Origin of the sequence: Microtetraspora sp. NBRC 16547, assembly GCF_030268965.1 — a bacterium.
Classification (GTDB): domain Bacteria; phylum Actinomycetota; class Actinomycetes; order Streptosporangiales; family Streptosporangiaceae; genus Microtetraspora.
Map to the genome: position 1 here is coordinate 1 of NZ_BSSE01000001.1, position 115343 is coordinate 115343.

At 70.8% G+C, this 115343-nt stretch carries 94 protein-coding genes, 1 tRNA gene, 1 other RNA gene and 1 pseudogene (1 of these 97 running past the window's edge); 36 read left to right on the forward strand and 61 right to left on the reverse strand.

The window, feature by feature from the left end; translation table 11 throughout:
- Positions 1-150: 150 nt before the first annotated feature.
- Positions 151-2010, reverse strand: coding sequence for a gamma-glutamyltransferase family protein (locus QSK17_RS00005; RefSeq protein WP_285702232.1), 1860 nt, complete (start codon positions 2008-2010; stop codon positions 151-153).
- 150 nt (positions 2011-2160) lie between these two features.
- The gene (locus QSK17_RS00010; RefSeq protein WP_285702233.1) at positions 2161-2742 is read right to left on the reverse strand and encodes an NADPH-dependent FMN reductase; all 582 of its coding nucleotides are present in this window, start codon (positions 2740-2742) and stop codon (positions 2161-2163) included.
- Between the two features lie 30 nt (positions 2743-2772).
- Between QSK17_RS00010 and QSK17_RS00015 the strand changes: the two genes are divergently transcribed.
- From QSK17_RS00015 to QSK17_RS00030, 4 genes are all read left to right on the forward strand, one after another.
- A complete protein-coding gene (locus QSK17_RS00015) occupies positions 2773-2949 on the forward strand; it encodes a winged helix-turn-helix transcriptional regulator (RefSeq protein ID WP_285702234.1) in 177 nt (58 codons plus the stop codon).
- A 31-nt stretch (positions 2950-2980) separates the two neighbouring features.
- Positions 2981-4135 carry a sensor histidine kinase gene (locus QSK17_RS00020; RefSeq protein WP_285702235.1) on the forward strand — a complete coding sequence of 385 codons (1155 nt, stop codon included), beginning with the start codon at positions 2981-2983 and terminating at the stop codon, positions 4133-4135.
- Positions 4132-4794: a response regulator gene (locus tag QSK17_RS00025; protein WP_285702236.1), complete on the forward strand. Its 663-nt coding sequence runs from the start codon at positions 4132-4134 to the stop codon at positions 4792-4794. The genes QSK17_RS00020 and QSK17_RS00025 overlap by 4 nt, the downstream gene beginning before the upstream one ends.
- 134 nt (positions 4795-4928) lie before the next feature.
- Positions 4929-5576 (forward strand): phosphatase PAP2 family protein, encoded by a 648-nt coding sequence (locus QSK17_RS00030; RefSeq protein ID WP_285702237.1) that lies wholly within the window; start codon positions 4929-4931, stop codon positions 5574-5576.
- 358 nt (positions 5577-5934) lie between these two features.
- On the opposite strand, the gene QSK17_RS00035 is transcribed toward QSK17_RS00030, so the two are convergent.
- Positions 5935-6561 carry a hypothetical protein gene (locus QSK17_RS00035; protein WP_285702238.1) on the reverse strand — a complete coding sequence of 209 codons (627 nt, stop codon included), beginning with the start codon at positions 6559-6561 and terminating at the stop codon, positions 5935-5937.
- A gap of 370 nt (positions 6562-6931) precedes the next feature.
- On the opposite strand from QSK17_RS00035, the gene QSK17_RS00040 reads away from it, so the two are divergent.
- Both QSK17_RS00040 and QSK17_RS00045 read left to right on the forward strand, forming a co-directional pair.
- Positions 6932-7132 (forward strand): hypothetical protein, encoded by a 201-nt coding sequence (locus QSK17_RS00040; protein WP_285702239.1) that lies wholly within the window; start codon positions 6932-6934, stop codon positions 7130-7132.
- A 2-nt stretch (positions 7133-7134) separates the two neighbouring features.
- Entirely contained in the window at positions 7135-8325 is a 1191-nt protein-coding gene (locus QSK17_RS00045; RefSeq protein ID WP_285702240.1) for a sulfite exporter TauE/SafE family protein, read from the forward strand.
- Positions 8326-8402: 77 nt separating this feature from the next.
- Here QSK17_RS00045 and ald read toward each other — a convergent pair whose 3' ends face one another.
- Both ald and QSK17_RS00055 read right to left on the reverse strand, forming a co-directional pair.
- Positions 8403-9518 (reverse strand): alanine dehydrogenase, encoded by a 1116-nt coding sequence (gene ald, locus QSK17_RS00050; protein WP_285702241.1) that lies wholly within the window; start codon positions 9516-9518, stop codon positions 8403-8405.
- Between the two features lie 29 nt (positions 9519-9547).
- Entirely contained in the window at positions 9548-10930 is a 1383-nt protein-coding gene (locus QSK17_RS00055; protein WP_285702242.1) for an aspartate aminotransferase family protein, read from the reverse strand.
- Between the two features lie 249 nt (positions 10931-11179).
- On the opposite strand from QSK17_RS00055, the gene QSK17_RS00060 reads away from it, so the two are divergent.
- The 6 genes from QSK17_RS00060 to QSK17_RS00085 all read left to right on the forward strand — a co-directional run bounded on the left by QSK17_RS00060 (position 11180) and on the right by QSK17_RS00085 (position 19055).
- Complete coding sequence (locus tag QSK17_RS00060) at positions 11180-12517, forward strand: dipeptidase (RefSeq protein ID WP_285702243.1); 1338 nt, start codon at positions 11180-11182, stop codon at positions 12515-12517.
- Positions 12518-12682: 165 nt separating this feature from the next.
- The gene (locus tag QSK17_RS00065; protein ID WP_285702244.1) at positions 12683-13336 is read left to right on the forward strand and encodes an ABC transporter ATP-binding protein; all 654 of its coding nucleotides are present in this window, start codon (positions 12683-12685) and stop codon (positions 13334-13336) included.
- 14 nt (positions 13337-13350) lie between these two features.
- On the forward strand, positions 13351-15687 hold the full coding sequence (locus QSK17_RS00070) for a YhgE/Pip domain-containing protein (protein ID WP_285702245.1): 2337 nt from the start codon (positions 13351-13353) through the stop codon (positions 15685-15687).
- Positions 15684-16361, forward strand: a complete 678-nt coding sequence (locus QSK17_RS00075; protein ID WP_285702246.1) for a TetR/AcrR family transcriptional regulator — start codon at positions 15684-15686, stop codon at positions 16359-16361. The genes QSK17_RS00070 and QSK17_RS00075 overlap by 4 nt, the downstream gene beginning before the upstream one ends.
- A gap of 106 nt (positions 16362-16467) precedes the next feature.
- Positions 16468-18294 (forward strand): substrate-binding and VWA domain-containing protein, encoded by a 1827-nt coding sequence (locus tag QSK17_RS00080; RefSeq protein ID WP_285702247.1) that lies wholly within the window; start codon positions 16468-16470, stop codon positions 18292-18294.
- A gap of 14 nt (positions 18295-18308) precedes the next feature.
- Positions 18309-19055, forward strand: a complete 747-nt coding sequence (locus tag QSK17_RS00085) for a hypothetical protein (RefSeq protein ID WP_285702248.1) — start codon at positions 18309-18311, stop codon at positions 19053-19055.
- Positions 19056-19079: 24 nt separating this feature from the next.
- Here the strand turns inward: QSK17_RS00085 and QSK17_RS00090 are convergent, their stop codons facing one another.
- The 5 genes from QSK17_RS00090 to QSK17_RS00110 all read right to left on the reverse strand — a co-directional run bounded on the left by QSK17_RS00090 (position 19080) and on the right by QSK17_RS00110 (position 25477).
- Positions 19080-20669 (reverse strand): acyl-CoA synthetase, encoded by a 1590-nt coding sequence (locus QSK17_RS00090; RefSeq protein ID WP_285702249.1) that lies wholly within the window; start codon positions 20667-20669, stop codon positions 19080-19082.
- Between the two features lie 73 nt (positions 20670-20742).
- Positions 20743-21891: a thiolase family protein gene (locus tag QSK17_RS00095; RefSeq protein ID WP_285702250.1), complete on the reverse strand. Its 1149-nt coding sequence runs from the start codon at positions 21889-21891 to the stop codon at positions 20743-20745.
- The gene (locus QSK17_RS00100; RefSeq protein ID WP_285702251.1) at positions 21884-22972 is read right to left on the reverse strand and encodes a thiolase family protein; all 1089 of its coding nucleotides are present in this window, start codon (positions 22970-22972) and stop codon (positions 21884-21886) included. The genes QSK17_RS00095 and QSK17_RS00100 overlap by 8 nt, the downstream gene beginning before the upstream one ends.
- Positions 22972-23937, reverse strand: coding sequence for a Zn-ribbon domain-containing OB-fold protein (locus QSK17_RS00105; RefSeq protein WP_285702252.1), 966 nt, complete (start codon positions 23935-23937; stop codon positions 22972-22974). The genes QSK17_RS00100 and QSK17_RS00105 overlap by 1 nt, the downstream gene beginning before the upstream one ends.
- Positions 23927-25477, reverse strand: coding sequence for an acyl-CoA synthetase (locus QSK17_RS00110; protein WP_285702253.1), 1551 nt, complete (start codon positions 25475-25477; stop codon positions 23927-23929). Before QSK17_RS00110 ends, QSK17_RS00105 begins: the two co-directional genes overlap by 11 nt.
- Before the next feature lie 288 nt (positions 25478-25765).
- Between QSK17_RS00110 and QSK17_RS00115 the strand changes: the two genes are divergently transcribed.
- Together QSK17_RS00115 and QSK17_RS00120 are read left to right on the forward strand one after the other, a co-directional pair.
- Positions 25766-26581, forward strand: a complete 816-nt coding sequence (locus QSK17_RS00115) for a crotonase/enoyl-CoA hydratase family protein (RefSeq protein ID WP_285702254.1) — start codon at positions 25766-25768, stop codon at positions 26579-26581.
- 104 nt (positions 26582-26685) lie between these two features.
- A tRNA-OTHER gene (locus tag QSK17_RS00120) sits at positions 26686-26764 on the forward strand.
- A 14-nt stretch (positions 26765-26778) separates the two neighbouring features.
- On the opposite strand, the gene QSK17_RS00125 is transcribed toward QSK17_RS00120, so the two are convergent.
- From QSK17_RS00125 to QSK17_RS00140, 4 genes are read right to left on the reverse strand one after another with little or no spacing between them, the layout of a single operon-like run.
- On the reverse strand, positions 26779-27309 hold the full coding sequence (locus QSK17_RS00125; RefSeq protein WP_285702726.1) for an FAD-binding protein: 531 nt from the start codon (positions 27307-27309) through the stop codon (positions 26779-26781).
- 33 nt (positions 27310-27342) lie between these two features.
- Positions 27343-28377 carry a serine hydrolase domain-containing protein gene (locus QSK17_RS00130; RefSeq protein ID WP_285702255.1) on the reverse strand — a complete coding sequence of 345 codons (1035 nt, stop codon included), beginning with the start codon at positions 28375-28377 and terminating at the stop codon, positions 27343-27345.
- On the reverse strand, positions 28377-29699 hold the full coding sequence (locus QSK17_RS00135; RefSeq protein ID WP_285702256.1) for a UDP-N-acetylglucosamine 1-carboxyvinyltransferase: 1323 nt from the start codon (positions 29697-29699) through the stop codon (positions 28377-28379). The genes QSK17_RS00130 and QSK17_RS00135 overlap by 1 nt, the downstream gene beginning before the upstream one ends.
- A gap of 6 nt (positions 29700-29705) precedes the next feature.
- Positions 29706-30455, reverse strand: a complete 750-nt coding sequence (locus QSK17_RS00140) for an LbetaH domain-containing protein (protein ID WP_285702257.1) — start codon at positions 30453-30455, stop codon at positions 29706-29708.
- A 268-nt stretch (positions 30456-30723) separates the two neighbouring features.
- Here QSK17_RS00140 and QSK17_RS00145 point away from each other — a divergent pair, with 268 nt between their 5' ends.
- Positions 30724-32022, forward strand: a complete 1299-nt coding sequence (locus QSK17_RS00145; RefSeq protein ID WP_285702258.1) for a helix-turn-helix domain-containing protein — start codon at positions 30724-30726, stop codon at positions 32020-32022.
- Between the two features lie 194 nt (positions 32023-32216).
- On the opposite strand, the gene QSK17_RS00150 is transcribed toward QSK17_RS00145, so the two are convergent.
- The 9 genes from QSK17_RS00150 to pgfA (QSK17_RS00190) all read right to left on the reverse strand — a co-directional run bounded on the left by QSK17_RS00150 (position 32217) and on the right by pgfA (QSK17_RS00190) (position 40344).
- Positions 32217-32471 carry a hypothetical protein gene (locus tag QSK17_RS00150; RefSeq protein ID WP_285702259.1) on the reverse strand — a complete coding sequence of 85 codons (255 nt, stop codon included), beginning with the start codon at positions 32469-32471 and terminating at the stop codon, positions 32217-32219.
- Positions 32468-32686 carry a hypothetical protein gene (locus QSK17_RS00155; protein ID WP_285702260.1) on the reverse strand — a complete coding sequence of 73 codons (219 nt, stop codon included), beginning with the start codon at positions 32684-32686 and terminating at the stop codon, positions 32468-32470. Before QSK17_RS00155 ends, QSK17_RS00150 begins: the two co-directional genes overlap by 4 nt.
- Positions 32687-32932: 246 nt before the next feature.
- On the reverse strand, positions 32933-34054 hold the full coding sequence (locus tag QSK17_RS00160; RefSeq protein ID WP_285702261.1) for an NAD(P)H-dependent flavin oxidoreductase: 1122 nt from the start codon (positions 34052-34054) through the stop codon (positions 32933-32935).
- Positions 34055-34281: 227 nt separating this feature from the next.
- Positions 34282-35040 carry a decaprenylphospho-beta-D-erythro-pentofuranosid-2-ulose 2-reductase gene (dprE2, locus tag QSK17_RS00165; protein ID WP_285702262.1) on the reverse strand — a complete coding sequence of 253 codons (759 nt, stop codon included), beginning with the start codon at positions 35038-35040 and terminating at the stop codon, positions 34282-34284.
- Between the two features lie 58 nt (positions 35041-35098).
- Positions 35099-36505 carry an FAD-binding oxidoreductase gene (gene dprE1 / locus QSK17_RS00170; RefSeq protein WP_285702263.1) on the reverse strand — a complete coding sequence of 469 codons (1407 nt, stop codon included), beginning with the start codon at positions 36503-36505 and terminating at the stop codon, positions 35099-35101.
- On the reverse strand, positions 36502-37452 hold the full coding sequence (locus tag QSK17_RS00175) for a decaprenyl-phosphate phosphoribosyltransferase (RefSeq protein WP_502889118.1): 951 nt from the start codon (positions 37450-37452) through the stop codon (positions 36502-36504). The genes dprE1 and QSK17_RS00175 overlap by 4 nt, the downstream gene beginning before the upstream one ends.
- A gap of 29 nt (positions 37453-37481) precedes the next feature.
- Positions 37482-38384, reverse strand: coding sequence for a cell envelope lipid trafficking protein PgfA (gene pgfA, locus QSK17_RS00180; RefSeq protein WP_285702265.1), 903 nt, complete (start codon positions 38382-38384; stop codon positions 37482-37484).
- A 186-nt stretch (positions 38385-38570) separates the two neighbouring features.
- Positions 38571-39305, reverse strand: coding sequence for a class I SAM-dependent methyltransferase (locus QSK17_RS00185; protein ID WP_285702266.1), 735 nt, complete (start codon positions 39303-39305; stop codon positions 38571-38573).
- 103 nt (positions 39306-39408) lie between these two features.
- On the reverse strand, positions 39409-40344 hold the full coding sequence (gene pgfA / locus QSK17_RS00190) for a cell envelope lipid trafficking protein PgfA (protein ID WP_285702267.1): 936 nt from the start codon (positions 40342-40344) through the stop codon (positions 39409-39411).
- A gap of 95 nt (positions 40345-40439) precedes the next feature.
- Between pgfA (QSK17_RS00190) and QSK17_RS00195 the strand changes: the two genes are divergently transcribed.
- Positions 40440-41693, forward strand: a complete 1254-nt coding sequence (locus QSK17_RS00195) for an acyltransferase family protein (protein ID WP_285702268.1) — start codon at positions 40440-40442, stop codon at positions 41691-41693.
- 28 nt (positions 41694-41721) lie between these two features.
- Positions 41722-44400 (forward strand): acyltransferase family protein, encoded by a 2679-nt coding sequence (locus QSK17_RS00200; RefSeq protein WP_285702269.1) that lies wholly within the window; start codon positions 41722-41724, stop codon positions 44398-44400.
- On the opposite strand, the gene QSK17_RS00205 is transcribed toward QSK17_RS00200, so the two are convergent.
- Entirely contained in the window at positions 44397-46235 is a 1839-nt protein-coding gene (locus QSK17_RS00205) for a hypothetical protein (protein ID WP_285702270.1), read from the reverse strand. The two genes, QSK17_RS00200 and QSK17_RS00205, sit on opposite strands and share 4 nt — an antisense overlap.
- Before the next feature lie 18 nt (positions 46236-46253).
- Positions 46254-50390, reverse strand: a complete 4137-nt coding sequence (locus QSK17_RS00210) for an alpha-(1->3)-arabinofuranosyltransferase (RefSeq protein WP_285702271.1) — start codon at positions 50388-50390, stop codon at positions 46254-46256.
- A 137-nt stretch (positions 50391-50527) separates the two neighbouring features.
- Here QSK17_RS00210 and QSK17_RS00215 point away from each other — a divergent pair, with 137 nt between their 5' ends.
- Positions 50528-51268: a class I SAM-dependent methyltransferase gene (locus QSK17_RS00215; protein ID WP_285702272.1), complete on the forward strand. Its 741-nt coding sequence runs from the start codon at positions 50528-50530 to the stop codon at positions 51266-51268.
- Here the strand turns inward: QSK17_RS00215 and QSK17_RS00220 are convergent.
- From QSK17_RS00220 to QSK17_RS00240, 5 genes are all read right to left on the reverse strand, one after another.
- Positions 51265-52545, reverse strand: coding sequence for a glycosyltransferase family 4 protein (locus QSK17_RS00220; RefSeq protein WP_285702273.1), 1281 nt, complete (start codon positions 52543-52545; stop codon positions 51265-51267). The two genes, QSK17_RS00215 and QSK17_RS00220, sit on opposite strands and share 4 nt — an antisense overlap.
- Before the next feature lie 239 nt (positions 52546-52784).
- Positions 52785-52916, reverse strand: a complete 132-nt coding sequence (locus tag QSK17_RS00225) for a hypothetical protein (RefSeq protein ID WP_281195720.1) — start codon at positions 52914-52916, stop codon at positions 52785-52787.
- Between the two features lie 136 nt (positions 52917-53052).
- Complete coding sequence (locus QSK17_RS00230; RefSeq protein WP_285702274.1) at positions 53053-54618, reverse strand: MmpA family trehalose lipid delivery protein; 1566 nt, start codon at positions 54616-54618, stop codon at positions 53053-53055.
- 99 nt (positions 54619-54717) lie between these two features.
- A complete protein-coding gene (locus QSK17_RS00235; protein ID WP_285702275.1) occupies positions 54718-56949 on the reverse strand; it encodes an acyl-CoA dehydrogenase family protein in 2232 nt (743 codons plus the stop codon).
- A 71-nt stretch (positions 56950-57020) separates the two neighbouring features.
- Positions 57021-57302, reverse strand: a complete 282-nt coding sequence (locus QSK17_RS00240; RefSeq protein ID WP_285702276.1) for a hypothetical protein — start codon at positions 57300-57302, stop codon at positions 57021-57023.
- Between the two features lie 363 nt (positions 57303-57665).
- Between QSK17_RS00240 and QSK17_RS00245 the strand changes: the two genes are divergently transcribed.
- Both QSK17_RS00245 and QSK17_RS00250 read left to right on the forward strand, forming a co-directional pair.
- Positions 57666-58760: a S1C family serine protease gene (locus QSK17_RS00245; protein WP_285702277.1), complete on the forward strand. Its 1095-nt coding sequence runs from the start codon at positions 57666-57668 to the stop codon at positions 58758-58760.
- A 72-nt stretch (positions 58761-58832) separates the two neighbouring features.
- Positions 58833-59858 (forward strand): adenosine deaminase, encoded by a 1026-nt coding sequence (locus tag QSK17_RS00250; RefSeq protein ID WP_285702278.1) that lies wholly within the window; start codon positions 58833-58835, stop codon positions 59856-59858.
- A 108-nt stretch (positions 59859-59966) separates the two neighbouring features.
- Here QSK17_RS00250 and ssrA read toward each other — a convergent pair.
- The 5 genes from ssrA to ftsE all read right to left on the reverse strand — a co-directional run bounded on the left by ssrA (position 59967) and on the right by ftsE (position 64764).
- Positions 59967-60352, reverse strand: a transfer-messenger RNA (tmRNA) gene (gene ssrA, locus QSK17_RS00255).
- Between the two features lie 305 nt (positions 60353-60657).
- The gene (locus tag QSK17_RS00260) at positions 60658-62541 is read right to left on the reverse strand and encodes a penicillin-binding transpeptidase domain-containing protein (RefSeq protein ID WP_285702279.1); all 1884 of its coding nucleotides are present in this window, start codon (positions 62539-62541) and stop codon (positions 60658-60660) included.
- A gap of 3 nt (positions 62542-62544) precedes the next feature.
- Complete coding sequence (gene smpB / locus QSK17_RS00265) at positions 62545-63027, reverse strand: SsrA-binding protein SmpB (RefSeq protein WP_285702280.1); 483 nt, start codon at positions 63025-63027, stop codon at positions 62545-62547.
- Between the two features lie 61 nt (positions 63028-63088).
- Entirely contained in the window at positions 63089-63988 is a 900-nt protein-coding gene (gene ftsX, locus QSK17_RS00270) for a permease-like cell division protein FtsX (RefSeq protein ID WP_285702281.1), read from the reverse strand.
- 86 nt (positions 63989-64074) lie between these two features.
- On the reverse strand, positions 64075-64764 hold the full coding sequence (gene ftsE, locus QSK17_RS00275; protein ID WP_061253481.1) for a cell division ATP-binding protein FtsE: 690 nt from the start codon (positions 64762-64764) through the stop codon (positions 64075-64077).
- A gap of 178 nt (positions 64765-64942) precedes the next feature.
- Between ftsE and QSK17_RS00280 the strand changes: the two genes are divergently transcribed.
- Entirely contained in the window at positions 64943-65131 is a 189-nt protein-coding gene (locus QSK17_RS00280) for an RING finger protein (protein ID WP_285702282.1), read from the forward strand.
- Between the two features lie 190 nt (positions 65132-65321).
- Here QSK17_RS00280 and prfB read toward each other — a convergent pair whose 3' ends face one another.
- Positions 65322-66431 carry a peptide chain release factor 2 gene (prfB, locus tag QSK17_RS00285; RefSeq protein WP_285702283.1) on the reverse strand — a complete coding sequence of 370 codons (1110 nt, stop codon included), beginning with the start codon at positions 66429-66431 and terminating at the stop codon, positions 65322-65324.
- Positions 66432-66542: 111 nt separating this feature from the next.
- Between prfB and QSK17_RS00290 the strand changes: the two genes are divergently transcribed.
- Positions 66543-67604 carry a DUF8094 domain-containing protein gene (locus tag QSK17_RS00290; RefSeq protein ID WP_285702284.1) on the forward strand — a complete coding sequence of 354 codons (1062 nt, stop codon included), beginning with the start codon at positions 66543-66545 and terminating at the stop codon, positions 67602-67604.
- Between the two features lie 18 nt (positions 67605-67622).
- Here QSK17_RS00290 and QSK17_RS00295 read toward each other — a convergent pair whose 3' ends face one another.
- On the reverse strand, positions 67623-72590 hold the full coding sequence (locus QSK17_RS00295) for an NAD-glutamate dehydrogenase (RefSeq protein ID WP_285702285.1): 4968 nt from the start codon (positions 72588-72590) through the stop codon (positions 67623-67625).
- A gap of 581 nt (positions 72591-73171) precedes the next feature.
- Between QSK17_RS00295 and QSK17_RS00300 the strand changes: the two genes are divergently transcribed.
- Positions 73172-74647, forward strand: coding sequence for an FAD-binding oxidoreductase (locus QSK17_RS00300; RefSeq protein ID WP_285702286.1), 1476 nt, complete (start codon positions 73172-73174; stop codon positions 74645-74647).
- 98 nt (positions 74648-74745) lie between these two features.
- Positions 74746-75072, forward strand: a pseudogene (locus QSK17_RS00305) (response regulator transcription factor); the annotation flags it as partial.
- 7 nt (positions 75073-75079) lie between these two features.
- Here QSK17_RS00305 and QSK17_RS00310 read toward each other — a convergent pair.
- From QSK17_RS00310 to QSK17_RS00325, 4 genes are all read right to left on the reverse strand, one after another.
- Positions 75080-76531: an AAA family ATPase gene (locus QSK17_RS00310; protein ID WP_285702287.1), complete on the reverse strand. Its 1452-nt coding sequence runs from the start codon at positions 76529-76531 to the stop codon at positions 75080-75082.
- 81 nt (positions 76532-76612) lie between these two features.
- A complete protein-coding gene (locus QSK17_RS00315; protein ID WP_285702288.1) occupies positions 76613-78541 on the reverse strand; it encodes an acetoacetate--CoA ligase in 1929 nt (642 codons plus the stop codon).
- Between the two features lie 62 nt (positions 78542-78603).
- Positions 78604-79497 (reverse strand): serine hydrolase, encoded by an 894-nt coding sequence (locus QSK17_RS00320; RefSeq protein ID WP_285702289.1) that lies wholly within the window; start codon positions 79495-79497, stop codon positions 78604-78606.
- On the reverse strand, positions 79494-80441 hold the full coding sequence (locus QSK17_RS00325) for a LysR family transcriptional regulator (protein ID WP_285702290.1): 948 nt from the start codon (positions 80439-80441) through the stop codon (positions 79494-79496). The genes QSK17_RS00320 and QSK17_RS00325 overlap by 4 nt, the downstream gene beginning before the upstream one ends.
- A gap of 179 nt (positions 80442-80620) precedes the next feature.
- On the opposite strand from QSK17_RS00325, the gene QSK17_RS00330 reads away from it, so the two are divergent.
- Positions 80621-82144 (forward strand): penicillin-binding transpeptidase domain-containing protein, encoded by a 1524-nt coding sequence (locus QSK17_RS00330; protein ID WP_285702291.1) that lies wholly within the window; start codon positions 80621-80623, stop codon positions 82142-82144.
- Here QSK17_RS00330 and QSK17_RS00335 read toward each other — a convergent pair.
- The 10 genes from QSK17_RS00335 to QSK17_RS00380 all read right to left on the reverse strand — a co-directional run bounded on the left by QSK17_RS00335 (position 82131) and on the right by QSK17_RS00380 (position 90172).
- On the reverse strand, positions 82131-82820 hold the full coding sequence (locus QSK17_RS00335) for an HAD family hydrolase (RefSeq protein ID WP_502889119.1): 690 nt from the start codon (positions 82818-82820) through the stop codon (positions 82131-82133). The genes QSK17_RS00330 and QSK17_RS00335 overlap by 14 nt on opposite strands.
- Before the next feature lie 41 nt (positions 82821-82861).
- Positions 82862-83494 (reverse strand): HAD family hydrolase, encoded by a 633-nt coding sequence (locus QSK17_RS00340; RefSeq protein WP_285702292.1) that lies wholly within the window; start codon positions 83492-83494, stop codon positions 82862-82864.
- A gap of 40 nt (positions 83495-83534) precedes the next feature.
- The gene (locus QSK17_RS00345) at positions 83535-84062 is read right to left on the reverse strand and encodes a DUF6912 family protein (protein WP_285702293.1); all 528 of its coding nucleotides are present in this window, start codon (positions 84060-84062) and stop codon (positions 83535-83537) included.
- A gap of 21 nt (positions 84063-84083) precedes the next feature.
- The gene (locus tag QSK17_RS00350; RefSeq protein WP_285702294.1) at positions 84084-84728 is read right to left on the reverse strand and encodes an HAD family hydrolase; all 645 of its coding nucleotides are present in this window, start codon (positions 84726-84728) and stop codon (positions 84084-84086) included.
- Between the two features lie 39 nt (positions 84729-84767).
- Positions 84768-86120, reverse strand: coding sequence for a beta-N-acetylhexosaminidase (nagZ, locus tag QSK17_RS00355; RefSeq protein ID WP_285702295.1), 1353 nt, complete (start codon positions 86118-86120; stop codon positions 84768-84770).
- A 101-nt stretch (positions 86121-86221) separates the two neighbouring features.
- Positions 86222-87910, reverse strand: a complete 1689-nt coding sequence (gene ptsP, locus QSK17_RS00360; RefSeq protein ID WP_285702296.1) for a phosphoenolpyruvate--protein phosphotransferase — start codon at positions 87908-87910, stop codon at positions 86222-86224.
- A 2-nt stretch (positions 87911-87912) separates the two neighbouring features.
- On the reverse strand, positions 87913-88170 hold the full coding sequence (locus tag QSK17_RS00365; protein WP_285702297.1) for an HPr family phosphocarrier protein: 258 nt from the start codon (positions 88168-88170) through the stop codon (positions 87913-87915).
- Between the two features lie 218 nt (positions 88171-88388).
- Positions 88389-88835, reverse strand: a complete 447-nt coding sequence (locus QSK17_RS00370; protein WP_285702298.1) for a PTS sugar transporter subunit IIA — start codon at positions 88833-88835, stop codon at positions 88389-88391.
- Positions 88836-88866: 31 nt separating this feature from the next.
- Complete coding sequence (locus tag QSK17_RS00375) at positions 88867-89103, reverse strand: PTS sugar transporter subunit IIB (protein ID WP_285702299.1); 237 nt, start codon at positions 89101-89103, stop codon at positions 88867-88869.
- A 34-nt stretch (positions 89104-89137) separates the two neighbouring features.
- Positions 89138-90172: an SIS domain-containing protein gene (locus tag QSK17_RS00380; protein ID WP_285702300.1), complete on the reverse strand. Its 1035-nt coding sequence runs from the start codon at positions 90170-90172 to the stop codon at positions 89138-89140.
- Between the two features lie 160 nt (positions 90173-90332).
- On the opposite strand from QSK17_RS00380, the gene QSK17_RS00385 reads away from it, so the two are divergent.
- The 3 genes from QSK17_RS00385 to QSK17_RS00395 all read left to right on the forward strand — a co-directional run bounded on the left by QSK17_RS00385 (position 90333) and on the right by QSK17_RS00395 (position 93170).
- Positions 90333-91073, forward strand: a complete 741-nt coding sequence (locus QSK17_RS00385; protein ID WP_285702301.1) for a GntR family transcriptional regulator — start codon at positions 90333-90335, stop codon at positions 91071-91073.
- 41 nt (positions 91074-91114) lie between these two features.
- The gene (locus QSK17_RS00390) at positions 91115-92485 is read left to right on the forward strand and encodes a PTS transporter subunit EIIC (RefSeq protein WP_285702302.1); all 1371 of its coding nucleotides are present in this window, start codon (positions 91115-91117) and stop codon (positions 92483-92485) included.
- 199 nt (positions 92486-92684) lie between these two features.
- Positions 92685-93170, forward strand: coding sequence for an Rv3235 family protein (locus tag QSK17_RS00395; protein ID WP_285702303.1), 486 nt, complete (start codon positions 92685-92687; stop codon positions 93168-93170).
- A 149-nt stretch (positions 93171-93319) separates the two neighbouring features.
- Here QSK17_RS00395 and secA read toward each other — a convergent pair whose 3' ends face one another.
- A complete protein-coding gene (gene secA, locus QSK17_RS00400) occupies positions 93320-96133 on the reverse strand; it encodes a preprotein translocase subunit SecA (protein ID WP_285702304.1) in 2814 nt (937 codons plus the stop codon).
- A gap of 207 nt (positions 96134-96340) precedes the next feature.
- On the opposite strand from secA, the gene QSK17_RS00405 reads away from it, so the two are divergent.
- A complete protein-coding gene (locus QSK17_RS00405; protein ID WP_285702305.1) occupies positions 96341-96616 on the forward strand; it encodes an HGxxPAAW family protein in 276 nt (91 codons plus the stop codon).
- 59 nt (positions 96617-96675) lie between these two features.
- Positions 96676-97935 carry a winged helix-turn-helix domain-containing protein gene (locus tag QSK17_RS00410; RefSeq protein WP_285702306.1) on the forward strand — a complete coding sequence of 420 codons (1260 nt, stop codon included), beginning with the start codon at positions 96676-96678 and terminating at the stop codon, positions 97933-97935.
- Between the two features lie 29 nt (positions 97936-97964).
- On the opposite strand, the gene QSK17_RS00415 is transcribed toward QSK17_RS00410, so the two are convergent.
- The 6 genes from QSK17_RS00415 to mtrA all read right to left on the reverse strand — a co-directional run bounded on the left by QSK17_RS00415 (position 97965) and on the right by mtrA (position 105240).
- Positions 97965-98645, reverse strand: coding sequence for a response regulator (locus tag QSK17_RS00415; RefSeq protein WP_285702307.1), 681 nt, complete (start codon positions 98643-98645; stop codon positions 97965-97967).
- Positions 98646-98894: 249 nt separating this feature from the next.
- The gene (gene hpf, locus QSK17_RS00420) at positions 98895-99545 is read right to left on the reverse strand and encodes a ribosome hibernation-promoting factor, HPF/YfiA family (RefSeq protein ID WP_285702308.1); all 651 of its coding nucleotides are present in this window, start codon (positions 99543-99545) and stop codon (positions 98895-98897) included.
- 533 nt (positions 99546-100078) lie between these two features.
- Positions 100079-100942: a ComF family protein gene (locus QSK17_RS00425; RefSeq protein ID WP_285702309.1), complete on the reverse strand. Its 864-nt coding sequence runs from the start codon at positions 100940-100942 to the stop codon at positions 100079-100081.
- Between the two features lie 94 nt (positions 100943-101036).
- A complete protein-coding gene (locus tag QSK17_RS00430; RefSeq protein ID WP_285702310.1) occupies positions 101037-102821 on the reverse strand; it encodes an LpqB family beta-propeller domain-containing protein in 1785 nt (594 codons plus the stop codon).
- A complete protein-coding gene (mtrB, locus tag QSK17_RS00435; protein ID WP_285702311.1) occupies positions 102811-104544 on the reverse strand; it encodes an MtrAB system histidine kinase MtrB in 1734 nt (577 codons plus the stop codon). Before mtrB ends, QSK17_RS00430 begins: the two co-directional genes overlap by 11 nt.
- A gap of 18 nt (positions 104545-104562) precedes the next feature.
- Complete coding sequence (mtrA, locus tag QSK17_RS00440) at positions 104563-105240, reverse strand: MtrAB system response regulator MtrA (RefSeq protein WP_210157292.1); 678 nt, start codon at positions 105238-105240, stop codon at positions 104563-104565.
- Positions 105241-105600: 360 nt separating this feature from the next.
- Here mtrA and QSK17_RS00445 point away from each other — a divergent pair, with 360 nt between their 5' ends.
- The 5 genes from QSK17_RS00445 to QSK17_RS00465 are packed head-to-tail and all read left to right on the forward strand — an operon-like array spanning position 105601 to position 111286.
- Positions 105601-107106 carry a DUF7847 domain-containing protein gene (locus QSK17_RS00445; protein WP_285702312.1) on the forward strand — a complete coding sequence of 502 codons (1506 nt, stop codon included), beginning with the start codon at positions 105601-105603 and terminating at the stop codon, positions 107104-107106.
- Complete coding sequence (locus QSK17_RS00450; RefSeq protein ID WP_285702313.1) at positions 107103-107765, forward strand: DUF4129 domain-containing protein; 663 nt, start codon at positions 107103-107105, stop codon at positions 107763-107765. Before QSK17_RS00445 ends, QSK17_RS00450 begins: the two co-directional genes overlap by 4 nt.
- Complete coding sequence (locus QSK17_RS00455; RefSeq protein WP_285702314.1) at positions 107762-108928, forward strand: DUF4350 domain-containing protein; 1167 nt, start codon at positions 107762-107764, stop codon at positions 108926-108928. Before QSK17_RS00450 ends, QSK17_RS00455 begins: the two co-directional genes overlap by 4 nt.
- On the forward strand, positions 108925-109899 hold the full coding sequence (locus QSK17_RS00460) for an AAA family ATPase (protein ID WP_285702315.1): 975 nt from the start codon (positions 108925-108927) through the stop codon (positions 109897-109899). Before QSK17_RS00455 ends, QSK17_RS00460 begins: the two co-directional genes overlap by 4 nt.
- 52 nt (positions 109900-109951) lie before the next feature.
- Positions 109952-111286, forward strand: a complete 1335-nt coding sequence (locus tag QSK17_RS00465; RefSeq protein WP_285702316.1) for a DUF58 domain-containing protein — start codon at positions 109952-109954, stop codon at positions 111284-111286.
- Positions 111287-111434: 148 nt separating this feature from the next.
- On the opposite strand, the gene QSK17_RS00470 is transcribed toward QSK17_RS00465, so the two are convergent.
- Positions 111435-112427: a stage II sporulation protein M gene (locus tag QSK17_RS00470; RefSeq protein ID WP_285702317.1), complete on the reverse strand. Its 993-nt coding sequence runs from the start codon at positions 112425-112427 to the stop codon at positions 111435-111437.
- Between the two features lie 45 nt (positions 112428-112472).
- On the opposite strand from QSK17_RS00470, the gene QSK17_RS00475 reads away from it, so the two are divergent.
- Positions 112473-113582 carry an RDD family protein gene (locus QSK17_RS00475; RefSeq protein WP_285702318.1) on the forward strand — a complete coding sequence of 370 codons (1110 nt, stop codon included), beginning with the start codon at positions 112473-112475 and terminating at the stop codon, positions 113580-113582.
- A gap of 169 nt (positions 113583-113751) precedes the next feature.
- Here QSK17_RS00475 and QSK17_RS00480 read toward each other — a convergent pair whose 3' ends face one another.
- Together QSK17_RS00480 and ahcY are read right to left on the reverse strand one after the other, a co-directional pair.
- Positions 113752-114999: an adenosylhomocysteinase gene (locus QSK17_RS00480; RefSeq protein ID WP_285702319.1), complete on the reverse strand. Its 1248-nt coding sequence runs from the start codon at positions 114997-114999 to the stop codon at positions 113752-113754.
- Between the two features lie 37 nt (positions 115000-115036).
- Positions 115037-115343, reverse strand: the 3' end of a protein-coding gene (gene ahcY / locus QSK17_RS00485; protein WP_285702320.1) for an adenosylhomocysteinase. It continues 1121 nt past the right edge of the window; only the last 307 of its 1428 coding nucleotides appear in the window; its start codon lies beyond the right edge, outside the window; it ends in the stop codon at positions 115037-115039.

Genomic DNA, 115343 nt, shown 5'->3' on the forward strand with positions numbered 1-115343 from the left:
CGTCGCGTCGCCCAGGGCGGCACCTCGCCGCGTTGTCGTCGTCGGCCGTAGGCTCCGCTACGACCTCCTCCTCCGCCTTGCGATGCACCACCCTGGACACCGCTCCTTCCGGGCAAACCTTGCCGGTCACGGCACTAGAACCCACGGTGACTAGGGAGTCGGGGACACCACCAGCGCGCTGCCGCCGCCTCGGCGCGCCGGCTCCGCCACGGCCTGCACCCTGCCGCGGCCGAGGAACTCCAGCCCCGTGGCGGCGCCGATCTCCGGCGTCGGCGTGAACGCGTGCCCGAGCGAGGTGAGCGCCGGGCCGTACCGGTCGATGAAGGCGGGCTCGGCCTGCGTCGCGGCCGCGTTCCGCTGCGAGGCCCGGGGCGCGGCCAGCGCGTCCGGCAGGGACATCCCGAGGTCGAACCGGTTGACGAGGATCTGCAGCACGGTCGTGATGATCGTCGCGCCGCCCGGGGAGCCGACCGCGAGCAACGGCCTGCCGTCCTTGAGGACGATCGTGGGGGCCATCGACGAGCGGGGCCGCTTTCCGGGAGCGGGCAGGTTGGGGTCCCCAGGAGCGGGGCCGAACGTGAAGTCGGTCAGCTGGTTGTTGAGCAGGAACCCGCGACCGGGCACGACGATGCCGTTGCCGCCGGTCTGCTCGATCGTGATGTTGTACGCGACGACGTTCCCCCACTTGTCGGTCACGGCGAGGTGCGTCGTCTCCGGCCCCTCGGGCTTCTCCTCCTGGGCGCCCTGCCCCTGAACAGCCTGAACACCCTTGTCCCGTAGATCATCGGAACCGTCCGGGACGCCGGTCGGGGACGCCGCCGGGCAGGGCGCGTATGTCCCGTCGGGTGAGCCGGGCGCCGCCGGGTTCGGCATGGCGGCTGGGCCGATGAGGCACGCCCGCTCCTTGGCGAAACCCTCCGACAGCAGTTCGTCCAGCGGCACGCCCACGTACGCGGGGTCACCCACGAACGCGTTCCGGTCGGCGAAGGCCAGCCGTGACGCCTCCAGGTACGCGTGCAGCGGTGCCTTCTCCGTCTCCCCGGTCGCGGACAGGATGCCGAGGGCCTCGCCGACGGTCGAGCCGCCCGAGGACGGGGGCGCCATGCCGTACACGTCGAGGCCCTTGACGGTGACGTGCGTCGGCGGCCGTTCGAGTGCCCGATAGGCGCGCAGGTCGGAGAGCTCCATCAGGCCGGGCCGGACCACCCGCGCCGCGCCCGGCGTGACCGGCGGGCGCTTCACCGTGGCGACGACCTCCGCTCCCAGCGCCCCGTCGTACAGCCAGGAGGGGCCGCGCCTGCCCAGCTCTCGGTACGTCGCGGCGAGGTCGTGGTTGCGGAAGACCGATCCGACGGCGGGCGGGGCGCCACCGGGCAGATACAGGCGGGAGGTGGAGGTGAAGTCCTTGAACCGGTCGGCGTTGTCCGCCGTCTGGTCGTGGAACGTCTGGTCGACGACGAAGCCGCGTTCCGCGACCTCGATCGCGGGCTGCAGCGCCTTGCGGAGCGGGAGCGTGCCGAACCGGCGTAACGCGAGATCCCACTGCGCGACGCTGCCGGGCACGCCGGCCGAGAGCCCGCTCGTCACCGCCTCGGCGAACGGGATGCCCTCGAACGCCGTGGACGTCATCGCCCGCGGCGCGGTCTCCCTGCCGTCGATCGTGAACACGCCCTTTCGCCGGGCGTCGTAGTAGACGAGGAAGCCTCCGCCCGCGAGTCCCGCCGAGTAGGGCTCGGTCACGCCGAGGGTGGCCGCCGCCGCGACGGCCGCGTCGATCGCGTTGCCACCCTGCTTGAGGATCTTCAGCGCCGCCCTGCTGGCGTCCAGGTCGACGGTCGCCACCGCGCCGCCGTAGCCCTCCGCGACCGGGACCTTCCCTCCCTGTGGGCTTATCTGTGGAGTTGTCTGTGGGGCCACCTGCGGTGTGGCGTGGGCGGGCGGGGCGACGAGACCGGTGACGAGGATGAGCGCGAGCGGCGCGAGAGCGCCACGGTGTCCCTTGATCCGCATGGGTGACCTCCGTAGATCACTCAAGCATGACTGAGCGGGTCAGAAACCGCTATGGGATGGCCGCATCCGGTCGGGACGAGCCCAACGCGGCCGCTCGACGGCGGACGGTATGTCACGGGGCCGGGCGTTACTCACGGGACCGGGCGTTACTCACGGGGCCGCGGGGGCCCGCAGGTTCTGGAGCGCCGGGGCGATCCTGGCGATCTCGGCGAGCATCGCGTCGGCGGCCTGGTTCATGACGTCGTTGGGCCGCACGCGCCCCTCCTCGTCCAGGAACTCCCGGACGAACGGGATGGTGACCGCCTCGACGACCGGCAGCATCTTCAGCCCGGAGACGACCTGCTTGAGCATCTGCACGGCCCGGGTGCCGGCGGACACGCCTCCATAGCTCACGAAGCCGACCGGCTTGAACTGCCACTCGCTGTGCAGGTAGTCCAGCGCGTTCTTCAGCACCGCGTTGAAGCTGTGGTTGTACTCCGGGGTGACGAGCACGAACGCGTCGGCCCGCTCGACGGTCGCGCTCCACTCCTTGGTGTGCTGGTGGACGTACTGCCGGAGCCGCGGGTGGTGCGGCTCGTTCATGAACGGCAGGTCCACCTCGGCGAGGTCGACGATCTCGACGTCGAAGACGTCCTGGGCGACAGCGCGGTCACGGAACCACTCCGCCACCGGCAGGCCGACCCGGCCGGGTCGGGTGCTCGCCACGATGATCTGCAGAATCGGCCTGGCCATAACACTCCTTAACGACGCACACAAAAATGCTTGAATTCTCAACATACCGTCGCCCCCGTCCACGTTGAGTCCCACCTCACCGCCAAGGGTCATGAGCTCGAACCCGCCATCGAGGCCCTGGTCGCCTGGTCCGGCAGGTGGATCACCCTGCCCGAGCCGGCGGCTACTCCCGGGGGTGTAGTGCCCGCTCCGGCGCCGGGCGGATGAAGCGGTGGGCGGCACTGGCTAGCGTGCTGATGTGCGAAACCGCTCCCGATGGCACCACCTGGCCCGATCCGTCCTTCCCGTGGTCGTGGCCCTCTTCCAGGTGCTCGGGCAGCACAGCGTGCAGCAATGGCAGGTCCACATGGAGAAGCTGGGCCGGATTCCGCTGGACTGGCGCGGGTACGCGCTGCTGCTCGTCGGCCCGGCCGCCATCGCGGTGCGCCACCGTTTCCCAGTCGGGGCCCTGGTGGCCACGCTGGCGGCCACCTGGGCGTACCTGCTGCTGGACTTCTCCTACGGCCCGGTGTTCGTCAGCCCGGCGATCGTGCTGTTCTGGGCGATCGTCGCCGGGCACCGCCTGGCCGCCTGGGTGGCCGGCGGCGCCACGTTCCTGTTCTTCGTCGCGTACTCCACCTGGCTCATCCCCGAGCCCCAGGACTGGTTCCACCACTCCGCGATCGCGGCGTTCCTGCTGCTCACCCTCACGGTCGCGGAGTTCTACCGGGCCCGGCGCGGGCGGCTGATCGAGCACGAGCGGGTGGCCGCCGAGGAGTCCAGGCGCCAGGCCAGCGAGGAACGGCTCAGCATGGCCCAGGAACTGCACGACGTCCTCGCGCACAACATCTCGCTGATCCACGTCCAGGCGTCCACGGCGCTGCACCTGATCGACGACCACCCCGAGCAGGCCCGTACGGCCCTCGCCACGATCAAGCAGGCGTCCAAGGACGTGCTGACGGAGATGCGCGGCGTGCTCAGCGTCCTGCGGGACGACGCGCCACGCTCCCCCACCGCGGGGATGGACCGGCTGGACGAGCTGGTCGAGCGCAGCGGCCTGCGGGTGAAGGTCACGATCGACGGCGACGTCAGGCCCGTCCCGGCCGGCGTGAACCGGGCCGGATACCGGATCGTCCAGGAGTCCCTCACCAACATCACCCGGCACGCCCCCGGCTCCCGGGTGACCCTCCGGATCTCGTACGGCCCCCGCGAGCTGGCCCTGCTCGTCGAGGACGACGGCGCGGGCGCGGCGAAGCCCGTAGCCGGCCTCGGCGGCGGCAACGGCATTCCGGGCATGCGCGAGCGGGCCGCCGCGCTGGGCGGCTCCCTCTCGGCCGGACCGCGACCCGACGGCGGCTTCCGCGTCTCCGCCACCCTTCCCCTGCCCGCGCCACCCGACGAGGAGCCCAAATGATCACAATCGTGCTGGCCGACGACCAGGCGCTGGTCCGGGCCGGGTTCCGCGCCCTGCTCGACGCCCAGGACGGCATGACCGTGGTGGGCGAGGCCGGCGACGGCGCGGAGGCCGTACAGCTGGCGCGGGAGCTCCATCCCGACGTGGTGCTGATGGACATCCGGATGCCCGGCATGGACGGCCTGACCGCCACGAGGACGATCGGCGCCGACGCCTCACTCGACGCCACCCGGATCATCATGCTGACGACGTTCGAGCTGGACGAGTACGTATTCGAGGCGCTGCGGAACGGCGCGAGCGGCTTCCTGGTCAAGGACACCGAGCCCGCCGAGCTCATCCAGGCCGTCCGGGTGGTCGCGTCGGGAGACGCGCTGCTGTCGCCGAGCGTGACCCGCCGCCTCATCGCCGAGTACGCCGCCAGGGCGAAGTCGCCGGGGGCGGCGCGGGAGCTGGACGTGCTGACGGACCGGGAACGCGAGGTCCTCGGCCTGGTCGGCACCGGCATGACCAACGACGAGATCGCGGCCAAGCTGTTCATGTCGCCGGCGACCGCCAAGACCCACGTCAGCCGCACCATGATGAAGCTCCGCGCCCGCGACCGCGCCCAGCTCGTCGTGATCGCGTACGAGTCCGGACTGGTCCGGCCGGGCTGGCTCTGAAACCCGGCGACATCGATCCGGCGACATTGACCAAGTCAACCCGGATTCACTACCTCGGGTGACCGCGCGCACTCGGAAATGGCCGTACTGTCCTGTGACTAGTTAATGATCGGTTAAGTCACGGAGAACGACACATGAACAACCAGCTCGACGACATCCCCGACATCAGCGTGGAGTGGTACCGGGACATCGTCGACTTCGCCGGGAGGACTCCGCACTGGTTCCAGCAACTGGTCGACGTCGGCACGGACGCGGTGCTCCTCGTCTTCGCCGCGCTCTTCCTGGGCGCGTGGTGGCGGGCCAGGCGGCGGGACGACCGCACGATGGCTTTCGCGCTGCTCGCGCCCGTGGCGATGGTGACGGCCTACCTGGTCAGCGAGGTGATCAAGACCTTCATCCAGGAGGACCGGCCCTGCCGGCTCGTGTCCGGTGTCGTCACCATCGCCCAGTGCCCTCCTCTCGGGGACTGGTCGCTGCCGAGCAACCACTCGACGCTCGTCGCCGCGGCCGCGGCCGCCCTGGTCGTCGCCTGGCGGCGCACCATGCCCTACGTGACGATCCTCGCCGTGCTCGGCGCGTTCTCCCGGGTCTTCGTCGGCGTCCACTTCCCGCACGACGTCCTCGCGGGCGTCCTGCTGGGCGCGATCGCCGCTCCCCTGATCATGCTGGTCCTGGCGGTGCCGGTGACGTCCCTGGCCGGATGGGCCCGGAGCACGGCCGCCCTGCGCGTCCTGCTCACCGACGCGCGGACGAGTCGGTCAGTCCCGGCTCATCGGCGATGAGCGCCGCCTCCGTACGGTCACGCGCCCCCAACCGGCCCAGGATTGTGCTCATGTACGTCTTGACGCTGCCCTCGGCGGTCGCGGCCGGGCCGTCGAGCTCGGGCATCCGGATGTCGACCTGCGCGGCAACGGACTATCCACCCAAACCACACCCCGCGCGCCCCTGCCCGTGAGCGCCTCGATCCGCTCGCGGGCCGCCGCTGCCCGGACCACCCGGTCACCGGCACCCGTTGTTTCGCTACTTTCGGTTGACATCCCGCCACCGATCCGTGACCCTTGTATCGAGCCGGTCCCAACGGGACACGGAAGACGTGGAGCCGGGAACCCCCGCACAGCCGGGAGCCCGGCTCGGCGCGTTTCAGCGGCCTTTTCGCTTCTCGTACGCGACATCGACGAGCGTCGTGTGCGTCTCGTACCAGCTCGACCAGTTGCTCTTCTCCTCCACGAAGGCACGCCGCCAAGCCGCCGCGCATGCGTCGGCCACCCACAGCAGTGGATCCGCGGACGGCGGCGCCTGATGTACGGCGACGTCCGTAAGGTGACCGGCAGACCGCAGGTGCGCGATCGTCCGCATATCGGCCGCGCGGAGGGCGGCATCCTCCCGCTGCTCGATGGTGATCTGCTCGGCTCCCGCCTTGACCAACCACGGCAGTAGGTCGTCGAGAACGAGTCGGCGGACGTGCTCGCGCTCCTTGGGATCCCGATATCCGGTACAACATCCCAGCCAAAAGGTGACTCCGCGCAACATCCCAAGGGTCGCCACGATCCGCGCCTTGCGCTGCTTGTCCTTGATCCTGGACACGTGCAATCTGCCGAACCCATGCTTGGGGTCGATGTCCTCAGGTTGAACCAGCGATCGAAGGAAGGCCCTCAGCAGGTTCGCCTCAGCGTTTTCCACCACGGCCGCCGCGACAACATAGATGCCCTGTCTGCTTTGCGCCGGTTCCACATCGGCCTCGTCGAGGAAGGCGGCAAGGCGACTCATCGTGCTCCTTTGGGAATGGGGAGCACCAGCCTAGAGCTGCACGAAGTCACACATGGTCAGATTGCGTAACTCTGTGCGACAAGACGCACGGCTGCGGGAGTACTGCGAGGAGCGGGGGGAAACGCCACCGGAACGGTAGGCGGCGACTCTCCGCGCCGGGATGCAGCCGCGGCGCCATCCTCGGCACGCCGGACGACGTGGCGAACGCGATGCCGTTCCTCGCCTCGGACGCGTCGCCCTGGCCCACCAAGGGGACGATCGACGTCGCGGGCGATCGGGTGATGTCCTGACGAAGCCACCCAACTGTTACTGGTCGTCTCCGGACTGCGACGTTACGTTGCGCGTGAGGGCCCGCCCAAAGGAGGACACTGTGCGGTCAATAGCGCGTTTCTGCGGTAGCTGCAACTGCGGCTGTCCGGAGCTCTTCGTCGACTCGTCCGCTCCGCTGGACCGTCAGGTCGTCATCACCGACGACTTCGGACAGCGGGTGGAGATGAGCCTCGACCAGTTCGGCTCGATCGTCGAGGCCGCGAAGAACGGCAGCCTGGACGACCTGGCTCTCGTCACCTGAACGTGGGCCCGGCCGCCCTCTTCGCCGGCGGGTTCGCCGCGGGGCTCGCGGCAGGCACCGCCTCGTGCACGGCGGTCCAGGGGGGCCTGCTCATCGGCCTGACCAGGTCCTCCCGACTACCCGCGCGTCCTGGACCGGAGCCCACTCGCCCGGAGCCCACTCGCCCGGAGCTCGGACCCGAGGACCGCGGAGGCATCGGGCTCGCGGCCAGGACCGCGACCCCGGCGACGGCGACGACAACGGCGACGACAACGACAGCGAGCGACGCGATGGCGGTGGGGGCGTTCCTCACCGGCAGACTCGCCTCTCACGCGCTCGCCGGCGCGCTGCTCGGCCTGGCGGGCTCAGCCGTACAGCTCGGGCCGTCCGTGCGGGCGGTGCTGCTCGTGGGCGCCGGGCTCGTGGTCATGGTCTTCGCCGTCCGACTCATCCGGCGCCGCGAACCCCCCGGCTGCGCTCCGGGCCGGCACGACCACACCAACCACACCGGCCGGCACGACCACACCGGCCGGCATCTTGCCGCGTCAGCCCTGGAACCGCCGGGCCGGATGGCCAGGTCGCCGATACGGCGGGGCCTGTGGCTGGGCGCGGCCACGGTGCTCATCCCCTGCGGCGTGACGATCAGCATGGAGGTCGCGGCCGTTTCCACCGGGTCGGCACTTGCCGGGACGGCGGTGATGGCCGGGTTCGTGCTGGGCACGGCACCGGCCTTCGCGGCGCTCGGGCTGCTGCTGCGCCGGCTCTCCTCGACCCGGCTGGCCGCCCTGGCCGGGGTGGCGGCGCTGGCCGCCGGACTTTTCACGGTGTCGTCGGGACTCCGGCTGGGCGGCTGGATGCCCGAGATCGGGCTGCCCGGCTTCGGTGTCGCCGCCCGGGCCAGCGCCCGGGCGAGCACCGCCGCGCCGATCGCGTCGGCCGGGCCCGGCGGTGTCCAGCGGATCACGATCTGGGCGACCGAACGCGGCTTCCGGCCCGGAATCGTCACGGCCCGGGCCGGCCTTCCCTTGGAGATCGCCTTCCGCACCGACGGCAACGGCGGCTGCACCCGTACCGTCACGGTGGACGGCCACGACGTCGTGTTGCCCGTGACCGGCCAGGAGGTCGTACGGCTGCGGTCGCGACCACCGGGCGACCTCCGCTACGCGTGCGGCATGGGGATGTACACCGGGTTCATCCGGTTCGTGGCTCCGTGACCCGGCGCGGTGCCACCTCTCGGTGACACCACGCGATGTCCGAGTCGCTGACGGGAGTCGGAAACGGGGAGGACAGGTCAGGCGGCGAGAAGCTCCGTGACCCGGGTGAGTGGCAGGCCGTGCGCCACCGCCACCGGTTCGCTGGTGATCCGGCCGGCGTGGGTGTTGAGCCCCAGCCGCAGCGCCGGGTCACCGCGCAGCGCCTCACGCCAGCCCAGGTCGGCCAGCTTCACCGCGTAGGGAAGCGTGGCGTTGGTCAGGGCGTACGTCGATGTGTTGGCCACCGCACCCGGCATGTTGGCCACGCAGTAGAAGATCGATTCGTGGACCTTGAACGTCGGCTCCGCGTGCGTGGTGGGCCGGGAGTCCTCGAAGCAGCCGCCCTGGTCGATCGCGATGTCCACGAGCACCGATCCCGGCTTCATCCGGGAGACCAGCCCGTTCGACACGAGGGTGGGCGCCTTGGCACCGGGGATGAGGACCGCGCCGATGACCAGGTCGGCGTCCAGCACCGCCCGCTCGATCGCGTACGCGCTGGACACGACAGTTTTGAGACGCCCTTGATAGATGGCGTCGATGAAGCGCAGCCGGTCGATGCTGATGTCGAGCATGGTGACGTCGGCACCCATGCCGACCGCGACCTGCGCGGCGTTGAGGCCGGAGACGCCGCCGCCGATGACGACCACCTTCGCCGGTGAAACGCCGGGGACTCCACCGGGCAGCACGCCCCGCCCGCCGTTGAACCGCATCAGGTTGTACGCGCCGACCTGCGCGGCGAGCCGTCCGGCCACCTCCGACATCGGGGCGAGCAGCGGCAGGCCGTTCCCGACCTGCACCGTCTCGTACGCGATGGCCGTCGTCTTCGACGTGAGCAGCGCGTCGGTGCAGGAACGGGAAGCGGCGAGGTGAAGATACGTGAAGAGAACCTGATCCTCGCGGAGGCGGTGATACTCCTCCGCGACCGGCTCCTTGACCTTGAGGATCATCTCCGACTCGGCCCAGACGGCGTCGGCGGTGTCCAGGATCTTGGCGCCCGCTGCGAGGTACTCCTCGTCAGTGATGTGCGAGCCGAGGCCAGCTCCACGCTGTACGTGGACGTCGTGACCGTGGCGGAGGAGTTCGTGAACTCCCGCTGGGGTCGCGGCGACGCGGTACTCGTGGTTCTTGACCTCGGCAGGCACTCCGATTTTCATGGACGGGTTCCCTTCATAGGGTCACGGTTTCATAGCCGGGCCCAAGCCTCCGTGAGCACCGAGCGGAGGATCCCCTCGATCTCGTCGAACTCCTTGGGGCCACAGATCAGTGGCGGCGCGAGCTGGACCACCGGGTCGCCGCGGTCGTCGGCGCGGCAGTAGAGGCCCGCGTCGTAGAGGGCCTTGGAGAGGAACCCGCGCAGCAGTCGCTCCGACTCTTCGTCGTTGAACGTCTCCTTGGTCGACTTGTCCTTGACGAGCTCGATTCCGTAGAAGTAGCCGGAGCCGCGGACGTCGCCGACGATCGGCAGGTCGAGCAGCTTCTCCAGCGTTCCGCGGAAGACGGGCTCGTTGGCGGTGACGTGGCCGAGAATGTCCTCGCGCTCGAAGATGTCGAGGTTGGCCAGCGCGACCGCCGAGGCGACCGGGTGGCCGCCGAAGGTGTAGCCGTGGGCGAACATCTCCGTGCCGTCCTTGAACGGCTCGAACAGCCGCTCGGAGGCGATCATCGCGCCGATGGGGGCGTAACCGCTGGTCAGGCCCTTGGCGCAGGTGATGATGTCCGGCACGTAGTCGAACTTCTGACCGCCGAACATCGTGCCGAGACGCCCGAAGGCGCAGATGACCTCGTCGGAGACGAGGAGCACGTCGTACTGGTCGCAGATCTCGCGCAGCCGCCGGAAGTATCCGGGGGGCGGCGGGAAGCAGCCGCCGGAGTTCTGGACCGGCTCGACGAAGACGGCGGCGACGGTGTCCGGACCCTCCATCTCGATGGCCCGGCCGACCTCCTCGGCCGCCCAGCGGCCGAACGCCTCAGGGTCCTTGTCGGACCCGGCGAAGCCGGTGATCTCGTCGGCGCGGTAGATGTTGGTGTTCGGCACCTTGATGGCACCGGGCACCAGCGGCTCGAAGACCTGCTTCAGCGCGGGGATGCCGGTGATGGACAGCGCGCCCTGCGGCGTGCCGTGGTAGGCGATGGAGCGGCTGACGACCTTGGTCTTCAGCGGCTTGCCCTGGGTCTTGAAGTACTGCTTGGCGAGCTTCCACGCCGACTCCACGGCCTCGCCACCACCGGTGGTGAAGAAGACGCGGTTGAGGTCGCCGGGGGTCAGCTCGGCGATCCGCTGCGCCAGCTCGGCCGCCTTCGGGTGGGCGTACGACCACAGCGGGAAGAACGCCAGCTCCTTGGCCTGCTTCGCGGCGGCCTCGGCCAGCTCCTCGCGCCCGTGGCCGACCTGGACGACGAAAAGGCCGGCCAGACCGTCGAGGTAGCGCTTGCCGTGGATGTCATAGACATAGGCGCCCTCACCCCTGACGATCATCGGCACCTCCGCGCCCTGGTAGGCGCTGTGCCGGGTGAAATGCATCCACAGGTTGTCCTGTGCGGCCTTGAGAACGTCGGGGTCCGTCATCGCAACCTTCCCTAGGGTGATCTGGTGCTTGCTTCAGTCTGCACGCCGAAGTCACAAAAGCCAAGCGATTGCGTGGCTCCAATGTGCATCAACTTCGGAATCCGTGACGTTGACATGTAACCACAACGAAATCCGTTAGGCGATTCCCGGACAAGCCCGACTTCGCCGAGCGCTTGCCCACGTCAGCGGTGTGGTGCAATGAGGCACATCGGACAGCATCCGACAAAGGGGTCGGAGAAGGGGAAACGCATGACACCACAAGAGATCGAAAGCGCAGTCGAGGCCGGCATGCCGCGGGCCGTGGAGGATCTGACCCGGCTCGCCGCCATCCCGTCGGTGGCGTTCCCCGGCCACCCCGACGAGCCGGTGCTCGCCGCCGCGGCGCTGACCGAGGAGCTGTTGCGCGGCGCCGGCCTGCGGAACGTGCGCCAGATCCCGGTCGAGGGCAGCTTTCCCGCCGTGTACGGCGAGGCGCCCGCCCCCGCAGGGGCGCCCACCGTCCTGTTGTACGCGCACTACGACGTGCAGCCGGCCGGCGACCTGGCCCAGTGGCGCACGCCGCCGTTCGAGCCGACGCTGATCGACGGCGCGCTTTACGGCAGGGGCACCGCCGACGACAAGAGCGGCGTGATCGCCCACGTGGCGGCGCTGCGCGCCTTCAACGGCGAGTTCCCGGTCGGCGTCAAGGTCATCATCGAGGGCCAGGAGGAGTACGCCGGGGAACGTCTGGAGGACTTCGTCGAGGCCAACCCCGAGCTGGTGCGCGCCGACGCGATCGTGGTCGCGGACTGCGGTAACCCGCGCGTGGGCGACCCGGCCCTGACGACGACGCTGCGCGGGATGGCCGCCTTCACCGTCGAGGTGCGGACGCTCCGCGAGGCGCTGCACAGCGGCGGGTTCGGCGGCGCCGCGCCGGACGCCCTGGCCGCCCTCATGCGGATGTTGTCCACGCTGCACGACGATCGCGGCGACGTACGCGTGCCGGGCCTGGCCCAGGGCACCTTCGACGGCTCCGACGAGTCCGAGGACGACTTCCGGATCTCCGCGGGCGTGCTCGACGGCGTCTCGCTGGTCGGCTCGGGGTCGCTGACCGACCGCCTCTGGGCGTCGTACGCGATCACCGTGACCGGGCTGGACGTGCCGACCGTGTCAGGCGCCGTCAACGCCGTGCAGCCGGTGGCCCGGGCGCGCGTCACGATCAGGATCCCTCCGGCGGGCGACGCGAAGACCGCGCTCGACGACGTGACGGGCTTCCTGCAGAAGGTCGCGCCCTGGGGCGCCCAGGTGACGTTCGACGACTTCGTCACCGGGTCGGGCTTCACGGCCGGCACGGGCGGCCGGGCGCGGGCCGCGATCGACGGGGCGATGGAGCGGGCCTTCGGCCGCACGCCGCGCGACGTGGGTCAGGGCGGCTCGATCCCGCTGGTCGCGAAGCTCTCCGGGCTGTTCCCCGAGGCCGAGATCCTGCTGTACGGCGCCGAGGACGACGACGCGTCGATCCACGCGCCCAACGAGCGTGTGGTGCTCGACGAGCTGCGCCGGGTCATCACCGCCGAGGCGCTGTTCCTGGCGAACTACGGCGCCTGAGCCACCCGCCGGTCGTGCGGCCCCCCGCTTCCCCCCTCGGAAGCGAGGGGCCGCACGACCGGGACGAACCACGCCAGTCACTTAAATCACATCTCGCCGCGGCGAAGTAGGGCGACGCATGGGTCTAAATTTGCACTGACTGGTCAGTTCAACAAGGAGGCGGGCGTGACGCTCACAGGGGTAGAGGTCGTGGCGGAGGACCTCACGCTGAAGGGCGAGCACGGCACCGTCTACTCGGGTGTCTCCCTCACCGCCAAGCCGGGCACCCTCACCGCCGTCGTGGGGGCGGCGGGCAGCGGGCGGACCAGCCTCCTCCTGACTCTGGCCGGCCGGATGAAACCCACGTCCGGCACGCTCGTCGTCGGCGGCCAGAGCCGAATCCGCCGCATCCAGCGAGCCGCCGCGCTCGGCCTGACCTCCGGCGTGAACGAGCTCGACGGCGCCCTGTCCGTACGGGAGCACCTGCACGAGCGGCTCGGCCCGTGGGGGCTGCCGTGGCGCAGGCGGTACGCGTCGACGGCGGGCGCCGCACTCGCGCGGGCCGGGCTCGACGTGACCGCCCTACCCGGCGGGGAGCGCACTCTCGCGCGACAGCTCACCCGCGACCAGGCGGTCCGCCTCGGGATCACGCTCGCGCTGCTCGACCGGCCGGGCCTGCTCCTGGTCGACGATGCCGATCTCGGGCTCCCCGAGGCACGTGGGAACGAGCTCTGGCGGACCCTGCGCGACCTCGCGGACGGCGGCCTCACCGTCGTCGCCTCCTGCACCGGCCCGGCGCTCGCCGGGCGTCACGCCGACGCCAGCACAGAACTCCCGTGAAGGAACAACCTCCCGTGAAGCCGCTTCCCCTCCATCTCGGCCGCCTGGAGCTGCGGCGGTTCACCCGGTCCCGGCTGACCCGGGCCGCGCTGGTGGGCGTCGTCATGCTGCCGCTGCTGTACGCCGGGCTCTACCTGTGGTCGTTCTGGGACCCGCAGGGCAACCTGAAGAACATCCCCGTCGCCCTGGTCATGGAGGACCGGGCGGCGACGGTGAACGGCAAGACCGTCACCGCGGGCCGGGACCTGGCCCAGGAGCTCCAGGACCGCGAGGTCTTCTCCTGGCACCGGACCGACGCCGCCGCGGCCGAGCAGGGTATGCGCGACGGGACGTACTACCTATCGCTGACGATCCCGCGCGACTTCAGCGCCAACCTCACGTCGCCCTCCGGGGACGGCGAGCCGCGCCCCGCCTGGCTCGGCGTACGCGTGGACACGGGCCGCAGCTACATCATGCGGACGATCTCCGACGCGGTGTTCGACGAGGTGAAGGCGGCGGCCGACCGCAGCGCGGTGAAGGACTATCTCGACCAGATCTTCCTGTCCTTCGCCGATATGCACGACGCCACCGCGCAGGCGGCCGACGGCGCCGGCCGGCTGCACGACGGGTCGGCGACCGCCCAGGAGGGCGCGGCCAAGCTGAACAAGGGCCTCGGCAGCGCGCAGACCGCCGTACGCAAGCTCTCCACGGGCGCGACCACGCTCCAGGACGGATCGGGGACGCTGGCGCGGGGCCTCGGCGACGCGTACAAGGGCTCGACCAAATTGGCGAACGGCCTGTCGACGGCGGGCAAGGGCGCGGCGGAGCTGCGCGCGGGCCTCTCGGCCCTCGACAAGGGCGCCGCCAAGCTCGCCGAGGGCAACCGGGAGGCGTACGAGAACGTGCACGCGCTGTCCCCCACGATCAACCGCGCGGCGGACAAGTACGTGCCGATCCTGACCGAGAACGGCCCGGCCATCCGGTCGGCGGCGCTGGCCGTGGCCGAGGGCGCCGACACGATCGCGAACGCCCTCGGCGACCTGCCAGACGCCGTACGGAACCAGGCCGGGGAGGCGCAGCGCGACCTGCGGGCGGTCGAGCGGTGGCTGGACTCCCACCCCGACGCGGATCCGGAGCTCCGCTCCCTCGTCGGCCGGGCGTCCGGCTCGGCGGGCGAGCTGGCGGGTACGGCCGGCCGCCTGCAGGACCGGGTCGCGGCCCAGTCCGCCGCGGTGGACGACCTCGCCCGCAAGGCGCGCGCCCTGGCCGAGGACGCCCGCGCGCTCGCCGAGGCCGCGCCCGCGCTCGGCGGCAAACTGGACCAGGCCCGCGACCAGTTCAACACGCTCGACAGCGGTTTGCGGCAGCTCGCCAAGGGTGCCTCCGACCTCCACGACGGCACCGGCAAGGCGCTGAAGGGGGCGACGTCGCTCACGAGCGGGGTCGGCGAGCTGGGCAAGGGCGCCGGGACCCTGTCGGCCGGGCTGCGCCGGCTCGACAGCGGCGCCGCACAGCTCACCGCGGGCCTCGGCACGCTCGCGACCGGCGCGGGGCAGCTCGGAGACGGCATCGGCGAGCTGCGCGGCGGCGCGGGGCAGCTCGGCTCCGGCCTGGGCGAGCTCGCCGACGGCTCGGGTGAACTGGCCGCCAAGCTCGGCGACGGGGCGACGCAGATCCCCTCCTACGACACCGCCCAGCGCGACAGCCGTACGGACATGATGAGTGAGCCGGTCCGGGTGAACACCGAGGTGGACAACGAGGTGCCCAACTACGGCACCGGCTTCGCGCCGTTCTTCCTGCCGCTCGCGCTGTGGGTCGGCGCGATGGTGACGTACATGGTGCTGCGGCCGATCAACCCCCGGCTGCTCGCGGGCTCCGCCCCGGCCTGGCGTACGGCTCTCGCGGGCTGGCTGCCCGGCGTGGCGATGGGCGCGCTGCAGGTCGCGGTGCTGCTCGGCGTGCTGCGGTTCGGCCTCGGCATGGAGGCGGAACACTGGGCCGGCGTGGCCGCGTTCCTGCTGCTCACGGTGGCGGCCTTCCTCGCGATCGTGCAGGCGGTCAACGCGCTCGCCGGGCCGCCCGGGCGCGTGCTGGTGCTGGCATTGCTGATGCTGCAGCTGACCTCGGCTGCCGGGACCTACCCGATCGAGACCTCGCCCGGGTTCTTCCAGACCATCTCGCCGTGGCTGCCGATGAGCTGGGTGGTCTCGGGGATGCGGAGGCTGATCAGCGGCGGCGATCCGACCGTCGTGTGGCAGGCTTGCGGCGTGCTGTCCATCTTCGTCGTCGCCGGTCTCGCGCTGACCATGCTCGCGGTGCGCAGGGGCCGTACCTGGACCATGCGCAGGCTCAAGCCGGAGCTGGCGCTGTGACCCGCGAGGACACCAGGAACCGGCTCTTCCGCGCCGCGGTCGAGCTGATCGCCGAGCAGGGGTTCGCCGGGACCACGGTCGACGCGATCGCCGAGCGGGCGGGCGTGGCCAAGGGGACCGTGTTCTACAACTTCGGCAGCAAGGACGGCTTGTTCGCGGCCCTGCTCGACCACGGCATCCAGCGACTCACCGCGTCCCTGGCCGAGGCGGCGGAGGTTCCCGCTGAGGCCCCCGCAGTGGTCCGGGGGAACGCCTCTCGGCCGCCTGGAACAGCGGCGGCTCCGCTGGCCCGGCTCGACGCGGTCGTGCTGGCCCAGCTCCGGTTCTTCGACGAGTACGGGCCGTTCGCCCGGGTGCTGTTCGGGGAGATGTGGCGCACGGCCTGGCATGACGCCGTCGTCCGGCTCCGGCAGGGCGCGCTCGGCGTCTACGAGCGGGTGCTGGCGGACGTGCGGGCGGACACAGTCGCTGCCGGGGAGCTGCGCGCGGACTTCGACACCGGGACCGCCGCCACCGCGCTGTTCGGCATGGTGCTGACGGTCTCGATCGAGCGGCGTGTGCTGCGTCCCGACCACCCGCTGGAGGAGGTGCACGCCACGCTCGTCGAGCTGATCCACGGGCGGGTGACCAGCCAAGTGACCAACCAAGTGACCAAATCGGTCGAAGCGGGTTAGCCGTCCGAGACGATCTGCAACTAACGTGGTTCGCCGTTCGTCAGGATGAACAACGATCTCAGCAGCCGGATCGAGGTCGTGTCCCGGCTTCCCCCACGGAGGACGCGTGTACCAGCCGCAGCCGCAGAGGCGCCGTCGCAGCTTCGCTCCGTTCATCGTCGCGATCATCCTCGCGGGCGCACTGATCGTGGGGCTGAAGCTCTTCTTCGGCGACGGCGCGAGCCCGGGAGGCGGCGACTCCGGCGGGGACGGCACCGGCCAGAAGCTGGCCTGCGGCGACGGCGGCACGACCCTGACGGTGGCGGCGTCCAGCGAGAAGGCCGAGCTGCTCCGGAAGATGGCCAACCGCTACAACGGGCACGAGGTCGACGGCCGCTGCGTCGACGTGGTGGTCACGTCCAAGCCGTCCGGCGGCGCGATGCAGGCCCTGGCCCGCGGCTGGAACACCGAGCAGGACGGCCCGAAGCCGGACGTCTGGTCCCCGGCGGGCACCGGGTGGATCACCCTCCTGCAGCAGCGCACCGAGGGGTCGGACAAGGCGCAGGTCGTCGGCGCGGACAACCCGTCGATCGCCACGACCCCGCTCGTCATCGCCATGCCGAAGCCGATGGCGCAGGCGCTCGGCTGGCCGGGCAAGAAGCTCGGCTGGTCGGACATCCTCGCACTCGCGAACGACCCCAAGGGCTGGGCGAAGTACGGCCACCCCGAGTGGGGGCGGTTCCGGCTCGGCAAGACCAACCCCAACTTCTCGACGGCGGGGCTGAACGCCACGGTCGGGGCGTACTTCGCGGCCACCGGCCTCTCCGGCGACCTCTCGGAGAAGAACATCACCGATCGCAAGACGCGGGAGTTCGTCCAGGGCGTCGAGCGGTCGATCGTGCACTACGGCGACACCACGCTGACCTTCCTCGCCAACCTCCAGCACGCCGACGACCAGGGCGCGGCGATGTCGTACATCTCGGCCGTGACCGTCGAGGAGAAGTCGGTCTGGGACTACAACCAGGGCAACCCGAGCGGCGACCCGAAGACGCTCGGGAAGCACGCCACGCCGAAGGTGCCGCTGGTGGCGATCTATCCCAAGGAGGGCACTCTCTTCTCCGACAACCCGTACGCCGTGCTGTCCTGGGCGGACGACGCCAAGCGCGCCGCCGCCGCCGACTTCCTGAAGTTCCTCCACGGCGACGAGCAGCAGAAGGAGTTCGCGTCGTCCGCGTTCCGCTCGGCCGACGGCAAGGCCGGTGAGCTGATCACCGAGAAGAACGGGCTGAACCCGAAGGAGCCGGGCACCACGCTCAGCGTCCCGATGCCGAACGTGCTCGACAAGACCCTCAAGAGCTGGGCCGAGCTGCGCAAGCCCGCCAACGTGCTCATCGTGATGGACACCTCCGGCTCGATGGGCGCGGACGTCGCCGGGACCGGCAAGTCCAAGCTCGACCTCGCCCGCGAGGCCGCGATCAACGCGCTGCCCCAGTTCGGCCCGAACGACCAGGTCGGCCTGTGGATGTTCTCCCTCAAGCAGGACGGCGACAAGGACTACCTGGAACTCTCCCCCATGGGTAAGGACAACAGGAAGACCCTGGTCAGCCGGTTGAACGGCCTCATCCCGAACGGCGGGACCGGGCTGTACGACACCACGCTCGCGTCCTACCGGCACGTCATGTCCCACCGGCAGGGTGACGCGATCAACGCCGTGGTCTTCCTGACCGACGGCAAGAACGAGGACAACAACTCCATCTCGCTGAACACGCTGCTCTCCGGGCTGCGCAAGGAGTCGGGGCAGGAGACCGTCCGGGTGTTCACGATCGCGTACGGCTCGGACGCCGACCTGGACACGCTCACGAAGATCTCCCAGACCACCGACGCGGCGGCCTACGACTCCCGCAAGGCCGGGAGCATCGACGATGTCTTCACCTCTGTGATCTCCAACTTCTGAGGCAGGAGCCCTCCGTGTCCCGATTCACCGACGAGCTCCGCGACCCCTGGGGGCTCCTCCTCGGCGCAACCGCGGGCGGCGTGGCCTGGGCCGTGAACGTGAATCCCGTCGCCGCCGGGGCGGTCGGCGTCGCGGTCTGGCTGGCCAAGGCGTTCGCCTCGGCCTGGGTGTCCACCGCGGGCGAGCGCCGCAGCGAACCGGAGCCGCCGCCGGTCGCCAAGGGCAGCGTGGAGGCCGGTTGGCTGCAGCGGGCCGAGCGGGCGGCCGGCTCGTTCGCGGACCTGACCGCCTCGATGCGCGGCCAGATCCTGCTCGACCGGATCGCCGCGATGACGCCGCAAGTGCACGACACCGTCGCGACGCTCCGGCGGCTGGCCGGTCAGGCGTCGGTCACCGGCGCGGCGCTGACCCGCTTCGACCCGCGCCTCCTGCACCAGGAGCAGGCGCGGCTCACCGCGGCCCGCAAGGTGGCCGGGCCGGATGTCGCGGGTGAGCTGGACCGCTCGATCGCCGCGCTGAACGCGCAGCAGGAGGTGTTCGACCGGCTGACGGCGGCCCGAGGCCGCGTGATCGCCCGGCTGGAGTCCGGCACGATCAGCCTGGAGGGCCTGGTCGCCCGGGTGATCGAGGTGTCGACGATGACCGCGACCTCGGCCGCCGACGGCGGCACGGCGGCGCTCGACGAGCTGACCTCCGAGCTGGAGCTCACCCGGCAGAGCCTCCGCGAGGTCGAGGAAGCCACCCGCGGCGACCTCGGCTAGCGGCGAGTTCGGCGGGGCCCGCGTTCAGGTGGCGGCGGCGCGGCCCGCCGTCTCCTTGGCCCACCGGTAGTCGGCCTTGCCCGCCGGCGAGCGGACCACCTCGTCCACGAACGCGTACGTCCGGGGCACCTTGTACCCGGACAGCCGCTGCCGGCAGTGGGCGTCGAGCTCCTCGCCGGTGGGCGAGGTCCCCTCGTACGGCTGGACGACGGCAGCCACCCGCAACCCCCACCGGTCGTCGGGGATCCCGGTGACCACGGCGTCGAACACGGCGGGGTGGCCCTTGAGCACCGCCTCGACCTCCTCGGGGAAGACCTTCTCCCCTCCGGTGTTGATGCACTGTGAGCCGCGGCCGAAGACGCGGATGGTCCCGTCCTCCTCCACCAGGGCGAGGTCGCCCGTCAGCAGCCAGCGGGTGCCATCCTCGTCGGTGACGAAGGTCTGGGCCGACTTCTCCGGGTCCTTGTAGTACGCGGTGGCGATCCGTCCGGTCTTGGCCACCGTGCCGATCTCGCCGGAGCCCGGCTTGACCGGACGGAGGGCGTGGTCGAGCACCGCCATGGTCGAGTTGGCGTTGGGCTGGTATTTCATGCCGGCCTCGGGCGAGGAGCCCGACACCGCGGACGCGGTGTACCCCGACTCGGAGGAGCCGAAGTTGTCGAGGATCATCGTGTTCGGCAGCACTTCCTGGAGCCGGTCGCGGACCGTTCCGGTCAGGATCGCGCCGGTGGAGCTGACCACGCCGAGCGAGGACAGGTCGTAGGATCCGGCCGCGATCTCCTCGGCGAGCGGGCGGGCCATCGCGTCACCGGTGATGTTGATCGTGAAGACGCCGTTCCGCTCGATCGCGCGCAGGACCTCGGCCGCCTCGAACTTCGGCGTGTAGACGATGGTCCCGCCGAACCACCAGGCGATGTACGTCGCCATCTGGGCCGCGCCGTGCATCAGCGGGGCCGCCGCCATCATGACCAGCGGGCCGGAGGTCCTGGCCTGCTCGATCACCTCCTCGGGCGTCTTCACCGGGTCGCCGTACGGGTTGCCGGCGCCGAAGGCCATGAACAGGTCCTCGACCCGCCACATCACGCCTTTGGGCATGCCGGTCGTGCCGCCGGTGTAGATGATGTAGAGATCGTCGCCGGAGCGCTCGGGGAAGCCCCGGGTGGCCGGGCTCCCTTCCACTGCCGTGCCGTACGGCACCGCGCCGGGCACGCGGGAGTCGCCGCCGACCGCGATCAGATGGCGTAGCTCGGGGGCCTGAGGGGCGACGGCCGCGACCCGGTCGTCGAACTCCACGTCGAAGAGGAGCGCGACGATGTCCGAGTCGCGGTAGAGATAGAGCAGTTCCGACTCGACGTACCGGTAGTTGACGTTCACCGGCACCGCCCGGATCTTCAGCGCGGCCAGCAGGCCGGCGACGTACTCCACGCCGTTGTAGAGGTGGAGCCCGACGTGATCGCCGGGCCCGACTCCCTGATCGGCGAGATGGTGGGCCAGCCGGTTGGCCCGTTCGTCCAGGTCGGCGTAGGTCACGCGCTCGTCGCCGCAGACGACCGCCACACGGTCCCCGACCGCGTCGGCGAGCCCCTCGAACAGATCGGCGTGGTTGAACTCCATCCCGGGGACCTTCTTCCCTGCTGGTCTTCCTGCCGGTCTTCCTGCTGGCTTCCCTGCCGCGCTCCCCGCTGGTTCAGGGTTTGCGGCTGCCGACGATCCACATGGCGAAGAACTGGGCGCCCCCGCCGTACGCGTGGCCGAGCGCGGTGACGGCGCCCTCGACCTGGTGCTCCCCTGCCATGCCCCGCACCTGCAACGCGGCCTCCGCGAACCGGATCAGGCCGGACGCACCGATGGGGTTGGAGCTGAGCACGCCGCCGGAGGCGTTCCAGGGGATGTCTCCGTCGAGCGCGGTACATCCCGCCTCGGTGAGCTTCCAGCCCTCGTTCTCCGGCGCGAAACCGAGGTTCTCCAGCCACATCGGCTCATACCAGGAGAACGGGACGTAGACCTCCGCGACGTCGATGTCCCTGCGCGGGTCGGAGATCCCGGCCTGGCGGTAGACGTCGGCGGCGCAGTCCTTCCCCGCCTGGGGGCTGACGGTGTCCCGGCCGGCGCGCATGAGCGGCTCGGACCGCATGGCCGTGCCGTGGATCCACGCGGGCGTCCCGGTGACCGCCTTCTCGGACGACAGCACCATCGCGCAGGCGCCGTCGGACGAGGGGCAGGTCTCCAGGTAGCGGATCGGCTCCCAGAGCATCGGAGTCGACTCCACCATCGCGCGGTCGATCCCGGGGATCTTGAGGTGGGCGTAGGGGTTCTTCAGCGCGTTCCGCCGGTCCTTGACCGCGACCAGCGCGCCGACGTGGTCGGGCGCTCCCGACCTGCGCATGTACTCGCGGATGTGCGGGGCGAAGTAGCCGCCCGCGCCGACGACCAGCGAGGCGCCGAACGGCAGGTGCGTGGACAGCGCCCAGGTGGCGTTGGACTCCGACTGCTTCTCGAACGCCACCACGAGCACGCGGTCGTGCACACCGCCCTGGATCAGGGACGCCCCGACCAGCGCGGTCGAGCCGCCGACGGAGCCCGCCGTGTGCACCCGCGTCAACGGCTTGCCCGCCGCGCCGAGGGCGTCCGCGAGGTACACCTCCGGCATCATGATGCCCTCGAACAGGTCGGGGGCCTTGCCGACGACGACGGCGTCGATGTCCGCGAAGGTCAGCCCGGCGTCGTCCAGCGCGCGGATCGCCGCCTCGCGGACCAGGCCCGCGATCGAGACGTCCCTGCGTTTGGTGGTGTAGCGCGTCTGTCCCACTCCGATGACGGCGCAGCGGTTAGCCACGGTCGGCTCCTTCCTGGGTCTCGGGCGCCGACTCCGGCACCGACTCCAACGCTGACTCCAGCACCGTGACGAGGTTGTGCTGGAGGCAGGGACCCGAGCTCGCGTGGGCGACGGCGCGGCGCGCGCCGCCGTCGAGGATCCGCCGTGCGGCCTCGCCGATGCGGATCAGGCCGGTCGCCATGACGGGGTTGGCGGCGAGCGGCCCGCCCGACGGGTTGATCACCGTGTCCTCCGGCAGTTCGAGCGCCTCGCGCAGGATGAGCTCCTCGTGGCTGAACTGGACGTGCAGCTCGGCCACGTCGACCGGCCCCTTGCCCACACCCGCCGCGCGGGCCGCGTCCGCCGCCGACGGGGACCTGGCGAGATCCCGCATGCCGAGGTAGTGCGGTTCGATCCGATGCGCGATGCCTCTGATGTAGGCCGGGGTCGCGGCCAGCTCCCTGGCCAGGTCACCGGCGGCCAGCACGACCGCCGCCGCCCCGTCCGTGATCGGCGCGATGTCGTACGGCCGGAGCGGCGCGACCTCGTCATCCGTCCCTGAGGGATCGGGCAGGTCGAGGGCGTGGGGGTTGGCCCGGCCGTCGGCCCGGCTACGCCGTACGATCTCGTCCAGAGCGCCCCGGTGATCGGCACGGTCACCGCCGAGGGCCGCCGCCTGCAGGGCGGCGTACGAGACCTGGTCGAGGCCGAGCGGCGCGAGATAGTACGGATCGAGCTGGAGCGTCATGATCTCCCGCAGGTCGCTCATGGACGACTTGCCGAAGCCGTAGACGAGGGCCGAGTCGATGTCGCCGTGCTGGAGCCGGACCCACGCCTCATACAGCGCGAAAGCGGCGTCCATCTCGACGTGGCTCTCGCTGATCGGCGGCCAGGCACCCAGCGCGTCGAGCGCGGAGACGAACGAGAACGGCGCCCCGGCGAGGTAGTCGCACGAGCCCGAGCAGGTGAAGCCGAACCGCGTCAGCCCGGTCGCCCGCTGGACCTCGTCGATCACCGGGTGCAGCATCTCGGCCTCGGTCAGGCCGGTGTCGTGACCGGTGTGCACGGTCTGGGCGAACGCCACGATCGCGACCTCGCGCATCAGGCTCCACCTCCCGCCGCGCCACCGGGCAGATCGGCGTCGGGCTCGCCGGTGGGCGCGAACCACCTGATGTTCGTCATGGACATCGTCCGTTCCTCGGGAGGCACCCAGACGGCCCGCACCCGCATGCCCTGCCGCACCTCGTGCGCCGGGACGCCGCCGACCAGGCCGAGCATCGGGATGTCGGCGCCGTCGAGCAGGATGTACGCGGAGACGAACGGCACCTCGGGCGCGCGCGGGTCGGGCAGGTTGTTGATCGCGAAGGTCTCGACGGTGCCGGTGTCGGCGACCTCCCGCTCCTCCTCGATGACGGAGCCGCACGCCGGGCAGGAGATCCGGTAGGGGACGTAGACCTGGTCGCACCGGGCGCAGCGCCCGCCGACGAACACGCCGTCACGGACCCCTTCGAGGAAGCGGGTGAGCGCCCGGCCGGGGCGGACGCGGTACTCCGCCCGCACCGGCGCGGCCATCACGGTGACCTCGGGGACGAAACACTCGATGTCGGTGATGTGCCCGGAGGGCTCGGCCCGCCACCGGGGCCGGACCCGCAGGCCGGGGCGCATCGCCTTGGGGCCGCCCGCGTCCACCGCGTGGACGAGCGAGGTGTCCGCGCCGTCCAGTTTGATCGTGGCCCAGGCGAACGGCCGGTCGAGGGGGTGGCCCGCGCGCGGCGTGTTCACCCAGGCCCAGGACTGGACGGTGCCCGCGGGGCCGACCTCGACGTACTCGCCGGTCACGGCCTCGCCGGTGGCCGGGTCGTACTCCAGGGGAGGCACCAGCACCCGGGCCCCGGCCGTACGGACGCCGACGATGCGGCGGTCGCGCAGCTCGGTGAGGAAGCGGCCGATCACCGGTCCGGTGGTCCGGGTGTAGCCGCCGGGGAACTCCAGGACGTGCCGTGCCTCCAGCGGCTCCGGTACGGCCCGCGCGCCGGACGGCGCTCCAGACGGCGCTTCAGATGGCACGGTCCCTGCCCTCCCAGTAGGGGTCGCGGAGTTTACGTTTGAGCAGCTTGCCGTTGGGCTCGCGCGGCATCTCGGTGATGAAGTCGATGCTCCGGGGCCACTTCATCTTCGCCAGGCTGCCCTTGAGCGAGTCGAGGATCTCGGCGGCCAGCTCGGGCCCGGGGACGCACCCGGGAGCGGGCTCGACGACGGCCTTGATCTGCTCGCCCCACTCGTCGTCCGGGATGCCGAAGACGGCCGCGTCGGCGACCTTGGGGTGGATCAGCAGCTCGTTCTCGATCTCGGCGGGATAGATGTTGGCCCCACCCGAGATGATCAGGTCGGCCTTGCGGTCGCAGAGGAACAGGAAGCCGTCCTCGTCGAGGTAGCCGATGTCACCGACGGTGAAGTAGCCGCGCAGCCGGCCTTCATCGGTCTTGGCGCGGTCGCCCTTGTACTCGAAGTCGGCTCCCGCCATCTTCATGTAGATCGTGCCGGGCGTGCCGGTCGGGACCTCGTCGAGGTTGTCGTCGACGACGAGGATCTCGCTGATCGGCCAGGCGTTGCCCACCGTGCCAGGGTGCTTCTTCCAGTCCGCGGGGGTCGCGATCGTGCCGCCGCCCTCGGTGGCCGCGTAGTACTCGTAGATCACGTCGCCCCACCAGTCGAGCATCTGGAGCTTGACCGGCACCGGGCAGGGCGCGGCGGCGTGGATCATCCACCGGAGCGAGGACAGGTCGTACTTCCGGCGCGTCTCGTCGGGCAGCGACAGCATCCGCTTGAAGTGCGTCGGGACCATGTGGGAGTTGGTCACCCGGTACTTCTCGCACAGGCGCAGGGTCTCCTCGGCTTCCCATCGGTCCATGTAGACCAACGTGTGCCCCATGTGCAGGGCGGTGCCGCCGAACTGGGTGACCGCGGTGTGGTAGCTCGGCGAGGTGACCAGGTGGACGTTGGGCCGTCCGGGCGTGATCCCGAAGAACCCGAGCAGGAACGTCATCAGCTCGGCGGAGTCGTCCGGGTCCAGGCCGTTGAGCGGCCGCCGCACGCCCTTGGGCCGGCCGGTCGTGCCGGAGGTGTAGTGCATGGTCGCCCCGGCCGTGCGGTTCTCCGGAAGGGTGTCCGGACGGCCGTCGGTCAGGTCGCCGACGGGCCGGAACCCGTCCACTTGGCCGAAGGCGAAGCACCGGTCCCGCCCGATGCCCGACTCGTCGGCGCCCCTCGCGCCCTCGGTCGCGTACCGCTCGTGCACGAAGAACGCCTTGGCCTCGCTGTCGGCGACGATGTAGCCGATCTCGGGGCCGGTCAAATGCCAGTTGACCGGGGTGTAGTACCACCCGGCCTGCAACGCGGCGAGGTAGAGCACCAGGCCGTCCACGCCGTTGGGCGCCAGGCCGCAGATGCCGTCACCCGGCTGGAGACCCAGCTCGCGGAGTCCGTGGACCAGGCGGTTCGCCCGCGCGAGCACGTCTCCCGCCCGGTGTTCCGTGCCATCGGGGTCCACCGCGGCGATCCACTCGGGGTCGGCCTGCGCGATCCTCCAGAAGCCAAGCGAGCCCATGTCCATGCTCCCTGTCCGGTGCGTTCCGTGCGCCCGTTCCGTCTGCCGGGACCGCCCGTCGTGGCGCGGTCCCACTCCTCCTGATTTCCCCCCGAACGACGCCAGGCTGAATCGACCCCTGGCCCGGCCGTGATTCCAAACGAGAATCGGTTCTAGTACGTTGCGGGCAGACTAACCCCGGGCACCGACGCCGATCAAGCGCTTGATTTGTCAATCTGGCGGGGGCGGGCGCGGCCGATCTAGGATCAGGTTCTCCTTAACCAAGCGCTTGACTAAGCGGAGGCGTCCGTGGATCTCCTGCCGATCAGCACACCGCACTGCCGGGTCGAGAGGGACGGCCCGATCGTGGTCGTCACGATGGACCGCCCCGAAGCCAGGAACGCCCTCTCGACGGACATGCTGGTCGGCCTCGCCGACGCGTGGGCGTACATCTCGGCCGAGCCGGAGGTCCGGGTCGGCATCCTGACCGGGGCGAACGGGACCTTCTGCGCCGGAGCCGACCTCAAGGCGATGGGCTCCCCTTCCGCCGACGAGCAGGTCCGCCGCCGGGCCGCGGAGATCGAGAACTACCACTGGAAGGGCCTGCTCCGCGACACCGCGTCGTTGCCGGCCAAGCCGATCATCTGCGCCGTCGAGGGCTACGCGGTGGCGGGCGGCACGGAACTCCTCATCGGAACCGACCTGCGGATCGTCGCCGAGAGCGCCACCCTCGGACTCTTCGAGGCCAGGCGCGCGCTGTTCCCCATGGGCGGCAGCGCCATACGGCTCCCGCGCCAGATCCCGTACGCCTTCGCGATGGACATCCTGCTCACCGGCCGGGCGATCACCGCCGAGGAGGCGCTGGCGATGGGCCTGGTCAACCGGGTCGTCCCGGACGGTGCGGCGCTGCAGAGCGCGCGGGAACTGGCCGCCGAGATCGCCGCCTGCGGGCCACTCGCCGTACAGGCCATCCTGCGGACGTACCGCGAGACGCTGGGGATGGGCGAGGCCGAGGCACTGGAGGTCTCGGACGCCATCGGATGGCCGGTGATCGGCTCCGAGGACGCCAAGGAGGGCTCACGAGCCTTCCGGGAGAAGCGCCCGCCGGTTTACCGCGGGAAGTGACAGGGGCGCCGCGGGAGTTGTGAATTGGAACTGTTCGCGACACCGAAGGCGCGTTACGATCCCTCCCGCATTCGCTGTTCTGTGGGATCATGAGCGCGCTACCTGCTCTTTTCGTCTAGCGGCCCAGGACACCGAGCACCCGCAAGGGACTCGGAAACGCCGGTTCGAATCCGGCCGAGAGCACCGTGTTCATGTAGCTACATGTGATAACCGACCATGACGGGTTCAGGGCGCAGCCGTATTCCTGTCTGCCGCATGACCTGGCTGGCCAGAGTGCGCAGCGCGGTGGCGAACGCCGTGGCGGTGGCGCCGTCGCGGGCGACCAAGGTGAGGGTGCGCCGGGTAGAGCAGTACACGCCCGGGGCCAGGCGCTGACCTGGGTGGTGACCACACTGCTGCAGAAGCCATCCGGCGCGGTCAGGGTGTCGGCGATCTGCTGGCCGTAGGCGCGTGTTCTGCACCGGAGCGGCCCCGACGGTGCCAGGGATCCCGGCCAGGTACTCGATGCCCGAAAGGTGCTCGGCCACGGCGTAGCGGACCAGGCGCTGCAGAGGTTCTCCGGCCTGGACGGTCACTTCCACCGAGCCGTCGCCGACGGCCCGGGCACTGATGCCGGTGGTGGCCATGCGGATCACCAAGCCGGGGTATCCAGAGTCGGCGGCCAGGATGTTGCTGTCGCCACCGAGCGTGAAGGGAGAGTCGGGGTCCTGGCGGGCAGCGTTGGCGATGTCGGGCCAGGTGGCCGGGTCGGATCCCTTCGTTCAGGCGGCGGAGAGGGTTTTCAGGGCCAAGGTGCGCAGCGGCGCCAGGCGTCCGCGGGCGTGCCCGTAGTAGACGGCATTGGTGCAGATAACCAGGTAGCTGCCGGTGTGCGGGGCGAGGTAGAGGCTGGTGCCGGTCCAGCCGTGGTGGTAGGCGAGGCGGCCCTCGTCGGCGAGGATCCACGCCAGGCCGCGCTGCAGGCCCGGCTCGATGGTCACCTGACCGATGAGGCTGGCGTGCAGCCACTCACCCAGCTCGGACTGGTCATCGGAGTACGCGGTCAGCAGGTGCTCGGCGTAGCGGGCCAGATCGAGCGGGGTGGCGAAGACACCGGCGTGCCCGGCGATGCCGCCGAGCAGGGCGGCGTTGTCGTCGTGGACGCTGCCCCAGATGCGGGGTGCGCCCGGGATGCGCTGCTCGGTGGGCGCGACGTCAGACCGGCGGGCGACGGGGCCGTAGCAGGTGGAGGTCATGCCGATGCGGCCCCACAGGTCGCCGGCGAGAGCCTCCAGCGGCAGCCCACCCATGTACGCCAGGGCGAGGCCGAGCAGGATGTAGCCGCGGTTGATGTAGCGGTGGGTACCTGGCTCGTCCTCCAAAGGCTCGCGGCACAGCAGCTCGTGCAAGGGTGCCTCAGCGCCGCGATAGTGGTCCAGCCGGGTGGCCGCGCGCAGCCCGCTGGTATGGGCGAGCAGTTGGCGGATGGTCGCCTGTCCGCTGGGTGCCTCGCCGGAGATGGCGGGCAGGAAGTCGCGTACGGGCGAGTCGAGCTCCAACAGGCCGGCATCGAGCAGCCGGCCGACCAGCGGCCAGGTGGCCACCACCTTGGTCAGCGAAGCGATGTCGTACAGGGTGTGCTCGGTGGCGGGCGCCCCGCCGGCCTCCTCGCCGATGGCCCCGGCGGTGATGACGTGCCGTTCCCCGCCGCGGGTGCCGCAGACGATGACGCCGCCCGGGGTGACGTTCTCGTCGATGGCTTGGCGGAGGGTCTCGGTCAGGCGGGTCGTGTCGTCGAGGGTGAAGACTGTGGGCATCAGGCTGCCTCCGCGTCGATGGTGATGTCGGCTCCGAGCGCGGCGAGTTTGGCTGGCAGGTCGCCGTAGCCGCGCCGCAGGTGGTACATCCCGGCGATGGTAGAGCTGCCGTGGGCGGCCAGTGCGGAGATCAGCAAAGCTGTCACCGCCCGGATGTCGTCGGCCTCGACGTGGGCGGCGCGCAGGCTGGCTGGACCGCGCACGTGCACGGTGGCGCCGGTGGCGTGCACGTCGGCGCCGAAGCGGCGCAGCCCGGCCGTGTGGGTGTCGCGGCGCGGGTAGACGCGCTCGTCGACTGCGGAGGTGCCGCGGGCCTGGGTGAGCAGGGCGGCCAGTTGGGGGGCCGCATCGGTGGGCAGACCCGGGTGCGGTCCGGTGGCGGCCCGTACCGCGTGCAGCTCGCCGGGCACGCTGGCCACCAGGCCACTGGGTTCGTCGGCCAGGTGGACGCCCGCCGCCCCCAGCGTCTGCCGCAGCCCTTCGGGGAGGGCGCTGGTGGTGATGCCGTCCAGCTGGACACGGCCACCGGTCGCGGCGGCAGCCATGATCAGGGTGGCCGCCTCGATCCGGTCGGTGGCCACGGCGAACGTGCCGCCTCCGGTCCGGTCGCTGCCGGCCACGTGCAGGCCAGTGTTGTCGAATGCGACGGTGATGCCGAGCTGGGTCAGGAAGCGGGCGGTCTCGGTGACCTCGGGCTCGATCGACGGGTTCGTGATCAACGAGGTGCCGTCGGCGCGGGCAGCCAGCAGCATCGCGGTCACGGTGGCACCCAGGCTGGGCCCGTACGGCGTGACCACGTCGACGTGGAACGGGCGCACGCCGCCGTGTGCGCACACCGCCCGGATGAGGTAGCCGTCGCTGGTGACCTCGGCCCCGGCGGCGCGCATGGCGGCCAGGTGCCGGTCGATGCGGCGCGTGCAGAAGGCGTCCCCGCCCGGCGTGGGGAAGGTCACCTGCCCGGCTCGGGCCAGCACGGCGGCGGCCAGCACTGCGGTGGTGCGGACGCGGCTGCCGAGCTGGGGATCGATCACCGGGGTGAGGCTGCCGCCGGGGGTGGTGGACAGGCGGCCGCCCCAGAAGCGGGCGGGGGTGCCGGTTGCGCTGAGGATGCGGGCGCACACGTCGGTATCCAGAATGTCCGGCGCGCCTGCCAGCACGACCGGGGCGTCGGCGAGGAGCGCAGCCGCGTACAGGTGCAGGGCGATGTTCTTGCTGCCCTGCACCTGTACGCGGCCGTTCAGCGGGATACCGCCGGTGGCCTTCACCACGGCGTTCAAGCCGATGCCGTGGCTGTTGCTGGTCGGAGTGCTGTTGCTGGCCACGGTCTCTCACCGCACCCGGGAGCCGGTGGCCAGGAAGCCGCCCACCTGATCGCGGGGATAGATGACGGTTCCGGGGCCGATCAGGGTGCCCGGTGACAGCACAGTCCCGGCGGGCAGCGCGACGCCGTCGCCGATCACGGCCCCGAACTTTGTCTGCCGGGTGCCGATCCGCTGCCCGTCCAGGGTGATGGTGATCTCCTCGGTGGCGGGCTCGGCCACCGGCCCGCGGTCGCAGCGCAGCGCGGTGGTGGAGCAGAACGCGCCGATGTTGACGCCTCGCCCGATGACGGAGTCGCCGACGAAGCAGGGGTGCTTGGCCAGCACGTCCGCGACGAGGAGGCTGCGGGTGATCTCGGCGGCGAAGCCGATGCGGCAGCCGGGGCCGATCACGCTGTGGTCGCGCACCAGCGCCCCGGCCGCCACCTCAGCGCCCGAGCAGATGAGCACTGGGCCGATGACATGGGCCCCGGCCTCGATGCGGGCTCCGGCCTGGACGATGACCAGGCCCTCGACCTGGGCGCCGTCGGCGACGAAACCGTCGCTGGCGACAGCCAGAATTCCGGGGGTGTCCAGGTCCGCACACATGACGGGCTTGACGTCGAACACCGTGCGGCAGCGGGCCAGCAGGTCGGCCACGTACGGGCTGGCGGCGACGTCGGTGTAGTACGCGGGGATGAGCCGGGCGTCGGCGGTGTAGGTGTCAGCTGCGGGCGTGGTGATCTCGCAGCGGCCGAGGGTTCGGGTGGGAGACGACATCAGGGGGTTCTCCTCTCATCGTGGCTTGATGCAGCGATGGGACCGGACGACCGTCCATGGCGGCCACTTGCAAGGAGAACCCCGCCATGTCGCGCAGAGAAGAAAACTTTCATGCCTTGCACGGGCGAATGCAGAATCTGCAAACGGGCTGGACAGTGGCAGCGATCGGCCTAGCATGAAGCCGATGAGCTGACCATCCGATCATGATCGGTCGCGGTAGGTAATCACGGCCGAGGTCAGGATGGCCGGGCGACCTTCGGGAGCCGTGATGGACGCACATGACATCGTGTGGCGCTCTCCACAAGCACGAACGTTGATCACAGCTCGCGACATCGGCGGCGTGATCAAATTCGCCCGGCAGGTACGCGGCTGGAGGCAGGCCGACCTCGGCCAGCACGTCGGATACTCGGCGTCGACGATCTCCCGACTGGAGGCCAGCAAGCGCGCATCGACCGACATGGCGATCCTGCGCCATGTCATGTCCGCGCTCGACGTGCCTGTCGAGGTTCTGGGCGAGCTTTTGGGCATCGCCGCCGGGCGAGTAGCGACAACGGCGGCCCGGCCGATAGAGGATGACCCCATGCGTCGACGCACGTTCCTCGCAGGCATTATCCCGCTCGGGCTGCTGACCAGTCTGGAAGACGCATTGGTACTGCTGCCGTCGCCGGCACGGTCCGCGCACTCCGGAGAGATAGCGGCTCGCCTCGCCCGCGCGCGCCACCAGTTCGACATGGGGGCCGTGTCCCGCCTCGTCGCTGATCTGCCTGATCTGCTCGCTGTCGCCCACGAGGCGACCGACCGCGAAGGCACGCCCGCCTCGACGGTGCGGCTGGCTGCCTGCTACGACCTCGCCGCGGAGGCGCTCAACAAGGTCGGTGCCACCCGGGCGAGCAGGGTGACCGCGGACCGGGCGATGCTGTACGCGAGGCAATCCGGCTCACCGATCGCCCAAGCCGCCGCTGCGCGGTCCCTGGGCATCGTGCTCCGGCACGACGGCCGCCACCAGCTCGCCGACCAGCTCGCCTCCGATGCGTTGGCCGCCCTGGAGACGACCGGCCTCAGGACCCAAGCCCAGTCGGCGACCTACGCTCAGATCCTTTGCACCAGCGCTTACACGGCTGCGCAGGCGGGGGATCGCGACCGTGCCTTGGAGATGATCCGAGAGGCGCAGCGCGCCACCATCACCCTGCCTGATTATCCGGTGCCGGGCCAGCCGTTCACCGTCACCCCTGCGCACGTCACCCTCTATCAGGTCGGCGTGCATTGGTCCCTGGGCGATGCCGGCGCCGCCCTGCACGCTGGGCGTGACCTACGTGCGGCCCAGTTCTCAACGCCCGAGCGGCGTGGACGTCTGCACACCGATCTGGCGCGCGCCTGGTGGCAGTGGCGCAAGCCTGAGCAGACGGCGTCAGCCCTGCTCGCGGCGCATGGGCATGCTCCGAGCGAGGTCCGCGACCGGCCCGCGATCCGGCAAATAGCAGTGGAGCTGGCCGAGCGACATGCCCGCATGGCTGGTGTGCCCGAGCTCGCCGCGGCGATCGGCTACCGGCGGGCCTCTCCCCGCTGACCACAGCCTGGTGACTGCCCACAGGCGCGAGACGTACGCCCTCACGTGCTCGTCGCTGCCATCGTCCTCGTAGGACATGTCAACGATGAGAGGCGTGTTGCTTACCGCTGCAAGCCAGGGGCCTTCGGTGACATCAGGGCGTGTGCCGACGCCCCGAGCCCTTGCACGAGCGGCAGCGCAGTGGCTGACCCGGGTCACGGGGTGGTGTTCGGGACGGGGATCCCGAGCACCACCCCGGTCACGAACAGCTCCAATGACGGGTCCGCCAGGGTGAGCGTCATCGCGGCTCCCGTCCCCGTGGCGGGGAAATAGACCCGCGCCTGCCCCGCACGCAGGGAGAGCTCGGCCCGCGCCACCCCGAGCCGGGCCGTCACCGCGGTGGCCCGCTCGGCGACGTAGGTGAACCCGCCGACGGCGTAGTCCCCGTTCGACCGTACGGGCAGCGTCATCGTGCCCCCCACCTGCGGGAAGCACTGCCTCCCGGATCCGGTACGGCGTAGCCGCCGAGGATCCGCAGCGGCACCAGGCTCCGGCCGTCCTCCGCGAGGACCACCGGATCGGCGTCGGGACGTGGATGCCGCATGCGGTCGCGGAGCGGTTCCGGGGCGAGCGGGCTGAGCACGTGCGAGCTGAGGTTGGCCTCGCCGAACCCGTAGATCAGCACATCCTCGCCCAGGCGAGCGCGATAACCGGCCAGGAGGGCGCGGCGAGACCACCGAACCAGGTGCCCGGGCCGCCCAGCGCCACGGTGGGGAAGGTCTCGCCCAGGAGCCGCCCGGCGAACAGGAGGCCGTCCCCGAAGGCGGGCCCAAATCATGCCGGAAGTCACGATGTACCGCAGATCACCACGATGGGATGAACACACGGCGATAACGTTTGATCAGAAGCCGGTGGCCCGTTTTCTCCTGGTTTAGTCCTGGCTGTCGTCGGTGATGCGGCCGAGGCGTTCCATGGCCTCGACGTATCCCTCGACCATGTCGAACACGACCTGCTTGGCCGACTTGACCTGGTTCATTGTGCCGATGATCTGGCCGGCGGGGAACGTGGCGAGCTCGCCCGCGTCCGATTTGCCGATCCGGCGCAGCGCCTCGGAGACCAGCATGAACTGAAGCGGCATCGGGAGGGTGCCGGGCGACTCCACCGACTCCCACGCGTCGGTCCACTCGTTCTTGAGCAGCCGGGCCGGCTTGCCCGTCCAGCTCCGCGAGCGGACCGTGTCGCGCGAGGTGGCGGCCAGGATCCGCTGCCGGGCCAGGTCCGGCGTGTCGGCCTCCTCGACGGTGAGCCAGATGGAGCCGGTCCACACGCCTTCGGCTCCGAGGGCCATCCCCGCCGCCATCTGGCGGCCGTCGCCGATGCCGCCCGCCGCCAGGACCGGCACGTCCACCGCGTCGACCACCTGCGGGATGAGCACCATCGTGGAGATGTCCCCGGTGTGCCCGCCCGCCTCGGTGCCCTGGGCGACGACGATGTCCACGCCAACCTCGACCTGTTTCACGGCGTGGCGCGGGGTGGAGGCGAGAGCCGCCACCTTGACCCCCTGGGAGTGCGCCATCTCCACCACGTCGGCGGGAGGCGGGCCGAGGGCGTTGGCGAGCAGCGCGATCGGGTGCCGCAGCGCCACCTCGACCTGCGGCCGGGCGGTCGCATCGGTCCAGCCGAGCAGCACCTTGGTGGGTTCGCCCCCTTCGAGCGGCGGCACATCATGGCTGGCCAGCAGGTCTTCGACGAACCGGCGATGCGCGGCGGGGATCATCCCCTGGAGCCTGGCCACCAGCTCGGCGGGCGAGTCGACGCCGAGGTCCGACCCCTCGTAGGAAGCGGGCATGACCACGTCCACGCCGTACGGCCGGCCGCCGACGTGCTCGTCGATCCACTTGAGCTCCAGCTCGAGCTCTTCCGGAGTGAAGTTGAGGGCGCCGAGGACGCCCATGCCACCGGCGCGGCTGACCGCGGCGACGACATCACGGCAATGACTGAAGGCGAAGATCGGGAACTCGATCCCGAACATGTCGGTGACACGTGTCCGCATGGCCTCGACTGTATGTCCGCCCCCAACAGACTGCAACGTGTTCTAGTAAGAACATTTCGAGAGCACTCCGGATCATCAAGCTACCGACCAGTAACCGGGCACGGCAGGCCTAATAGAACGCGTTCTATGCAAAATTTCCCGGTGGTTCCCGGGCGGTTTCACCGCGCCCGTCCAGCCCGCCCGTCCAGCCCGCCCGTCCAGCCCGGCGCCCGCCGTCGGCCCGACCGTCAGCGGGGCATGCGCCGCCAGATCGCGCGCGGGAGCAACCGCATGACGGCGAAGGCCGTCCGCAGCTTCGCCGGCACCCACACCACAGGCGCCCGCGACCTGAGCGCCTCCATCACGGCGTCGGCGACGGCGTCCACGGTCACCGACATCGGGGCGGGCGTCATCCCCTCCGTCATCCGGCCGATCACGAAGCCCGGGCGGACGATCAGGACCCGCGCCCCCGAGCCGTGCAGGGCGTCGCCCAACCCCTGGGCGAAGCCGTCCAGGCCCGCCTTGGCCGAGCCGTACACGAAGTTGGCCCTGCGGACCCGCACACCGGCCACCGAGGACAGCACAACCAGCGTGCCGTGGCCCTGCTCGCGGAGCCGCCGCGCCGCCGCGAGCCCCACCGAGACGTGCCCGCCGAAGTTGACCGCCACGTCCCGCGCGGCGGCCTCCGGGTCCTTGTCATAGACCGCCTGGCTGCCCAGCACGCCGAAGGCCGGGATCACCACGTCGAGGTCCCCCAGCTCGGCCGCGGCCGCGTCGATCAGCGCCTGGTGCGTCTCGGGCCGCGCCGCGTCGAAGTCGGCCACGCGTACCTCGGCGCCGAGCTTCCGCAGCCGCGCGAGGTCCTCCTCCGGAACCGTGCCGCCGCGCGCCGCCAGCATCACCCGGCTCGCGCCGTCGCGGACCAGCCGGGTAACGACGGCCAGGCCGATCTCGCTCCGGCCGCCCAGCAGCAGCACCGTGTCGACGGACCCCAGAGCGTTCCTCACGCCCACCACTCCTCGTACGTCTTGAGCCGTCCGGCTCCTGCCGGCGCACCGGCCCGGCTCACAGGCACAGCCTTCTGGACAGGTCGGAGCGGAACAGGCCGTCGGGATCGGCGGCGTCCCTGAGCGCGCGCCACTCCTCCAGCCTGGGGTAGCTCGCGGCCATCACGGAGGCCGACATCCGGGAGTCCTTGGCCAGATAGAGCCGCCCGCCCGCCTCCACGACCCACTCGTCGAACCCGCGCAGCAGCCCGGCCAGCCCGCGCTGGCCCGTGGGAATGTCCAGCGCCAGCGTCCACCCGGGCATCGGGAACGACAGCATCCCGGGGGTGCCCGCGCCGAACCGCTTGAGCACGGTCAGGAACGACACCACCCGCTCCGCCGACAGCGTGGCGACCACCCGCCGAAGCGTGTCCTCGGCGCCGAACGGCACCACGAACTGGTACTGCACCAGCCCGCGTGAGCCGTACATCCGGTTCCAGTCGGCGACGCCGTCCAGGGGATGGAAGAAGGGCGTGATCCCCTGGACGACCCCCCTCTTGACCTTGGGCGCCTTGCCGTACCAGACGGCGTTGAAGGCGCCGACCGTGGCCCGGTTGAGCAGCCCGCCGGGCACCCACGGCGGCGCGGTCAGGCGCGGGCGCGGGGCGAAGGAGAGCGGGTCGCCCCTGATCTCTCCGCGCGTCGCGTGGTCGCCGCGCGTGAGCACGCTCCGGCCGGTACGGCTCCCGCGGGCCATCAGGTCGATCCAGGCCACGGTGTACCGGTAGCGGTCGTCGGTCGCGGTCATCACGTCGAGCGTCTCGTCCAGATCGCGGGTGCGCTCGATGTCCACCCGCATCCTGGACGTTTCGACGGGCAGGCACGCGAAGGTGGCGTCGACGATCACGCCGGTCAGGCCCATGCCGCCCACGGTCGCCCAGAACAGGTCGTCCTCCGGCCCGAGCACCCGGGCGCTGCCATCGGCCGTGACCAGGGTCAGCGAGCGCACATGCGCGCCGAACGATGAGTCGACGTGGTGGTTCTTGCCATGGACGTCGGCGGCGATCGCCCCGCCCACGGTGACGTACCGGGTCCCGGGCGTGACCGGCACGAACCAGCCGCGCGGCACGAGGGCGGTCATCAGGTCGTGCAGGCTCGTCCCCGCGGACGCGGTGACCTCGCCCGCCTCCGGGTCCAGGGTCCAGGACGGCGGCAGGGCGGTGCAGTCCAGCACCGTGCCGCCCGCGTTCTGCGCCGCGTCGCCGTACGCCCGGCCGAGGCCGCGGGCGACGAGGCCCCGCCCGGCGATCCCCCATTGCGCCGAGTCCGCGCCGAGCCCCCTTTGCGCCGAGTCCGCGCCGATTTCCTTTCGCGCCGAGCCCGCGCCGAGCCCCTTCACCAGCGCCGCGACCTCGTCGGCCGAGCGTGGGCGCGCGAGCGTCGCTGGGGTCGGGGCGGTGCGTCCCCAACCGGTCAGAAGCGTCATGTCAGGTAGATCCCGATGGCGAGCAGGAGGAGCAGCAGGACGAGGAAGACCTGCAACGGCCGATCCCGGAGGGCCAGCTCCTCAGGTTCCTCTCCTATGCCGCGATCCACAAGTAGGCCATGTCTCAGGACGACGAGGACGAACGGGACGATGCTCAGCGCGTAGAAGCCGAGAGCCGCCCCCGTGTGCTCGTGCAGGGCCCACAGGCAGTACGTCACGATCATCGCGCCCGAGGTCATCGAGCGGACGCCGCCCAGATAGGACGTGGTGTACACGCTGAGCGTCGAGCGGGTGTCACGCGACGTGCCGGTGTTCTGGCTGTTCGCCGCGTCTGCGACTTCTGTCTCCCTCCGCTCCTGAGCGCGCAGCTCGGCCTCGCGCTTGCCGGCGACCAGCAGGAGCGACCCGAGCGTGATCACGACCAGGAACCAGCTCGTGACCGGCACGCTCACGGCCACCGCGCCCGCGTACGCCCTGACGACGTGGCAGCCCGCCACCGCGACGAGATCGACCACCGGCTGGTGCTTGAGCCAGATCGTGTAGCAGAAGGTCAGCACGAGATAGCCGGCGACGACCGCGCCGAGCCGCCACCCCCCGGCCAGACCGACGGCCAGACCCGCGACCAGCAGCACCGCGCCGGCCGCCCGGGCCACCGGGACCGGGACGATTCCCGCCGCGATCGGCCGGAACCGCTTGCGCGGGTGGTTGCGGTCCGCCGCCACGTCCGCGGCGTCGTTGAAGAGGTACGTGGCGCTGGCCGCCAGGCAGAAGGCGGCGAACGCGATGAGGGAACCCCGGAAGCCCGGCCAGGTCGTCAGCACGCCCGCGGCGGCCGGAGCCGCGAACGTCAGGATGTTCTTCAGCCACTGCCGGGGACGACAGGCACGCACCAGTCCGACGGCGAGAGACCTCCCCACACGGACGCCCGCCGGTGGCAGATCCACCAGCGGGCGTAATGGTGCGCTTTTGCGGCTCATTAGACGTCGCGGGACGAGGGAACGCGCAGCAGCAGGATCCCGCCGAGGACCAGGGCGATGCCCACGATCAGCGAGACCAGCGGGATCGTGGTCCTGATGAGGGTGATCTGGCTCAGGTTGTCTTTGACCGTGCCGACCAGGTCGGCGACAGACTTCGGCGTCATGACCGCGGTCGCGATGAACGCGGGCTGGCGCTCGACACCGTCCTTGGTCTTGAGCACCTCGTGGCGCTGCTGCTCCTGCTTGACCGGGGCCCCGGTCGTGGGCTCCACCCAGTACGTGTTCACGCCGTCGTACACGCGGTCGACCTGGACATCACCGGTCTCGGTCATGCCGAGCACCGAAGCCGGGGCGCTGAGGGTGTCGATGACCGTCGGCGGCACCTTCTGCACGAACTTGTAGACCGAGAGGCCGTTGATCGTGTCCTCGCCGGCGAACGTCGCGTCGAACGCCTTGTGGGTCGTTGAGTTGAAGACCTTGTACGTCTTCTTCTCGACCCCGAACGGGAACAGGTAGATCTGCCCTTCGAGCTGCACGGGCTCCTCATCGACGTTGGCGCCGCAGCAGTTCACGCCGACACCGTCGTACTTGTTGAACGCGCTGCGGAACTCCGTGAAGGAGATGCCCGGTCGCGCGTTGGTGACGTCGTTGACCGCGGTGAACTGGTCCCAGACGACGTGGTCGTCCTTCGCTTCCTTGACGTCGCCGCGCGTGGTCACCGTGATGTCGAGCGTCCCGGTGAGCACCTTCAGGTCCTGCAGGCTGAAGTACTGCGCGTTCTCGGCCCTGAGATAGGTGATCCCGTACTGGTCGGCCGGCGCCTGGATGAGGCTGCCCGCCGCCTGGAACTTGATCAGCGGCGCGAGAACGATGAAGAACGCGCCGGCTGCCAACAGAACCACACCAACTAAGCGGCGCATCGTTCCTCCTGGGGGGCGGGGGTATCGCCTGCCGTTTGTTCTGAAAACCGGTTCTATTTCGCGACATGCTAATGCGCAGAGTGACCCACGTCACGAGGGATGCGGAAAAGTGACCGAAACAGGTTCTATATCGGCCCGATCGCCCCGAGCTCAGCGGGCCGCTGCCGCCTAGCCGGCGGCCGGCTTCCGCGCGTGGACCGTCAGGATCGCGGCGGCCGAGGGCCAGGCGCGGAAGAGCCGGTCGATCGGCTTCAGCGGCCCCGGAACATCGTGATAGGTGGCACCGCGCGCCACGAGGCCCGTGAATCCATACTCCTGGAGGAACTCCCTGAGCGCGACCAGCGTGAACAGGCGCAGATGACCGGCGACGGACCGGCCCGGACGCCCGAACACCCGGGCCATGCTGACTTCGGAGAACACGGGCTGGCGACCGAACGCCAGCATCCCCCTGTTGAACCAGGCGGCCAGGTTCGGCGTCGACATCAGCAGGTGACCACCCGGGCGCAGGATTCGATACATCTCCAGGAGAGCGGTGTCCGGGTCCACGAGATGTTCGACGACCTCGGAGAAGATGACGACGTCCACGCTGCCCGACGCGATCGGGATGCCCGGGTGGACTGCTCCCCCACGCACCACGGCGAGCCCCCGCCCCCTGGCGGCCCGTAGCGGCGTCATCGCCCAGTCCATCCCGGCCACCCGGTGCCCGGGCGCGGCGTCGGCCGCCTGGCGGGTGAGGCCGCCGTCGCCGCAGCCCACGTCCAGGATGGTCAGCGGCCCTTTCTCCGCCGCCACGATCTCGCGCAGGAAGGCGACGATCCGCGCGGCGCGGTCCTGGGCGACGGACACCGGCGTCTCGGGGTTCTCGTAGAAGTCGCGCAGTTCGCCCGAGTTCTCTGCGGTCACGTCCCCCATGAGCGGGCCCTTCCGAGTCGGATGCGATCGCGCCGGCGATCGGCGGTACGGCGGGTGGTTACGGCAGGTCGCACGGCAGACTAGAAGTCGACGATCACGATTGGATAACCGGGCGGCGCGACCTGATCGCCACCAGGCCGGCCACCAGCGACAGCGCGGCCAGGGCGGCGAGCACCCAGGGCGCCGGACCACGCGCCGCTTTCAGCAGGGCCACCGACGCCCTGATCTGGTCGGCACGCGCGTCGACGTCCTCGGGCGGCGAGCGGAAGTCGGCGTCCAGGGCCACCAATCGGGGAACGCCGTCCGCCGTGTTGACGGTCTGGCGCTGCCGTTCCTCGATCTTGACCGGGGTGCCCGTGACCGGCTCCACCCAGTAGCGGCGCTCCACGGAGGCGTGCACGAACGCCTTGACGTCCCCGCGGCCGGGCAGGCCGAGCATGGCGGCGGGGAGCCTGCCCCCGGGCACCTCGCCGAGCCGTCGCGTGCCCACCGTCTGCTCGTACCGGTAGACCGCCAGCCCCGCGACCTGCTCTTGGCCGCGATACCGCATGGGCAGCGCCTGCGAGGTCACCGTGTCGAAGAAGGGGTAGTCCTTCCGCTCCGCGAAGAACGGCCACTTGAAGGCCAGCCCCGACTGTTCGACCCCGATCGTGTCACCGACATAGGCCCCGCAGCAGTTCACGATCGTTCCCGTGCGCTTGTCGAAGGCCACCCGGCGATCGGTGTAGCTGAGGGTGACGGCCCCGTCCGCGGTCTGCACGGTGGTGAAGTTGTCCCAGACCACGAGGTCCGCGGTGGCGGCGTTCGCGTCCCCGCGCAGCGAGGACACCGCGTCGACCGTCACGCCGGTCAGCTTCTTCCCGGATGAGCGGTCGAGTGCCGTGGCGTCGACCGCGCGCAGGCGGGTTACCGAATAGTAATCATCCGGCGCGACGGCCAGGGATTCGAGGACGTAGGTGGGCACCACGACGGCCAGGACCCCGAAGAATCCCGCCGCGCCGAGAAGGCCCAGCCCCAACGACGCCCTCATGCGTCCCCCTATTACCACATTTGGAGTAGAACAGATTCTAAGTAGGAGGTAGGGTAATGCGACTTATCAGCATTTGTGCACCCCCTTGGCCCTGAATGCATCGTGACCATCCCGCCCTCCCCGCCACCGCGCCCGTCGACGTGCCGCAGAACCGGCTCAACGCGGTCGACGGGCTGCGCGTGCTGGCCGCCCTCGCCGTACTCGTCTTCCACGTCGCGGGCATCACGGGCCTCCACTACGGCGACGGGCCGCTCGCCTGGGTGATGTCCCGGGGAGAGGCGCGGGTCGCGATCTTCTTCGCCGTCTCCGGTCTCCTGCTGTACCGGCCGTGGGCGAAAAGCCTGCTCGGTTCCGGCCCGCCGCCCGGCGTTCGCGTCTACCTGCTCCGCAGAGTGCTGCGGATCTTCCCGCTCTACTGGCTCGTGGCCCTGGTCGCGCTGGCCGCGTTCAACCTCGATCGGGCGAAGTCACCCTGGGACTGGATCGAGGTCCTGCTCCTGCTCCACGTCTACGACCCCACGCCCTGGTGGCCTGTGATCCAGCTCGCGCCGGTCGGCCTGCAGCAGATGTGGACGCTCGCGATCGATGTCAGCTTCTACCTCGTCCTGCCGCTCCTGGCGGCCGCCATCGCGTTCGTCGCCAAGGCCGGCGGCGCGTCGGTCGACACCCGCGCCAAGCGGGCGCTCCTTGCCCTCGGGCTGCTCTCCCTCGGCTCGTTCGGCTACCTGTACCTGATCCGGTACCCGGTGTACACGATGCGGATGGAATGGTGGCTCCCCCGGTTCTTCCCCTGGTTCGCCGTGGGGATGGCCGTCTGCGTGCTCACCATGTGGTCCCGCGCGAACACCGAGGGCGGCGAGCGGGTCCGCCGCTGGTGCGAGGAGATAGCGGCCAACGCCGGCACCTGCTTCCTGTTCGCGGCGCTCCTGTTCGGCCTGGTCGCGACGCCTCTCGGCGGGCCGAAGACGCCGCAGTCCCTGGTCCCCGACATCACGGCCGACATGTTCCGTCTCACGGCCTACACCCTCATGACGCTCTTCGTCGTCATGCCCGTCGCCGTACGGCCGGCTGTACCCACCTGGGTGCACCGCGCCCTTGGCCACCCGGCCATGAGCAGGCTCGCGAACCTCTCCTACGGCCTGTTCGTCTGGCAGATCATCGTGATCTGGGTCTACTACGACATCACCGGCCGGCCGCACCTCGACCAGCAGTTCGTCCCCGTCTTCACCGCCGTGCTCGCCGCAAGCACCCTGCTCGCCTGGATCGGCTACCTCGTCATCGAGAAACCGGCCCGCGTACTCGGCCAGCGCCTTGAGACGCGGCGGACGGCACCACCCCCTCAGAGCTGACCACACCTCGTTCGCGGAGGACCACGTGATGGCCACCACCGAGTTCGATCAGGGCACGCCCAGCCCCCGCGGCGGCGCTCCCGCTCCCCCCGCCCCCGGCGACGACGGCAGGAACGGGGCGGTGGGCGGCCTGCGCGCGGTGGCGGCGCTCGCCATCCTGCTCTTCCACGTCGCCGCGATGAGCAACTTCACCACGACGGGCGGGCTGGCCGGCGCGCTGACGGCCCGGCTGGACGTGGCGGTGTCGATCTTCTTCGCGATCTCCGGCCTGTTGCTGTTCCGGCCTTGGGCCCGCCGCACCCTGCTCGGGGCGTCGGTTCCGCGGACAGGCGTCTACCTGTGGCGGCGCGCCGTCCGGATCCTGCCCGCGTACTGGATCACCGCCGTGGTGGCGATGATCGCCCTGGCCGAACCGGCCGGCTATTCGGCGGGCCAGTGGGTCCAGATGCTGCTGCTCGTGCAGATCTACGATCCCGCCCCGGCCTGGCCCAACGGCGGGCTCGGGCCGACGGCGCTCGGCCAGATCTGGAGTCTCGCCGTCGAGGCCGCCTTCTACCTGGCCCTGCCCGCACTCGCCTGGGCGATGCACAGGTATGGCCAGAGAGAGCGCCACGGAGCCGCCTCCCTGGACATGCGCGCCACCCGGATGCTGATCTTCCTCATCCCCGTGAGCCTGGCGTCCTTCGCCTTCGCCGTCGTCATGCACGTCCCCGAGCGGATCTTCTGGATCCAGTTCCTGCTTCCGCACTATCTGATCTTCTTCGCCATCGGCATGGGCCTGGCCTTACTGCTGACCTGGGCCGAGGGCGACTCGCCGGGGGCGGCGCGCGCCCGGCAACTGCGCGACATGATCGCCTCGTCGGCGGGCACCTGCCTGCTCACCGCGGGCCTGGCGTACTGGCTGCTGATGACTCCGGTGGTTGGGCGGTTCGGCGATCCGTTCACCACCCTGCGCGACGAGGAGCTCCGCATCCTGTTGCACACGGTGATCACCGTCCTCGTCGTGGCTCCGGTCGCGTGCCGGGCTCCCTCCCTGACACGCCTGCTCGGGAGCCGGCCGATGGCCTTCCTCGGCGAGATCTCGTACGGGATCTTCCTCTGGCAGTTCGTCGTCATGGAGCTCGTGTACCGGGTGACGGGCATGCACTACTTCGGCGGCGGGTTCCTGCCACTCCTGGCGCTGTCCCTGCCCGGGACCGTGGTCGTCGCCACGATGACCCGCTACCTGGTGGAACGGCCGCTGTCGCGGCTGCGCGGCGCGCGGTCGGCGGAGCCCGCCACCGCCCCGGACGTGCCCACCGAACCGAACACCACCGCGCCGAACACCACCGCGCGGCTGGTCGTCCCCGAAGTGGTCGTTCCTGAGGCGGCGGTACCCGAGGCGGCCCCGCCTCCCCCGGCTCCCGTACCCCTTCCGCGGACGGCACCCGCCATCGTGGAGAAGGTCGCGGAGGCGGTCACGGAAGAGGGAGCACGGCCCCGCCGCCGCGCCGCGGACCCCGAGCACCAGAACGCGCTCGACGGCGTCCGCGCGATCGCCGCCTTGGCGGTCCTGCTCTACCACGTGAGCGGCAAGACATGGGTGGTCGACGGCTGGGGCGCCTGGGTGCTGTCCCGGGGCGATGTGGGCGTCGCCATCTTCTTCACGCTCTCCGGGCTGCTGCTGTACCGGCCCTGGGCCCGCGCCGCGCTCGATGCGGGCGACCGTCCCGAGACGAGGGCGTACCTGTGGCGGCGTGCCTTCCGTATCCTTCCGGCGTACTGGCTGGTGGCGGCGGTCGCGCTGATCTTCTTCAACCCCGCCCACAACGCATCGCAGTGGGTCTGGGCGAAATGGCTGCTCCTGCTCCAGATCTACGACGTGAGCGCGTGGTGGGGCGGCGTGGAAGGCCGCGGTCTCGAGCACATGTGGTCGCTCGGCGTGGAGGTCGCCTTCTACGTGACCCTCCCTCTCATCGCCGCCGCCCTCACCTGGGCGGCCACTCTGGGCGGCGCCCGCGACACCACGACACGGGCGCTGCGGCTGTTCGCCGGGATCGGTGTGATGGTCCTCATCTCGGTCGGCGTGACCGTGGCCGCCCACCAACCCGGCACTCCGGGCGAGGTCAACATGCTGCTCCCCCGCTATTTCATGTGGTTCGCGCCCGGCATGGCCCTCGCCGTCCTCTCGGCCTGGAGCTGGTCCGGCGACGCGTCCGCAGCCGGTGTGCGCGAGTTCTGCCGAAGGGTCGCCGGGCTGCCCATCCTCTCGTGGACCCTCGCGGCGATCGCCTTCGCGATCGGTTGCACCCCGCTGATCGGTCCGCCGCACCTCAGCGCCCTGCCCGTGTTCGAGGGGACGGTCAAGTCCGTGCTGTGGGGTGCCGTCGGGCTCTTCCTGGTCGCCCCCTCCGCATTCGCGACCGGCTACCGCGGGCTGACGAACCGGGTCTTCGGCAACGTCGTACTGCGCTACCTGGGCAAGATCTCCTACGGCATCTTCCTGTGGCAGTTCGTCGTCATCTACGGCTACTACGCGCTGTCCGGCAGCGCGGTGTACGCCGGCGGCGACTTCTGGGAGGTTCTCGCCATCGCGCTCACAGGCATCCTGATCCTGTCCGCGCTGACCTACCACCTCATCGAGGAGCCCTTCCACCGGCTCGGACGCCAATTGGGGACACGTCCCGGAGCAGGAAGCGTGCCGGCCTCGGCGCAGCCCGTGCCCTAGGGAACGCGGGGCACGGGCGCGCCGATGCGGACCGCGCTCACGCACAATCCGGCCCCGGGCGACAGGCCGTCGATCCGGAGGGCGGGACCGCCCGCGACCACCTGCAGGTAGAGGACGTGCGCGCCCTTGGCGAGGTTGATCGGCACCCGGGCGCCCCCGTACGCGAAGACCGCGAGCGCCTCACGGGTGGCGGTGTAGGAGAGGGCGACGGTGTACTTCCGGCGCGGCAGGTCATACGACAGCGGGACATCGACCCTGCCGCCGGACAGCGGATAGCAGACCGGCTTCGCCTTCGGCGTGGCGACCACCACCGCCGAGACGGCCATGGGCCGCAACCGCCCGGTCGCGTCGAAGACCATCGCGTCGGCGGTGGGACCAGGGTGGCGCATCACGTCGCGCAGGTCCGGACCGGCGAGCGGGCCGAGGATCCGCGCGGTCGACCGGTACTCCCCCAACCACGCCGAGAGCAACCGCCCTGGCACCGCGGTGTCGTAGATCTGGACGCTCGACGGCGTGCGGGCCAGCTCCCTGGCCGCGGTCGCCAGATAGTCCCGCATCGGCTGAGTTCGCAAACCGGACGCGTACGCCGAGGTGGACCACGCCGCGAGGGCGACGACCGCAGGGACCGTGACCCCCGCCAGGACCCGCCCCAGCGGCAGTCTTCGCAGGTAGGGCTGTTCCTCTCCCATGAGGGGGAGGAACGCCAGCCCGAGGAGAAGCGTGATCACCGGAACGGCCCCGGCGAGCAGCTCGGACCGCGCGCCCCGGAACTCACCGGCCTGGACCACGTCCGGCAGCGTGGGCACCGCCACCGTCACGATCACGTAGCCGAGCAGGAGCAGCCACGCGGCGGCGGCGTGCCGCCGTGCCCGGACCGTGATCACCACCGCGAGCGCGACCACGACCCAGGCGGCCACGACGAGGGCCGCGGGCGGCAACGCGACGCCGTAGTCCGAACGCGCGAAGTACCAGCGGACCGGCCCGCCGACGAGCCCCGTGACGAGCGTCTGCCCGATCAGCCGCCAGAGGAAGCCCGCGACGGCCGCCGGGCCCGGCAGCCATTCCGCCTGCGGCGGCCGGGTCGCCAGGTGGACACCACCCGCGGCAAGCATGATCGACGTGTACACCGTCCACAGGACGGGGGCGGCGCGCAGCGCCTGACGGACGGCGGACATCCCCCGGCCCTCGGTGAACCAGACCGCGGTCAACCCGAACAGCAGCAGTGGAAGGAGGGCGACCCCGAGCGAGAAGAGCATTCCGGTGAGGATCCAGAGGATCGCGGCCACGGCGTGGACGCGCCTGCCGTCCCGCTGGTAGAGCACATGGGAGGTGACCGCCATGGCCACCGCGATCTGCGGCACGACGGTGGTCAGCGCGGCCGACCACCAGGTGAGCGCGGCGAGGGCCAGCGGGCTCACCAGGTAGACGGCGAACGGCAGCAGCGTGGCGGGACGGCGCCCGAGGACGACCGTCAGCATCCGGAGTACCGCGAGCGAGGCCAGCGCCTGAATGGCGAGGATCACCCCGGCGACCAGCGCCCAATGGTAGGTGCCCGCGCGCGCCAGCAGCCAGGCGAGCCCGAGCCCCCCGGGCATCCACCGCCCCGCGTGCGGGGTGAAGAGGTATCCCCAGTCGAGGTTCTGCTCGGTCGCGCGAACGAGCAGGATGTAGTCGTCACCGGTGAAGAACGACTTCGCGACGACACCGGCTCTGCCCGCGATCTGGGCGGCGATCAGGACGACTCCCACGAGAAGCACCGCTCGCGAGGCGCCCAGGGACCTGAACCGCACGAGGCGCCGCCCGCCGTTTCCGAGCCGCCTCACCATCTGGGTCACCACATCGTCTCCTGTCCGTCACACCGTCGGGCGTGCTTCGTCGCGTAGGCCGACCACGAGCCTGCCGAGCACGGGCAGGCAGAGCAGTTGGGCGACGACGTCCTGCAGGGGGCGTGCCAGGGCCTGCTGCTCGATCTCCGCGAAATAGTTGCCCAGGGCGACCGAGACGCCGGCGAATGTGAGGAAGACCGCCACCATGACCGGGGAGTACGCGACGAGCGCCACCTGTTGGAAGGTCTCCGGGGCGCCGGGGTTCCCGCGCACCGCCCGTCGCATCCCGGTCACGAGGGCGTAGGTCCCGAGCACGATGAGAAGGCCGAACAGCCCTCCCACCCAGGCGCCCAGCGCCGCCGCGGTGAGGGCGGCGAGGCGGGCGGGGAAGGCCGCCGGTGCGGCGTCCCCCGCACGCGCTGCGGGCCCATCGCTCCTCCCCCGCCATCGGACGAGTCCGATGAGGACGACGATCAGCGCGAAGCCGCCGAGCAGGGCGCCGCGGTACCAGGCCTCCGGCTGGAAGGTCAGGACGACCCGCTCGCCCGCCGACCCGGCCGGGAGGGTCCACGCCTGGCGCCACCCGTCCAGCCGTACCGGTTTCAGCTCCATCCTGCCCAGGTGGGCGCGCCAGCCGTCGTTGTAGTTCTCATTGACGACGAGGAAGCCGGGCGCGTCGGTCTGGGGGCGGACGGTGCGGTCACCGGGCCGCCACCCGTCGACGGCGACCGGCTGGAGGCTCTCGCTGGACCGGCTCTGCGGGCGCGGCTCCTGGATCGCCATGGAGACGACGCGGTACGGATCTGTCTGCGACACGCGGAAGCGGTTCTCCCCTGCGGCCAGCACCCACTTCTGGCAGGTACGGAACGTGAGCGGGCGGCCGTTGACGATGTCCGCGACCGTCCCTCCGATGATCTTTGTTGGTACGGGGAAGCCGTTGATCGCCAGCGTGGGGCCGGTGCCGCACATCGTCCGGACCGGCCAGTCGCCGGGCAGGCCCGCGGGAGTCACGCCCGGGATCCTGAGCTCCGCGACCTGCACCGACTGGCTGCGCCGCGGCAGGAACTGCACGACGAGCTTGCGCGTCACGACCGGCTTGAACCGGAAGACCCCGTCGGCGCCCGCGTACCCCCCGCGCAGCGCCTTGTCCGCCCAGAGGAGGAGTTGCATGGGCGCGGCCCGATCGAGCGTCTCGGGGCGGACGATCGTGATCTGGTCGATGCGCCGCCGCTTGCCGAAGTCGATGGTGAGCGTGGGCTTGGCGTCGAAGGCGCTCGCGTACCAGACGGTCTTGGGGTCGCCGTCGAACGCCGAGCGCCCGAGGGCGATCGGATGGTCGACGAGGGTGGAGGACGCCTTGACGTGCGGATATATGCCGGGGAACGTCGTGGACCGCTGGGCCGTCGCCGGATCCGTGAGGATCGCCCGGCCGGTGGCCACCCGCTCCGCCGTACCGGGGGAGGTGACGGTCCGGTCGAACCCGAAGCCGTCCTCGCCCCGCATCTGGAGGGTTCCGGAGCACGCCCAGACGAACGACCCCTGCATGCACCCCGGCGCGGAGCCGCCGCTGCCGGTCAGCACGTACGTCGGGATGAGCCCGTCCCCCCGGCCCTTCGGGATGCCCGGCACGACGATGGTCCTCGCGGCCGTCACCCCGGGAACGGAGAGCTCGGTGATCCCCACCCGGTTACCGAGCTGGGACTTGGGGCGCCATGCCACCTTGGTCACAGTGATCTTGATGTGGTCGGTCTGCCCCGGAGGCACGTGCAGGAGCTGCGCGGCTCCGGTGTTCTTCACGCCCTGACGGACGGCACCGCCGGAGGTGCTGATCTCCACCTCGGTGACAGGGGGGCCGATGAACTGGGTGAACGCCACCGCCACCTGCGGGACGGCCCGCTTCGCGGCGAAATCCACCCGCAGCCACTCGTTCACCGCGCCCTGCCAGCCGGCCGAGCGCCACGACGTCCGCGCGTCGCCGTCCACCGCGGCGTAAGGGAGGTACCCGGTGTCACGGCTGTCGGGCAGCGCCGTGATGTCCGACGCGGCGGAGGACGCGGTGATCGCCTTGATACCGGAGAGCCTCGCGGTGGAGGTGTACGCGTCCCAGTCGGGGTCACGCAGGTCGTGCTCGGCCGACGGGCGCTTGAACGGCTCCGTCGCGGTGAGCGTGGGAGAGCTCGCGAACCTCAGCTCGCTGAACGCCACCTCCCTCCGGCGCAGAGTGTCGGTGACGATCGTGTCGGCGCCGGGGATCCGGGCGGCCTCACCGTCGTCTCCCAGGAGGACGGGCCGAGCGCTGTCCAGCAGCCCGAGGTCCGCGAGCGTCAGGAGGGCCTCCGGGCCACCCGTCACCCGCAGCGGCTCGCGATCGCTCACGGTTCCGGCCACCGGCGCCGGGCTGTCCACCCGATAGACCTCGAGCGCGTGGTAGGGCTGGTTGAACCAGGTGGACGCGTTGCCCGCCTTGGGGTCGCCGACCACGGGGCCGAAGGTCATGACCCGCGTGAGCCCCGGCGACCCGGCGATCGCCTCGTGCACCCGCGGCGGCCAGGCCCCCCGGATCGAGAACTTGTCGAGGTCGTTGCGTACCAATACGTAGCCGACGCCGATGCGCCTGAGCACCTCGGTGAGGCCGGGCGACCCCTGCCCGGTGGCGAACCGCTGGTCCACCGCGTCGAGCAGGCGGGTCATGCCGGACGAGCCCCACGGCACGATCATCCGGGTCGTCCAGCGGACGTCGAGCAGGGGTTGCATGGGTTCGTCCATGGGACGGCCCCAGAGGTACTCGCCCCACCGGGAGCCCGGAGCCGCGAGGACCATCGACGTCCCGGCGTTCCGGTTCAGCCACGTGGCCGCCTCACGCCAGTAGCCGGGGATCTCGGTGTACGAGCCGCGGGCGGCCAGCCCGACGGAGGCGATCGGAACGAAGGTGAGCGCCAGCAGGGCCGTCGACGTCGCGGCGATGGGCACGCGCAGCCGCGGCATGCCCGACACCGGCAGGTACGCCAGCCCGAGCGCGACGGGCAGGCGGACGAGCGCGTCGAACTTGTGGATGTTGCGGAACGCGGCGAGCACCCCGTCGAACAGCTCACGGATATCCCCGGCGAACGGGTTCGCGACCACGCTCGTGTGACCGGTGACCATGATCGCCGTACCGAGGAGGGCGACGGAGAGCAGGAACGTGCGCTCGGGCATGCCGCGCCGTACGAGCCCGGCCAGGCCCAGGCCCGCCACTGCGGCCGAAACGACGACCAGCCAGGGACGTACGGAGTGCTCGAACGCCGCGGGCCACCACGGCATGCCGTCGATGGGGAGGTAGCCGATCCAGTTCGCGGCACCCCTGAGCGTGTTGGTCAGGGAGGTCACACCGGTCGTCGTCGCCGCGTTCTCCGTGAACGGCATGAAGGAGAACGTGTAGCGGCCCATGACGACGAGCGGCCCGATCCACCAGAGGGAGGCCGCGGCCGTGCAGCTCGACCACCAGAGCAGCAACCGCCTGCGGCGCGGCCCGCGCTCCCGGGTCAGCAGGTAGACGAAGGGGACGACGAGCACGGCGAGCTCGGCCGTGGCGTTGACGCCTCCGCAGAAGACGAAGGCGAGCGCGGACATGGCCGCCGCCCTGCGCGGGCTCTGCCCCTCACGGGTTCCCCGTACGAGCGGCAGCAGCATCCAGGGCAGTACGGCGCTGGGCAGGAACTCAGAGGAGTTGACCCCGACGAGTGCCTGGGCGTGCGGAGCGAGAGCGTACGCGAGGCCGCCGAGGATCCTGGTGTTCGCGGTGCCGACGCGGAAGGCGTCCGCGAGCCGCACCGCCCCGAGGAAGGCCGCGCTCAGGACGAGCCCGATCCACAGCCGCTGGACCACCCACGGCGGGATCCCGATCTCGATGCCCGCGATGTAGAACGGGCCCATCGGGAACAGGTACCCGTAGGCCTGGTTCTGGATGTATCCGAAGTGGGCGCCGTCCCAGAGTGAGATCGCCCGCGCCAGGAATCCCCACGGATTGATCGGCATGTCGAGCTTGGTCTCCGAGATGATCTTCTCGGGAGCCGTGGAGAGGGCGACGACGAACAGCGCGAGACAACCGGCCAGGAGACGCAGTCTGCGGCGGAGGTCCGGGCCTTCCTTCTCAGGAGCGCTCAGCACGGGCGGTCGCTCGGCCACCACTACAGCCCCCACTCCTCGTTACCCCCAAGTGGCCCAAGGCTAGAAGCGGTTCCACAATGGGGGACAGCCGGTTGGTCGAATTGTGACAAAACGGGAGCATCATTCGCTGACGCCGTGCGCGTAAGCTGCGCGGCGTGGACAGCGCCATTCCCTTCCATGCTGATCTGGCTCGCTCTGTTCGGCTTTTCACGGCTTTCAGAAAAGAACAGGCCGACCCCGATTACTTCTACGGCCTGCTCGCCCGCGACACGGTCGCCCAGCTCGGCACCTACGTCGACCTGGCGGGACGCTTGGTGGTCGATGTCGGCGGCGGGGCGGGGTACTTCGCCGAAACGCTGCGCGCCGCCGGTGCGCGCATCGTGTGCGTCGACTGCGACGCGGGCGAGATGACCGCCAGGGAGGGCGTCATGCCCGAGGGGGCCGTGCTGGGCAGCGCGTTGCGGATGCCGCTGCGCTCGGACTCCGTCGACGTCTGCTTCTCGTCCAACGTGCTGGAACACGTTCCCGATCCGATCACCATGGCCGAGGAGATGGTCAGGGTCACCCGCCCCGGCGGGACGATCTACCTCTCGTTCACCAACTGGCTCTCGCCGTGGGGTGGACACGAGACATCGCCCTGGCACTATCTCGGCGGCCATCGCGCGGCCCGGCGCTACGAGCGCCGGTACGGCAGGGGCCCCAAGAACGTGTTCGGGGAGAGCATGTACCCGGTGTCCGTCTCGACCGTGATCGGCTGGGCCCGCCGGCAGACGGGGGCCGAGGTCGTCGACGTGTTCCCCCGCTACCTGCCCGCGTGGGCCAAGCCCGTGGTCCGGATACCGGTGCTCCGGGAGTTCCTGACCTGGAACCTGGTTCTCGTACTCAGGAAGCACTAGACGGTCTCCGGAGAGACGCGCGGCTCGGGCACCAGGCGCCGCGCGCCCGCTCGCGGCTCGTGCTCGGCGAGCTGGCCGAGCAGGAGCGCGGTCATGGCCGCTCCAGTCTGGTCCCAGGTGAAGGATCCGGCCCAGGCCCGGCAGCCCGCCCCGATCTCGGCCCTGGCCGTGGGATCGGAGAGCTGCTTCAGCGCCCGGTCCACCACGTCCGCCAGCAGCTCACCGTCCCTGACCAGCCAGCCGGTCACGGAGTCCCGTATGGAATCACGCAGGCCGGGCACGTCGTAGGCGACCGTGGGAACGCCGAGGATCGCCGCCTCGATGACCGTGAGCCCCCATCCCTCGAACTCCGACGCGGTCACGTGCAGGATCGCCGAGCCGAGCACTGCGGCCTTCCGCCGGTCGTCGAGGAACCCGTGCAGGACGACCCGATCGCCCAGTGCCCGCTCCCGCACCATCTCGGCCAGCGGTTCGAACTCCGGCCCCCGCCCCACCACGTGCACCTGGATCCCGGGCCAGCGGTCGGCGAGCAGCTCGGCGAGCTCGACCACGCGGGAGACCCGCTTGTGACCGACGAGACGGCCGACGAAGACCAGGGAGACGTTCGCGTGCTCCGCCGCGGGCACCGGCTCACGGCGGACGCGGGTCGTTCCGTTGGGGATCACATTGATGGGCGCGGCCCAGTCGAGGCGCTCCCTGATCTCCAGCTTCGACGACTCCGACACCGTCACGGTCGGGCATCTCCGGTACACGCGCCGGGCAACGGGCCCCTCGATGAAGCAGCCGATCGCGGCCAACCACCTCGGGAAGAACGCGTAGAACTGGCGGGCATGGACGTGATGAATCAGTGACAGCACTGCGGTACGCCGCCCGACCACCAGGGGCGCGAAGAACGGGATGCCGTTCATCGTGTCGATGACCACGTCGAACGAGCGCCGCCGGAACAGCAGCCACAGCGGCACCAGCAGGTAGACGAGGTAGCGGTTGCCCATGCGCCGCAGCTCGATCCCGTCCCGCCGCTCCGCCGCCGGCTGCCCCGGCTCGCGGCTGGTGGCGAAGTACACCTCCGCCCCCTCCCTCACCAGGAACCGGCTGACTTGCCAGGCGTACTCCTCGGCGCCTCCGGCGACGGCCTGGAGGGGTTCGCGGAAGTTGAGCACGGCGATGCGCACACCACGCAGGGAGAGGTCCGAGTCACCGGTCCCGTTTTCGTGGAGTTGGATCCGCCGCTCGTGAGCGGACGGCGTACCGTGCACGTGCGTGTCCGGTTGGGCCACGATGACTCCTCGCATTCCCGCGTACGACAAAGCTTCATATTCCGGCGAATCGCCGGAGATCGGGAAATATCTAGAAAACGTCAGAAGATCTGGGCGCGAAAATCACCGGACAGGGCGTCCAGAAATCATTGGGCCGGTACGTTCGCGAAAAAGGCATGGCGAAACTGAACTCATCGCCTTCGAACCGGATTACCGGTGCTCTTCCCTGTCCGGGGGGTCGGCGGGACCGACCCCGCCGGTCAGCGGGTGCCGTAGTTGTAGAGCGGCTTGTTCGGGGGCTCCGGAGTGGGCGAAGCCACATTGACGACCGCCACTGAGGCGACGCCGGCGAGCACTGCCCCGACCGCCAGAGCGGCCAGCACCTTCAACATCGTGCCTCTCCCTCCAAGAGCCGTACGCAGTGTGCCGAGAGTAGAACGTGATACACGTCATAAGCCATAGCGTTAGTCAAACCGTGACAATGCAAGTTACCCTCCGGTACTCACAAAGTCGGGTCGTAACTGCACCTCACAGCCGCAACAAGAGCAGCTCTCCGCCACGGAAAATAGGACGTGCGCCGGGTAGCCGAGACAGGAACTCGTTCTCGTTAGGCCGCTCGACGAGAACGAATCTCACCCCCTGCCGGGCGAGCTCCCCGGTGAGAGGGCCGTGCCCGCCCCGGACTAGGTCGCCGATCCGCCGGGCCCGCGGCGCCTCCGGCGCGACCCGGATCACTCCGCCCGCCCGCCGCTCGACCACGAGCGTGTCGTCCCACACGACCGGGCGGGCGAACATCTTGGTGGCCGGGTCGAGGATCACCCGGCCGCCGTTCCACGCGAACGCGCGATGCGCGCCCCACGGCAGCGACACCAGCGCGCCGGGAGCCGGATCCGCGTTGACGAGAGCCTGGACGCGCCGCCACTCGCCCGGGTAGTCCACCGCCGCCAGCCGACCGAAGGCGCCCAGGGCGAACGTCGGCAGCGCCAGCACGGGAACGGCCGCGGCGGCGAGTCCCAGCCGCCCCAGCCGGTGGACGGCGAAGCCGAACCCCAGCGCCTGGCACAGCACGAGAGGCGCGATGAACAGCTGGCCGTCACGGAACGGGCCGAACCCCGGCCACCACCCGATCAGCCCCTTGAGCACTCCGGGCGCGAAGGCCCCCAGGCAGGCCACGCCCAGCCCGACGGCGGCCGCGACCGCCAGCCCCAGCGCGGTCCGTCCCCACCCGGCTCTGGCGAGCCCGACGAATCCGGCCAGCGCGACGACGGTGAGGGCGAGGCGCACGGCGGCGACACCCCAGGACCCCTGTCCCGGGACCTCCGCCTCGGCGTTCCAGATGCCGCCGAGGGTGAGCAGGCTGCCCAGCGTCCCGAACGGCCCGTCCGCCCGCGCGGCGAACGCGTCCACCCCGGCGGGATCCGTCACCGCGTGGGACCCCAGGGCCGGGACCAGCCACGGCAGGCTGAGCACCGCGATGACCAGGGCGCTCACCGGCACGGCACGAGCCCGCCTGGTGAGCGCGGCCACCGGCAGCACGGTGATCGCGCTGACCAGCGTCGCCTGGAAACCGCCGATCGCCGCCGGGACGAGCGCCACCGCCAGCCGTACGGCGTCCCGCCAGGTGGAGGCGCCGCGCGCGGCCGCCCGAACCGCCCAAGGCAGCCCGGCGAAGCCCAGCAGCAGGGCCCACTGGCCGAGCAGCAGCCGCTGCGCGAGATAGGCGTTCCACGCGTAGAACGCGGCCGCCGCGAGCCGCCCCGCCGTACGGTCCGACGGCACCAGGGCGGCCGCCCCGGACGCGGCCAGCACGAAGATGCCGACCAGGGTGAGCTTCTGCACCACCTGCGCCGGAAGCGCGAGCGACAGCAGCGCGACGACCTGGTCGCTCGGGACCGCGCGCGGAAAGCCACCGGACCCCGCCGATCCGAAGACCGCGCCGAAGACTGGGCCGAACACCGGCGGCGGGTCCGGCACGAACACCATGTCGTACCGCAGGACGAACCCCGGCCCCAGGGCGGGGCCGAGCGCCAGCACGCCGAGCAGCAGCCCGAGCCCGGCCGGGCCGTAGCGCGCGAGCAGGCGGCGGTCGCCCACCGCCCGGCGCGAGGGCCGGGCGGCGAAGGACGGGCGAAGCGACCAGCGAAGGGACCAGCGAAGGGATCGGCGAGGGGGCCGGGGCAGGGACAACCGGGGCTACTTGCCGGGTTCCGGGTCGCGGGGCAGGCCCAGCATGCGCTCGGCGATGATGTTGAGCTGCACCTCGGTCGTCCCTCCGTAGATCGTCATGGCGCGGGTGGCGAGGATGGCCCGGTTCCAGTAACCCGGATCGCCGAGCTTCCAGTCGGCCGCGGTGACCGCCGCCGCGCCGAGGAGGCCGACCGCCGCCTGCGCGACGTTCTGCGCGTGCGAGGTGGACAGCAGCTTACGCACCGACGCGTCCGCGCCGGGCTCGCCGCCGGCGAGCTGCTTGAGCGTGACCCGCAGCGACAGCGCGTTGATCGAGTGGCTCTCGCAGACGACGCGGGCGAGCTCCTGCCGTTCGACAGGGGTGAGCTCCCGGCCGAGCCTGCCGCACAGCCCGAGCAGGTCGGGAACGGACGCGCCGGTCCCGCCGGAACCGGACGACAGCGACACCCGCTCGTTGGACAGCGTGTTGCGCGCGACCTTCCAACCCTCGTTGACCGCGCCCACGACCAGGTCGTCCGGCACGAAGACATCGTCGAGGAACACCTCGTTGAAGAGGTTCTCCCCCGTCATCTCGGTCAGCGGCCGCACGGTCACGCCGGGCGACTTCATGTCCACGATGAAGTACGTGATGCCGTCGTGCTTGGGCCGCGAGCTGTCCGAACGGGCGATGCAGATGCCCCATTCGGCGACGTGCGCGACGGAGGTCCAGATCTTCTGGCCGTTGAGCTTCCAGCCGCCCTCGACCTTCTCGGCCTTCATCTGCAGCGAGGCCAGGTCGGAGCCCGCGCCCGGCTCGGAGAAGAGCTGGCACCAGATCATCTCGCCGCTCAGCGTGGGCGGCAGGAAGCGCTCCTGCTGCTCGGCCGTGCCGTACGTGACGATGGACGGCACGACCCAGGCACCGATGATCATCTGGGGCAGCTTGACGTTCGCGGCGCGCAGCTCCTGGTGGATCAGGACCTGCTCCAGCGGCTTGGCGTCGCGCCCCCACGGCTTGGCCAGGTGGGGCAGGACGAACCCGGCGGTGGCCAGCGCCCGCTTCTGCTCGCTGCCCCGGCCGCCCGGGCCGTCCGGGTCGGTGGACAGCTCGGCGATCCGCGCGATCTCCGCGCGGATGGCGGCACGCAGCGGCTCGGCGTCCTCCGGCAGGTCGATCTCCAGCTCGCGGGCGACACCGCCGAGCGCCAGCGAGGCGACCGTCTCGGCCCAGTCCGCGGAGGATCCGAGCAGCGCCCGGATCGTCAGCGCGCGCCGGTAGTACAGGTGCGCGTCGTGCTCGAAGGTGTAGCCGATGCCGCCGAACGTCTGGATCGCGTCCTTAGCGCACTGCACGGCGGCGTCCGGCGCCATCACGCCCGCGATGGCGGCGGCGTAGGCCAGCTCCTCGCCGGTGGCGCGGGTCGCGTCCCACACCGTGGCCCGGGCCTGCTCCAAGGCGACGAGCATCCGGGAGATCTTGTGCTTGATGCCCTGGAACTGGCCGATCGGGCGGCCGAACTGGATCCGGACCTTGGCGTAGTCGGCCGCGGCCGAGACACACCAGGACGCGACGCCCGACGCGTCCGCGCCGAGGACGATCGCGGCCAGGTTCAGGACGTCCGGCCCCTCCAGCCCGTCGAGCACCCGTTCCGCCGGTACGGCGACCGCCGTCACCTCGACCTTGGCCACGCCACGCGTGAGGTCGAGCGACGGGATGGGCGTCACCGTCGCCTGGGCGGCGTCCACGGCCACCCACTCCTCACCGCGATCGGTGGAGACCGGCAGCACCAGCACGTCGGCGAGCGCGCCGCCGAGCACGGGTTCGGCGACACCGCTGATGGTCAGCACGCCGTCCTCGCGTACGCCCGAGATCGCGCCGGTCAGGGCGACCGCTCCGGTCAGGGTCCCGTCGGCGAGGCCGGGAAGCAGCTCCGCGTGGGCCTTGCCGTCGGCCCCCAGCACGGCGGCGCCGGCGAGAACGGTCGGCACATAAGGCCCGGGGGCCACCCGCTCGGACAGCGCCTCGATCGCCACCGCGGCTTCGAGCAGGCCGTATCCGGCGCCGCCGTACTCCTCGGGGATGTGCAGTCCGAGCAGCCCCTGCTCGGCCAGGCCGGGCCAGAAGGGAGGACGTTCCTCGGTGCCGCCGCCGATGGCCGCAACGGCGCTCCGCACCACGTCGGCGGGGATGTTGCGCTCGGCCCACCGGGTGACCGACTCGCGCAGCGCCTCGTGTTCCTCGCTCAGACCGATCGCCATCTGACCCTCCACGCCTGGAATCTGTCGCACCGGAATTTGCCAGAATCATATTCTGGAATGTTGTTCTCCGGCTAGATCGGGCGAAGGGTCCAGAAGAGCATGTTCAGGTCGCGATACAACTCCGCTCGGGTGTCCGGAATCCTGGCGAACAGCAGCGCGGGCTTCTTCCTGGCGGTGCCCACGACGGCCACGATCGCCTCCGACGCGTGCTGCCGCCCGTCCAGCGGGTACGTGACCCGGTAGCCGAGCAGCCACCCCGCGCCCCGCCGAAGCGGCTGCGACGCCGTCCAGGTGAGCGAGCCGCCAGCCCACTCCGGCGAGCGAGGTGTAGAGCAGGCGGAGCGACACTCCACCGCGGTCGTGGACCCCCCACGCCGCGAGCGGCTCGCGGGGTTCCGGCGACCCCGACGACCCAGGTGCCTCCTGTGGCCCAAGGGATTTTGGCTGCCCAAGAAATTCCTGCGGCCCACGGGATTCATGCAGCTCAGGGGATTCCGGCGGCCCAGGCGGCTCGGCCTGAACCAGGCCTTCCGGTCGCAATCGGGGCATCGGGGTCGTGAACGCCGCAAAATGGCGATCGATGGGCGGCTCGGCAGGCCGCCCCAGTCCGTCTCGCGGGTCGCTGCCAGCCTCCGCCATGCCCGCAGATTACGCGACAAACCGTGATTGTCACGCTCAGTTGGCATACCTCCGCCTACTGGGGTAGTCGCTCGCGCATGGGACGTTCACGCACCCTCGCGCGCACAGCGGCGTCACTGGCGCTGCTCGCCTGTGCGGCCTGCGGAGGCTCGGCCACCGGCCTGGCCAACGGCGGCTCGATCGCGACCCAGACACCCACCCCGGCTCCGTCCGCCCCCGCGACGGCGACCCCGCCGTCCCCGAGCGGCGCGGCAGCCTGGCTGGAGAAGTCGTACGAGCAGACCATCACGAGGGTCCTGCCGTCGATCGTGCAGATCACCACGAGGCAGGGCCTCGGCTCCGGCATCGTCTACGACAACGACGGCCACATCCTGACGAACGCGCACGTCGTGCAAGGGGCGAGGAAGTTCTCCGTCACCCTCGCGACCGGCCAGAAGCGGACCGCCCGGCTCCTGAACACCTTCCCGGCCGGCGACCTCGCGGTCATCAAGGTGGACAACGCCCAGGGCCTGACGCCCGCGTCCTTCGGCCGCTCCGCGGATCTCCGCGTGGGCCAGATCGTGCTGGCGATGGGGAACCCGCTCGGCTACTCCGGCAGCGTCACCCAGGGCATCGTCTCCGCGCTGGGCCGTACCGTCACCGGGTCGAGCGGCGAGGGGACTCCGACCTCGACGATCCCCAACGCCATCCAGACGTCCGCCGCGATCAACCCGGGCAACAGCGGGGGCGCGCTCGTGGACCTGCGCGGCCGCGTCATCGGCATCCCGAGCCTGGGGGCCGTCGACCCCGAACTGGGCGCGGCCCCCGGCATCGGTTTCGCGATCCCGAGCGACACCGCCACCGACATCGCGAACCAGATCATCAAGAACGGCAAGGTCGTCAACAGCCACCGGGCCTCGCTCGACATCCAGGCGGGGACCGCCGTCGACGGGCTCGGCTCGCCCGTGGGCGTCCTGGTCGGCAGGACCGCCGAAGGAGGCGCCGCCGACGAGGCGAACATCCGGTCGGGCGACGTGATCGTCGACATCGACGGCACCAAGACTCCGAACACGACGGCGCTGTCCGAGGTGCTCGCCCGGCACCAGCCCGGCGACACCGTCAAGGTCAGGCTGCTCCACCCGAGTGGACGCGACCGCACCGTCTCCGTCACGCTCGGCGAGCTCTCCGGCTGATCCTGACATTGTTGTGTGAGAAAGGACGTTTCCGCTTGGTACCGGCCGGGCGGCCGTTGTTACGGTCGTCCGGTGACCGCTCCTGACCTCACTGATTTCATCGCCGGACTGCCCAAGGCCGAGCTGCACGTGCACCACGTCGGCTCCGCGTCGCCCCAGATCGTGGCCGAGTTGGCCGCGCGGCACGAGGGCTCGACGCCGGTCCCGGCCGACCCCGACCTCCTCGCCGACTACTTCGTCTTCCACGACTTCGCGCACTTCATCGAGGTGTACCTCGCCGTCGTCGATCTGATCAGGGACCCCGAGGACGTCTGGTCCCTCTTCCACGGCATCGGCCGTGACCTGGCCGCCCAGCGCGTGCGGTACGCCGAGCTGACCGTCACACCGCACCTGCACATCGACAGGGGATTCGCCCCCGCCGAGTTCTGCGAGGTGATCGAGGACGCCCGCCTCGCGGTCGAGCGCGATTTCGGCACCATCCTGCGCTGGTGCTTCGACATCCCGGGAGAGGACGGCATCCGGGCCGCCGACCAGACCCTCAAGGTGGCCCTGGAGCAGCGTCCGGACGGCCTGGTCAGCTTCGGTCTCGGCGGGCCGGAGATCGGCGTGTCCCGCTCACAGTTCGCGCCGCACTTCGCGGCGGCGCGCGCCGCCGGGCTCCGCTCCGTCCCGCACGCGGGCGAGACGACCGGGGCTGCGACGGTCTGGGAGGCGGTCCGCGAGCTGAAGGCCGAGCGGATCGGGCACGGCGTGCACAGCGTCGAGGACCCCGCCCTGCTCGATCACCTCGCCACCGAGGGGATCATCCTGGAGGTCTGCCCCACGTCGAACGTGCGGACCCGTGCCGTGCCGAGCATGGAGGAGCACCCTCTCGCCACGCTGGTCAAGGCGGGCGTGCCCGTCACGATCAACTCCGACGACCCGCCCATGTTCGGCACCACCCTGAACGGTGAGTACGCGGTCGCGGCGGAGCTTCTCGGACTCGACCCGGCCGGGGTGGCCGACCTGGCCCGCGGCGCCGTACGCGCGTCCTTCCTCACGTACGAGGGCAAGGCCGCCCTGCTCGCCGAGATCGACGCCTACACGGCCGGCGCCTGAGCGCGTCCATCTTCCGCGGGTCTCCTACGGGGGTTCCAGGGGGTCGCCCCCTGGACAAAACAAAGACCCGCGGAAGATGGCTGTTAAGCCATCGACCACGGGTCTCCCATGTGGAGGTGGCGGGAATCGAACCCGCGTCCTTCAACACCAAGACAGGGCTTCTCCGGGTGCAGCCTGTTACGTTTTTCTCAGCCCCGGCAATCTCACAGGCGAGTCGCCGACGGGCTCAGTCACTGTTTGGTTTCCCGATCGACCCCGTGACCGGGTCGGGCGGTTGAGCCTCCTAGCGATGTCAGATCCGGGCCGGAGGCGGTCCCGGGCTGACAGAGGTCACTCGCTGCTTAGGCGGCGAGAGCCAGGGAGCCCTGGCTGACCTCAGTGCGCGTGTTATTGGCACTTATTGGTTTGCGGTCACAGTGTTAACGAGGTTATGTCCGCAGTCCTCGACCCGCTTCCCCTGACTTGCAATGTCGAAGTCGAAACCGGTCACCCCCTGTTGAGTTGTCAACCCGGCCCCGAGGGGCTCGGCATCGCAACCATACATCCGACAACGCCGGGCACGCGAACCGAAATTCCCGATCTTCGGAGCAGATGACGAAGCCCCCGGAGGCGCGCCATCACGCACGCCCCCGGGGGCCGACCGGCAGGGTCGAGCCGGTCCGGACGGCAGGGCTCCCCCCGAGATGGAGCCCTGGTCTCATCACGACGACTGAGTCCGCAACCCCCCAAGCGGTGCTCAGTCACTTAGAGAGACGCGTCCGGAGGGCCGAAAGGTTGCTCGCCCCTCAAAGTTTTTCCGTCAGAGTTTTTTCGCGGCCGCGCCGCGGAAGAACCGCCCGGCCACCGCCGATGCGGCAGCGGCGTCCGCGCTCTCCGCGAGCACGGCCACCGCCACGTCGCCCTGCCAGCCGACGAACCAGGACAGGTCCCGCCGCTGCTTCTTCACGACGTAGCCGATTTCGGCGGCCACGCCGTGCACGGGATCTCCGGGAGCGGCGGCGGCACGGGCCGTACCCGAGGTCACTCCGGCGCGCATGAGCGTGCGGATCTGCTCGACGACGGTGGGGTCGAGCGGGATGGGAGCGGGCGGCGCGGCCGGGGCCACCTCCGCGGTGGGGTCGGGGGACGAGGGCGAGGTCACCAGGACCGGGGGACGCCATGTGCCGGTCTTGACCGCGCCGGCGACGAGCGCCATCGTCAGCGGGCTTACCCGTACGGTCTCCCCTGCGATGACCTTCGCGGTGGCGGCGTCACTCGACGGAGTCGGCACGAAGCCACTGAACGAGCCGAGCGGGAGCTCCCACGCGCTGCCGATGCCGTACTTCGCCGCGCTGGCGGTGACCGCGTCTCCCTTGATCCGCCGGGCCAGCGAGGCGAGCGCGGTCACGCAACCGCGCGCGAAATCGGCGGAGAACGTGGGGGTGTTCCCTCCCGTGTAGCCCGCGTACTCGAACCTGGCGCCGCCCACGGACCTGTCGGCGCTGCACGGCACCTTCTCCTTGGGGTCGAAGCCGTTCTTGAGCAGCGCGTCGGCGGCGATGATCGAGAAAGTGGTGCCGGCGGGGAACTTCCCGGCCAGCGCGTCCTTCTGCTGGTGCATCCCCTGGGTGGAGACCGCGCGGATCTCGCCGGTGGAGGCCTGGAGCGCGACGAGCGCGACCTGCTGCGACGTCGCGACGGCGCTGTCCGCGGCGGCCTGCAGACTGGAGTCGATGGTCGTGCGGACCGAGGTGTTCGCCCGGCCGGGCCACGCCTTGAGCTCCTTGACCTCCTTGCCCTTGCCGTCGAGGATGAGGACCCGGGTCTCGGTGGAACCGGTGAGCTGGTCCTGATAGGCCTTCTGCAGCCCGTCCCGGCCCACCGTGTCGCCGGCCCGCTGGGGGCCGCCGAGCTGCTGCTCCGCCTCGGGGGTGATCGCGGCGACGCGGCCGACGATGTCCTTGGGCGACTTGGGCGCGACCGGCAGGCTGTCCGTGATGATCGTGATGCCCTTGATGGCCGTCAGCTTGTCCTTGACCTGGGCGAACGTCCGGCCGCCGAACGTCGCGAGCGGCACGAAGTCCTGCGGCGGCGACGACACAATGCGGCTGAGCAGGCGGTCTTCGGGGAACCCGGTGACCTGGGACAGCTCCGCGCACAGCGCTGCCTTGTCCGGAATCTTGTCGGGGTAGACGCCCGCGACGTATCGGATCGTCTCGTCCTGGAGGGACTCGCCCGCCTGGTCGAGGATCGGCTGCCTGCCCTGGGGGTCGACGGCCACCGCGAACCGCTCCCCGGCGTGCAGCTCGGGGTGGATCACGCTCGGCGACCAGTGGATCTTCCACTGGCCGCCGACGAGGCGGAGGGGCAGCGTGCTGTCGTACTCCCACAGGGGGTTGTTCTCCCCCAGGTCGACCTCGGCGTGGTACTCGGCCTTGGCGTTGTCGCCGTCCCGCTTCACCCCTTTGAGCGAGAAGCGGAACGAGGCCGCGTCGAGCTGGACGCCGACGTCCTCCAGCGCCTGGCGTACGACGGCCTGGTCTGCGTCGGCTCGGCGAGCCGCGCTCACGTAGTCCCCGCTCTGCCACCCCACGAGGAACTCTCGTACGGCGTCGAGGGGGGACGGCTCTTCGAAGCAGGCCGTCATCATGGGTACGGCCAGCCCCAGAGCCAGAGCTGCCCGTACGGCTCTCGCGGCGGACACGGCCTAGCGGCCCCCCTGGCGCCGGACCGCGGTGGACATCGCGCGCGCCATCTCGCGGTTGGCCTGCTTCTCCATCAGGGTCTGCCGCTTGTCGTAGTCCTTCTTGCCGCGCGCGACGCCGATCTCGATCTTGGCCTTGCCATCCTTGAAGTACAGGGACAGGGGGACCAGCGTCAGGCCGCGCTCCTTGAGGACCTGCTGGATCTTGCCGATCTCCTTGCGGTGCAGCAGCAGCTTGCGGGTGCGCCGTGCGGCGTGGTTGGTCCACGTGCCCTGGCTGTACTCAGGGATGTACGCGTTGATCAGCCATGCCTCACCGCCGTCGACGGTGGCGTAGCCGTCGGTGAGATTGGCCTTTCCGGCACGGAGGGACTTGACCTCCGTACCGGTGAGGACGAGCCCGGCCTCGTACGTGTCCTCGATGAAGAAGTCGTGCCGGGCACGCTTGTTCTGAGCGATGAGCTTGCGCCCGATCTCACGTGGCATATAGGGAGCCTACCGGCGGCCGGAGCGTCGAACGGCGCGGGAGAGCGCGACCATCTCCCCGTCACACCCTCAGGTAGCGGCGGAGCGTGACGAAGGAGGCGAGGAGACAGATCACCACGCCCACGATCATCGTCAGGGTGATCACCCCGGCGACGGTGTTCCAGCTGAGCGGCGCGGCCATGTAGGTCTGGATCTGGTCGAAGATGAGGATCTTCGTGACGATCAGCAGGACCGCGGCGAAGACGCCGCCGATCAGGCCGGCGATGACGCCTTCCATCACGAACGGAAGCTGGATGTAGACGTTCGAGGCGCCGACCAGCCGCATGATGCCGGTTTCCCTCCGGCGGTTGTACGCCGAGAGCCGGACCGTGTTGCCGATCAGCAGGGTGGCCGCGAACACCATCAGGATCGCCACCCCGAGCGCCATGTTGCGCAGCTTGCCCATGAAGCCGAAGGCCGAATCCAGGATCTCGCGCTGGTTCACGATGTTGGAGACGCCGGCCTGGCCCTTCAGGCTCTCCTCGACGGCCTTCGCCTTGTCCGGGTCCTTGAGCTTCACCCGGAAGGACTCGGGCATCTCCTCCGCGGTGATCACCGACGTCAGGAGCGCGTTGTTCCCCTGCTCCTGGAAGATCTTGTATGCCTGGAGCTTGTCCTCGAAGTCGACCCGCTGGACGTCGGGCATGCTCTCGATCGTCAGCTTCAGCTTGTCCTTCTGCTCCTGCGTGATCGCGCCCTTGTTCTTGCAGGCGGGGAACGCGTCGTTCTTCCCACACAGGAAGACCGACAGCTCGACCTTGTTCGTCCAGTAGCCGGTCAGGGACGAGACCTGGGAGTTGATCATCAGCCCGATGCCGAGCAGGCCCATGCCGACCGCGACGGTCACGATGACCGCGATGGTCATCGTGAGGTTCCGGCGGAGGCCGATCCAGACCTCGGAGAAGATGAAATTGGCCCGCATGCTCCCCGTTACTCCAAACTGACTACGCGGCGCCCAGGCGGTGCCTGGGCGCCGACCTGGCCATCGAACTGATCGCCGCTCGTTGGCTAGTACGCCTGGCCGTACACGCCGCGTGACTGGTCTCGGACGATCTTGCCGTCCTCCAGCTCGACCACACGCTTGCGCATGGAGTCGACGATGGCCGCGTCGTGCGTGGCCATCAGCACGGTGGTGCCGGTCCTGTTGATGCGGTCGAGCACCTTCATGATGCCGATGCTCGTCGCGGGGTCGATGTTTCCGGTCGGCTCGTCGGCAAGCAGGATCATAGGACGGTTCACGAACGCGCGAGCCATCGCGACCCGCTGCTGCTCGCCACCCGACAGCTCCTCCGGCATGCGGTGGGCCTTGCCCTCCAGGCCGACCAGCTCGATGACCTCGGGAACCACCTTGCGGATGAACCGCCGGGGCTTTCCGATGACCTCAAGAGCGAACGCCACATTCTCGTAGACATTCTTCTTGGGCAGGAGCCGGAAGTCCTGGAAAACGCATCCGATCCGGCGCCGCAGGTGCGGCACCTTGAAGTTCGAGAGCTTCGCGAGGTCCTTGCCGGCGACGTGGATCGCACCGGAGTTGGGCCGCTCCTCCTTGAGGACCAGCCTGAGGAAGGTCGACTTGCCCGATCCCGAGGGACCGACGAGGAACACGAACTCGCCCTTGTCGACATCCACGCTCACGTGGTCGAGGGCGGGCCGGTTCTGGTTCGCATAGACCTTGGTGACATTATCGAAATGGATCACGGGCGCATCACGGCAAGCCAGTCTAGGGGTTGGGACAACCAGCCGGGGGGCGCCGGTCTCTTTACGAAGGATCGACGTTCCGATTGGCGGAAGGCCAGTCTAGGGGTAACACTGGCATGGAACGTCCATAACGGAAACAAAACGATTAGGGTCTGGCTACCGGAAAGGTTGAGGTGCCATGAGCTGCGAACATCTGATCTGCGCCGCGTGCGCCGGCCCTGTCGTCGAAGGGCGCTGCCCTGTGTGCAGGGAGGGCAGGGCCAAGGTTCACCACCACGGCTTCTTCGGGCTGTCGCCCCTGGTCATCGCCCTGACGGTGATCCTCGCGCTGACCCTGCTCGCCCTCAAGCACGTCGGCGGCTACTGACGAGCTTGAGGCGCTCGTTGTGCTGCTCTGCCGCGCCTTCGGCACGGCGGGCTCGGGGCGCCCCTTGAGGCGGCGGCTTTCCTCGTCGCTCGGGACTCGTCGCTCGCCCACTCGACCCTCGTCAAACCTCCGCCGCGCCCCTCGCAGCTCGCGCGGGGCGGGGCGGGGCGGGGCGGGGAGAGCGGGGAGGCTACTGGCTCTCCTGGCGGCGCATCCAGCGGATCTCGCCCTCGATGAACTCGTCGAGGTCGCCGTCCAGGACGCCGCTCGGGTTGCCCGCCTCGACGCCCGTGCGCAGGTCCTTCACGATCTGGTACGGGTGCAGCACGTAGTTGCGGATCTGGGTGCCCCAGGAGGTCGTCGTCTCGCCGCGGAGCTCGTTCATCGCGGCGGCCTCCTCCTGGCGCTTGCGCTCCAGCAGCTTGGCCGACAGGACCGCCATCGCGGTCGCCCGGTTCTGCAGCTGGGAGCGCTCGTTCTGGCAGGAGACCACGATGCCGGTCGGGATGTGGGTGATCCGGACCGCCGAGTCGGTGGTGTTGACGCCCTGGCCGCCGGGGCCCGATGACCGGTAGACGTCGACGCGGATGTCGTCCTCGATGATGTCGATGCGGTCGGTCTGCTCGACGACGGGCACGATGTCCACGCCCGCGAAGGACGTCTGGCGGCGCCCCTGGTTGTCGAAGGGGCTGATCCGGACCAGGCGGTGCGTGCCGTGCTCCCCGCGGAGCGTGCCGTACGCGTAGGGCGCCTTGACGGCGAACGTGGCCGACTTGATGCCGGCCTCCTCGGCGTACGACGTCTCGTAGACCTCGGTCGAGTAGCCCTTGCGCTCGGCCCAGCGCAGGTACATGCGGAGGAGCATCTGCGCCCAGTCCGCGGCGTCCACGCCGCCGGCCTGGGAGTTGATCGTGACGAGCGCCTCGCGGGAGTCGTACTCGCCGGACAGGAGCGTGCGCACCTCCAGGGCGCCGACGTCCGACTTGAGCGACACCAGCTCCTTCTCGGCCTCGGCGAGCGCCTCATCGTCGCCCTCCTCGGCCGCGAGCTCGAACATGACCGGCAGGTCGTCGAGGCGGCGGGCCAGTCCCTCCACCCGGTTGACCTCGCCCTGCAGGTGGGAGAGCTTGCTGGTGACCCGCTGCGCCTGCTCCACGTCGTTCCACAGGTCAGGCGCGGCAGCCTGCTCCTCCAGCTCGGCGATCTGCTTGTGCAGGGCGTCGAGGTCGAGCACGTCCTGAATGCCCTTCAGGGTGCCGGTAAGCTCGTTGATCTCTTCGGCTGGATCGATGACTGCCACGTCTGTAAAGGGTACGCGAACACGGGACCCTGTTGCGTACCGCTCCTTGGCTACGATGTGGCCCGTGATGCGGCCGGTGATTCCCACCGGTGCGGCGAGAGGAGGCCACGGGTGGACGGAGCCGCACGCGCGCTCGCGTTCGCCTGCCGTCCCGCGCTCGCGCTCGCCCTGGTCGCCGGCACCGCGGCCTGCGCGGGATCCGCTCCGGAGCCCTCGCGCAGCCCGGTCGCGGCCACGTCTAGTGCGTCGCCCTCGGCCAGCCGCCCTCCCGCGACGCCCGCGGTGACGCTCACGGAGGCCCGTGACGCGCTGGACACCTATCTCGCGACGGACGACGTGGTCCGCGCGGGCCGGGCGCAGCGGTGGATGCTCCAGCTCGCCAGGGACGGGCAGCGCCCGATCAGGATCGCCGAGTACCACTCGACGGGCGGGAAGCCTCCCCGCTACACCTGGGGCGAGCGGACCCTGTTGGTGCCCCGGCTGCCGGCCAAGGCGTCCCGCCAGTGGTTCGCCGCGACCGTCGAGCGCCGGGACTCCTCCGGCGAGGTCAGGATCGCCCTGCTGACGTTCGTACGGCAGAACGCCTCGTCACCGTGGCAGAACAGCTTCGAGTCGCTGCTCTACAAAGACGAGAAGGCCCCCGAGGTGGCCCTCGACGCCGACGGCTACGCGATCGCGCTCGACCCCCGTGACCAGAGCGTCGCGATCAGCCCCAACCTGATGGGCCCGCTGCACGCCACGATCGCCGAGGAGGGCAAGGACGGCTTCGCGTCCGGCCTGATCGCGCCCGGTCCGCAGACGACCGGCTACGCCACCGAGATCAAGAAGCGCCGGGAGAAGGCGCGCCAGGTCGACTGCATGAACTACGACTCGCTGTTCTCCGCCGCCGTGGACTATCCGGTCTTCGCGCTGCGCACGAAGGACGGCGGCGGGCTCGTCCTCTACACACTGCTGCGGACCAGCAAGTGGTCACCCGTGCTCAACTGCGGGTACGGCCGTCCGCTGGCGATCCCGAAGGACGCGCGGTGGGACCTGAGCAACCCCGTGGTCCGCAGGGAGCGGCGGATCGTGGAGACGCAGCAGTACGCGAGCGCGGTGCCGCCCAAGAGCTCCACCGCGCCCGCGCACGTCATCGGCTACGACGGCCTGGTGACCAAGGCCACGACCCGCTGATCCCGTCCATTCACCGGCCTACTCCTCCGTGTGGGGCAGGTTGCTGGACGTGACCAGGGTGCGCACCGCCCGCAACGCCACCGAGAGGGTGGCGAGGTCGAAGTGGTCGCTCTCCCAGATCTCCGACAGCGTCTGCTTGGCCCGTCCCACGGCCGCCTCGTTCGCCTCCGTCCAGCGCGCCAGCCGCTCCTCGGGAGACAGCCCGGACTCGCTGTGGATCAGCACCTCCCTGGTCAGGGTGGCGTGCGCGGCGTACAGGTCGTCGCGGAGCGCGGAGCGCGCCATCGAGTTCCACCGGTTGTCCCGGGGCAGGGCGATGACCCGCTCCCTGAGCCGGGCGAGCTGCAGGCGGTCGGCGAGGTCGAAGTAGACCTCGGCGACCTCGTGCAGCGGCTGCCCGGTCAGCGAGGCGATCTCGACCAGGTCGAACGTGGAGTACGCGGGCACCATCGCGGCCACCCGCTCGGCCAGCTCGTCCGGAACACCGCGCGCGACGAAGCCGTCCCTGCGCTCCTCGTACGCGACGAGGTCGAGGCCGGTGAGCAGCTTGGGCAGGTGCGGCAGCAGTGCGCTCGCGCCCTCGGCGAAGAACTCCGCGGTGGACGCGAGGTCGAGCGGCGGCCGGCGGTTGCCGAGCAGCCACCGGGTGCCGCGCTCGGAGAGCTTGCGGCCCTCCAGCAGCATCGCGATCTGGGTCGCGGTGTCCACCTCGTTGTCCAGCGCCTCGACCTGGCGGGTGAAGCTCGGCAGGTCGAAGACCTCACGGGCGACGAGGTAGGCCCGGACGATGTCCGGGGTGGACGCGCCGGTCTCCTCGCCGAAGCGGTACATGAAGCTGGTCCCGCCGAAGTTGACCACGTCGTTCACGACCCGGGTCGTGATGATCTCCCGCCGGAGCGGGTGCGCGTCCATGGAGCCCTGGAACCGGTCCTGGAGCGCCGACGGGAAGTACTCCACGAGCCACGGCGCGAGGTACGGATCGTCGGGCAGGTCCGAGGCGAGCAGCTCGCGGTCCACCACGAGCTTGGTGTAGGCGAGCAGGACCGAGAACTCCGGCTGGGTGAGCCCGAGGCCCGCCTGGCGCCGCTCGGCCAGGACCTTGTCGGAGGGAAGGTGCTCCAGCTCCCGGTTGACCAGGCCGGCCCGCTCCAGCCTGCGCAGGTAGCGGGCGTGGATGTGCAGCATCTCCGGCGCCTGGGCCCGGGCTGCGGAGAGCACCACGTTCTGCGCGTAGTTGTCACGCAGCACCAGCTTGCCGACCTCGCCGGTCATGTCGAGGAAGAGCTCGTCACGCCGCTTGTCGGTCATCTCGCCGTCGCGGACGACCTGGTCGAGCAGGATCTTGATGTTCACCTCGTGGTCCGAGGTGTCCACGCCGGCCGAGTTGTCGATGAAGTCGGTGTTGATCAGCCCGCCGTTCGCCGCGAACTCGATCCGGCCGAGCTGGGTGAAGCCGAGGTTGCCGCCCTCGCCCACGACCTTGCAGCGCAGGTCGCCGCCGTTGACGCGCAGGGCGTCGTTGGCCTTGTCCCCGGCGTCCGCGTGGCTCTCCGACGCGGCCTTGACGTACGTCCCGATGCCGCCGTTCCAGAGGAGGTCGACGGGGGCCTTGAGGATCGCGCTGATCAGCTCGTTCGGCGCGAGCGCGGTCACGCCGTCGGGGATGCCCAGCACGGCCCGCGCCTGGGGCGAGATCGGGATGGACTTGGCGGTGCGCGGCCAGACGCCGCCCCCCGCCGAGATCAGCGAGCTGTCGTAGTCGGCCCAGGAGCTGCGCGGCATCGCGAACAGCCGGCGGCGCTCGGCGTGGCCGATCGCCGCGTCGGGCGCCGGGTCCACGAAGATGTGCCGGTGGTCGAAGGCCGCCACCAGCCGGATGTGCTCCGACAGGAGCATCCCGTTGCCGAAGACGTCGCCCGACATGTCGCCGACGCCGACGACGGTGAAGTCCGTGCTCTGGACGTCCACGCCCAGGTTCCTGAAGTGGTACTTCACCGACTCCCAGGCGCCCCTGGCGGTGATGCCCATGCCCTTGTGGTCGTAGCCGACCGAGCCGCCGGAGGCGAAGGCGTCCCCGAGCCAGAAGCCGTACTCCTTGGCCACCTCGTTGGCGATGTCGGAGAACGACGCGGTGCCCTTGTCGGCGGCGACCACGAGGTAGGTGTCGTCGCCGTCGTGCCGCACGACGTCACGGGGCGGGACGACCTCGCCGTTCACCAGGTTGTCGGTGATGTCCAGCAGGCCGGAGATGAACTGCCGGTAGCAGGCGATGCCCTCGGCCAGCAGCTCGTCCCTGCCACCCGTGGGCGGCTGCTTCACGACGAACCCGCCCTTGGACCCGGTGGGGACGATGACGGTGTTCTTCACCATCTGCGCCTTGACCAGGCCGAGGATCTCCGTGCGGAAGTCCTCCATGCGGTCCGACCAGCGCAGGCCGCCGCGGGCGACCTTGCCGTACCTGAGGTGGACGCCCTCGACGCGCGGCGAGTAGACGAAGATCTCGTACTTCGGCCGGGGCAGCGGCAGCACGCTGATCGCCAGCGGGTCGAACTTCAGCGAGATGTACGGCTTGCGCCCACCGGTCTCCGACGACTGGTAGAAGTTCGTCCGCAGGGTGGCCGCGATCATCTCCAGGTAGGCCCGCAGAATGCGGTCCTCGTCGAGCGAGGCGACCTCGTCGAGGGCGGCGAGCACCTCATCCTTGAGGGCGTCGCACAGCTCGGACCGGACCTCCTCCGAGCGGCCGGGCGCGAGCCGCGCCTCGAAGTACCGGACGAGCAGCCGGGCCAGCCGGACGTTGCCGAGCAGGACCTTCTCGATGTACTCCTGGCTGAACGTAGTGCCCGCCTGGCGCAGGTACTTGGCGTACGCGCGCAGGATCTCGGCCTGCTCCCAGGTGAGGCCGCCGGCCAGCACGAGCGCGTTGAAGCCGTCGTTCTCGACCTCGCCACGCCAGAGCGCCGCGAAGGCGTCGTGGAACAGCCGCTTGACATCGTTCCTGTCGACCTCGCCCGACGGGGTGTAGCGCAGGCCGAAGTCGTAGATCCAGGCGTCCTTGACCGCGTCGCCGTCCCGCCTGATCTCGTACGGGCGCTCGTCCACGACCTCGACGCCCATGCGCTGCAGCAGCGGCAGGGCGTGGGACAGCGAGATGTGCGCGCCGATCCGGTAGATCTTGAACCGCCGCTCCCCCTCGGCCGCGCCGTACGGCTCGTAGAGGTTCATCCCGATGTCGCCGGTCTCGTCCTCGAGGAGCTCCTCCAGCCGCTTCAGGTCGGTCACGGCCGTGCGCGCCGGGAAGTCGGCCTTGTAGCCCTCGGGGAAGGCGTTGGCGTACCGAGCAATGAGGGCGGGGCTCTCCTCCGGGGAGCAGAGCTCGGTGATGGCGGCGGCCAGGTCGTCGTCCCAGGAGCGGGTGGCGTCCGCGAGCCGCGCCTCCAGCTCCTCGATGTCGACCGGCACCTCCGCCAGCGGCCTACCGCGCTCGCCGCGGATCACCACGTGGAGCCGGGCCAGCACCGACTCGCCGATCATGGTGCTGTAGTCCAGCGACGTGCCGCCGAGCGCCTTGAGCAGGATCTCCTGCATGCGCAGCCGGATCTTGGTGGTGTACCGGTCGCGGGGCAGGTAGATCAGGCAGGAGATGTAGCGGCCGTAGTCGTCCCTGCGCAGGAACAGCTTGACCTGCTTGCGCTCGCGCAGCCGGAGCACGCCGAGCGCGATCGGCAGCAGCTCGTCCACCGGGATCTGGAAGAGCTCGGCCCGGGGATAGGTCTCCAGGATCTCCATCAGATCCTTGCCGTCGTGGCTGTCCGCCGGCAGCCCCGCCCGGTCGAGCACCTCGGCGAGCTTGCGCCGCAGCACGGGCATCCGCGAGATCGACTCGTTGTACGCCACATGCGTGAACAGGCCGAGGAAGCGGCGCTCGCCGACCACCTCGCCCTCGGGCGAGAAGAGCTTGACGCCGATGTAGTCGAGGTACGCCGGGCGGTGCACGGTGGCGCGGCTGTTGGCCTTGGTGACAATCATCACCTGCTTCTCGCGGGCCTTGGCGCGCACCTTGGGCGGCAGCGCGGCGAAGCTGTCCGAGCCCGCCTTGTCGGCGCGGAGGATGCCGAGGCCGGTGCCCGGGATCGCGCGCAGCGCGTCGCCCTCCTCCGTCTCCTCCAGGCGGTACTCCCGGGAGCCGAGGAAGGTGAAGTGGCCGTCGGCCAGCCAGCGGAGCAGCTCGACGCTGTCCTCGACGCCGGCGGGGTCGAGCGGCGGCGGGTCGGCCGCGATGTCCTCGGCCGTGTTGACGGCGAGCGCCCGCATCTTGGGGAAGTCCTCATGGGCCTGGCGGACGTCCTGCAGGACCCGCTGCAGGTCGGTCTCCAGCGCCTTGAGCACGGCGGGATCGGCCTGCCGGTCGATCTCGATGTGCATCCACGACTCCTGGAGGAGCTGGCCTCCGGCCTCGTCCTGGCCGGCGTCGAGCATCTCGCCGGTCATGTCCCTGCGGACGCGCATCTGGGGGTGGACGACGAGGTGGGTGCCGATCTGGTGCCGGTCCAGCTCCATCGTCACCGAGTCGACGAGGAACGACATGTCGTCGGTGACGATCTGGATCACCGAGCGTCCGAGGTCCCAGCCGCGCTCCTCCAGGGTGGGGGTGTACGCGCTGACGAGCGCCCGCCCCTGCGGCCGGTGCCGCGCGAGCCGCCGGTGCGCCATGGCCGGGCCGTACACATCCGCGGGGTCGCGGTCGGCCAGGTCCTCGACCGGGACGTGGCGGTAGTACTCGCGGAGGAAGGCGAGCGTCTCCTCGCCCGAGGGGGCTTCCGGCGTGGGCGCGCACTTCTCGGCGGCGTCCCGGAGCAGTTTGTCCAGTGCCTCCTCCGGTTCGCGCCCTATCCGTGCCCCGTCCGGTTCCGGCTCCGTCAGAGCCGCGTCCGTTCCGCGCGCCGTTCCCGGTTCGCGCCGGCTCCCCGCCGTCTCGAGCGGCATCTCGCTACTCACTCCTTTGTGAGGTACTGGATATTCGTTTGCGGTCCTGGTGGTGCTGCCCCACGACGGGGCGATCGGTCCGCAAAAGGGGAAATTTGTGTGGTCGGCACCGGATTGTGGTCGGCACCTGACTCCAGGTCTCCGTGACCGTCAGCGGAGGGTCCATGACCTCGTGATCCGAGGCGGACCGGCCATGCCGGGAGAGGGCGGTGCCACCAGCATCCCACAACGCGGGTTCCCGGGGCCGCCGTGTCGTACGGGCGAGTCCGCCCGGCCGCGCGGGGTCATCCGCCTGTGGGAAGGGCCCCGGCACCCGTCCTGCGACCGACGCGTCCCCGACATGTCCATCTCTCCTCAGGTGTCCGATCGTCCCCCGATCCCCATTGACCGGGAGCTCCACGCCACCCACGATCCCGATACCACCTCAGAACGTCACACACGTCAACTCGACCACTCGGGGCCGCCTCCATACAGCACGGGGCTTTCGGACGCGTCGAGACGGTGAGGTGACCAGAACGTGACCAAACCATCATCGATCCTTGGGCGTCTCACGAGGGAGATCAAACCTCGGGGAGTGAACCATGATCGATCGGCGCGCCTTCCTTCGCGTGTCGGCGCTGGCCGGCACGGCCATCGCGACGGGTACGGCTCTGGCCTCGGGCACGCCCGCCTGGGCGGGCCCCCGGCCGGCGGACTGGACGGCGCTGGCCCGCGGGCTCGGCGGGCGGCTGGTCCGTCCCGGTGACGCGTCCTACGACGCCGCGCGCCTGGTGTTCAACACCGCCTTCGACTCCGCGCGGCCGGCCGCCGTGGCCTACTGCCGGAGCGCGGCGGACGTCGCGGAGTGCCTGGGCTTCGCCCGGCGGTACGGCGTGGCGGTGACCTCGCGGTCGGGCGGCCACAGCTACGCGGGCTGGTCGACCGGGCCGGGGCTGGTGATCGACGTGTCCCCGATGAGCGCGGTCCGCTACTCCGGTGGCCGCGCGACGGTCGGCGCGGGCGCCCGGCTGGTCGACGTCTACGCGCAGCTCGGGAAGCACGGGGTGAGCATCCCCGCCGGGTCGTGCCCGACGGTCGGCGTGGCCGGGCTGACGCTGGGCGGCGGCATCGGCGTGGTCTCCCGGAAGTACGGCCTGACCTGCGACGTGCTGGAGTCGGCGCGGATCGTGACGGCGGACGGGCGCGCACTCACCTGCTCCGCCACGGAGAACCCCGACCTCTACTGGGCGTCCCGTGGGGGCGGCGGCGGCAACTTCGGCGTGGCCACCTCTTTCACGTTCCGGACCCACGCCACCCGCGACGTCACCGTGTTCTTCCTGCACTGGCCCTGGAAGAAGGCGGCGGCGGCCGTCAAGGCCTGGCAGGCGTGGGCGCCGCACGCGCCGGACGCGATGTGGTCCAACCTGCACCTGAACCACGACCCCTCGCTCGACGTGCAGATCGGCGGGCTGTACGTCGGGGACCGCGCGGGCTGCGAGCGTCTCCTCTCCGATCTCGTCCACCGGGTGGGGTCCGACCCGTCGAGCCGGTGGATCTCGGCGTCGTCGTATGACCACGCCATGATGATCATGGCGGGGTGCTCCACGCTGTCGGTGTCGCAGTGTCACCGCCCCGGCTCGCTGCCCGGCCAGACCTCGAACGGGCGGCTCGTCCGCGACTCGTTCTCCGCCAAGTCGCACATGGCGTACACGCCGCTGTCCGGGACGGGGATCGGGGCGCTGCTGGGGCAGGTGGCCGCGTCTGGGCGGCACTCCGTGCTGCTCGACGCCCTCGGCGGCGCGGTCGGCCGGGTCGCGCCCGACGCGACCGCGTTCCCGCACCGCCGAGCCCTGTACAGCGTGCAGTACTACGCCCACCGGGCGGGAGCGGCGGCATGGACCAGGGCCGCCCACGCGGCGATGCGTCCCCACTTCGGCGACCACGCGTACGTCAACTACATCGACCCGGAGCTGACGGGCTGGCGGCGGCAGTACTACGGGGCCAACGCCGACCGGCTGGCCCGGGTCAAGGCCGCCTACGACCCGGACCGCCTGTTCCGCCTCCCCCAGGGCGTCTGAGAGGTCCCGTCACGCGTCGCGGCGGCGGAACAGCACCGCCGCCGCGGCGAGGGGCACCACGATGTACGCCGCGAGCGCGACCGCCGCCCAGGCGGGCGCCGTCGGGCCTGTTGGCCGCCATCGACGTGGTCGCCTCCGGCGACGCGCTCCTCGCGCCGAGCGTGACCCGCCGCCTCATCGCCGAGTTCGCCCGCCGTCCGGAGCCCGCGCGCCGCCCCGCCTCCACGCTGGACGGGGTGACCGAGCGCGAGCGCGAGGTGCTCACGCTGATCGCCCGCGGGCTGTCCAACACCGAGATCGCCGACCATCTGAGCGTCAGCATGGCCACGGTGAAGACGCACGTCGGCCGGCTGCTCGCCAAGCTGAACGCCCGTGACCGGGCCCAGCTCGTCATCGCCGCGTACGAGGCGGGCCTCCGCCCCTGACCCGGCCTCAGCCGTACAACGTGGCGAGATCGGCGAGGAGGATGCCCTGGTCTCCCGCCGCGGCCTCCGTGAGCGAACGGTCGAATCCCGCGCCGCTGTAGAGGGCGAGCACGGTGTCCCGGGTGTCCAGCCCTCGGATGTGCAACTGGTCCCTGGCCTGCTGGAGGCGTCCCAGGTGCCGGAGCGTCATGACTTCCGACCACTTGGCCTCGCCCACGGAGAGGAGCCGTCGCCTGTGGGTGCCGTCCTGGGCCCCGAGTGCGATCACGTCGACCCCGATGTTCTGCCCCCTGCCGCTGCCCGGTGCGACACCGGCTGCCACCTCTGAGGACAGCTCACCGGCCCATTCCACTCCCAGCGCGAACTGCCGGCAGATGTGCTCGAAGTGCGGCCCGATCACCTGCGACGCGAACCTGGACCGCGCGCCGTTCCACACCTGGCCCGCCCGGCCTCGTTCGAGCTGGCTCCACGAGGGCCGCATGATCGACTCGTAGAAGGTCACGATCGGCTCGGCGGCACGGTAGACGGACGCCTTCCGGATCGGATCGATCTCCTTCCTGATGAGCCGGCAGTCTTCCAGCACAGCGAGCGGATGCGCGATGTCGGTCGACTTGCGTTCCATGTGACCGGCGATGCCGCCGCGCGTGTTGTTCCCTGCGGCGATCGCGCCCAGGACGGCGTGGTACAGCGCCTCGTCCCGTACCTCCATCTCGTTCGAGAGGAGGTAGTGGGCTTCGCGGAAGAGCGGCGACTCCGTACTCAGGACCCTCCTGATCACCCAGTCGTCGAACTCGTCCGGCCCCGCGGGTGACTCGCCGTCGACGAAACGGGTCCGGTAGGCGGGAGTCCCCCCGGTGATCGCGTTCACCTGGATCGCGAGCCGCAGATCGGAGATGCCCCAGAATCGCCGCGCCACGTGATAGTCGAAGGGGTGCACCACGAGTTCGAGCGAGGCCCGTCCCCGCAGGGGAGCCTGACCTGCGAGCAGTTTCCCCATCACGGACATGGCGGACCCGGCGAGGATCAGGCGCGTGCGGCCGCGCGCCGGACGGTTCGCCCCGCGCGCGTCGATCTCCCTTTGCAGGAGCGAGGGGATGGCACGATCCGCCTTCATCAGGTACGGGAACTCGTCGATGACGATCAGCCGGTCCGGGCACCTGTCCAGGAGATAGGTGATGGCCTCGTCCCAGTTGGCGAACGCCAGCGTCCCTTCCACGCCGAGATAGCTCGCCACCGCAGTGCCGAACTGGCGCAGCGCGTCCGCGGAGGTCGATTCGACCGCAACGAAGTAGAAGCCGCCGAGCGCGTCCGCGAGGGCCTGGAGGAGAAAGGTCTTCCCCTGCCGTCGGCGTCCGCTCACGACGGCCAGACGCATCTCGTCGCCCGGCGCGGTCGCGAACCTCGTCAGCGCGGCCCACTCGCGCTCACGGTCGAAGACGTACTCCGGCTTGGGAACCACCGCATACCCTCCTTATAAGTACGCTTCTAAGAACTCTACTTCTTAGAAGCGTACTTATAAGGATGCTCAACGGTCAGGCGGTCAGGGTTTCGGCACGAAGTGGGTGAGGACCTCGGGGTTGGCCATCGCGTCGCGGTTGGCGGCCTTCTCGACCGGGGTGCCGAGCAGGATCTTCCGTACCGGGACCTCGAGTTTCTTGCCCGAGAGGGTCTTCGGGATGCCGGGGACCCGGTGGAACTCGTCGGGCACGTGGCGTGGGGACAGCTCGGTCCGCAGTGCCGTACGCAGCCGGGCGACCAGTTCGTCGGACAGCTCCGCTCCGGGGGCGAGGGTGACGTAGAGCAGCAGGTGGCCGTCCTCGCCGAGCTGGCCGGTGTCGATCACGAGGCTGTCCTCGATCTCATCGAACCGCTCGACGACCCGGTAGAACTCGCTCGTCCCCATGCGGACGCCGCCGCGGTTGAGCGTGGAGTCGGACCGGCCGTAGATCACGCATCCGCCGTCCGGCAGGATCTTGATCCAGTCGCCGTGCCGCCAGACGCCCGGATAGTCGGCGAAGTACGACTCGCGGTAGCGGTCACCGGACGGGTCGTTCCAGAACATGACCGGCATGGACGGCATGGGCGCGGTCACCACCAGCTCGCCCACCTCTCCGATCACGGGGTGTCCCGCCGGGTCGAAGGACTCCACGCGGGCGCCCAGGCAGCGGCACGGGATCACGCCCGCCTTGATCGGCAGCAGCGGCGCCGCGCCCACGAAGCCGGTGCACACGTCCGTGCCGCCGGAGAACGACCCGAGCTGCACCTCGGGCTTCACGTCGGAGTAGATCCAGGCGAAGCCCTCGGGCGGCAGCGGGGACCCCGTCGAGCCGATCCCCCGCAGCCGGTCCAGCCCGGACGGCCGCAGGCCCGCCTTCATCGAGGCCACGATGTACGGCGCGCCGGTGCCGAAGTAGGTGACCCCCTCCTGCGCGGCCAGCTCCCACAACGCGCCGATCCCCGGGTGGGCGGCGCTCCCGTCGTAGAGCACCACGGTGGAGCCCACCAGCAGGCCGCCGATGAGGAAGTTCCACATCATCCAGCCGGTGGTGGTGTACCAGAAGAACACGTCGCCCTCGCCCAGGTCCTGGTGGAAGCTGAGCGCCTTCAGGTGTTCGAGCACGATGCCGCCGTGGCCGTGCACGATCGGCTTGGGCAGCCCGGTCGTGCCCGAGGAGTAGAGCACCCACAGCGGGTGGCCGAAGGGAACCTGTTCGAACTCCGGCTCAGCCGCCTCGCCGCGCAGGTCCTCCCAGCCCAGCTCACCGCCGATGGCGACGTCCGTGCCGCCCGGCCCGGGAACCGAGGGGATCCACACCGTCGCGGTCAGGCCGGGCAGCTTGGCGGCGATGTCGCGTACGACGTCCGCCCGGTCGAACGCCTTCCCGTTGTAGCGGTAGCCGTCGACGGCGATGAGGACCTTGGGCTCGATCTGGGTGAACCTGTCGATGACGCTGGGCGCCCCGAAGTCGGGCGAGCAGGACGACCAGATGGCCCCCAGCGAGGCCGTCGCCAGGAACGCGATCAGCGCTTCGGGGATGTTCGGCACGTATCCGGCGACCCGGTCGCCCCGCTCCACGCCGAGCCGGATCAGACCCGCCCGGACCCGGCCCACCTCGGCGCGCAGCTCACCCAGCGTGTACGTCCGCCGGTTTCCGGATTCATCACGAGATATCACGGCAAGGCGGTCGGGGTCGCCGCGCAACGCGTTCTCCGCGTAGTTGAGGGTCGTGCCCTCGAACCAGGTGACGTCGGGCATCGTCCCGCTGATGACGGGACCGTCCCCGCGCCGGCCCACCACGGCGAAGTAGTCCCAGATCGACGTCCAGAACTCGGCCGGAGACTCGACCGACCAGCGCCATATGTCCTGGTAGTCAGCCTCCCTGCCGAGCCACTCGGCGTAGCGGGTGATCCTTGCGTTGCGCACGACCTCCGCGGTGGGTTCCCACAGCAGAGCACCTTCCTCGACCATGCCCCCATCCTGACGAGGCCGGCCCGCCGTGTCACCATCTCCGCCCACATACGGCAGACCCGTCATATGGTGTCCGGCCCCACGAACGGCGCGCGCAGGTGATCGACCGCGACGCGCGCGGCCGTGCCGATGGCCGCGTCCGCCCTCGGCTGGTTCTGCGCGGTGCCGATCGACCGGGTGAAGACGGCGATGGCGTAGCGGCCGCCGTCGGGATACTCGATGACGCCCACCTCGTTCCGGATCGTCGGCAGCGTGCCCGTCTTGCCGCTGACCGCCACGTCGTCGTACGGGAATCCGGACGCGAGCCGGTGCGGCCACACCTGGAGGCCCATCAGGCGGCGTACGGCGGCGCACGAGCCGGGTCCGGCGGCCTCGTCCCGCCAGATCAGGCCGAGCAGCCGGGTCATGTCCCGACACGTGCTGCGGCTGGTCCGGGCCGGGTCGAGCACGCGCAGCCGGGCGAGCACGCCGGGGTCCGTGGTCATCTGGGAGAGCTCGGCCATGTCCGCGACGCCCGCGTCCTCCCGCATGGCGGTGAACAACCCGGCGCACGAGTGCTCAACCCACGTGCGGGACAGGCCGAGGTCCGCGAGCGCGGCGTTGACCTCGGCGAGGCCGACCCGCGCGAGCAGCGTGTCCGCCGACGCGTTGTCGCTCACGCTGATCGTGAGGTAGGCGAGGTCCCTGAGCGAGGCCGTGACCTCGTCCAGCATGGCCGAGACGCCGGTGCCGCCCCCGGGGCGCCCCTCAGGGGACACCGTGACCCGCTCCGCCGGGTCGATCAGCCCGCGCTCCGCCTGCCGGTAGAACGCGACCAGCAGCGGCACCTTGAACACCGAGGCCAGCACGACGGGCTCGTCCGCGCCCAGGCCGACCTCGCGGCCGGTGTCGATGTCCACCGCGTGCAACCACCCGGTGACCCCCGCCGTACGGAAGATCTGTTCGAGCTGCTTCATGAGAGGAATCCCGTGGCGGGACGGGGGGCCACCCACGTGCGCGGCGGCGCGCCTTCGTCGGACATCCCCGCATCCTCCCGCAGAACACGGGTCGTCAGGTCGGCGAACCCGGCCACGTGCCCGGACGGCTCTCCCCGCCAGGCCGTGGAGATGCGCCAGGCCAGCGGGGCGCCGGCCAACGGACGCCAGACGACGCCGGGCACGTCCGTCCGGTGGCCGAGCGCGACCGCGGTGCCGGCGAGGACGAGGCCGATCATGAACTGGCCGTGGACGGCGTGTCGGACCTCGGCGGGGACGAAGCCGTGGCGCCGGCAGCCGGCGAGGGTCTCGTCGTGCAGGCCGGGCTCCAACGCGCGTGGCGGCAGCACGAGCTCGCGCCCCGCCAGGTCGGCCAGGTGCACCGTCGCCAGGGTCGTGAGCTCGTCCTCCTCGCGCAACAGGACCCCCGGATGCTGGACCAGGATGGGACCGAATCCGAGCCCCGCGGCCGCCACGGGATGCCGCAGCACGCCGAGGTCCAGCTCGCCGCCCAGCAGCGCGTCCACCTGGTCGGACGTGCCCATCTCGGTGGGCGTCAGCCGTACGTCCGGGTGGCCGGCGCGGAACCGGGCGATCAGCGCGGCGAGCACCGACGCGCCCAGGTCGGGCGGCACGGCGGCGCGCAGGCTTGCGGTGTCACCGCGCACCGCCCTCGCCATCAGCTCCCTGATCCGCTCGGTCCTCGCCACGATCTCGCGCGCCTCGGGCAGCAGCAGGCGCCCGGCGTCGGTGAGCCGGACCTGGCGGCTGCTCCGGTCGAACAGCCGCACGCCGAGCTCGTCCTCCAGCCGCTTCACCCGCTGGCTGAGCGGGGGCTGCGCCATGCCCAGCCGGGCCGCCGCGTTGCCGAAATGCAGTTCTTCGGCGATCACCACGAAGTACCTCAGGTGCCGTACGAGGTCCATGAGCAGCGATGATATCCAAACATTTATCGCATTGAGTTTGATATCCGTATTGGACATGAACACCTGGCATCTGCTCCCCTTGCCTGCACGACACGCAAGGGGGAAAAGTGCAGGAAACCTCATATAGCGGAATCAACGGAACTAAACGGCGTCGCCGCTGGCCGCTCGCGACGGCCGCCGTGCTGGTGCCGGTCCTCGCGGCCGGGGGCGCGGTCTGGGTGCTGCGCACCAAAGGATCGCCGGAGGAGACCGCATCGGATTTCCTCGCCGCGTGGTCCAGGTCCGACTACGCCGCGATGTGGGCGCTCACCGCCGACCCGCCCGCCGACTTCCAGCGCGTCTACGACCGGTTCCGCGACGACCTGAAACTGACGTCAGCCCGGTTCACCGTGCAGGGGAAGGCCACCGGGAGCGGCGACCACGGGGGTGGCACGGTGCGGTTCCGCGCGGCGATCGACGCCGCGGTGGACTTCTCCTACGACGGCGAGCTGCGCCTCGTGGAGCGCGACCGCGCCTGGCGGGTGGCGTGGACGCCGGCAGCCGTCCATCCCCGGCTCGCCGGCGGCGCCAGGTTCAGAGTCAGCACCGCGAAACCCGAGCCGGCCCCCATCACCGCGGCCGACGGCACCAGGATCGACGACGGCAGTGCGCCCGGCTCGGTCCAGCAGCTCGTCGACGCCCTCAAGGAGCAGTACGGCTCCCGCCTCGCGGGCACCCCGGCCACCCGTGTCGAGCTGGTCGGCGCGGACGGGAAGGCCGACACGATCGCCGCCGCGGAAAAGTCGGCGGGCGAGGCGCTGACCACCACGATCGACCTTGACGTTCACCGCGCGGGAGCCCAGGCGCTGGAGGACGTGTCCAAGCCCGCGTCGCTCGTCGCCCTGCGGCCCTCGACCGGGGAGATCCTCGCCGTGGTGAACAAGCCCGGCGGCTTCAACCGCGCGCTGCTCGGCACGTATCCGCCCGGATCGACCTTCAAGGTCGTGACCGCCTCGGCGCTCGTGGCCGACGGCATGAGCGCCACGCAGACCGTGAAATGCCCGGCGGAGCAGACGATCGGCGGCTTCACCTTCCATAATTCGCACTACAAGGACTTCGGCGCGCTCCCGCTGCGGGACGCGTTCGCCCACTCGTGCAACACGACGTTCGGCGACCTGGCGGTGAACCGGCTCGGCGGGAAGCGGATGAGCGAGGTCGCCGCGGACTTCGGCTTCGGACAGCCGATCCAGCCGGGCGTGCCCGCCGTCCGGGCCCAGTTCCCCGAGCCGAAGGGCGAGACAGACCTCGCCTCGGCCGCCATCGGGCAGGGCAGGGTGCTGGCCAGCCCGCTCAACATGGCGGCCGTCGCCGCCGCCGTCGCGGACGGCACCTGGCGCCCGCCGCGGCTCGTCCCCGCCGGCCTCGTCCCTCCTGGCGGCTCCGCACCCCGGAAGCTGGAGCCCGGCGTGGTGGCGGCGCTGCGCCAGCTCATGCCCGCCGTGGTCACCGAGGGCACCGCGCGGGGCATCGCCTTCCCGTCCGGTACGGCGGGCAAGACCGGAACCGCCGAGTACGGCTCGGGCAAGGAGCCGCCGACGCACTCGTGGTTCATCGGCTACCGGGGCGACCTGGCGTTCGCCGTCATCGTCGAAGGCGCGGGCATGGGGTCCGCCGTGGCGGCGCCCGCCGCGGCCCGCTTCCTGAACGGCCTCAGCGCCCGGTGAGACGGGCGACGGCCGCCACCACCTCGGACGCGTTGGTCAGGTCGGGCAGGACGATGTCCGCCCCCGCCTCCCGGAGCTCTGCGGCCGTCGACCGGCCCGACGCGACCGCGATCATCGCCGCGCCGCCGATGCGCGCCGCCTGGACGTCGCGCGCCGAGTCGCCGATCAGCACGGTGTTCGCCGACGTGAACACCCCGCCGTACCGCGCCTTGGCCCGTCCCTGCGTCACCTGGAGCAGCGTGGCCTTGGGATAGACCTCCTCGCCGTACCCCCCGATCTCGAAGTCGATCCTCTTGTCCAGCCCGAACGCCTTGAGCTTGTGGACCGCGTTGCTCCTGATCGTTCCGGTGAGGACGGACTGGATCACGCCGTCGAGGCGGGACACCGCCTTGAGCGCGTCCTTGGCCCCGGGCATGGCCCGGCCCTCGGAGGCAAGCCGCTTGCGCTTGTCGGCGAAGGAGACCGCCAGCGCGTCGAGGAACTTCGGCAGGTGGTAGTCCTCCACCACGATGCCGTTGACGGCCAGCGTCTCGAAGACGATCTCGGAGTCGGGGCGGCCCATCGCCGGAGCCAGCTTCACCAGCGGCCGCCCGGTGACCATGCGGAACGCGTCGGCGTACGCGTCCCTGGTGACGATGGTGACGTCGACCAGGGTGAGGTCGACGTTCCAGAGAATGAGGCGGTTGATCGTGGCCTCCGGAGGGGGATCGGGCCGGTTCAGATCAGGTCGAGGGCGTTGACCAGCGAGTCGACGACGGGGACGCCGATGCTCTGCAGCTCCGCGCGACTCGTCATGCCGCCGGTGTAAAGGATCGCCCGCGCGCCGACATGCTGCGCGGCGTGCGCGTCGTCGACGCTGTCGCCGATCACCACGACTTTCTCCGGGTCCAGGCCGAGCGCCAGGATGTGCGCGGTCATGTGCTCGGCCTTGGGACCGCCCCCGGCGCTGCGCAGGCCGTCGACGCGGGCGAAGTGCTGGGCGATGCCGAGCTCGTTCACCTTGGGCACCAGCCGCTCGTGGCCCCACATGGACAGCAGCGACTGCGTCCGCCCCGCCGCCTCCCAGGACTGGAGGCTGGACAGCGCGCCCTCGGCCAGCTCGCAGGCCAGCATCAGGCGGTGGTAGTGATCGTGGAACCCCTCGTCGAGCCGCTCCCACTCGCCGTCGTGGAGCGAGCGGCCGAGCATCCGCTCGTACGCGACCCAGATGGGTCGGGTGTAGACCGCGCGGAAGCCGTCCGGGTCGAAGGGGCCGATGCCGTACGGCCGGAAGACTTCGTTCGTCGCACCGACCACGGCATCGATGTCGTGGAACAGGGTGCCGTTCCAGTCCCAAACAATGTGTGTCATATCAGGATGGATGATATCCACCGACCAGCAAGAACGGCGCTCAGGCCAGCAGGTCGGGTATCTCCTGTGTGGCATACCACATCAGCTCGTGGGCCTCGGCGCCGTCCACGGTGAAGCGGGCGTCGTCGTCCCCGAGATCGGCGGCGGACAGCGCGGCGACGGCCGCCTCGATGTCCGGCGCGGCGGCGGGGTCGTCCACGTGCACCGAGGCCAGCCGGGTCAGCGGGACCGGCTCCGTCAGCCGCACCCGCGCCCGCTCGTCGAGATCGGCGCTCACGCTGACGGCGGCGTCCGGCACCTCCGCGGCGACCACGACCCGCCGGGCGGGCCCGCCGGCCTTCTCGGCGCCGTCGGCACCCTCGGCGGCGCGATCCTCCGCGAGCATCCGCAGGGAGGCACGTGCCGCCTCGGTCATAGCGACGTACTCCAACTCCTCGGTGTCGCCGGAGACGTACCACTCGACCAGCGCGGGAGTCACCGCGAAACCGGTCAGCGGAGCGGGGCCGAGCTCGCCCGCCGCGACCACGCGGGCCAGCGCGGGAAGCGTGCACGGGAGATAGACGCGCATTCGAACCTCTCGTCGGTCACGTCAGGGGCGCAGCGGCAGGCCGAACAGGCCTTCGAGCTCGCCGATGGTGGCGGAGGCGTCACGGTGGTGGATGCCGACCAGCCCGAGGGCCCGTGCGGCCGTGATGTTCGCCTCGATGTCGTCGATGAACACGCACTCCTCGGGCGGCAGCCCGACCAGGCCGAGCGCATGGTGGAAGATCCGCGCCTCGGGCTTGCGCATGCCGACCTCTCCGGAGATGACGATCTCGTCGAAGAGCCCGTCCCAGGTGTGCCGGGGGTAGTCGTTGCCCCAGGAGTTCGACACCAGGCAGGTCCGGATCCCGGACACGCGTGCCAGGCGCAGCATCTCGTTCATCTCCTCGACGGGCTCGAACCCGAGGAACATCCGGGCGAGCAGCCCCTCGGCCACCGGCGGGACGCCGTCGAGGGTCACCAGCCTGGCCGCGAGGTCGCGCTCGAAGTCGGGTGTCGAGATCTCACCGCGTTCGAGGGCGTGAATGACGCTCTCGCCGTTCCCGACCTCGTAGGCGTGCAGGACCAGCTCGCGCATCACGTCCTGGTAGTGCGTGGCGTCGATCCGATCCCCGGCGATCCAGCCGGCGATCGAGTCGGCGAGGCTCGTGGTGAGCACCCCGCCCCAGTCGATCAGTACTCCCTTGAGCACGGCACCTCCCGTTGGAACCTGCCCCAAAAGGATAGGGCGTCAGGCAACGCCCGCCTCCCTGGCGATGCGCCGGGCGGCGTTCAGATGCGCCGGCGACCGGACCACGCTCGGGTCCGTCGCCACCTTGTCGAACATGCCCCTCTTGGCCTTCAACCGGAGGATCCGGGTGACAGACGCGTCCAGCCGGGCCGCCGAGATCCGGCCCGACTTCACCGCCGAAAGGACCGCGCCGTACGCCTTCGGCATGTCGGGCGGCATGAGCAGCACGTCCGCCCCGGCCAAGACGGCGCGAACGGCCACCTCAGCGTCGCCGTACTTCTCCCGCACCCCGGCCATGTTGAGCGCGTCGGTGCTGATGACACCGTCGAAGCCCAGCTCGTCACGGAGCAGCCCGGTCAGGATCGTCCGGGACAGCGTGGCCGGGTCGCCGGAGGGGTCGAGCTTCGGCATGACGACGTGCGCCGACATGATCGCGTCGACGCCGTGGGCGATGGCCTCGCGGAACGGCGGCGCGTCGAGCTTGCGCCACTGCGCCTTCGAATGCCCGATCACGGGGAGGCCGGTGTGGCTGTCCGTCGAGGTGTCGCCGTGCCCGGGGAAGTGCTTGGCCGTGGAGGCGATCCCGGCCGCGTGGAAGCCGTCGACCGCGGCGCCGACCATCGTCGCGACCTTCTCCGGGTCGGAGCCGAAGGCTCGCGGGCCGATCACCGGGTTGCGCGGGTTGATGTTGACGTCCGCGACCGGCGCGAAGTCCATGGTGATGCCGAGGGCACGCAGCTCCGTGCCGGTCAGCCGGGCGGCCGCCCGCGCGTTGGCCGGATCGCCCGTCGAGCCGATGGCCATCGCCCCCGGGAGCTTGGTGACGATCGCGGCGAGCGGCGAGACGGTGCCGTTCTCCTGGTCCACGCCGATCATCAGCGGGACCTTCCGCGACGCCTCGCGCAGCCCGGTCGTCAGCGCGGCGAGCTGCTTCGCGTTGGAGACGTTGCCCGCCCAGGGAAAGATGATCACGCCGCCGGGGCGGTATTTCGCGATCGCCTCGGCCGGGGTGCCCACGCCGAACCGCGCGGTGTTCTCCTGGTGCTCGGAGTCGGCGCGGGAGCCGTAAACCACCGGCATGAAGAGCTGGCCGACCTTCTCCTCCACGGTCATCCGGGCGAGTGTGGCGGCGACGTCGCCCCCACTGGCTCCCTTACCGGCCTCCCCTGATGACGGCGACGACGGTTCCGGCGACGGTTCCGGCGGTGACGACGCCGTGCCGCCCTCGCCCGCCGCGGCCGTGGTCGAGGGAGGGGGACGGGAGGGGGTGGCGCCGGCAAATCCCTCCGCCTCCACGGAGGAGCAGCCCGCCATAACGATCACCAGCAGCCCGAGGCCCAGTCGTCGCAGCATCCCTTCACGGTAGCCGCGACCAGCACCACCTGCCGCACGGTTATCCACAGGATCGATACGTACCACCGGTTACATCGGCCGGATGAAGAGGTCCGCCCGCCTCAGAGCGACAGCTCGGCGAGGGCGGGGAGTTCCACACGGGCGGCGGCCCGCGCGGCCTCCGCCGAGTCCGCCGCCCGCGCCGCGGCGGCCGCCTCGCGGCACTCGTCCAGGGTGTGCCGGGCCAGCGCCGCGCGCACCCGGGGGAGGGCGGGGGCGGCCATGGACAGCGATGTCACACCGAGACCGACGAAGACGCAGGCGAGGGCCGGGTCGGCCGCCGCCTCTCCGCAGACGCCGCATTCCCGGCCCGCCGCCGCGGCGGCCGACGCCGCCAGCGCGACGAGGTCGAGCACGGCCGGATGCCACGGGTCCTGCAGCCCGGCGAGCGCGCCGGCCTCGCGGTCCGCGGCCAGGGTGTACTGGGTGAGGTCGTTCGTCCCGATCGAGAAGAAACCGGTGACCGCGGCGAGATCGGCGGCGCGCAGGGCGGCCGCCGGGACCTCGATCATGACCCCGGCGGACGGCAGCCCCGCCGTGCGGCACGCGTCGGTGAACCAGGCGGCCTCCTCGGCGGTGGCGACCATGGGCGCCATCACCTGGACCAGCGCCGACGTACCGCCCGCGGCCCTGGCCAGGGCTTCGAGCTGGGCCGCCAGCACGTCCGGATAGTGGCGGAACATGCGCACCCCCCGCTCGCCGAGCGCGGGATTGGGCTCGGGAGCCGGAGGCGGGAGGAAGTCGAGCGGCTTGTCGGCCCCGGCGTCGAGGACGCGGACGACCACAGGGGCGCCGGGGAACGCCTCGAACACGGCGCGGTAGGCGTCCTGCTGCTCCTCCCACGTCGGTGGGTCCTCCCGGTCCAGGAAGAGGAACTCGGTGCGGTACAGGCCCACGCCCTCGGCACCGGCGGCCAGCGCGGGCGCGATGTCCGCCGGTCCGCCGACGTTGGCGCGCAGCGGTACGGCGTGGCCGTCCGCGGTCGCGCCGGGCCCGGTGACCGTGGCGAGGAGCGCGGAGCTCTCCGCCACCGCCCGCACCGCCCGGGCGACCTCGTCCTCGGTCGGCGAGAGCCGTACGACACCGGTCGAGCCGTCGACCAGCAGCCGCGTGCCGGGCGGGATCGCGGTCGCCCCCGCGCAGCCCACGACGGCGGGCACGCCCATCGACCGGGCCAGGATGGCGGTGTGGGTGGTCGGCCCGCCCTCCTCGGTCACGAACGCCACCACGAGGGCGGGGTCGAGCAGGGCGGTGTCGGCGGGGGCGAGGTCCCTGGCCACCAGCACGTAGGGCTCCAGGGGATCCGCCGGGAGTCCCGGCAGCGGCAGGCCCTCCAGCGTCGCGACGGCCCGGTCCCTGATGTCGTCGAGATCGGCCACCCGCCCGGCGAGGTAGCCCCCCGCCGCGGCGAGCAGGTCCCGATATTTCCCGAAAGCGTCGAAGACCGCCCGGGAAGCCGAGACACCCTGGTCGATCAGCTCGGCCACACCGGCGGCCAGCCCCGGATCGCGGGCCATCATGGCCTGGGCGGCCAGCACGTCCCGCGCCTCGCCGCCCGCCTGGTCGCCGCGCGCCGCGAGGTCGGCCGCGACACGTTCCAGGGCCTGCTCCGCCCGCCGCCTCTCGGCCGCCGCGTCCCCGCCGTGACGGGCCGCCCTGTGCGGCTCAGGAATGTCACGCACCAGCCGGTGCGCCGGGCCGTAGCCCGCGCCCGGGCTCACGCCCACACCGGCCAGCCGATCCGTGTGCATGCTCAGGGTGCCGACGCGATGGCGGCGAGCCGGTCCAGGAGTTCGTCCGCGCCATCGGCGTCGGCGCTGATGACGATGGTCTCGCCCTGGCGGACGTCCAGGGCCAGCACCGACAGGATGCTCTTCGCGCTCACCGGCGGGACGCCGAACTTGGCGACGGTGACGTCGAAGGGTGCCTGAACCGCGGTCTGCACGAACGTCGCGGCGGGACGGGCGTGCAACCCCACTTCGGACATGACGGTGACCTTGCGCTCGGCCACGGCTCCTCCTCTTCTCTCGGGTTCACCCGGGGGTCTTCTCTCGCGTTCTCTCGGGCGGATTCTGCACGGCACGGGCGGTCCCGCGCCACCCGGGCCCGCGTCGTCGGCAGTGTCGTCGGCACCGTCCTCCACACTGCCGTCGGCACCGTCCTCCACACTGCCGTCAGCACCGCCCTTCCGCACTGCCGTCGGCACTCAATTACCCGGAGGTCCGGCGTTCACGACCATTCGAACAATTCGTCGCCCGCGCCCACGCCGCCTCGGACCTCACCGTTGACCTCGCCGGCCGCCGCGTCCAGAGCCACCACGGAGCAGATCGGCGACCGGCCCCCCGCCTCGACCGCGGCCGGGTCCCAGAAGACCACCGGCTGGCCGGCGCGGACCCGGTCACCCTCGACCGCGAGCAGCCGGAAGCCCTCTCCCTTGAGCTGCACGGTGTCGATGCCGAGGTGCACGAGCACGCCCCTGCCGTCCTCCCCCACGACGATGTAGGCGTGCGCGTGCAGCTTGACGATCGTCCCGCTGATGGGGGCGACGGCCTGGCCGGGCTCGCGCTGGGGATCGATCGCCGATCCCGGCCCGACCATGGCCTGTGAGAAGACCGGGTCCGGCACCGCCGCCAGACCGATCGCCGTCCCCGCCACCGGGGCGAGAACAGTCGTCACGGCGCCCCCTCCTGTCCGGCTCGGCCATACGTCAGCCGATGATCTCCTCGATGTCGCTGGCGATCGTGTCGGCGTCGGGGCCCACCACGACCTGCACGACGTTGCCCGCCAGCATCACGCCGTGGACACCCGCCGCCCTGAGGGCCACCTGGTCGACCTTGGAGGCGTCGTACACCTCCGTGCGCAGCCGCGTGATGCACGGCTCGATCTCGATGACGTTGTCCACACCACCGAGCGCAGAGATGATCGCCCGGACATCTGCCGCCATGTCGCTCCTCCTCGATATGCGTGCTGTGCGCAGGCTAATCGGTCTGAGTGACCTTCTTCAGGCCCCGAGGGGCATCGGGGTCGATGCCGAGCCTGCGCGCGAGCGCCTCGGTGAGAAGCTGACCGGGCACGATGAGGCCCATGGGCGCCACCCATTCGGGGAGGTCCGGACCGTTCAGCGCGGCGGTGGCGGCCGCCGCCAGCGCCGTGCCGCCGCCCACGCCGTACGCGGCGGCGCCCGCGCCGGTCACTCGCTCGGCGAGCGCGACCGTCCCGGGCAACGTCGGTCCCTCACCCGCCGCGACCAGGATGGCCGGGGTGTCCTCGTCGACCACGGCGATCGGCCCGTGCAGCAGGTCGGCGTACGACAGGCCCATGGCGTGGAGGTAGCAGGCCTCCTTGAGCTTGAGCGCGAGTTCGAGCGCGGTGGAGAAGGCGAGCCCCCGGCCGGACACGACCACGCCGGGCTTGTCGGCGAGCCCCTCGACGACGGCCCCGAGGTCGCCGGGATCGTCGATCAGCTTCTCCACCGCGTCCGGCACCCGCTGCAGGTCGTCGGCGTTCACGTCCGCGCCGAGCCCCAGGGCGAGCACCGCCAGCGCGGCGAGCTGCGTGGTGTACGTCTTGGTGGCCGGGACGGCCTTCTCCTCGCCGGCCAGCGTGCACAGGGCCAGATCGGCGATCTCGGCCAGAGGTGAGGCCGGGCCGCCGTTGGTGATCGCCAGGGTCTTCGCACCGCAGCTCTTCGCCCAGTCGAGGGTCTCGACGATCTCCTCGGTCCGCCCGGACTGGGACAGGCCCACGGCCAGCACACCGTCCAGATCGAGCCTGCTGCGGTAGGTGGTGGCGATCGACGGCGCGCCCATCGAGCACAGGCGGCCGGCGCGCGCCTCGATCAGGTAGCGGCCGTACATGGCGGCGTTGTCAGAGGTGCCGCGCGCGACGAACAGGAGCTGCCGGGTCTCCCCCGCCAGCCGCCGTACCTCCTCCACCCTGGGAAGCAAGGCGTCAAGCGTGTCGCGAAGCGCGGCGGGCTGCTCGGAGATCTCGCTCCGCATCTTGGTCGTCATCTGCTGCCATCCTCAAATCCCGGCTTGGCGAGACCTTGCCGTTATCGATCCTTCTCTGGTCCGTACATTGACACACAATTCCAAGCTGTGGTCTAGTCCGGACTAGACCAGTACGAACCATAACTCAGTCGAGACGGTCAGATCGAGAGGGGAGGGATCAGTGGCTCAGATCGATCCGGACAGCCCGGTGCCCAAATACTTCCAGCTCCGGGAGATCCTGCTCGATCTCGTCGAGAGCAACGAGCTGCCGATCGGGGCGGCGATCCCCTCCGAACGCGAGCTGTGCCAGCGTTTCGGCCTCTCACGCATGACCGTACGCCAGGCGGTCGACCATCTGGTGTCCGAGGGGCGGTTGCACCGGGTTCCGGGCAAGGGCACGTTCGTCGCCCGGCCGAAGATCGAGCTCGCCCTCCAGCTCACGTCGTTCAGCGACGACATGCGGGCCCGGGGCCTCACACCCGGCTCCCGCGACCTCGACCGCCGGACCGTCCGGGCCAGCGCCCATCTCGCCCGCGAGCTCGGCATCCAGCCCGGCGACGCCGTGCACTTCATCGAACGGCTGCGCACCGCCGACGGGGAGCCGCTGTCCATCGAGCGCGCCCACATCCCTGTGGCCCTCGCTCCGGACCTCGACGCCTACGACCTGACCGGGCGCTCGCTGTACGCGCTGCTCGAGTCGCGGTACGGCCTGGTGCTCGACGCGGGCGAGCTCACCATCGACGGCGGCATCGCCGACCCCGGCGACGCCGACCTGCTCAAGCTGCCCCGGGGCGGCGCGGTGCTGCTGCTCGCCCGGCGTTCCTTCGCCGGCGGGGTGTGCGCGGAACTCGGCGTCTCCACCTACCGGGCCGACCGCTACCAGCTCAGAACGCTGCTCGAGATCCCCGTTCGACGCCCGTAACGACAGCGATCCTCCCGAACCCCAGCCCTGGAGGAACACCGATGAGTTCACGTTCGGCCGAGGTGGGAGCGCCCGCAACGCCATCCTCGGGATCCGCCGTGATGGGCGTGCTGCAGCGTCTGGGCCGTTCCCTGATGCTGCCGATCGTCGTGCTGCCCGCCGCCGCGATCCTCAAGCGGTTCGGCCAGCCCGACATGCTCGGTTCCAACGACTCCGCCACCGGCGGTCTCGCGGACGCGGCGGGCTTCGGATGGGTGGCCCACGCCGCCACCGTGCTGGCGAACGCGGGCGACGCGCTCTTCGACGCCCTGCCGCTGCTCTTCGCCGTCGGCGTCGCGGTGGGTTTCGCCCGCCGTTCCGACGGTTCGACGGCCGTGGCGGCGCTGGTCGGCTACCTCGTTTTCGACCGGGTCACCAAGGGCCTGTTCTTCCAGGCCCCGGCGGTGGACGCCGTCCACAAGCGCGTCGCGCAGACGGTGGTCGGCGCGGACGGCGTGGCCCGGGACACGATCAACTGGTCCGCGAACAACCCGACCGGCGTGCTCGGCGGCATCGTCATCGGCGTCGTCGCCGCCCTGCTGTGGCAGCGGTACTACCGGATCAAGCTGCCCGCCTGGCTCGCCTTCTTCGGGGGGCGGCGGTTCGTCCCGATCGTGACGGCCCTCGCCGGGGTCCTGCTCGGTGTCGTCTTCGGCCTGATCTGGCCACCGGTCGGCGAGTGGATCAACAGCTTCGGCACGGTGCTCGCCGACAACAGCGTGGTCGGCGCGGGCGTGTACGGCGTGGCCAACCGCCTGCTCATCCCGCTCGGCCTGCACCACATCATCAACTCGATCGTGTGGTTCCAGGTGCCCGGCTGCACCAACGCCACAGGGACGGAGCTCTCCGGCGACCTGACCTGCTATCTCCAGGGCGCGGACGGTTTCGGCTCGTTCATGACCGGCTTCTTCCCCGTCATGATGTTCGGTCTGCCCGCCGCCGCGGTGGCGATCTGGCGTGCCGCGCCCGCCCACCGGCGCCCGGCAGTCGGAGGCATCATGATCTCCGCCGCGCTCGTCTCGTTCGTCACCGGCATCACCGAGCCGATCGAGTTCGCGTTCATCTTCGTCGCCCCGCTGCTGTTCGTGGTGCACGCCGTGCTCACCGGCGTCTCGATGGCGCTGACCGCCTGGCTCGGGGGCCGTCTCGGTTTCGGGTTCTCCGCCGGAGCCACCGACGCGCTGCTCAACATCGGCAAGAGCAACACCCATCACTTCTGGCTGGTCATGGGCATCGGTGTGGTCTACGCCGTGATCTACTACGTGATCTTCAGCTTTCTGATCAAGAAGCTGAACTTCATGACCCCGGGCCGCGAACCCGAACCCGACGTCGATTCCGGCGAGAGCGCGGAGCCGGTCCGCACACGCCCCTGATCTGGACGGACCGAAACGCCGTCCGGCATGCGCCATAACCTGCCGGGCGCCACTCCAACCGGGCACCGTACGCCGTGGACGTTGCGCGCATAGCGCCACATCCCCTCCGGGCGTACCGGAAAGTTGGCGGCTTTCGTATCAACGGGCCGGTCCGGAATCTCTAGTAGTCGTCACATCCACCGACGACCGGGGAGTCCCGATGCCCGAATTGTCACCGGAACCGATCCGCCTGCCGCGGCTCCTGCCCGTTCCCGCCGCCGTTCCCGCCGCCGATCCCGCGTACGACGAGCCCACGCCCGGGGACGAGGCGCCCCGGACGTACGGCTCACTCGCCCTGGCCAGGGGCGGCGGGCCGCTCGTCATCGGGCCGTCCGGCGCCGTCCCCGACGAGAGGCGGCTGCGCGGCCTCGGCCAGGCCATGGCGGAGATCCTCTGCGGACGCCGCCCGCCCGCGACCGTGCAGGACCGGCTCAGCGAGCGCGCCTACGGCGAGCTGATCCGCGCCGGGAAGATGATCGACACTCCGCGGCCGCCGATGGTCGGCGCTCCGCACGTCCAGCAGTCGAGCGACGGAGTGGTGGAGATGTGCCTGTTGGTCCACTGCGGGCCGCGCAGCCACGCCCTCGCCCTGCGTCTTGAACGGCGGGGCGTCCAGTGGCTCGTCACCGACTTCGAGACGGCGTGACGCGGAACCGCGGTGCCGAGGCGGAGGCTGCCGGGAGGGCTGGGCCACCGGAACAGCCAGGGCGGTGGGCGCGGCTCGGCCGCGCGACCGGGCCGGACAGAAGGGGAGGCCCCCGCCGGTTCCCGGCAGGAGCCTCCTCTCAGGCGCGATCAGGCCTCGGCGTTCCTGGGGTCGCCGTGGCACCGCTTGAACTTCTTGCCGGAACCGCACGGGCACGGCGAGTTGCGCTCCACATCGCCGTACGCGGCGCGCTGCTCCGGCGTGGAGCGGACCCGGCTGACCTCGACGTCGCCGGTCTCACCTGGCGCCGTGTAGACCATCTCGCTGGGGCGGGCCGGCTGGCGCAGCGCCCTGGCGATGATCGAGCTCGCCTCGTGCACGGCCTCGTCCGCGTGCTCATGGTCGTGGTCGTGCTCCTCGACGATCGGGTTCGCCTGGACCTCGACCTCGAGGTTGAACAGGTAGCCGGCCGACTCCTCCTTGATGCCGTCGAGCATCGCGGAGAACATCTCGAAGCCCTCACGCTGGTATTCCACCAGGGGGTCCTTCTGCGCGTAGGCGCGCATGCCGATGCCCTCCTGGAGATAGTCCATCTCGTAGAGGTGCTCGCGCCACTTGCGGTCGATCACCGAGAGGATCACCCGGCGCTCCAGCTCGCGCATCGCCTCGGAGCCCAGCTCCTCCTCGCGCCGCTGGTAGGCCTCCAGCGCGTCGGCCTTGATCTTCTCGGCGATGAGCTCGGCGCTCAGGTCCTCGCGGTCGCCGCCGGCCTCCTGCACGAGCTGCTCGACGGTCAGCGAGATGGGGTAGAGCTGCGCGAACGCCTTCCACAGCTTGTCGAGGTCCCACTCCTCGGCGAACCCCTCGGCCGTGGCGGCCTTGACGTAGTCGTCGATGACATTGGTGACGAACTCGCGGACCTGCTCGTGCAGGTCGGCGCCCTCCAGCACCCGGTGGCGCTCGGCGTAGATCACCTTGCGCTGCCGGTTCATGACCTCGTCGTACTTGAGGACGTTCTTGCGGATCTCGAAGTTCTGCTGCTCGACCTGGTGCTGGGCGGACGCGATCGCCTTCGAGACGATGCCGGACTCGATCGGCACGTCGTCGGGGATGTTCAGCCGCGTCATGATCATCTCGACCCGGGCGGAGTTGAACAGCCGCATCAGGTCGTCCTCCAGCGACAGGTAGAACCGGGACTCGCCCGGGTCGCCCTGGCGGCCGGAACGGCCGCGGAGCTGGTTGTCGATGCGCCGGGACTCGTGCCGCTCGGTGCCGAGGACGTACAGGCCGCCGATGCCGACGACCTCCTCGTGCTCGCTCTTCACGGCCTCCTTGGCCTTCTCCAGGGCCTCGGCCCAGGCCTTGTCGTACTCGTCCGGGGTCTCGGCCAGCGAGAGGCCGCGCTGCTCCAGCTCCAGCTCGGCGCGGAACTCGGGGTTACCCCCGAGCTGGATGTCGGTTCCGCGGCCGGCCATGTTGGTGGCGACCGTGACGGCGCCCTTGCGGCCCGCCTCCGCGACGATCACGGCCTCACGGGCGTGGTTCTTGGCGTTGAGCACCTCGTGCGGCACGCCCTGGCGCTTGAGCATCCGCGACAGCTTCTCGGACTTCTCGACGCTGGTCGTGCCGACCAGGACCGGCTGGCCCTTGTCGTAGCGCTCCTTGATGTCCTCGACGCAGGCCTGGAACTTGGCGTCCTCCGTCTTGTAGACCACGTCCGCCTGGTCCTTACGGATCATCGGGCGGTTGGTGGGGATGGGGACAACGCCCAGCTTGTAGGTCTGGTGGAACTCGTTGGCCTCGGTGGCGGCCGTACCGGTCATGCCGCCGAGCTTGGAGTAGAGGCGGAAGTAGTTCTGCAGAGTGACGGTCGCGAGCGTCTGGTTCTCGTCCTTGACCTTCACGGTTTCCTTGGCCTCGATGGCCTGGTGCATGCCCTCGTTGTAGCGGCGGCCGTGGAGCACGCGACCGGTGAACTCGTCGACGATCAGGACCTCGCCGTCGACGACGATGTAGTCCTTGTCCTTCTTGAACAGTTCCTTGGCCTTGAGCGCGTTGTTGAGGAACTGCACGAGGTGGGTGTGCTCGGGCTTGTAGAGGTTGTCGATGCCGAGCCAGTCCTCGACGCGCTCGACGCCGGCCTCAAGGATGCCGACGGTGCGCTTCTTCTCGTCGACGACGTAGTCGCCGGTGCTCTCCTCGCCGTCCTTGCCCTCGGTGCCCCGCCGGAGCCTGGGCACGATCTTGGCGAACTCGGCGTACCACTTGCCGGACTGCTCGCCGGGGCCCGAGATGATCAGCGGGGTCCGGGCCTCGTCGATGAGGATCGAGTCGACCTCGTCGACGATGGCGAAGTAGTGGCCGCGCTGCACGCACTCCTCCATGGACCAGGCCATGTTGTCGCGCAGGTAGTCGAAGCCGAACTCGTTGTTCGTGCCGTACGTGATGTCGGCGTGGTACTGCTTGCGCCGCTCGTCCGGCGGCATGTTGGCGAGGATGACGCCGACCTCGAGCCCGAGGAAGCGGTGCACCCGGCCCATGGTCTCGGCGTCGCGCTTGGCCAGGTAGTCGTTGACCGTGACGACATGAACGCCTTTGCCGGAGATGGCGTTCAGGTAGGCGGGGAGGGTACAGGTGAGCGTCTTGCCCTCACCGGTGCGCATCTCGGAGATGTTGCCCATGTGGAGGTTGGCCCCGCCCATGAGCTGGACATCGTACGGGCGTTGGCCCAGAACCCTGCGGGCGGCCTCGCGCACGGTGGCGAACGCCTCCGGCAGCAGATCGTCGAGGGACTCGCCGTCGGCGTGCCGCTGCTTGTAGTCCTCGGTCAGGGCGCGCAGCTCGGCGTCGGACAGGCTCTTGAAGTCTTCCTCAATGGAATTGACCTGCTCGGCGATCCGCTTGAGCTTCCGCAGAGTCTTACCCTCGCCGGCGCGAAGGATCTTGTCGAGAATGGCTGCCACTTTTAGTAAAGCTCCTCGCAGGTCTACCCCGGCGGATCCACCGGAGTGTGAGGACGAGACATACTTTCCCCGCTGCCATCGTAGGCCGTTCCATCACCGGACACAGCCATCGGAGAGAGGACGGAGCGGCGTGCATTACAACGGCCGAAGCCTCTCAGTCGTTCCCCGGCTCGCGTACCGACAAGGCCATCGGGTAGAAAACGGTGTATGGCAGAAAGCGCACATCAGGGCAGTCACGGCGGAAGCCCCAAGTCATGGCTCGCCGTCATCATCATTCTCGCCGGTTTCACCGTCGGCGGCGTCGGCCTGACTCTCGGGCCGAGTTGGATCACTTTCTGGGTCGGAGCGGGCATCTGCGCGGTCGGAGGCGTGGTCGCCCTTCTGGTCGACATCTTCTCCGACGTGATCATCGACGCCCCGCGGGTGGTGCCCGAGCGCGAGCACCTCTCCCCCTTCGAGCACCACCAGCTGCCCCAGCACTGATCCGGCCCCGTACACCGTCGTAGTCGTTTTGTCGGTCACAGCGTCTAACATCGGCCGCTGTGACGGACCTGACAGCAGACGAGGCCCGCAGGATCATCCTCCGGGCCCAGGGTTTCCTCGGCGCCGACTCCCGGAGTGGCGGAGTGCGCGGCATGCTCCGGCGCGTGGGCGCGGTACAACTCGACACCATCTCGGTGCTCGCACGTTCGCACGAACTCGTCGCGTACGCCCGGCTCGGACCCATCGGCCGGGCGACGGCCGAGCGGGCGTACTGGCACGACCCGGCCCAGGCCTTCGAATACTGGTGCCACGCCGCCTGCATCCTTCCCCTCGAACACTGGCCGTTGTACGCCTTCCGCCGCCGTGCCTACCGTGACCGGCGCTATCGCTGGCATGAGGTCCCGCCCACCGTGGACAAGATTCTGGACCAGGTCCGGACGGACGGGCCGATCACCACGACCGACATCGGCGGCGCCCGGGTCGATCGGCGCGCCTCCGGCACGACACAGGCGGGCGAATGGTGGGACTGGTCCGACGCCAAGATCTCCATCGAATACCTGCTGGACATCGGCGAGGTCGTCTGCACCCGGCGGGTCGGCTGGCGGCGTGTCTACGACCTGGCCGAGCGGGCCGTTCCCGGCGACCTCCTCGCCCGGGACGTGACCGACGCCGACGGCGTGGCCGCGCTCACCTCGATCGCCGGCCGCTCCCTCGGCGTGGCCACGAGGACCGACCTGGTCGACTTCACCCGCGTCAAGGGCAAGTACGCCGACCTCCTCGACGACGCGCTGCACAGCGGAGCCGCGGGCCTGGTGCCCGTCCACGTGTCCGGATGGCCCGCTCCGAAATCCCGGCGCGGCCCGGCGGGCGACGGGTCGGCCAACGCATGGGCCCACCCCGCCGCACTGGAGAGCGAGCCGCGCGGGCGGCACCGCACCACGCTCCTGTCCCCCTTCGACTCCCTCATCTGGGAGCGTGCGCGGGCCGAGCGCGTCTTCGGGCTGAGCCACCGCCTGGAGGCGTACGTCCCCAAGCACAAGCGCGTACACGGATACTTCGCGATGCCGGTGCTGGCCGGCGGGCGGCTCATCGGCCGTGTGGATCCGGCCCGTGAGGGGTCCGTCCTCGTCGCCCGCCAGGTCGGGTTCGAGCCGGGCGGCAGCCGAGCCGAGGCCGTCGAGTCGATGCGCGCCGCGCTGTGGGAGGCCGCGCGCTGGGTCGGGTGCACGAGCGTGCGCGTCGAGCGAGTCACCTCGCCGGAGCACGAGGCCCCACTGCGCGCCGCGCTCACGGCGGAGCCGCCGGACGGCTCCGCCTAGGGAGTGTCGGACACGACCTGACCGCGCCGTCAGGTGATCTCGAGCAGGCGCTCCCGGACGGCGTACACCACGGCCTCCATCCGGGAGTGCAGCTGCAGCTTCTCCAGGATGTTGCGCACGTGGTTCTTCACGGTGTTCTCGGAGATGAACAGGTCCTTGGCGATCTCGCGGTTGTTCATGCCCTTGGCGACGAGGCGGAGCACCTCCATCTCGCGCTCGGTCAGGCGGGGCACCGGAAGCTGCGGGGGCCGCTCCGCCTCCTTGCGGCTCATGTGCTGGAACTCGCTGATCAGCTTGGCGGCCATCGCCGGGTTGATGAGGGACTGGCCCTCGTGCACACCACGCACGGCGTCGGGCACCTCGTCGATCTGGACGTCCTTGAGGAGATAACCAGTGGCGCCCGCCTTGATGGCCTCGAAGAGGTCCTCCTCCTCGTCGCTGACCGTCAACATGACGATCCGCGTGCTCGGCACCGACTCCTTGATCCTCCGCGTCGCCTCGATGCCGTCCTGCCTGGGCATCCGCACGTCCATCAGCACCACGTCTGGAAGCAGCCGGTCGGCGAGTTCCACCGCCTCCTGGCCGTCGCTCGCCTCACCGACCACCTCGATGTCGTCCTCGGCGGACAGCGCGAGCTCCAGGCTGCGGCGGATCAGCGCGTGGTCGTCCACAATGAGGACGCGGATCGGTTCACCGCCCCGCTCGCTCATGCAGCCTCCTTCGTCGGCCGCCTTCGCGAAACGCTGCTGCGCCTCCAGGTTCGCTCGCTCCGCTCGCTCACTTCTCCTCCTTGCGGGGGTCAAGGTAGCCGGATCGCCATCATTACACGGGTTCCGGCGTGGGAGAGGATCTTCGACGGCGGGGGTACGGCCTGGCCCGTGGATTCCGCCGGACGCGGAACCCACGGGGGCTCTTAGGGAGTGTCTGACAAATGCTGCCCGTCGCTAGCGCTGATCCAGCTAGCGCTCGATCAGCCTGAGCACGCCGTAGTTGTAGCCGCGGCGACAGTAGACGACGCTCGGCTGTCCGCTCTCCTTGTCTCGGAAGAGATAGAAGTCGTGCCCGACGAGCTCCATCTCGAGAAGAGCCTGGTCGATGGTCATGGGTTCGGCCTCGTGGAACTTCTCCCGGACGACGACCGGCCCCTCGCCGTCCATCTCGATCGGAACGACGGGCTCCTCATAGGCGGTCTGCTGCGGGACCTCGGTCCTGGGTTCGACCTCGGGCGACGGTTCGGTGATCTCCGGGATCACGTCGCCCAGTCCGGCGGTGAGCGCGCCCACCGACGGTGGGCTGTTCTTTCCGTGATGAATCTTGCGCCGGTCGGCGAGCCGCCGCAGGCGCGCTTCCAGCTTGCCCAGCGCGATGTCCAGCGCCGAGAACCGGTCGTCCGCCGCGGCCTCGGCCCTGATCGCCGGGCCCCGGGAGCGGATCGTCAGCTCCACGCGTTCCCGCTGGTCGCTCATCCGAGGATTCCGTTCCTTGGACACTTCCACGTCCGCCCGGATGAGCCGGTTGTCCAGTCGCTCGATTCTGGCCAGCTTGGTGGTCACATGCTCGCGGAATCGGTCACTCACACCGGTGTGCCGTCCCTTGACGATGATGTCCACGCAATAGCCCCCCTTCGCCTTTCGACTGTGATGGAGAGCGCGAAGCGCTCGCGGCACCCGTCCGGCCGACCTGGTCTTCGTCCCCACATCCGCCTGCTGAGGGTCTCGCAGCTCTTTGCCACTACTGCCCTTCTCTCCTTGCGGGGGACATCTGGACCCCCGGGGAGGCAGGACTTACCTCTAAGCCGCACCGTGATCGGACGACCAAGAGTCGCCTTACGTGGACCGTTTCGCCTGCGGCTGGCATCGGCTAGCCGGATCGGCCCCCTCATGGGGGTCGATCCGGTGCAACCACGGACCCGGACGGGTGCCATGTCCTGAACGCTAGTCGCTGCCGGGCCGAATGTCAGCCGCGCGACCCGCCGAATGATCACAGTTCGTGACCTCCGCGCGAACCGGCCCTCTCCGCCACCTGCTCGGCGTGGGCGGTTCCGCCTGCCGCACTGGGGTATCAGTGCCCGCTGAACAGGGCATCTCGTCCAACGAGGGACAAAGTCGTGGCATCGGACACAGCGTCGCGATCGACCATTTCTTTACCGTCGGTCATCGACGTGATCTCCGTCTCTCAGGCGTGTCGCGCGCCGAATCCGGTCCTTTCCCGGTCTTTTCGTCCGCTGCGACTCGCCGTGTGACGGCCTCTCCCTGTGGTGGCTCCTTCCGGTGGCGGCGACCGTGAGCGCCAGCGGGACCTTCGCACCGGTCTCCCGTATGGCGCGGGCCGCCTCGGCCAGGGTCGCTCCGGTGGTGACGATGTCGTCGACCAGGAGGACGGTGGCCGCCCGGCCCCCAGACGGCCCTGCCGGGCCCGCCCGGCCGGGAACGACCTCGAACGCGCCGCACAGGTTGGCGGCCCGCTGCGTGGAACTCAGGCCCGCCTGATCCGCCACCCGGCGGGCCTGCCGCAGCATCGGCGCGGACGTGGCCGGCAGGCCGCGCCGTCGCAGCAGCGCCGCCGCCCGTGCCGCGATCACACCGACCGGATCGTGGCCGCGTCTCCGCGCCGCCGCGCGGGCGCTCGGCACCGGCACCAGCGTGATCGGGCCGGACGCGACGATCCCCGCCACCGTCCCCGCCACCGTCCGCGCTCCCGTCCGCGCTCCCGTCCCCGCCGCGGAACCGGCGAGGGCCGCTTCCGCGACCTCGGCCAGGACGGCGGACAGCACCGGGGCCAGGGCCGTTCGGCCGCGCTCCTTGTAGGCGAGCAGCAGGCGACGGGCGGCGCCGTCGTAGCGGGTGGCCGACCAGCACTCGGGCAGGTCGGGAGGTGGCGGATCGGGTGGCCGCTCGGCCGGATCCCGGAGGATCTCTTCCATGCAGAGCGGGCAGACCAGGGCGTCCGGCTCACCGCAACCGGCGCATCGGGGCGGCAGGACGAGGTCGAGCAGGGCGGCGAGCACCCGCCCACCCTGCCAGGGGCCACCGACAGTCCGGCCGGTCCCACGCCTTCACGGGCGGCGCCACTCCGTCAGCACAGCGCCCCGATGACCACGATCAGCCGAGGGGGTAGACGGGCATGCTCGCCCCGTCCTTGGCCTTGGTCACCCACTCGCTCTTCTTGCCGTCCCAGGACAGGACCTCGCCGCCGTCGCCACCGTCTTCGCCGCCGGCGAGCAGGGAGTCCCCCGCCGCGCTGATGGTCGAGACGTGCGCCGCCGACTTTGGCTCCTCGGACCGCCCGTCGGTCACCGAGTACGCGGTGTAGACACGGCCGCCCTTGAGGCTATCGGAGAGCACCACCACGTGCTGCCCGTCCTTCCAGGCGACGTCGAGGATGCGCTGGCTCTCCTTGGCCTCCACCAGCGTCCGCAGCTCGCCGATCCGCAGGTTGCCCTCGTCCCGGATGATCGGGCCGGTCCGCACCTCGGGTCCGTGGCCGCTGTCGACGATCATCGCCACGCGGGCGCCGTCGCGGGCGACGCGGAGCGCCTCGACGTTGGCCTCGGCGATGTCGGCCGGGACGAGGACCCGCTGCGCCGCCGCGCCGTACGCGGTCCAGACGCGCAGCTCGCCGGCGATGTTCTCGGCCGTCCACACGGCGCCGTACCGGTCCCAGGAGGGCGGGGTCAGCGTGCTGCCCTTCGTTCCGGCGATCCACTTGTCCCAGCGGCTGTCCTCGGTCATGGAGGAGACGTAGACGGCGCCGTCCTCGCCGAGTGCGGCCACCCTGGCCTGCCGTTCGGTGCCGGAGATCGCCGGGAAGGTGAAGCCCATGGTCTTCTGACCCGGTGCGCCCTCGACCACCGGGTCGCCCGCGTCGTGGTCGACCCGGTGCAGCACGCCGCCCCTCATGAAGTAGGCGGCCTGGTCCCCGGTGAGGTCGGCGGGGTTGAACTCGGGGTAACTCTGCCACTTGATGGTCCGGCCGTCCGCCGGGAACGGCTCCCCGTTCACCTGGATCTGGATGCTCTGCCCCGGGATGACCTGCTTGAGCGTCCAGGCGAGCTGCGCGGACACCGCCCTGAGCTGCTCATGCTGGCTCCCGATCGTGGCCATGGACGAGCTGAAGTCGAGGATCACGCTGTCGCCGTCCGGAGCGACGCGGAGCAGTCGCGTCCCGGCCGGCAGCACGTTCGTGACCGCGCTGCGCAGCGACCCTCCCGGGCCCCGGAGCAGCCACCTGACGAGGGTCTCGACCTGGCTTTCACTCGGGTTGATCCGGATGGCGACGTGGTCGGCGACCAGCCACCTGCTGCTGACGTCGGGGTAGTACAGGTCGAACGCGCCGTACGCGCGCTTCACGTCGGCGGACGAGAGCAGCAGTCCCGGCGGCGCCGAGAAGATGCGCCACTCCCCGTCGACCTTCCTGAGGCCGAACGCCACGTCGCGCTCGACTCCGGCGAGCGTGAGGTCGTGGTAGCGCCCGTCGCCGTCGATCGTCGCGGCGACCGCCCCGCGGAACGTCATGGTCGCGCCGGTCGCGTCGCTCTCCTCCTTGGGCTTGGTCGAGTCGAAGACGGTGACGCCGCTTTCGGGATTCCACTCGGTGAGCGCGTCACCGGTGAGGTACTTCCTGGCGATCTCCCAGTCGGGGTCGTCCACGCTCGCCATCGCGGCGCGGAACCCCGCGACGATGTCCCGCGGCGGCGCGCCAGGCTTCGGCGGGGACGCGATCATGCGCACGTACGGCGCGTTCAGCGGGTCGCTGTTGCTCTCCTCCTTGGCGGGAATCGGGCTCCCGCTCGTCGGGATGATGGCGCACCCGGCTCCGCCACCGGCCAGCACGAGCGCGGTGGCCGCGGCCGCGGCGCACCTGAGCGGGCCGGATCTAGTCCACATCGAAGACCACCGTGTCCCCCATCCCCGCCGGGAGCGCGGGCACGTGCCCGCGCCAGCTCCGCCGCATCTCGATCTCGGGCGGGACGAGCGGGAGCGGCGATCCCTTGAGCTCGGCCCCCGCCTGCCGGGGCAGGGAGAGCCGGAACTGGGTGCCCTCCCCCGGCGCCCCCCACGCCTGGAGCCAGCCGCCGTGCAGGAGCGCGTCCTCGCGGGAGATGGCCAGGCCGAGCCCCGTTCCCCCGATGGTCCGCGCCCGTGACGGGTCGGCACGCCAGAACCGGTCGAAGACCAGGTTCTCCTCGCCCGTCTTCAGTCCCACCCCGTGGTCGCGTACGGCGACCGCCACGGCGTCCCTGTCGCCTCCCAGCGTGACGACGATGTCATTGCCCTCGCCGTGCTCGATCGCGTTGAACAGCAGGTTGCGCAGGATGCGCTCGACCCGGCGGCTGTCCACCTCGGCCATGCAGGGCTCGCTGGGGAGGCGCAGCTCGAAGCGCGTGGCGTGCTGCTCGGCCAGCGCCTCGGAGTCCCCGATCGCGCTCAGCACCACGTCGCGCATGTCGACGGGTTCCAGGTCGAGCGTCGCGGCTCCTGCGTCGTACCTGCTGATCTCCAGCAGGTCGACGAGCATCGACTCGAAGCGTTCGAGCTGGTTCTGCATGAGCTCGGCCGACCGCGCGGCGGCCGGGTCGAAGTCCTCGCGGCTCTCGTAGAGCAGGTCGGCGGCCATCCTGACGGTGGTCAGCGGGGTGCGCAGCTCATGCGACACGTCGGACACGAACTGCCGCTGGACCTGGGACAGCTCCTCCAACTGGTGGATCTTGACGGCGAGGTTGGACGCCATCTCGTTGAACGACGTGGCCAGCCGGGCGAGGTCGTCCTCGCCGCGCACCTTGAGCCGTTCCTCCAGCCGGCCGGCCGCGAGCCGTTCCGCGGCCTGCCGCGCCAGCCGTACGGGCGTGACGACCTGGCGGGTCACCAGCGAGGCGATGGCGGCGAGGAGCAGCACGAGCACGGCGCCGACGACGATGAGGAGCTGCCGGATGGACGACAGGGTCCGCTCCTCCTCGCCGAGCGGGAAGAGGTGGTAGATCTCATAGACGGTGCCGTTGTACGAGATGACCTTGGCCCCGACCACCAGGCCGACCTCGGGCGGCTTGCCGAGGAAGTGCAGCGGAACGCCGATCTGGGCGTAGGGCGGGTCCAGCGGGCCGAGCTGGCGCACCTTCTCGCGCATCTTCTCGGGGACGCTCCGCCAGTCGATGTTGCCGGTCGCGCGATCCTCGCCCACCGCCCCGTCATTGCGGATGACGACGCTGTAGCGGGATCCGGCCCGGTCGGCCAGGCTCTTGGCCACCACGTCCACCGGGTTGTCGGGCGACGTCGCGGCACCGTCACCGGATGCCTGCGGCTTCGCGGAGTCGCCGCCGAGGGGCGCGTTCTCCAGGTAACCCGCGATGGTGGTGACGTTCGCGGCGGCCTCGGCGACGGCGACGTTCCTGCGGCCGTCCACCATCGACTTGACGATGGACTGCATCAGGAAGACACCGAGGACCGCGACCACGGTCATCGAGATGACCAGCGTGCTGGTCACCACCTGGAGCTGGAGCGACCGCCGCCAGACGCCGCGCGCCCCGCGCACGGCGCGCCGGGCCCACCGGCGGACGCCGCGCGCGATCTGCCGTGGGCTCCTGCGGCCGCGCTTCTTCGCGGGGGCGGGCATCGCGGGTCGGCCGGGAGGTTAGGCGGGGCCGGCCTTGTACCCGACACCGCGGACCGTGACCACGATCTCGGGGTGTTCGGGGTCCTTCTCGATCTTGGCGCGGAGCCGCTGGACGTGCACGTTGACCAGGCGGGTGTCCGCCGCATGGCGGTAGCCCCAGACCTGCTCCAGCAGGACCTCGCGGGTGAAGACCTGGCGCGGCTTGCGGGCCAGGGCGACCAGCAGGTCGAACTCCAGCGGCGTGAGGTTGATGGTCTCGTCGGAGCGCTTGACCGAGTGTCCGGCGACGTCGATCGTGATGTCGCCGATCTGGAGGATCTCGGGGGTCGGCTCGTCGGTGCGGCGGAGCCGGGCGCGTACGCGGGCGACGAGCTCCTTCGGCTTGAACGGCTTGACGATGTAGTCGTCCGCGCCGGACTCCAGGCCGAGCACCACGTCGATGGTGTCGCTCTTGGCGGTCAGCATGACGATCGGGACGCCGGACTCCGCGCGGATGCGGCGGCACACGTCGATGCCGTCCGCCCCCGGGAGCATCAGGTCGAGAAGAACCAGGTCCGGCCGCGTGTCGCGGAATGCGTCGAGCGCCTTGTCACCGTCGGACACAAAGGATGGCTCGAATCCCTCCCCGCGCAACACGATGCCGAGCATCTCGGCGAGAGCGGCATCGTCATCGACGACCAGCACGCGTCCTTTCATGGCCCCTCATTCGTTCTACGCAGATTTGAGAGATATGGGCGATATCACACGTTCACCGGAAGGCTACCTGTGGCCACCGCATGAGCGATACACGACCATGACAAAGGAAGGAGTTTAGGCGCACAGGACGGAACGCGCGATGATGTGACCAAATGCGGACAAGATCGCACCACGTCCTTTGCCCGCACGGATGCCCGCACAGAGCGGAATTCGTGCCCGGGACCGCCGCCCCGGTCATCCCCGCGACCACGGCCCCGAATGATCGTTTCGAAATGTCGATCATGAAGGCCGCCGACGCGCGTGGGATCCCGCCCACGGCTCGCCATGCCAAGGAGCCGTACATCATGCCAGGATTGGGACATGACAGACGGCCCTGACCACGACGGCCCCGCCCCCGACGTGCCACCCGGTTGGGCGCCCAACCAGCCTCCGGCGTACAGCGGATCCCCGGGATCCTGGGCCGCCCCCGGCGCGTCCGGTGGCACACCGCCGCCCCCGCCCCCGCCTCCTCCTCCCCCGCCGCCGCCCGGCCAGCAGTACGGCCAGCAGCACGGGCAGCCGTACGGCCAGCCCTACGGGCAGCAGCACGGGCAGCAGCACGGGCAGCAGCACGGGCAGCAGCACGGGCAGCAGCACGGGCAGCCGTACGGGGCGCCGCCCTACGGGTACCAGCAGCACTACGGCGCCCAGCCCGGCTTCAACCCGTACGCCCCGGGCCCGCAGGGGTTCCGCCCGCCGCCGCAGGCACCGCGACCGGGCATCATCCCGCTGCGACCACTCGCTCTCGGCGACATCCTCGACGGCACCATCAAGATGGTGCGCTCGCACCCGAAGGCCACCCTCGGCCTGTCGGCGATGGTCGCGGCGATCACCACACTGCCGGTCTCCGTGGGGCAGGCGATCTACCTCCAGTCGTTCCAGGACCTCCTCGCCAACCCCGGGGCGGCGGACGCGTCCTTCGCGTTCGGCGGGGTGGTCGCGCAGCTCGTGGGCACCCTGATCTCGCTGGCGCTGACGTTCGTGGCGACCACGATCCTGACTGGCATCCTGACCCGGGTGCTCGGCCGCGCGGTGTTCGGCGGGCGGATCACCGTCGGCGAGGCCTGGCGGCTGACCAGGCGGCGGCTGCCCGCGCTGTTCGGCCTCGTGCTGCTGGAGGGGCTGATCCTCATCATCCCCGCGCTGCTCATCATCGGCCTGATCTTCGCGCTGGCCGCCTCCGGAGCCCTGGGCATGGCAGCGGACTCGTCCTCGAGCGGGATGGGCACGTTCGGCCTGATCATGCTGCTGATCGTCCCCTACATCGCGTACGCGCTGTTCTTCACGACCAAGTTCGCGCTGTCGGCGCCGGCCGTGGTGCTGGAGGGCCGCGGCCCGACGGACGCCATGTCCCGCTCGTGGCGCCTGGTCAAGGGCAACTCGTGGCGGGTCTTCGGCATCCTGCTGCTGACCAGCCTGCTCGCCGGGATCATCGGCTCCGTGCTGTCCTTCCCGTTCTCGTTCGCCGGTTCGCTGATCGGTATCACCGGCGGCTCGTCGGCGGGGGTCACCGTTGCCGTCGCCCTCCTCACCTCGGTCGGCGGCACGCTGAGCGCGATGATCACGTATCCCTTCCAGGCCGGCGTGAATGGCCTGCTGTACGCCGACCGGCGGATGCGGGCGGAGGCGTTCGACCTGGTGCTGCGGTCGGCGGCGGCGCAGAACCAGACGCAGGGCTGGGTGCACGCCTCGGTGGACGACCTGTGGGATCCGTCCAACGCCGCGGCCGCCGGGTCGGGCGCCGCCGCGTACGGCGTCCACGACACCGGCGGGGGGCACGGCGGGCCGGGCTCCTCCGGCCCCCCTCCCTTCGGTCCCCGATCGTGACTCTGCCCACCTCCCCGTGGCTCGCGGCCGTGGCGGCGCTCGACCCGCCCATCGACCTCGGCCGCGAGGAGGCCCAGCGCGAGGCCGTCGAGGAGCTGCTGCGCTCGGGCTACCACCAGGAGCCGTTGGTCGACCGGTTGTGGCGGCACTTCACGCAGCTTCTCGGTGACCTGCTGGACGGCGCGTCCGGAGGACCGGGCGGCGGGCGGATCGCACTGTTCGTCATCGTGGCCGTGATCGCGCTGCTCGCGGCGCTGCTGTTCTGGTCCCTGCGGCGAATGTCCCGCTCCCGCCGTACTCCGGGGGAGGCGCTCCTCGGCGGGCGGGAGCGCACGGCGGCCGAACACCGGACCGAGGCCGAGCGGCTGGCCGCGGAGGGCAGCTGGGCCGAGGCGATCAGGGAGCGGCTCCGGGCGATCGCCCGAGACCTGGAGGAACGCGCCGTCGTCAGCCCCATGCCGGGCCGTACGGCCGTCGAGCTGGCCGCGGACGCGGGCCGGGCCCTGCCCGAGCACGCCGCCCGGCTGAGCGCCGCCGCGCGCCTCTTCGACGACGTCACGTACGGCGAGGCCCCGGGCACGGCGGCGGAGTACGCGAGCCTGGCGGAGCTGGACCGGCGCGTCGCGGCGGCCCGGGCGACCCTGGGGGCGGACGCGTGAGCACCGTGACCGCGCCGTCGTCGGTCTCCACGTCGCCCACGGCCAAGGGCATGTGGCGGAGCGGGCGCGGCATCCTCTTGGTCGCGCTGCTGGTGCTGGCCACCGCGCTGGTCCCCGTACTGCTGTCGTCGCCGGGGACCGAGGACCGCCGGCTCGATCCCGGCGACTCCTCGGACGTGGGCGCCCAGGCGCTCGCGGAGCTGCTCGGCCGCAGGGGCGTGACCGTCGTGCGCGTCGAGAGCGTCTTCGCGCTGCTCGCCGCCGCGGGCCCCGACAGCCAGCTCCTCATCACCGACACCGGCTTCCTCACCGATTACGACGCACGCCGGATCGCCGGATCGGGCCGGGACAGGCTGATCGTCGGCGCGGTGCGGCACCTCGACATCCTGGCCAAGGGAGTGCTCGCCAAGGAGCACGTGCGGGCCAGGTCCCGGGAGCCGCGCTGCGACCTCCGGCAGGCGGCCAGGGCGGGCAGCGCCTACCTGGGCGGCGCGTCCTTCACCGCCCCCGCGGGCTCCACCGGCTGCTATCCGGCGGCCGGGCGGCCGACACTCGTGCGGTACGCGCTCGACGGGGGGACGGTCACCGTGGCCGGCGACGGCTCGTTCATGACGAACCTGCGCCTCGCGGAGGACGGCAACGCCGCGCTCGCGATGAACCTGGCCGGAGCCAGGCCCCGGCTGATCTGGCTGGCGACCCCGAAGGCGGGGGACTCCGGTCTGGCCGGTCCCGAGGGCAGGAGTCTGGGCGACTTCATCCCGGCCGGTGTCGGCTGGGCGATCGTGCAGCTGGCCGTCGCGGTGGGCGTGGTGGCCCTCTGGCGGGGACGCCGTCTCGGGCCGGTCGTCGCAGAGCGGCTTCCGGTCGTCGTCCGGGCGTCCGAGACCGTGGAAGGCCGCGGCCGCCTCTACCGGGCGCGGCGGGCCAGGGACCGCGCCGCGCTGGCACTGCGCGGCGCCGCGATCGACCGGCTGGCCCCCCGCCTGGGGCTGCCCCCGACGGCCTCCCCCGAGGAGGTCGTCGCCGCGGCGGCCGCACGGACCGGGCGGGACGCGCCGGAGGTGCGGTCCGCCCTGTACGGCCCCGCACCCGTGGACGACGGCGCACTGGTGGCCCTGGCCGGATACCTCGACACACTCGAAAGGCAGGTACGAGACTCTTGACCACTTCTTCACCCGGGTCTCCGGGGGCGGACGCGGCCCGCGAGGCGCTCGCCACGTTGCGCGCCGAGGTCGCCAAGGCGGTGGTGGGACAGGACTCGGTCGTCACCGGGCTGGTGATCGCGCTGCTGTGCCGGGGGCACGTCCTGCTCGAAGGCGTCCCCGGTGTGGCCAAGACCCTGCTGGTCCGCACGCTGGCCGCCACGCTGGCGCTCGACTTCAAGCGGGTGCAGTTCACCCCCGACCTGATGCCCGGCGACGTGACCGGCTCACTCGTCTACGACGCCAGGACGGCGGAGTTCGAGTTCCGCGAGGGGCCGGTCTTCACCAACCTGCTGCTCGCCGACGAGATCAACCGGACCCCGCCGAAGACCCAGGCCGCCCTGCTGGAGGCGATGGAGGAGCGCCAGGTCAGCGTCGACGGGGACGCGCGCAAGCTGCCCGATCCGTTCATCGTCGTGGCGACGCAGAACCCGATCGAGTACGAGGGCACCTACCAGCTGCCCGAGGCCCAACTCGACCGGTTCCTGCTCAAGCTGACCGTGCCGCTGCCGCCGCGCGAGCAGGAGATCGCCGTCCTGGAACGGCACGCGCTCGGCTTCGATCCTCGGGACCTCTCCTCGATCATGGCCGTCGCGTCCGCCGCCGATCTGGAGGCGGGCCGCGAGGCCGTGAAGCAGGTCCACGTGGCGCCCGAGGTGCTCGGCTACGTCGTCGATCTCGCCCGCGCCACCCGGCAGTCGCCCTCGTTGCAGCTCGGCGTGTCCCCGCGCGGCGCGACCGCCCTGCTCGCCGCCGCGCGGGCGTGGGGCTGGCTGTCCGGCCGGACCTACGTGACGCCGGACGACGTGAAGGCGCTCGCCCGGCCTGCCCTGCGGCACCGCGTCCAGCTCCGTCCCGAGGCCGAGCTGGAAGGCGCGACGCCGGACGGCATCCTGGACGGCATCCTCGCCGGCGTCCCCGTCCCCCGTTGATCCGGCCCTATGCGACCGACAGGTGCGAACCGATGAATGAAGGGACCCCCCGGTGGCGCTGACGGGACGCGCGGGACTGCTCGCGGCTCTCGGCGCCCTCGTGGTGCTCGTCGCCCCCGACCCACCCATGGCCGTACTGGGCCTCGCGCTGCTGCTCGCCGCGCTGGTCCTGCTCGACCTGCTGTTCGCGGGGAGCGTGCGCGGGCTGCGCTTCCAACGGGACGGCGAGCGCCTGGTACGGCTCGGCGAGTCGGTCACCGTGGGGCTGGTCGTGGAGAACCCGGGCCGCCGCCGGGTCAGGGGCGTGGTGCGCGACGCGTGGCCGCCGTCCGCGGGTGCGGCGCCCCGGCATCTCCGCGTGGACGTTCCCCCGGGCCAGCGTCGCCGCCTGGTCACCACGCTGACGCCGACGAGGAGGGGCGACCGCGAGGCGGTCACGGTGACCGTGCGCTCGCTCGGCCCGCTCGGCCTGGCCGCGCGCCAGGGCTCACATCTGGTGCCGTGGTCGGTGCGGGTGCTGCCGCCGTTCCTCAGCCGCAAGCACCTGCCCGCCAAGCTGGCCCGGCTCCGCGAGCTGGACGGCCGGCACCCCGCGCTCGTGCGCGGCCAGGGCACCGAGTTCGACTCGCTCCGGGAGTACGTGGTCGGCGACGACGTCAGGTCCATCGACTGGCGGGCCAGCGCCCGGCGAAGCGACGTCGTGGTGCGCACCTGGCGGCCAGAACGCGACCGGCGGGTGCTGATCGTCCTCGACACGGGCCGCACGTCCGCGGGCCGGGTCGGCGTGGCGCCACAGCCCGGCCAGGCATCTGGCCAGGCGTTTGGATGGCCCCGGCTCGACTGGTCGATGGACGCCGCACTGCTGCTCGCCGCCCTCGCGGCGCGGGCGGGCGACCGGGTGGACTTCCTCGCCTACGACCGGACGGTGCGCGCCTGGCTGTCCGGGGCGTCCCGTACCGACCTGCTGTCGTCGCTGGTCAACGCGATGGCGCCGATCGAGGCGGAGCTGGTCGAGGCCGACTCGCCGGGGATGGTCGCCGCCGTCCTGGCCAGGGCCAGACGCCGCTGCCTGGTCGTGCTGCTGACCGACCTCAACGCGGCCGCGATGGAGGAGGGCCTGCTGCCCGTGCTGCCGCGGCTGTCGTCGCGCCATACGGTGCTGGTCGCCGCCGTCGCCGATCCGCGCGTCGCCGCCATGGCGTCCGAGCGCGATACGGCGGAGCAGGTCTACGACGCCGCCGCGGCCGAGCGCCTGCGCGGCGAGCGGCGCAGGATCACCGCCCGCCTGCGCGGCCAGGGCGTCGAGGTGGTCGACGCGCTACCCGAGGACATCGCCCCGGCGCTCGCCGACGCCTACCTGGCACTGAAGGCGGCCGGGCGGCTGTAATTTTGCCGCGCCTCCGGCACGGCGGCTCGGCGCGCCCCTTGAGGCGGCTCGTGCCCTCCTCACTCGGGGTCGCTCGTCGGTTACTTCCCCGCCGCGCGCCTCGCATGGTCTGTGGGGCGGTTCGAACCAGGACGTCACGCCTGCGGGGTCAGGCGGTGGGGACGAGGTCGGGGGCGCGTTCGATGTCTCCGGTCTCGCCCGCGCGGGACGCCCGGCGGCCGAACACGACCACGTAGACCAGGAAGAGGACCTCGGCAAGAACGCCGATCCCGATCCGCGCCCAGGTCGGCAGGCCGGACGGCGTGACGCCCGCCTCGATCAGGCCGGAGACCAGCAGCACGACGACGAGGCCGAGGGCGACGCTCATCACCGCGCGCCCTTGCTCGGCGAGCGCCTCGCCCCGCCGCCGCGGACCGGGGTCGATGACCGTCCAGCCGAGCCGCAGGCCGACGCCGGCGGCGAGGAACACCGCGGTCAGCTCCAGGAGGCCGTGCGGGAGGATCAGCCCCCAGAACACGTCCGCCTTGCCGTGCGCCGTCATCAACCCGCCGATGACGCCGACGTTGGCCGAGTTCTGCCACAGGATGTACGGGATCGGCAGCCCGAGGACGACCGCGGAGATGATGACCTGCGCCGACACCCAGGCGTTGTTGACCCACACACGGCCGGCGAACGAGGCGGCCGGGTTCTCGGAGTAGTAGTCGGCGAAGTCGTGCTCGACGAGCTGCTTGACCTCCTCGGGGGTCCCGACGACGGCCTGCAGCGCCGGATCGCGGGCGACCCACACCCCCAAGACGTACGCGACCGCGAGCGAGGCGAGGGCCGCCCCCAGCCACCAGTAGCGGGCGCGGTAGGCCACGACGGGGAACGAGACGGTGAAGAACCGGACGACCTCCCGCCAGGCGGGCGTGTGCGCCCCTGTGACGGCCGAGCGGGCCCGCGCGACCAGCGAGGAGAGCCTGCCCACCAGGATCGCGTCGGTCGAGGCCGAGCGGACGACGGACAGGTGGGTGGCGGCCCGCTGGTACAGCTCGACCAGCTCGTCCACCTCGGCTCCGTCGAGTCGATGGCGCCGCCGCACCAGGTCGTCCAGCCGGTCCCACGCCGGCCGGTGAGCGGCGACGAACGCATCGATGTCCACGGACTGAACTCTATCGAGCGGTAATACCCCAGTAGGGTGCGATATGTGGCCGATGTTGTGACCGGCGAGGCCGTCGTCGTCGAAGTACGGATCGCGCAGCTTCCCACTCGGGGCGTCGCGTTCCTCATCGACTGGCTCGTCCAGTGGATCATCCTCATCGTGATGTACGTCTTGGTGGGGAACGCGTCGTTCGTCACCGACACGGCGATGACGACGGGCCTGCTGATCCTGTTGACGGTGCTCGTGGTGGTGGGCTATCCCGTCGTCTTCGAGACGGTCAGCAGGGGACGCAGCCTCGGCAAGCTGGCGATGGGCCTGCGCGTGGTCGGCGACGACGGCGGGCCCGTGCGGTTCCGGCAGGCGCTGTTCCGCGGCCTCGCGGGGTTCCTGGAGTTCTGGATGTTCTTCGGCGCGCCCGCGCTCATCACCTCGCTGGTCAACCAGCGGGGCAAGCGGCTCGGCGACGTCTTCGCGGGCACGATCGTGATCGGCGAGCGGGCGCCGCGCCAGGAGCCGCCCCCCGAGATGCCGCCGCAGCTCGCGCCGTGGGCGAGCTCCTTGGAGCTGTCACAGCTGTCCGCCGAGCTGGCCGACACGGCCCGGCAATACCTGACGCGCTGGCACCAGCTCACCCCGGATGCGCGATATCAGATGGGCATCCGGATCGCAGGCCAGGTGGCCGCCTGTGTCGCTCCCCCGCCGCCGCCGGGACTACCGCCGCACACCTACCTCGCCGCGGTCCTGGCGGAGCGGCGCCGCCGCGAGGAGCTACGGCTGGCGCAGGCGCGGGCCGCCGCCGCGCCGTACGGCGGCTCGCCGTACGCGAGCGGGTCGTACGCGGGCGCACCATACGCGGGCGCACCATACGCGGGCGCACCATACGCGGGCGCACCAAACGCGAGCGGGTCGTACGCGGGCGCACCAAACGCGAGCGGGTCGTACGCGGGCGCACCAAACGCGAGCGGGTCGTACGGCGGTGCACCGCCGGCACCGCCGGCGCCGCCCGCTCCGACCGCACCACCGGCGAACACACCGATGCCTCCGGCTAGCCGACCGATGTCTCCCGCGAACCCGCCGGCGCCCCCGGCGAACCGACCGATGCCTCCCTCGAATCCCGCCGGACCGACACCGGGTGGATTCGCCCCCCCAAGCTGAGGTGTAGACGCCGCAAAGCAGGGCACAAGAGACGACCTGCAGGCTATGGGGCATACCTGCAAGGGGGCAGGGTGGGGACGGCCGGCGCAGAGGGACAGAGTCAGCCGGCCGTCTCCACCCGACTTCACCCCGACTTCGCGCCCGGGACCTCACATCCTCCGAACCGGGTTCAGGACCCGGCGCGCCAGGAATGGAGGTAGTCCTCCTGCTCCACGGTGAGCTCGTCGATCGCGATCCCCGTCGCCGCGAGCTTGAGCCTGGCCACCTCGGCATCGATGTCGGCGGGGACGTCGTACACGCCGGGCGGCAGCCGTACGGACTCGGTGGCGAGCCAGGCGACGGCGAGTGCCTGGGCGGAGAAGGACATGTCCATGACAGCGGCCGGATGCCCCTCGGCCGCGGTCAGATTGACGAGGCGGCCCTCGGCGAGGAGGAGGAGCCGCCTGCCGTCCGCCAGGACGTACTCATCCACGTTGGGGCGGACCCCGAAATTCACCGACTCCGCCAGACCTTCCAGGGCGCGAACGTCGATCTCGACGTCGAAGTGCCCCGCGTTGGCCAGGATGACGCCGTCCTTCATCACGGCCAGGTGCTCGCCCCGGATGACGTCGCGGTTGCCCGTGACAGTGACGAACACGTCGCCCACCCGTGCGGCCTGCCCCATCGGCAGGACCTCGTAGCCCTGGAGCGCGGCGTCGAGCGCCTTCACCGGGTCGATCTCGGTCACGATCACCCGCGCGCCGAGGCCCTTGGCGCGTTCGGCCACACCGCGACCGCAGAACCCGAACCCCGCGACGACGACGGTGCGACCCGCGAGCAGCGCGTTCGTGGCGCGCATGATGCCGTCGAGCGTGGACTGCCCGGTGCCGTACCTGTTGTCGAACATGCGCTTGGTCCGCGTGTCGTTGACCGCGACCACGGGGAACTTCAGCGCGCCCTCCGCGGCCATCTGGCGCAGCCGGATGATCCCGGTCGTGGTCTCCTCGCAGCCGCCCGCCACCGACAGGTCGGGACGCTCGGTGTGCAGGATGTTGACCAGGTCGCATCCGTCGTCGAGCACGATGTCCGGCGAGATGTCCAGCGCCTGATGGATGTGCCGGTAGTAGGTCTCCATGTCCACGCCGGCCCGGGCGTGCACCGCGATGCCGTACACGCCGAGCGCGGCGGCGACGTCGTCCTGGGTGGACAGCGGGTTCGAGGCGGCCAGCGCGATCTCCGCGCCGCCCGCCCTGAGCGCGCCCATCAGGACGGCCGTCTCCGCCGTCACGTGCAGGCACGCGGCGACCCGCAGGCCGTCCAGGGGCCTCTCGGCGGCGAAGCGCGCGGCGATCGCGGTGAGCACCGGCATCGACCGCCGTGCCCACCCGATCCGCCGCTCGCCCGCCTCGGTCAGTTCCGCCAGATCGCGCGCCGTCATGGTTCCCGCCCGGTGACGCTTTCGGCCGGTGTCCCGGTCAGTAGCGGTAGTGGTCCGGCTTGTACGGACCCTCGACGTCGACGCCGATGTACTCGGCCTGCTTCTTCGTCAGCTTGGTCAGCTTGACGCCGAGAGCGTCGAGGTGGAGCCGGGCCACCTTCTCGTCCAGGTGCTTGGGCAGGACGTAGACGCCGATCGGGTACTCGGCGGTCTTGGTGAACAGCTCGATCTGCGCGATCACCTGGTTGGTGAACGAGTTCGACATCACGAAGGACGGGTGGCCCGTCGCGCAGCCCAGGTTCATCAGGCGGCCCTCGGCGAGCACGATGATCGAGCGACCGTCG

What these genes read in the sequence shown, in the direction of transcription:
- QSK17_RS00480 (WP_285702319.1), bottom strand. Translation starts at nt 114,999, where the DNA reads ATGACGGCGCGCGATCTGGCGGAACTGACCGAGGCGGGCGAGCGGCGG.
- QSK17_RS00195 (WP_285702268.1), top strand. Translation starts at nt 40,440, where the DNA reads ATGCATCGTGACCATCCCGCCCTCCCCGCCACCGCGCCCGTCGACGTG.
- mtrB (WP_285702311.1), bottom strand. Translation starts at nt 104,544, where the DNA reads ATGCCCGCCCCCGCGAAGAAGCGCGGCCGCAGGAGCCCACGGCAGATC.
- QSK17_RS00380 (WP_285702300.1), bottom strand. Translation starts at nt 90,172, where the DNA reads ATGACGACCAAGATGCGGAGCGAGATCTCCGAGCAGCCCGCCGCGCTT.
- QSK17_RS00445 (WP_285702312.1), top strand. Translation starts at nt 105,601, where the DNA reads ATGACAGACGGCCCTGACCACGACGGCCCCGCCCCCGACGTGCCACCC.
- QSK17_RS00395 (WP_285702303.1), top strand. Translation starts at nt 92,685, where the DNA reads ATGCCCGAATTGTCACCGGAACCGATCCGCCTGCCGCGGCTCCTGCCC.
- QSK17_RS00300 (WP_285702286.1), top strand. Translation starts at nt 73,172, where the DNA reads ATGATCGATCGGCGCGCCTTCCTTCGCGTGTCGGCGCTGGCCGGCACG.
- QSK17_RS00430 (WP_285702310.1), bottom strand. Translation starts at nt 102,821, where the DNA reads ATGTGGACTAGATCCGGCCCGCTCAGGTGCGCCGCGGCCGCGGCCACC.
- QSK17_RS00090 (WP_285702249.1), bottom strand. Translation starts at nt 20,669, where the DNA reads ATGGAGTTCAACCACGCCGATCTGTTCGAGGGGCTCGCCGACGCGGTC.
- QSK17_RS00130 (WP_285702255.1), bottom strand. Translation starts at nt 28,377, where the DNA reads ATGCCCACAGTCTTCACCCTCGACGACACGACCCGCCTGACCGAGACC.
- ftsX (WP_285702281.1), bottom strand. Translation starts at nt 63,988, where the DNA reads ATGCGGGCCAATTTCATCTTCTCCGAGGTCTGGATCGGCCTCCGCCGG.
- QSK17_RS00035 (WP_285702238.1), bottom strand. Translation starts at nt 6,561, where the DNA reads ATGAGTCGCCTTGCCGCCTTCCTCGACGAGGCCGATGTGGAACCGGCG.
- QSK17_RS00025 (WP_285702236.1), top strand. Translation starts at nt 4,132, where the DNA reads ATGATCACAATCGTGCTGGCCGACGACCAGGCGCTGGTCCGGGCCGGG.
- QSK17_RS00100 (WP_285702251.1), bottom strand. Translation starts at nt 22,972, where the DNA reads ATGCGCGAGGTCGCGATCGTGGCGTTCGCCCAGACCGTGCACACCGGT.
- QSK17_RS00060 (WP_285702243.1), top strand. Translation starts at nt 11,180, where the DNA reads ATGACACCACAAGAGATCGAAAGCGCAGTCGAGGCCGGCATGCCGCGG.
- QSK17_RS00320 (WP_285702289.1), bottom strand. Translation starts at nt 79,497, where the DNA reads ATGAAGCAGCTCGAACAGATCTTCCGTACGGCGGGGGTCACCGGGTGG.
- ald (WP_285702241.1), bottom strand. Translation starts at nt 9,518, where the DNA reads ATGAAAATCGGAGTGCCTGCCGAGGTCAAGAACCACGAGTACCGCGTC.
- QSK17_RS00005 (WP_285702232.1), bottom strand. Translation starts at nt 2,010, where the DNA reads ATGCGGATCAAGGGACACCGTGGCGCTCTCGCGCCGCTCGCGCTCATC.
- QSK17_RS00415 (WP_285702307.1), bottom strand. Translation starts at nt 98,645, where the DNA reads ATGAGCGAGCGGGGCGGTGAACCGATCCGCGTCCTCATTGTGGACGAC.
- QSK17_RS00150 (WP_285702259.1), bottom strand. Translation starts at nt 32,471, where the DNA reads ATGACGCTGCCCGTACGGTCGAACGGGGACTACGCCGTCGGCGGGTTC.
- QSK17_RS00145 (WP_285702258.1), top strand. Translation starts at nt 30,724, where the DNA reads ATGGACGCACATGACATCGTGTGGCGCTCTCCACAAGCACGAACGTTG.
- dprE1 (WP_285702263.1), bottom strand. Translation starts at nt 36,505, where the DNA reads ATGACGCTTCTGACCGGTTGGGGACGCACCGCCCCGACCCCAGCGACG.
- ptsP (WP_285702296.1), bottom strand. Translation starts at nt 87,910, where the DNA reads ATGCACACGGATCGGCTGGCCGGTGTGGGCGTGAGCCCGGGCGCGGGC.
- QSK17_RS00315 (WP_285702288.1), bottom strand. Translation starts at nt 78,541, where the DNA reads ATGGTCGAGGAAGGTGCTCTGCTGTGGGAACCCACCGCGGAGGTCGTG.
- QSK17_RS00110 (WP_285702253.1), bottom strand. Translation starts at nt 25,477, where the DNA reads ATGGGCTCGCTTGGCTTCTGGAGGATCGCGCAGGCCGACCCCGAGTGG.
- QSK17_RS00140 (WP_285702257.1), bottom strand. Translation starts at nt 30,455, where the DNA reads ATGTCGTCTCCCACCCGAACCCTCGGCCGCTGCGAGATCACCACGCCC.
- QSK17_RS00295 (WP_285702285.1), bottom strand. Translation starts at nt 72,590, where the DNA reads ATGCCGCTCGAGACGGCGGGGAGCCGGCGCGAACCGGGAACGGCGCGC.
- QSK17_RS00405 (WP_285702305.1), top strand. Translation starts at nt 96,341, where the DNA reads ATGGCAGAAAGCGCACATCAGGGCAGTCACGGCGGAAGCCCCAAGTCA.
- QSK17_RS00325 (WP_285702290.1), bottom strand. Translation starts at nt 80,441, where the DNA reads ATGGACCTCGTACGGCACCTGAGGTACTTCGTGGTGATCGCCGAAGAA.
- QSK17_RS00280 (WP_285702282.1), top strand. Translation starts at nt 64,943, where the DNA reads ATGAGCTGCGAACATCTGATCTGCGCCGCGTGCGCCGGCCCTGTCGTC.
- pgfA (WP_285702267.1), bottom strand. Translation starts at nt 40,344, where the DNA reads ATGAGGGCGTCGTTGGGGCTGGGCCTTCTCGGCGCGGCGGGATTCTTC.
- QSK17_RS00375 (WP_285702299.1), bottom strand. Translation starts at nt 89,103, where the DNA reads ATGGCGGCAGATGTCCGGGCGATCATCTCTGCGCTCGGTGGTGTGGAC.
- QSK17_RS00345 (WP_285702293.1), bottom strand. Translation starts at nt 84,062, where the DNA reads ATGCGCGTCTATCTCCCGTGCACGCTTCCCGCGCTGGCCCGCGTGGTC.
- smpB (WP_285702280.1), bottom strand. Translation starts at nt 63,027, where the DNA reads ATGCCACGTGAGATCGGGCGCAAGCTCATCGCTCAGAACAAGCGTGCC.
- QSK17_RS00235 (WP_285702275.1), bottom strand. Translation starts at nt 56,949, where the DNA reads ATGGCGATCGGTCTGAGCGAGGAACACGAGGCGCTGCGCGAGTCGGTC.
- QSK17_RS00030 (WP_285702237.1), top strand. Translation starts at nt 4,929, where the DNA reads ATGAACAACCAGCTCGACGACATCCCCGACATCAGCGTGGAGTGGTAC.
- QSK17_RS00160 (WP_285702261.1), bottom strand. Translation starts at nt 34,054, where the DNA reads ATGCGGACACGTGTCACCGACATGTTCGGGATCGAGTTCCCGATCTTC.
- QSK17_RS00225 (WP_281195720.1), bottom strand. Translation starts at nt 52,916, where the DNA reads ATGTTGAAGGTGCTGGCCGCTCTGGCGGTCGGGGCAGTGCTCGCCGGC.
- nagZ (WP_285702295.1), bottom strand. Translation starts at nt 86,120, where the DNA reads ATGCTGCGACGACTGGGCCTCGGGCTGCTGGTGATCGTTATGGCGGGC.
- QSK17_RS00245 (WP_285702277.1), top strand. Translation starts at nt 57,666, where the DNA reads ATGGGACGTTCACGCACCCTCGCGCGCACAGCGGCGTCACTGGCGCTG.
- mtrA (WP_210157292.1), bottom strand. Translation starts at nt 105,240, where the DNA reads ATGAAAGGACGCGTGCTGGTCGTCGATGACGATGCCGCTCTCGCCGAG.
- QSK17_RS00340 (WP_285702292.1), bottom strand. Translation starts at nt 83,494, where the DNA reads ATGACACACATTGTTTGGGACTGGAACGGCACCCTGTTCCACGACATC.
- QSK17_RS00055 (WP_285702242.1), bottom strand. Translation starts at nt 10,930, where the DNA reads ATGACGGACCCCGACGTTCTCAAGGCCGCACAGGACAACCTGTGGATG.
- QSK17_RS00200 (WP_285702269.1), top strand. Translation starts at nt 41,722, where the DNA reads ATGGCCACCACCGAGTTCGATCAGGGCACGCCCAGCCCCCGCGGCGGC.
- QSK17_RS00010 (WP_285702233.1), bottom strand. Translation starts at nt 2,742, where the DNA reads ATGGCCAGGCCGATTCTGCAGATCATCGTGGCGAGCACCCGACCCGGC.
- QSK17_RS00390 (WP_285702302.1), top strand. Translation starts at nt 91,115, where the DNA reads ATGAGTTCACGTTCGGCCGAGGTGGGAGCGCCCGCAACGCCATCCTCG.